The organism is Streptomyces sp. NPDC101234 (genome assembly GCF_044767525.1).
GTDB classification, from domain to species: domain Bacteria; phylum Actinomycetota; class Actinomycetes; order Streptomycetales; family Streptomycetaceae; genus Streptomyces; species Streptomyces sasae.
In genome coordinates this window covers 1-115343 of sequence record NZ_JBIWOA010000007.1, presented here as the reverse complement: position 1 = coordinate 115343, position 115343 = coordinate 1, and the positions used below count along the sequence as shown (strand labels likewise).

Here is a 115343-nt window from a genome sequence, read left to right as displayed (position 1 = left end):
CGGCCGCGACCGCGCTGGAACGTGCCGCCGAGCTGACCCCGGCACCGGAGCCGCGCGCCCGGCGCCTGCTGGCCGCCGCGCATTCGGCCATGTTCGCCGGTCACCCGCAGTGGGTCGGCGAGATGAGCGGCCGGGTCGGCGAGATCACCGGGGATCCCCGGCTGCGCGCCGAGGCCTCGCTGCTGGGCGGCTGGGCACTCGGGGTCACGCTCCGCCACGAGGACGCGCTGACCCTGCTGCTGGGAGTGGCCGAGACCAGCGCCACATCGGCGCCGGACCTGGCCCTCGGTGCCCTGGGCACCGCCGCGACGTCCGTCTACAACTCCGGGGCGCCCTACCACCGCGCCGAACTCCGCCGGATCAGCGGTCTGATCGACGGGGACGGCGATCCGGCCGGCCGTGCCTGGGCCCGGGCGGTCGTCGATCCCCATCGCGAACGGACGCTTCTCATCCCGCTCTTGGAAGACGGACTGGCCGCCCTGGCAGAGGAGGAGTCCCTCGGGAACCTCACGGCGCTGGGCGGTACGACCTGGATCCTGGACGAGACCGAGCGGGCCGTACGCATCCTCGGCCGGACCATGGACGTCCTGCGGCGGGCCGGCAGCGCGGGCACCAACGCGACCGTGACGCAGGCGCTCGCCCTCGCCCTGTTCGAGAACGGCTCGTGGACGGCGGCCGAGGAGGCGGCGGACGAGGCGTTCTGGATGGCGACGGAGGCGGGAGCCGACAACGTGACCGTGGGCGCCCGCGTCCTGCGGGCCACGCTGCGCGCGCTGAGGGGCGACCACTCGGCGGCACGGACGCAGGCGGCGGAGGCCGTACGGGGCGTGGACCTGCGCAGGTCCCTGAGCCTTCAGGTGCGGCACCGGCACGCCCTGGGCATGGCCGCGTTCGTCGCCGGTGACCACGCCGACGCCTACGAACAGCTGCGGGCGACCTTCACCCGGGACTTCCGGCCCGCCCCCGTCCACTACCACGCCTCCCCCTACTACCTGGGCGACCTGGCCGCCGCGGCGGTCCGCGCCGGGCGGGCGGACGACGCGCGCACCGTGGTCGACTCCGTGGTACCGGAACTGAGGCCCGATCCCTCCCCGCGCCTGGCCGCCGTACTCCACCGGGCCACCGCGCTGCTGACCGGCACCGACGACGCCGAGCAGCACTTCCGTGCCGCCCTCGACGACCCCGCCACCGACTGCTGGCCGTTCGAAAGGGCCCTCGCCCACCTCGACTTCGGCGAGTGGCTGCGCCGACGCCGCCGCAGCGCCGAGGCCCGCCCGCACCTCAACGCGGCACTGGAGTGCTTCCAGCGGCTCGACGCCCGCCCCTGGACCGAGCGTACGGCGGCGGAGCTGCGGGCGGCGGGGGCGGCGACGGCCACCGCCCCCGCCGGTGAACTCACCCCTCAGGAACGCCAGATCGCCGAGCTGGCCGCCCAGGGCCTGACCAACCGCGACATCGCGGCCCGCCTCTACCTCTCCCCCCGTACGGTCGGCTACCACCTGCACAAGGTCTTCCCCAAGCTCGGCATCACGGCCAGGGCCCAGCTCCGGGACGCCCTCACCCAGGACGGGCAGGAAGGGCGCGGCGGACGGGAGTGACCGGGGCCCGGGGCCGTACCACCGTCCCGGACAGGTACGCGGGCGCGGCCCACGCCACATCGTCGACCGCGAGCCACGGCGCGGCCGACACCGCCGTGGGTGTCGCCCCGGCGAAGGCCCTGACGTCCCGGTGGAGATGGGACTGGTCGGCGTAACCGGTCTCGGCCGCGATCCGTGCGGCGCTGTGCCCCGCGGCGAGCCGGTGGGCCGCGTGGTCGAAACGGACCAGTTGCGCGGCGCGTTTGGGGGTGATGCCGAGCTGGGCCCGGAACCGGGACCACAGCCGCTTGCGGCTCCAGCCGACCTCGTCCGCCAGCGGCTCGACCCGGACCCCGCCGAGACACGTCACCATCTGCCCCCAGACGAAGGCGACTTCGGGATCGACGGCGCGGCCGGCGGCGTACCGTCGGGCGAGCACGGCCTCGGCGAGTGCGAACCGCTCCTCCCATGACGCGGCCGAGCGCAGCCGTTCCTGGATGCGCTCGGCGTCGCGGCCCCAGAGGCCGTCGAGGGAGACCACCGCCCCGCCCGACTCGGCCGCGGCGGCACCCAGCACCGCGTGTGCGACCGGCGGCGACAGCCGGAGTTGGAGGCACTCGACGGCCTGGCCGCAGCCGCGGACGCCGGTGGCACCGAAGCCGACGACGACGCTGTCGTCGTACCGCCGACCGCCGTGGTCGTCGACGGCGAGCGAGCGATCGCCGAGGTCGACGGCGACCGTGACGGCCGGGTACGGGACCACGCCCAGCTCCACGAAGTCCGGTGTACGCGCCCGGAATCCGGCCATGCTCACCCCTGGCAGCAGACCGGGCCGCGCCGGGGTGGCGATGTCCCACACCGCGGCGAAGTCATGGAGCGACCGGGCGGAGCGCACAGCGCCAGGCTACGGGACATTCGTCCAATACGGGCGGGCGTTGACCCGCCGAGACTGGGACTTCCCCGATCTCCCCGCTCTCCCGATCTCCCGATCAGAGAGGCCCCATGTGATGCACTCGCCGATGGACCCGTACACGCCGGCCGTCGAACTCGCCGCGGCCGTCCGGCGGAAGGAGGTCAGCCCGGTCGAAGTCGCGGACTGCTTCCTCGGGCGGATGGACGAACTCGACCCCGGCCTCAACGCCTTCTGCCACCGCGCCGACGACGACGTCCGCAAGGCCGCGAGGGCGGCGGCCGACGCGGTGGTACGGGCCGTGTCGCCCGACGACCTGCCGCCGTTCCTCGGCGTCCCACTCCCGGTCAAGGACCTTCTGGACGTGGCCGGTTGGCCCACCACGTACGGTTCCGCGGGTGCCGGCAAGGCACCGGCGACGGACTCGGATCCGGTCGTACGACGGTTCGTGGACGCGGGGTTCGTGCCGCTCGGCAAGACCACCACCTCCGAGTTCGGCGCCGTGCCCTTCACCGAGAACGAGTTCCTGGGCATCTCGCGCAACCCGTGGGCCCCGGACCGTACGCCGGGCGGGTCGTCGAGCGGGGCGGGGGTGGCCGTCGCCGCCGGGATGGCGCCCCTCGCCCACGCCGAGGACGGCGGCGGATCGATCCGCATCCCCGCGTCCTGTACCGGTCTGGTCGGCCTCAAGCCCACCCGTGGCCTGGTCGCCGGCGGGATCGTTCTGGTGGAGGGGCTGGCCGCCGCCGGCGTGGTGACCCGTACGGTGGCGGACACCGCGGCCGTTCTCGACGTGCTGGTGCGGCACGACCCGGGCGCCTGGTGGTCACCACCGACCCCGCGCGCATCCTTCGCGGCGGCGATGGGGGCGGACGCACCGAAGGGGCTGCGGGTCGGCGTGCTCACCGATCCCCCGGTCGACGGGATCACGGTGGACCCGGCGTGCCGGGCGGCCGTCGACGCCACGCTCCGGACCCTCGAATCGGCCGGTCACCACATCGTCGACACGCCTCTCCCGCTCCCGCCGGCCGACGAGTTGGTCACGGCGTTCACGGCGATCTGGAACATCGCCGCCGCCGGGGTCGAGCTGGCGGATCCCGACCGCGTCGAGCCCCACAACCGCGCCCTGCGCGCGGCGGCGCAGGCCACCGACTCGTGGACCTACGCGGAGAGCGTGCTGCAGACGCAGCGGCTGTCGCGCCGTATCGTCGAGGGCTTCCTCACCGGTTTCGACCTCCTGGTCACGCCGACGATGGCATGCCTCCCGCCCCGCGTCGGCGCCTGGCGGGCGGGCACGGACGCCAATCCACTGGCGGCGCTGCTGAACAGCTATCCGATGGGGGTCTTCACGTCGGTGTTCAACGTGACCGGTCAACCGGCGATCTCGCTCCCCGTCCACCACGACGAGGCCACGGGCCTGCCCGTCGGCGTCCAGCTCGTCGCGGCACCATTGCGCGAGGACCTGCTGCTCCAGGTCTCCCGCACCCTGGAGCTCGCGCACGGCTGGGCCGACCGCCGCCCACCGGTCGGCTGAGCCCGGCGGCGGACATCGGGCGAAGTCGGGCCGTGCCGGACGTCAGGCGGTGTCGGCGGAGAGGGTCTTCATGGTGACGTAGCTGGTCACCGTGGCGACGCCGGGCAGGCCGGCCAGGCGGTTGGCGTGGAAGTCCTCGTACGCGGGCAGATCGGCGACCTCGACCTGGAGGAGGTAGTCGTAGTTGCCGGTGACGTGGTGGGTGTGGACAACCTCGGACAGCTGGGTGACGGCACGCTCGAACGCGGCGACGTCCGCGCGGGTGTGCCGTACCAGCCGGACCCCGGCGAACACCCGCAGGCTGCGGCCGACCGCGGCGGGATCGATCAGGGCCCGGTAGCCGCGGATCACCCCGGTCTCCTCCAGCCGGTGCACGCGCCGCAGGCAGGGTGACGGCGAGAGGCCGACCCGGGCGGCGAGTTCGGCATTGCTGATCCGGCCGTGCTTCTCCAGCACGGCCAGAATCGACCGGTCCACTTCATCCATGGAGGCAGATTATTGCTCGATCGTCGCGTCTAACACCATCATATGGCTCAGCCCGGCGCAACTTGCTGCCAAAGTTGCCGTGCCGCGCCTGTTTCGGCATTCCCTTCGGTCACGCTGGATGACGTCACATCCGACGGTCCATGGGAAGGGCAGCCATGTCGGGCACCAGCACAGTCGCCGTTCACGCCGATCGCGGTATCCGTACCGACCGCTCCGTGGCGCCGCCCATCTACCAGACGGCGGCGTTCTCGGCGGCGGACGCGGAGACGTTCGCGCAGGCCGCGGTCGAGCCGCGGGGCCAGGACTTCTACCTGCGCTTCGGCAACCCGAACCACGCCCAGGTCGCGGCCGTCGCCGCGGAGCTGGAGCGCACCGAGGCGGCCATGGTCACCGCGTCCGGGATGGCCGCGATCACCACCGCCGTACTGGCCCTGGTGTCCGCCGGCGACCACGTCATCGGACAGCGGTCCACGTACGGCGGCACGGCGTCGGTGCTGCTGAACCTGCTGCCCCGGCTGGGCGTGTCGACCACGCTGGTGGACCAGACCGACCCGACGGCGTTCGAGAAGGCGCTGACCCCGCAGACCCGGCTGATCCTGCTGGAGACGCCGAGCAATCCGCTGCTGCAGGTCACCGATCTGCGGGCGGTCGCGAAGCCGGCCCGGGCGCACGGCGTGCCGACCGTGGCCGACAACACCTTCGCCACACCGCTGAACCAGCGGCCGACGGACTTCGGCGTCGACCTGGTCTGGCACAGCGCGACCAAGTACCTCAACGGCCACACCGACATATCCGCCGGCGTGCTGGCCGGGCCCGCGGGGTTCGCCACCGTCGACCCCGCCCGCTCGTGCGGACTCGACGCCCGCACCGGCAGCCTCACGCCCGGCAAGGACGCCGACGTGATCCTGCTGCGCACCGACGACATCACCGTGTTCCCGGTCACCGACCCGGTCGGCACGATCGTCTCCCACGGCCATCCCGGTCTGGTCGACACGGTGCTCGTCGCCGGCCGCGTGGTCAAGCGCGACGGCGTCCTGGTGGACGTGGACCTGCGGGCACTGCGGACCCGGCTGACGGAGTCGCGCGACCGGGTCGCGGCGGCCGCGGGCGTCCCCCTCGACGGCACGTGGCGCCCGCGGCCGTAGCCACGCCGACACCGGACCAGCCGACACCGGACCGAGAGGGACGACCGTGCCCGGACCGGGAGGGACAACCGGGCCGCGGTCTCCCGGAAACACGCGACGGTGCCCCGGACCGTGCTGGTCCGCGGCACCGTCACCCTGTGACTCAGGGCAGCAGCGGGGTGATGAACCGGGCCGCGTCGGTGACGCCTTCGACGGCGTCCTGGACGGGGTCCTCGTTCTCGATGCTGACCACGTCGTCGTAGCCGATCTCGGCCAGCGCGTCGATGAAGGGCGCCCAGAACTCGGTGCCGTGACCGTGTCCGACCGTGCGGAAGGTCCAGGCCCGCTCGTCGGGCGTGCTGTAGGGGCGGTTGTCGAGGACGCCTGCCAGGGCCAGCTGGTCGGCGCGGTACTCGACGTCCTTGAGGTGGACGTGGTGGACGGCGGGGCCCAGCGCGCGGACGATCGCGGCCGGGTCCATGCGCTGCCAGAACATGTGGCTGGGGTCGACGTTGGCGCCGATGATCGGACCGACCGCCTCACGCAGCCGCAGCAGCGTGGGCACGTTGTAGACCATGTGCAGCGGGTGCAGTTCGAGGGCGATCTGCTCGATGCCGTGGTCGGCGGCGAAGGGCGCGAACTTCTGCCAGAAGGCGATGGTCTCGTCCCACTGGCGGTGCAGGAGTTCAATGTTCTCCGGCGGCCACGGGTAGAAGATCCAGTTGGTGAGCTGGGCGTCCGGGGACTCGCCCGGGTTGCCGGTCATCGTCACGATCTTCTTGACGCCGAGCTGCTCTGCGAGCCGTACGGCCGCCTCCATGATCTCGACGTGCCGGGCGCCCTTTTGGGGGTGCATGGGCCAGGCCGAGCAGTTCATCGCGCCCATGCGCAGGCCCCGGGAGGAGAGCGCGTCGGCGAACCTCCCGCGCTCCGCGGCGTCGTCGGCGAGGGTGAAGACATCCATGTGCGGGGCGCTGGACTGGCCGCCGGCCGCTATCTCGACGGCGGTGCCGCCGAGGCTGACGGTGAGGTCGAGGGCTTCTTCCAGGGTGAGGTCGGGCACCGAGTCGGTGTAGAGGCACAGTTCCATGGGTCAGCTCCCGTCGGAGAAGGAAGTGGGGTCGGCTGTCAGTCCGAAGAGGCCGCGGGTGCGGACGCCGGAGGTGGCGGGGACGTCGAGTTCGGCGAGCCCGATGACGCCGTGGCGGTGCACGGGGCCGTCGGTGGGCAGCGGGAGGTCGACGCTCCGGCCGAGGGCCGCGGAGGTGTACGCGGCGACGGTCGCCTCCAGCGTGCGCAGGGCGGCCCGGCCGGGGGCGGCGGGGGCCCGCCCGTCGGTGACGGCGTCGGCGAGGTCGGCGATGGTGGCCCGCAGCGCGCCCGCGATCAGGGAGGCGAGTTCCTGGCCGGTGGGGAGGTCGAGGGTCTCGGTGCCGGCTTCGGTGGTCAGGGTCAGGGCCTCGAAGGGGGCCCAGGGGATGGTGCCCTCGTCGCGGTAGCGCAGGACCATGCGTCCCTTGCTGCCGTTGATCCGGATGCCCCCGGGGCCGAATCCCCAGCCGATGTTGACCAGCGCGGCACGGCGGGCGCTTTCGAGGCGGCACAGGGCGAGGCCCTCGACGGCGTCACCGGGCGTGGCCGCGTCGACGTAGGCCGACACCCGCTCGACGGGTTCGGCGAGGAGGTGTTCGGCGAGGTAGACGCCGTGCAGCATGTCCATCAGCACACCACCGCCGGCCGCGGCGGGGTCGTGGCGCCACTGGGGGCGGTAGCCGGCGGCGCCCGGTGAGTCGACGACCCCGAGCATGTCGACGGTCACGGTGCGGACCTCGCCGATCGCCCCGTCGTCGATCAGCGTCCGGGCGGCGACGATCTCCGGGAAGAACAGGTAGTTGTGTACGACGCCGAGCACCACGCCGGCCGTGTCCGTGGCCTCGACCATGGCGGCGGCGTCGGCGGGGGTGGCGGCCAGCGGCTTCTCGCACAGGATGTGCTTGCCCGCGGCCGCCGCGGCGACCACGAGGTCCCGGTGCAGGTGCTGCGGGGTGCACACGTCCACGACGTCGACGTCCTCGCGGGCGATGAGCGCGAGCGCGTCGCCGTGGACCTGGTCGGGGCTCAGGCCCGCGGTCGTACGGCCGAGTTCGAGCCGTTCGGGGGTGGGGTCGGCGAGGGCGGTGACGGTGAAGCGTTCCGGCTCCGCCTGGTAGGCGGGGACGTGGAAGTTCAGCGCGACGTTCCCGCATCCGACGATGCCGACGCGCAGGGGTGTGGTCATGGGAGGGCCTCCTCAGGGATCCTCGAGGGCCGATGGGCAGCGGAGCCCACCGACGGCTGGGACGGGGCCGCGGCGCCGGGACGGGCCTGCCGCCGGCTCGGACGCCTGCCGCCGGCCGGCTCGGACGGGTCCACGACAGACTCGGACGGGGCCGCGGAAGGCTCGCGCGGGCCTGCCGCCGACTCGGACGGGCCCACGGCAGACTCGGGGGCCCACGGCAGGCTCGGGCCTACGGCAGGCTCGGGCGGGCGGCGGCGACGGAGGGCGGTGGTTCGACCGGCCGGCCGAGGGCCGCGGCCCGGCGGACCGCGTCCACCACGGCGGCCTGGTCGATGGCGTCGGCGCGTCCGAAGACCGGCGTCGTGCCGTGGGCGATGGCGTGCGAGGCGGCCTCGAACTCGATCCGGTAGGCATCGGTGTTGTCCGGGTCGCCGGCGAAGGTCAGCCCGAACGCCCCGTCCGGGTCGACCGGCAGCCGGCGGGTCTCGCCCGCACGCTCCAGCTCGATGTACCCGCTCCGGCACAGCCACGGGTCCGGGACGGTGATCCTGCCCTCGGTGCCGATGACCTCCAGTTCGTCGCGCCGGGGGAAGTCCAGCGCGACGTCGAACTGGGCCAGTACGTCGTCCGGCAGCTCCAGCGTCGCGGCCAGCCGCAGGTCCGCGCCCTCCGCCCCCTCGGCCCGGTCCAGGACGCGTGCGGCTTGCACGCGCAGCGGGTGCCCGGCCAGCAGCCGGATCGCGCTGACGCAGTAGCAGCCGAGGTCCAGCGAGGCGCCGCCGCCGAGAGCGGTCGTACGCCGGATGTCGCCCGGCGGGACGTCGACCGTCAACGCGGCCCGGACATGGGCCAGCCGGCCGATCGCACCGTCCGCGACGAGCTTGCGGACCAGCAGGGTCTGCGGATGGTGCCGGTACATCAGCCCCTCCGCGCACAGCCGTCCGGCGGCCTCGGCCGCGTCGAAGCAGCGCGCGGCGTCGGCGGCGTCGAGGGCGAACGGCTTCTCGCACAGCACGTGCTTGCCGGCTTCGAGGGCCTTGACCGTCCACTCGGTGTGCATCGAGACGGGCAGCGGGACGTACACCGCGTCGATGTCGTCGCAGGCGAGCAGTTCGTCGTACGAGCCGAAGCTCACCGCCGCCCCGATGTCGTCGGCGTAGCGGCGGGCCCGTTCGGCGTCCCGGCCGCCGACGGCGACCAGGTCCGCGTGCGGCGAGAACGCCAGGGCCGCAGCCACCGCCCGGCCGATCCCGGCGGTCGACAGCATCCCCCAGCGGACCGCGGTCACCGCTGGCCTCCGATCTTCACCACGTGTCCGCCGCGCAGGCTCTCCTCGGCCGCGTCGGCCAGCGCCAGAGCGGCGCGGCCGTCGTCGAAGCCGGGCTCGGGGGCCACCCCGTTGCTGATCGCCTCGATGAAGTGGTCGAGTTCGGCGCGGTAGGCGGGCGTGTAGCGGTCGAGGAAGAAGTCCAGGTACGTCGAGGCGGCTTCGGTGCCCTGCGCACCATAGGAGCGCACGCCGTCGGGGCGCAGGTTGTCCACGGAGAGCATGCCGAGCGAGCCGAAGGCCTCCAGCCGCTGGTCGTAACCGAAGGTGCAGCGGCGGCTGTTGGTGATATGGGCGAGGGTGCCGTCCGCGCCGCGCAGGGTCACCACCGCGCCGTCGATGTCGCCGAGTTCGGCGATGTAGTCGGCGACCAGGTTGCTGCCCATCGCCGAGACCTCGACAACCTCGCCGAGGAAGAAGCGCGCCATGTCGAAGTCGTGGATGGTCATGTCCCGGAACAGACCGCCGGACGTCGCCAGGTAGTCCACCGGGGACGGGGCCGGGTCCCGGCTGACGATGATCAGCTGCTCCAGCCGGCCGACCTCACCGGCCGCGACCCGCTCGCGCACCGCCCGGAAGGAGGGGTCGAAGCGGCGGTTGAAGCCGACCATGACCCGGGAGGCCGCGTCTCCGATACGGGCCAGGCACACGTCGACCTGGGCGATGTCGAGATCGATCGGCTTCTCGCACATCACCGCCTTGCCCGCCTCGACCGCGCGGGCCAGCAGGTCGACATGGGTGGGGGTCGAGGAGGCGATGACCACCGCGTCCACCGACGGATCGGCGAGCACCGCGTCCACATCGGAGCCGGGTGTGGCGCCGAACCGCTCGGCGACCTCACGTGCGGCGGTCTCGACGGCATCGCAGACCCGGACGAGTTCGGCCTTCGGGTGCAGCGCGACGGACTCGGCGTGGACCCGTCCGATGCGCCCGCATCCGATGAGGGCGATCCGCATGAGCACTCCCCTTTCTCTTCCTTCTCTTCCTGGACCGTCTTCTTGGATCGTCTTATTAGATCGATCTAAGTAGCATCTAGCTGGAATGATGTGGTGTTCACAGCCAGCCGTCAACCTTTGGTTTGGATCGATCTATACTGCTACCGAGACGGTGCAGCCGGCAGCCCTGCCGCAGTCGAGGCCCCGGAGGTCACATGTCCACCCCAAAGGCGTCCCGCCCCTCGGGTCCGAAGGGCCCGAAGGAGTCCATGGGCTCGAAGGACTCGACGGGGGACGGTCCGGAGGCGGGCTCGGGGAAGCGGCCGACCCTGCTGGACGTGGCGCGCCGCGCGGGCGTGTCACGGGCCACGGCCTCGCTGGTCATCCGGGACGCACCCGGCCCGAGCGCGGAGTCCCGCGAGCGTGTACGGCAGGCCGCCGCCGAGCTCGACTACCGCCCCGACCAGGCCGCCCAGCTGCTCCGGCGCCGCAACAGCCGGCTGTTCGGCGTGATGTTCAGCGCCCAGGAACCCTTCCACGCCGATCTCATCGAGAACATCTACGCGGCCACCGAGGAGGCCGGCTACGACGTGGTGCTCAGCGCGGTGGTCCCGAGCCGTGGTGAGCGCCGTGCGGTCGAGTCACTGATCACCTCACGCTGCGAGGCGATGATCCTGATCGGTGCGCGCGAGGCGTGCACGGCCGACTTCGGCCCCCAGGTCCCGGTGGTGGAGATCGGCCGCTCCCGGAACGAGACGGCGTTCGACGCGGTGCACACCGCCGACGAGGAGGGCGCCCGGATCGCCGTGGACCACCTCGTCTCCCTGGGGCACAGCGACATCGTCCATGTCGACGGCGGTGAACGGCCCGGTGCCGCCGAGCGGCGGGCCGGCTATCTGGACGCGATGCGCCGCCATGGACTCGGGGGCCGGGCCCGGGTGGTGCCCGGCGACTACACCGAGCTGTCCGGCTCCGAGGCGGCCCGCACCCTGCTGGCCGCCGGCATCCTGCCGACCGCCGTCATGGCGGGCAACGACCAGTGCGCCATCGGGCTCCTCATAGAGCTCCGCCAAGCCGGGGTCGACGTCCCCGGCCGGGTCTCGATCGTCGGCTACGACGACATCCGCTCCGCGCGGCTGGCGCACATCGACCTCACCACCGTCCGCCAGGACGCCCGGCAGATGGCGAAGCTCGCCGTCCAGGCCGCCGTGGAACGGCTCGACAGCGGCGCGGGCACGAACGGCGAGGCCCGGGAGTTCAGCCTGGCACCCCAGCTGGTGGTCCGTGGATCGACCGGGCCGGTGCGCTGACGGAGGCGGCCGGGCACGGTCGACGCTTCACGCGATGAACTTCACCTCCGGAAAGGCCGGGCTCGGGCCGTCGAGCAGGCGCCCCGGGCGGTGCCGCAGGTGCAGGTCGAAGAAGGCGAGCGGGTACGCCTGCTGGATCCGCACCGCCCGACCGGGATCGAGGGTGCCGATCCAGCCCCGCAGGTCCGCGTCGCTCATCCCGACGGCCTGCGCCAGCTGCGGGACCAGGAACTGGACGTCGCAGTACGACGAGTGCACCGCGCCCTCCGCCTGGACATTGAGCCGCCAGCCCCGCAGGTGCGACCAGAACTCGGCGACGCTCGGCTGCGCGGCCCGGGTGAACTCGGCGGTCATCATCATGAACGGCCGGTCCAGGTCGGTGGTGATCAGCGGCTGCATCGGCCCGTCGAAGCTCAGCCCGGCCCTCACCCGCCGGTCCTCGCTCATCACGAACGTCGTCGCCGTCGCGCCCTTCGACCAGCCGTACATGCCGATGCGGTCCAGGTCGAGGGCGCCGGGCAGGCCGGCCGGCAACGGCCGCTGCTCGACATCGGGATTGCGCCCGGCCGCGAGGTCCTCGACGCGGTCGAGCACGAACCGGATGTCCGTGGCGTAGTCCGGTGGTCTCAGGGCGGGGCGGTCGAGCGGGACCGTGAGCCGGCCGTCGGGGAACTCGCTGAACGCGTCGTACGTGTGGTCCACCGTCACCACCGCATACCCGTGGCTGGCAAGCTCTTGCACCACGATGGTGGTGTCCGACCGGTGATCGTGCGCACCGTGCGAGAAGACGACGACGGGCAGCCGTCCGCCGGTCCGCCCCACCGGGGCACCCCCGTGGCCGGCCGTGAGCGGCGCCACCGCGACGTCGGCCGGGAATCCCCCTGCTGTCGCGAGGAGCGCTCGGGTCACGGCGGGGGACGTCCAGCGGGCCTGCGGATACCGCTCGACGCACCGGGCGGGGTACCAGACGGAGGCCATCAACTCGCGGTAATGCCCGGGGCCGGCCACGGGATCGGGACGTGAAGTGTCGACGAGATGCAGCGCCACCGTGCCCACCGGGTACGGCCCGGTGGGCACCGGCAGGGTGAGCCGCACCGGACCCGGGGCGGCGGCCGGAGCGGCCCACGCGGGACGGGCGAGGCCGGCCGGCACGGCGACCCCGGCTGCCAGCGCGGCCCCGAGTGAGCGACGGCGCGTCATCGGCTCCTGGCTCATGAACGGTGTGCTTGTCACGGACCCTCCTCGGCCTTCTTGGGCTTCTTGAACAGAACCTGGCCACACCCGGTGTCGTACCGTCGGCGCGTCAGCCGTTGCGGGCGCTTTCGGGGCCGGTGATGCGTCTGAGCAGGGGCAGGGTGGAGGCGATGATCGCGAGCGCGGCGGCCAGTCCACCCGCGACGAGCGCGTAGTACGCCGGGTCGGGCGAGACCAGGTCGTAGTGCATCTGCGAGGTCAGGAACAGCGCCGACGCGGCGAAGCCGGTGCCGATCGCGATCGCGGAGACGGCCAGCAGGGGCAGCGCGCTCTCCAGGCCGACCACGCGTTGCAGCAGCCCCAGCGGCGCGCCGGTGAGCCGCAGGATCGCGAACGGGCGCCTGCGGTCGGACAGCCCCGCGACGACGCTCACCGCCAGGCTGCAACCGGCGATCGGCAGCGTGGTCAGCAGCACCACATTCGCCAGTTGCCGCCAACTGGCCAGCTCGTGCTGGAGGTGGGTGTCGTAGTCGCCCACCGCGCGGGCCTGGTGGTGCGGGTAGGTGGTGGAGAGCAGCGTCCGCACGCGCTCCATCGACGCCGTCGAACCGTCGGTGGCCACGTAGACCAGTTGCACGGGCAGCTTGGCGACGGCTGCGGTGCTGATCGCGGCGGCGGGCCACGGCAAGTTCGGGTGCGACTGCAGGCTGACGAACGCGTAGAAGTCGACGGCCGTGACGCTCGCGCCGGCCGGGCAGCGGCCCACCATGGGAGTCTGCGCCAGGTCGGAGCAGGTCACCAGTGCCGGCTCATCCAGGGGCGGATCGCCCGGGTGGACTCTCCGATGCGCCACCTTGCCGATGCCGTCGGGGTTGGTGTGGACGACGGCCGCGCCTCGCACGCCCGGGATCGCCCGCACCTCGGCGAGCAGTCGCGCCGGGACGCCCCCGGCCAGCGGAGCCTCGCCGAAGGCACCGTCCTCGATCACCGTCCGGGTCTGCCGGTCACCGTCGAGCGTGCCGCGGTAGTGGTTGATGGTGCCGATGATGCTGACCGTCGCGGTGGTCACGAACAGGGCGAGGACGAGGCCGCTGACCGCGCGGAAGCCGGCCTTCGGGTCGTCGGCGAGCCGGCGGACCGCGATCAGGGCGGCCGGGCGGCGGGTGCGCCGGGCCACCGTCCGGGCGGCGGTCATGGTCAGCCACGGCCCGGCGATCACCAGGCCCAGCATCACGATCAGGAAGCCGGGGAGGTAGGCGGCCGCCTGGCCGTTCCCGGTCACCGGGCGGCGGCCGATGAAGTACGCCAGCTCGGCCAGGCCCGCCAGCAGCGGGATCAGCCGCCAGGCGCGCGGCGGGCGCGGGGTCACCCGGCGGGTCACACCGAGCGGGGAGACGGTGACCCGGCGCAGTGCCAGCCGCGCCGCGATCGCCGCCGCCACAGGCACACCGAGACCGACGGCGAGGGCTTGCGGCGCGCCGAGCGTCAGGTCCGAGAGGAAGAACCGTTGCCCGGTGAACGAGACGGTGGCCACCAGGGGGCGCAGTGCCGCGTAGAGCCCGAAGCCGGCCACCGTCCCGGCGGCCGCCGCCAGCGTGGACTCGACCGCCGCGATCACCGCCACCTGCCAGGGAGTGGCACCGGCCAGCCGCATGGCCGCGTAGCGCTGCTCCCGGGTGGCGGCGGACAGCCGGGTGGCGGTGCCGATGAAGATCAGTACCGGGAAGATCAGCGCACCGCCCACCACGGAGAGGATGAGCGTCCTGGCGTCCCCGTGCATGACCTCGGCGTAGCAGGAGTTGTCACAGGCGGGCGGCAGGGCGGTGGCGATGGTGGTGACTGCGCGCGCCTGGGGCTCGCTCTTGACCTGGGCCGGGGTACGGCCGATGACGGCGATCAGCGAGTCCGAGGAGGGCAGGGCGGCGTCACCGATCGTGCCGGCGAGCCGGCCGGGGAAGCGGTCGCCCAGCTGGTCGGCCGGGGTGTCGCGGATCAGGCGGGCCAGCGCGGGAGAGGCGTAGTACTCGCCGGGGGCCGGCAGGTGCGCGAGGCCGGGCGGGACGGGCGAGTCGGGGCCGGTCGCGGCGACGTCGACCTCGGTGAGCGACGAGCCGTCGTAGTAGTCGCCGTGCGGCCGCCACCACAGGGGGGCCACCGACGCCTGCTCCGTGCGGCTCGCGGCGCCGGTGTCGAGCCATAACTGCCGCTGGCTCGACCGTTCGACGGCGTTCATGCTGGCGAAGGCCGACAGCAGCAGCGCGACCCCGACGGCCACCGCGGCGGCGATCATGACCAGTCGGGCGACCGCCTCCCGGCCGCCGCTGACCGCCAGGCGGAGGGCGAAGGCGATCACGAGGCCATCCGTCCGGTCGTGAGCAGGCTGGCCCTGCCGTCCCGGACCATGGCCTTCTGGTCGGCGTACGCGGCGACCCGGGGCTCGTGGGTCACCAGGACGACGGCGGTGCCCTCCTCGTGGGCCGCGTCCACCATCAGCTCCATCACCTGCTCGCCGGCCAGCGAGTCCAGCGCCCCGGTCGGCTCGTCGGCGAACAGCACCTTGGGCCGGGCCACCAGGCCGCGGGCCAGCGCCACTCGCTGCGCCTGACCGCCCGACAACTCCCCGGAGCGGCGCCCCTCCAGGCCGTCCAGGCCCAGCCGGGCGAACCAGGGCCGGGCCTCGGCGAGCGCGGCCGCCCGGCGCTTACCGGAGAACAGCAGCGGCAGGGCGACGTTCTCCTCGGCGGTCAGCTCGGGGACGAGCTGACCGAACTGGAAGACGAACCCGAAGACGTCGCGGCGCAGCGCGCTGCGGTCCGCCTCGTTCATGGTGTCGATACGACGTCCGTCGAAGTGCACCTCGCCCGAGTCGGGGGTGAGGATGCCGGCCAGGCAGTGCAGCAGGGTGGACTTGCCCGAGCCGCTCGGGCCCATCACGGCGAACACCTCGCCGGCCTCGACAGCCAGGTCGGCGCCGCGCAGGGCGGGGGTCTCGCCGAAGGACAGGGTGAGATCGCGGGCCTCGATGAGGGCGGTCATGCGCGCACCTCCTCGGCGAGCGCGTCCATCCGGGCCGCGGTCTGCTCGATCCAGTGCAGGTCGGCCTCCAGATGGAACAGACCGTGGTCGGCGAGCAGGGCGTCGACGAGCGTGCCGGTACGGCGCAGCTGGGTCAGTTCGTGCATCCGCTGCAGATGGGCGGCCCGCTGGGTGTCGAGGTACTGCTGGGCGTCCCGGCCGAGCATCAGGGCCAGGACCACCTTGGTGAACAGCACGGTCTGCAGATTGGGTTCGGGGGCCACCGGTTCGGTGAGCCAGGTCTCGAACTCCGTCGCCCCCGCCTCGGTGATCACATAGCGCTTGCGCTCGGGGCCGTCCCCGGGCTCGGCCTCGCCGGCCACCACCTTCCCGTCCCGCGCCAGCCGGCCGAGGGTCGTATAGACCTGCCCGTACGGCAGCGGCTTGCCTCGGTTGAAGAAGGTGTCGTAGTCGCGCTTGAGGTCGTAGCCGTGGCTCGGCTCACGCTCCAACAGCCCCAACAGGGTGAGAGGAACACTCATGAGGTGACCGTACACCGCGGATATACACTGAGTATATATCTGCAGGGGATACATGCGTTCAGGCCCAGAGGTCGTGCAGCGCGTCGCGTACATCGCGCGATAAGCGGGTGCAGACATCGAGGACGCCGCCGGGCCGCCCTCCGCCCTGCCCGTCGGACACCACCGTCGGCCCCCGCCCCTCGGACCTCGCCCCCCCGGTCACCGGTCACCGGTCACCGGCCAAGTCCACGTCGCGCTCCGCGAAAAGGTTTCGTAACCGACCGTTTTCCCCTCCTTGTCCGGGGTGTGACGGACGTGTCAGTGTCCCGGTCCAGCAGGCAGACCGTCCGCGATGAAAGTGCCGAAAGCTTTTCGTGCGAGCTGCTCATCTGCCTGGCGCAGGGACAAGGCGTGTGCCGAGAGAAGAGAGACAGAGCATGCACGGATACCGGGTACTCGGTCGTGCGGGAGACCGCGCACACCCGAGAACGCGACGCGCGGTCATGGCCGCCGTCACCGCGACTGCGGCCATGAGCCTGCTCGCCGCGTGCGGGACCTCGGGGCCGGCCGGTTCGTCCGGGGGTTCGTCGTCGAAGGGTCTGACGATGTGGGCGCTCAACGACCAGACGATCCTCAAGGACTCGGTGGACGCCTACAACAAGGACCACCCGGACGCGAAGATCACGCTGCGGCTGTTCGCGAACGACGACTACAAGCAGAAGCTGCGGGTGGCCTTCGGCGCGGACCAGGCCCCGGACATCTTCTTCAGCTGGGGCGGCGGCGCGCTGGACGACTACGTCAAGGCGGGCAAGGTCGACACCCTCACCGACGGCCAGGTGGACCTGCTGCGGTTCACGCCGAGCGTCCTGAAGAGCGCCACCTTCGACGGCCAGGTCTACGGCGTGCCCGCCAACGGCCTCGCCCCGGTGGTCCTCTACTACAACAAGAAGGTCTTCAAGAAGGCTGGCATCGAGGCCCCGACGTCGTACGACGACCTGCTCACGGACGTGAAGAAGCTCAAGGGCTCCGGGGTCACCCCGATATCCCTGGCGGCGAACTCCAAGTGGCCGACGCTGATGTACATGGAGTACCTGCTGGACCGCGAGGGCGGCTCGGACGTGTTCGACCGGATCGCCTCGGGGAACGCGGCCGGCTGGAAGGACGCCTCGGTCACCGCGGCCAACACGCGCCTCCAAGAGCTCGCCAAGGCCGGCGCCTTCGGCGACAACGCCTCCTCCGTCAGCTACGACCAGGGCGCCTCCACGGCCCTGCTCTACACCGGCAAGGCCGGCATGGAGCTGATGGGCACCTGGGAGTACGCCAACATCGTCAAGGCCGCCCCCGACTTCGCGAAGAACGACCTCGGCTATGTCGCCTTCCCGTCCCTGTCCGGCGGCAAGGGCGACGCGAAGGACATCGCCGGCAATCCGTCGAACTTCCTGTCGCTGAACTCGAAGAGCAAGAACAAGTCCGCGGCGCTCACCTACTTCAAGAACTACGTCCTGAACGACTCCCAGATCGACGCCTACCTGGCGGCCGGCAGTGTGCCCCCGGTCAACAAGCTGGACTCCAAGCTGGCGGCGGTGAAGTCGGCCGACGACAAGAAGTGGCTGACCTTCGTCTACGACCTGGTGCAGAACTCGCCGAACTTCCAGCTCTCCTGGGACCAGGCGCTGCCCTCCGACCAGGCCGACCCGCTGCTGACCAACGTGGACAAGTCGTTCCTGCGGCAGATCACGCCGGAGCAGTTCGGCACGAACATGAGCAAGGCGGCGCAGTAGTGACCACCGTGGTTCGTACCCCGAGGCCGGTCGCGTCCCACAGGGCGCGCCCGGCCACGGGCCGCTCCGGGCGCCGCCGCTACAGCGGTCTGCTGATGGCCGCGCCCGCACTGCTCCTGTTCGGTCTGTTCGGTCTGGTCCCGCTGGTCGGTGTGCTGCTGCTGAGCCTGTCCCGCTGGGACGGCCTCGGCTCGATCGGCTGGTCCGGGTTCGCCAACTGGACCGGCGTCCTGACCGACGGCGCCACCTGGCAGGCGCTGTGGCTCACCGTCAAGGTGATGGTGGTCAGCTGGCTGGTCCAGACGCCGGTGGCGCTGGCGCTCGGCCTCTTCCAGGCCCCCCGGGGCCGGCTGCGCGCGCTCTTCGCCGTGCTGTGGTTCCTGCCGCTGCTGCTGTCCGCGGTGGCGATCGGTCTGACCTGGCAGGCCCTGCTCGATCCGTCGTTCGGCATCGGCGCCGCCCCCGGGCTGCACTGGCTGGCCAAGCCCCTGCTCGGCTCCCCCGACCTGGCGCTCTACACGGTGATCTTCGTGATCGCCTGGCAGTTCGTGCCGTTCCACGCGCTGCTCTACCAGGCCGGCGTGCGCCAGATCCCGGTGTCGTTGTACGAGGCCGCCGCCATCGACGGCGCAGGCCCCGTCACCCGTCTCCTGCGGATCACCCTGCCGCAGCTCAAGTACACCTTCGTCACGTCGAGCACGCTCATGCTGGTGGGCTCGCTGACCTACTTCGACCTGATCTACGTCCTGTCCGGCGGCACCGGCGGTCCCGGTACCGCGACCCGCGTGCTGCCGCTGGCCATGTACATCACCGGCTTCCAGACCCACGACATGGGCCGGGCCAGCGCGCTGGCCACGATTCTGGTGGTCTTCGGCCTCGCGCTGTCGCTGCTGACCACCCGCCTGTCCGGCTTCACCCGGATGGACAGCCAGCAGGAGGGCATGTGAGCACCGTCGTCGCGACCCTGCGCCGTACCGCGTCCGGCGGCGCCACCCTGGTGTGGACCGCGCTGGTCGTCGTACCCCTGTACTGGGTGATCGTCACCAGCCTCCGCAGCCGGAGCGACTTCACCGCGGGCAACCCCCTGGCGCTCCCCGGCCACCCGACCCTGGACAACTACAAGACCGTCCTCGACGGCGACTTCACGACCTACCTGCTCAACAGCGTGATCGTCACCGCCGCCACGGTCGCGATCGTCATGGTCGTCGCCCTGATGGCCGCGTTCTCGATCGTCCGCCACACCAACCCCTGGTCCCGGCTGACCTTCCGCCTCTACCTCCTGGGTCTGGCCATCCCCCTCCAGGCGGTGATCATCCCGGTCTACCTGCTGATCATCCGCATGCAGATGTACGACAGCCTGCTCGCGATCGTGCTGCCCTCGGCGGCGTTCGCACTGCCGGTCACCGTGATGATCCTGGTCAGCTTCCTGCGTGACATCCCGCGCTCGCTGTTCGAGGCGATGGTCGTGGACGGCGCCGGCGACTGGCGGATGCTGTTCTCGCTCGCCGCGCCGATGGCCCGGCCCGCGCTGGTGACGGTCGCCGTCTACGACGGCCTCCAGGTCTGGAACGGCTTCCTCTTCCCCCTGATCCTCACCCAGAGCGGCGACAAGGCCGTACTGCCGCTCGCCCTCACCCTCTACAAGGGCGAGTTCGGCATCAACGTGCCCGCCACCATGGCCGCGGTGGTCCTCTCCACCCTTCCCATGCTGGTGGTCTTCGTCCTCGCCAGACGGCAGTTGGTCGCCGGACTGACCGCCGGATTCTCCAAGTAACGCATACCGCCAGGGAGTCGGCCGGTGCCGTGACGCGCCGGCCTCCCTCGGCATGCCCACGAACAACCCCCACGAGGAGTCGTGCATGACGACCACCACGCCGGACCACTCCGCGCTCTCCCCGGCAGGTGACGACCGCCCCTGGACCGACCCCGGCCGATCCGCGGACGAACGGGTCGAGGCGCTGCTCGCCCGGCTGACCCTGGCGGAGAAGGCCGCCCAGCTCAGCAGCACCTGGGAGGACGTCGAGCCGGCCGGCCCCGAGGTCGCCCCCGGCACCAACCTGTTCGGCCGGGTCGGCGACCTCGACGAGACCGCCCGGCACGGCCTCGGCCAGCTCACCCGCCCCTACGGCACCGTCCCCCGCGCCGCCCTGGAACATGCCCGTCTCCTCGCCGACCGGCAGCGGCAGATCATGGCGCAGAGCCGCTTCGGCATCCCGGCGATGGCCCACGACGAGTGCCTGACCGGTTTCACCGCCTACGGCGCCACGATCTACCCCACCTCGCTGGGCATGGCGGCCACCTTCGACCCGGCCCTGATCCGGCGGATCGGCGCGGCCATCGGCGCCGACATGGCCGCCGGCGGGGTCCACCAGGGCCTCGCCCCGGTCGTCGACGTCATCCGCGACTACCGCTGGGGCCGCTGCGAGGAGACGTACGGCGAGGACCCGTACCTCGTCGGGGAGATGGGCGAGGCGTATGTGCTGGGTCTGCAGAGCGCGGGGGTGTACGCCACCCTCAAGCACTTCGCCGGGTACTCCGCCTCCATGGGCGGCCGCAACCACGCCCCGGTGGGCATCGGCCGTCGTGAGCTGTACGACGTGATCCTGCCGCCCTTCGAGCGGGTCGTCGCCGCGGGCGTGGGTTCGGTCATGAACTCGTACGCGGAGATCGACGGTGAGGCGCCCGCCGCGAGCCGCCGGCTGCTGACCGGGGTGCTGCGCGAGGAGTGGGGCTTCGAGGGCACGGTCGTCTCCGACTACTGGTCGCTGCCGTTCCTGGTGAACGCCCACCGGGTGGCGGCCGATCTGACGGACGCCGGGGCGCTGGCGCTGCGGGCGGGCATGGACGTCGAACTGCCGGACCAGCGCGGCTTCGGCGCGGCGCTCGTCGAGGCCGTGGGCCGGGGAGCGGTCGACGAGGCCGATGTCGACCGGGCGGTGCGCAGGGTGCTGCGGCAGAAGGTGGCGCTGGGGCTGCTCGACGCCGACTGGGATCCGGTACCGCCCGCCCTGCGCGCCGGCGAACTCGACCTGGACAAGCCCGAGAACAGGGACCTGGCCCGCGAGGTCGCCCGGTCGGGCGCGGTCCTGCTGTCGAACGACGGCGGGCTGCCGCTCCCCGCCACCGGCCGGATCGCCCTGATCGGGCCGTGCGCCGACGACGTCCGCACGATGTTCGGCTGCTACAGCTTCCCCAACCACGTCCTCTCCGACCGCGACGACCTGGGCAACGGTGTCGAGGCGGTGTCGCTGCGCAGCGCACTCGCCGTCGAACTCCCCCGTGTGGAGTGGGAGTTCGTGCCCGGCTGTCCGATCCGGGACGAGGACCGCGGCGGGATCCCCGACGCGGTCGCCGCCGCGGCCGGGGCGGATCTCGCCGTGCTGGTGGTCGGCGACAAGGCCGGCATGTTCGGCATCGGCACCTCCGGCGAGGGCTGCGACGTCGAGGATCTGCGACTGCCCGGTGTGCAGGAGGAGTTGGTGGCGGCCGTACTGGCGACGGGGACCCCGGTCGTGCTGGTGGTCAACAGCGGCCGGCCGTACGCCGTGGGCCGGTTCGCGCCGGACACGGCGGCCATGGTGCAGGTCTTCCTGCCGGGCGAGGAGGGCGGCCGTGCGGTCGCCGAACTGCTCGCCGGTGCGGCGAACTTCACCGGCAAGCTGCCGGTGCAGATCCCCAACTCGCCCGCGGGGCAGCCGTACACGTATCTGCATCCGCCGCTCGGCGACCGGCAGAGCTGGCTGTCCAACCTCGACCCTACCCCCGCGTTCCCCTTCGGGCACGGTCTGTCGTACACGACGTTCGAGATCGACGGACTGGCCGTCGACAACGAACTGGTGCCGACGGACGGGGGGTTCACGGTCTCGGTGCGGGTGCGGAACACCGGGACGCGGCCCGGTGCCGAGACCGTGCAGCTGTACGTCACCGACCCGGTCGCCCAGGTCACCCGGCCGGTGCGGGCGCTGCTCGGCTTCGCCAAGGTGTTGCTGGAGCCGGGCGAGGAGACGACGGTCCGCTTCGGCGTCCACACCGACCAGCTGTCCTTCACCGGTCTGGCGGGGCAGCGGATCGTCGAGCCCGGCGAGATCGTGCTCCACGCGGGCTCGTCCAGCGGCGACACTCCGGCCGAGGTCGGGATCCGGCTGACCGGGGAGGAGCGGGACGTCACCGCTCCTCGTCGGCACGGTGTGCCGGTGGCGCGGTCGTAGAGGTCCGCAGCACCAGCTCAGTCGCCAGTTCGATGCGGAGGGACGCCGGTGGGCGTCCCTCCGCCAGTTGCAGGAGCACTCTGGTCGCCTCCCGGCCCAGCTCCTCGAACGGCTGGCGGACGGCGCTCAGCGGGGGGCTGGCCATGGCCGCCACCAGGGTGTCGTCGAACGACATGACCGCGAGGTCGTCGGGCACCCGCAGTCCGTGCTGCCGGGCGGCCTCCAGCACACCCAGCGCCTGGGCGTCGCTGGCGGCGAAGACGGCCGTCGGCGGCCGCTCGACGCGCAGGAGTTTCAGGGTGGCGGCGAGCGACTCGTCGTAGTCGAAGTCGGTGGAGCGCACGATCGCCGGGTCGTAGCCGATACCGGCCTCCTCAAGGGCGGCCCGGTAACCATGGAGGCGAGCCGACCCGGCCAGGGAGTGCGAGCGGCCCGCGACCATGCCGATCCTGGTGTGGCCGAGGCCGAGCAGGTGCTGCACCGCTTCCCTGGCCCCGCTCCAGTTGGTCACCCCGATGCTCGGGATGTCCGACGAGGGTGCGCTGAGCGGGTCCACCAGCACCACCGGGAGCTTCTGCTCGACGATCCGCCGCTGGTCGTCCTCGGACAGCATCGAGATCACGATGACCAGCCCGGCGGCGCCGAGCGCCACGCACTCCTCCAGCCACTGGGAGATGGACCGCCTGCTCGTGGTGCCGGTCACGACGTCCACGCCGAGTTCGCCGGCCGCGTCCACGATCCCGCGGACCACCTCCAGGGTGTAGGGGCCCGACAGGTCCCGGAACACCGTGATGATCTGCCGCGGCGCCGCGGCCTCCCGCTCCCAGGCGCGCACGAACCCGTGCCGCGCCAGCAGCTCCTCGACACGCGCACGGGTCGACGCACCGACGTCACGGCGCCGGTGCACCACCTTGGACACCGTGCTGAGCGAGACACCCGCCTCCTGGGCGATGTTCGTCAGCAGCCCGTACTGGGCGTCCAGCTGTCCCTTGTCCTGAACGGTCACTCCACGTCCGCCCCGCTCGATGATTCCGCCGCAAGCCAACAGCACCGGGCGCCGGCAGACAAGATTCCGGCGCCCGGTGCGTGGACTGCCTACACCCTGCTCCAGGTCTGGGTGGCGTTGCCGAGGCCGGTCCACAGCTCGACCTTGGACCCGTTGGCCGTTCCCCAGTTGGTCACGTCGATCACGAGACCGTTGGAACGGTTGACGATGGTTCCGTCCACACGGAACGCCCACTGCTGGCTGGTCTTGCCGTTGCAGGCCCACAGGATCAGCGTGGTGCCCGCGGTGGTGCCGTCGCCGTTCGCCGCCAGGCACTTGCCCGAGACCCGGAGTTCGCCCGCCGCGGTCTGGGTGATGGTCTGGTTGGCGTTGCCCGAGCAGTCGTAGATCTGGACCTGGACGCCGGTCGCGCCGTTCGGGACGTCGAGGCAGCGGCCGGAGTTCGTGCCCTTCAGGGTGAAGGTCGCGGCCGTGGGCAGCGGGTCCTGGACGAGCTGCCAGTCCTGGGAGCCGTCGTCTGTCGAGGCGGCCAGGGTGACGGAGCCGCCGGCGGTCGCGCCGGTCATGTAGAGGCTCGTGTTCTTCACGGAACGCAGCTTGTAGTAGCCGGAGGTCGAGGACGCGACCTCGGTCCACTGCTTGTCGGTGGCGCCGTCGTCGACCCACTGGGTCAGGTTCTGGCCCGCCGTCGCCGTGCCGGTCCAGATGGCCACCGCGCGGCCGCCCGCCTTGTTCAGCAGGGTGACATTGGAGCCCGTGGCCTGGAGGTGCCAGCGCTGGGTCAGGGAGGTGGAGCTGGACGCCCCGAGGACGAGGTCCGGGGTGTTCCCGGTCAGGTTCGCGTCCTGGGTCTTGCCGGAGTCGGTGGTCAGGACCTGGCCCGTCAGCCGGTTGACCAGGGAGTAGTAGGCGCCGTCGGAGCGCCCCAGGTCGACCTCGGCGTACTTCACCGGCCCGACGCTCGTACCGCTCCAGGACGCCTGGAGGACCAGCACGCGGCCGGTGCCGTCGACGTACTGGAGCTGGCGGCTGTACCCGGCGGCGATCGGGGTCTGGTACTGCTTCCAGGTGCCGGTGGACGAACCGGACTCGTTCACCCAGACACTGCCGCTGCCGGACGCGTTGTAGACGATCCGGCCGTCGGGCATCGGGAGCAGGACCGGGCTGCCGCCGGTGGCGAGGGTGGCCCCTCCGGACGGCACGGGGAGCGAGGTGATCGCGCCGTCGCTGCCGGAGAAGAACTTCGTCGGATCGTCGGCGATGCGGTAGCGGACGTTCGTGCCGCCGCCCCAGTACTCGTACGTCATCAGCCACTTACCGTCGGTCGTCGGCGCGACCGTGGTCATGCCGGGGCGGCCGCCGCCGATCTCCGTCTTGCCGCTGCCCATGCTCACGGTGGAGCCGGGGACGTCGACGACCGGGCTGCTCCAGGCGGACGCGCTGGTGCCGTCCCAGGTGCGGTGCATCAGGACCTGGCCGCCGGAGTCCGTCGCCGTGGCGTTGTCCGGGTCGATGGTCGGGGCGCCGGTGGTGGTGTCGTAGCCGGTGTAGTCGTTCTCGTCGGAGTAGTAGGCGATCAGCTGCCCGTTGTGGGCGAGCAGGTGCGGCTCCCAGACCGGGTCGACCTGCTTGTACGTGTTCGCGCTGGAGGTACGGCCGAGGCTGCCGGCGCTGCCGCCCTGCCAGGAGCCCGCGGCGATGATGTTCTGGAAGCTCCAGGTCGCGCCGTCATCAGTGCTGGAGTAGAGGGCCAGTGCCACGTCCTTGCGGTCGCCGTCGCTGGTCGGCGTCCAGGAGGAGTTCGCGGCCTTCTGCTCCTCGTAGTAGTAGTCGTCGCCCGAGACGACGCTCGCGAGGAGCAGCGTGCCGGCGCTCAGGCTGCCGACGGCCTGCGGCAGCACATACAGGTACGGGTTCGTCCAGTTGCTCGTGTACCTGGCGTACGACGAGTCGCTCGACAGGTACGCCGGCGCCTTGACGTCGGTCAGCTTGGACCAGGTGGTGCCGTCGTCGTCGCTCTTGTAGATCGGGAGGGTCTGGCCGACCGGAGTGGTCTCACTGTCCTCGAACGTCGCGACGATCCGCCCGTCGGGCAGCTGAGCCGACTTCGGGTAGAGCACACACGGGCTCTTGTTGCAGGCGGCCGAGTTCGTCGCCGTATAGAGGTTCGACGGGCTCGGCTGATATGCCGACGCGGTCGTCGCGGAGGCTATGGCGAATGCCACGCCGATGCTGGTGGCTGTCGCCGCGGCGAGAGCCTTTCTTGCCCATGTTTTCATGAATGCGGAAACCCTTTCGCGGCCCGCTGCCCAGGGAATACGAAGGCGGCTGAATGAGCCCTGAGCGGCTGGAGTCAGTATTGGGACGCGGTACCGCCGTGTCACCGGCACGTTTCCGAAAGACTTTCGGGTATGGAACGCACCGGCGAGCTGATTCACCGTCATGAAACCGCGGCCGCCCAGGCCATACGCCATGGTGGCGGGATCACGGCCGTGGCAACCCGGGCCGGGGATTCCGCCGGGCGATCGCCGGGGTCGATGCCCCGGAGCGCCGCGTCCGACCACGACTGACGATCACGCGCGGCCTTTCCGGCCGAATGGACGCCCCTCACATGGAACGGACGGCCCGCCGAAACGACGGTCCCGCATTACAGCCGGCGCAGCAAAGAGCTCAGTGTCTCGATCTCCTGCGCGGAGAGCTTGTCGGTGAAGTGGCGGCGTACCGCGGCGTCCAGGCCGGGGCCCACGGCCGTGATGGTCTCGCGGCCGGCGTCGGTGAGGGAGACGGTGACACCGCCGGCGCGTTCGCGGTCGACCAGTCCGCGCCCGCTCATCCGGGTGAGCTGGTGGGAGATGCGGGTGCGGTCCCAGCCGAGCGACGCGGCGAGTTCGCTCTGCCGCAGGGCGCCGCCCGCCTTGCGGAGGTTGACGAGGATCGTCAGATCGGGCTCGGACAGGCCCGCCGCCTCGGCGGTGTCCGCGATCACCCGGGCTCGGACGACTTCGTGGGCGCGCTTGAAGGCGGACCAGAGATCGACGGGCCCGGGTACGGCCGCACCCACGGGTTCGTCGGCCCCACCCCTCGGCGTTGACATATCAACAAGCCTCTTCCTAGTGTTGAGATGTCAACGCTACCAGTGGGGCCTCGCCTTCGGGCGCCGCCCCTGTCAGTCGCGCCTGCTCCCCCGCCCCACGGAAGGATCCATGCGTACCCGACCCCTTGGACCCGACGGCCCGCACGTCGCCCCGCTCGCGCTGGGCTGCGCCGGAATGTCCGACCACACCTCCCCCGCCGACGAGGCGGACGCCGTCACCACGATCCGTACGGCCCTCGACGCCGGCGTCGCCCTCCTCGACACCGCGGACTTCTACGGCATGGGCCACAACGAGGACCTCATCCGACGCGCCCTGCGCCCCGCGGACCGCGACAAGGCGGTCCTGAGCGTCAAGTTCGGCGCCCTGCGCGGACCCGACGGGGCGTTCCTCGGCATCGAGGGCCGGCCCGCCCACGTCAAGAACGCGCTCGCCCACTCGCTGCGCCGCCTCGGCACCGACCACGTCGACATCTACCGCCCCGCCCGCCTCGCCCCCGACACTCCCGTGGAGGACACGGTCGGAGCCGTCGCCGAGCTGGTCCAGGCCGGGTACGTGCGCCGCATCGGGCTCTCCGAGGTGGGTCCGGAGACCATCCGCCGTGCCCACGCCGTGCACCCGGCCGACGCGGTGGCCGGAACCCGCTACGCCGCGCCCCTCATGGCACTGCTGGACAGCGAGCGCGGCGCGCGGCCGCCTGCCACGGAACGAGGAAGGCTCTCCGCATCATGACCACCATGAACACATCCGAGTCACCGCTTGCCGAGCGGGCCCGGTCCGGGAAGCCGATCGGCGTGGGGATCGTCGGGCTCGGGGCACAGGGCAGCTGGGCCGAGCGCGCGCACCTGCCCGCCCTACGCGCCGTCCCGGGCTACGAGTTGACGGCTCTGAGCACGAGTTCGCGAGCGTCGGCGGAACGCTCCGGACAGGTGCACGGTGTGTCCCGGACCTTCGGGACGGCGGCCGAGCTGGCCGCCTGCGACGAGGTGGACCTCGTGGTGGTGGCGGTGAAGGTGCCGTACCACCGGGAACTGGTGGCGGCAGCCCTCGGTGCCGGCAAGGGCGTGCTGTGCGAGTGGCCGCTGGGCAACGGGCTCGCGGAGGCCGAGGACATGGCCCGGCAGGCGCAGAGCCGCGCCGTGCCGACCGTCGTCGGGCTTCAGGCACGGTCGCACCCGGCCCTCGCCTACGCCCGCCGTCTCGTGGCCGACGGCTATGTGGGGGAAGTGCTGTCCACGACGGTGGTGGGCGCCGGCGGAGCCTGGGGCGCCGCCGTCGCACCCCGCGCCCGCTACGTCCTCGACGCCGCCAACGGCGCGACCCTGCTGACCATCCCCTTCGCCCACACGCTCGACGGGCTCGCCTCCGTCCTGGGAGAACCCGGGGAACTGCGGATCCGGCAGACGTCACGGCGTACGTCGGCCGTGGACACGGAGACCGGACAGTCCGTGCCCATGACCGCCGCGGACCAGGTGGTGGCCTCGGCACGGCTGCCGGGCGGCGCGGTGGCCACCTTCCACTACCGCGGAGGCATGTCGCGGGGCACCAACTTCCGCTGGGAGATCAACGGCACCGAAGGCGACCTCGTCCTCACCGCCCCGATCGGCCAGCCCCAGCTCAGCCCGCTCGCCCTCGAAGGCGGCCGCGGGGCGTCCACCGGGCTCGCACCGCTGCCCGTGCCGGACTCGTACGTTCTCGTCCCCGGGCTGGACCCCCGGGCCGACGCACCGGCCTACGCGGTCGCCCACGCCTACCACCGGTTCCTGGAGGACCTCCGCGGGGGCGCCGCACCGGCCGTACCCGACTTCGCACACGGCGCCGCCCTGCACCGCACCATCGAGACGGCGCTCGCGACACCCTGAGCGGGCGGCCGTCGCCCTGTGCGGTTGTTGTCCGTCACGTGTGCGGTTGTCGTCCGTCGTGCGGCACGGGATGCTGAGGAGGCACGGAGGAAGCGGTGTCATGGATCGTTTTCCGAATGCTGCCAACGTCGACTTCCACAGCCCTCTGGACCTCTCCAAGGCGGCCACCGCGGTACTGGACGCCGAGGGCCGCGTCTCCGGGTGGGGCCCCTCGGCCCAGCGCCTCCTCGGACATCCGGCCGAGGACGTGCTCGGCCGGCCGGCCGCCCGGCTGCTGGCCGGGTCCACCGGGCAGCGGCTGTCCGCCCTCTGCTCGGCGCACAAGCCCCGCAGCACGGTCCTGGACCTCCGCTGCCAGGACGGACACACCCTGCGCGCGGCCGTGACGTTCAGCCCGCTGGCACACCTCGGCGCCGCCGCGACCGTCGTGGTCGCGGCCGACCTGGCGGTGCTGCGCGGCTGGGAGGCGCAGCTGGCGATGCTGCAGGGGCTGGCGACCGAGTCCTCCGTGGGCCTGACGATCTTCGACACCGACTTCAACGTCGTCTGGGGCAACGTCTCCACCGATCTGGAGCTCGCGGGGGTCGCCCAGTACGTCGGCCTGCACGCCTCGGCCCTCTTCCCCGAGGGCGAATTCATCTCCCGCCACCATCCCCCGGACGAGGACCAGGTGATGGAGCAGGTCCTGAAGACGGGGGAACCCATCCTGGGCATGCACTACCGGGGGCGCGCCCCCGCCGACCCGGGGCGCGAGCACGTCTGGTCCTGCTCCTACTACCGGCTGGTGGACGCCCGGGGCGAACCGCTGGGGCTGTTCGAGGAGTCCCTGGACATCACCGAGCAGTACCGCGCCCAGGAACGGCTGTCGCTGCTCGTCCGGGCCGGGAAGCGCATCGGCGCCTCGCTGGACGTACGCCGTACGGCCGCGGAGCTCGCCGACGTGGCGGTGCCGCAGCTGGCCGACGAGGTGCTGGTGGACCTGCCGCCGGCGGTCATCGAGGGACGGCAGCCGGCGACCGGCTCGGCGCCGGGGCACAGTCTGCTGCGGATGCACGGCCGGACCCCGGAGGAGTTCCGGACCAGTCCCGTCTCGTATCCGCCCTCGTCACTGCAGGCCCTGAGCCTGGCCACCAGCCGCCCCCTCGTCGGCGACATGACGTCCGGGGCAGCGGACGAGGAAGCGGGCGAGCGGGGTGCGGCCGCCCGGCCCTGCTGCCTCTTCGTCCCGCTGCTCGCCCGCGACGCGGTCCTCGGCCTCGCCACCTTCCGGCGCGACACCAATCCCGACCCCTTCGGGCCCGAGGAACAGACCCTTGCCGTGGAACTGGCCGAGCGGGCCGCCGTCGGCATCGACAACGCCCGCCGCTACACCAGCCAGCACTCGGCGGCCCTGGTACTGCAGCGCAGCCTGCTGCCCCAGCACCTGCCCGAGCAGAGCGCGGTCGAGGTGGCGTACCGCTATCTGCCGGCGGACAGCCGGGTGGGGGTGGGCGGCGACTGGTTCGACCTGATTCCGCTGTCCGGTGCCAGGGTCGGCCTGACCGTCGGCGACGTGGTCGGCCACGGGGTGCACGCGGCCGCGACCATGGGCCGGCTGCGCGCCACCGTACGGACCCTGGCCCTGCTGGACCTGGACCCTGCCGAGCTGCTCACCCGGCTGGACGGCCTGGTCGCGCAGGACTCGGAACCCCGCGCGGACGACGGGCTCGGCGACGAGGCGCTCGGGGTGACCTGCCTGTACGCGATCTACGACCCGGTCAGCGGGCGCTGTGTCTGGGCGAGCGCGGGCCATCCCCCGCCGATCGTGGCCGACGCGAGCGGCTCGGTGGCCCTGTCCGCGCTGGCGCCGGGACCGCCTCTGGGGCTGGGCAGCCTGCCCTACGAGAACGTCGAGCTGAACCTGTCCGACGGCAGTGTGGTGGCGTTCTTCACCGACGGTGTCGTGGAGGACCGGCGGACCGACATCGACAGCGGGATCGACCGGCTCGCCCATGTGCTGACCTGGCAGCGGTGCCCGCTGGAGGAACTGTGCGACCGGGCACTGTCGACCCTGCCGCCCGGCCCCCAGGCGGACGACGCGACGCTGCTGCTCATCCGCACCCGGCGGCTCGGCGGCGACCGGGTGGCGGACCTGGAGCTGCCGCCCGACCCGGCCATGGTGGCGCACGCCCGCACGGACACCGAGCGCCAGCTGGAGAGCTGGGGTCTGTCCGAACTGTCGTTCACCGCCGAGCTCGTGGTGAGCGAGCTGGTCACCAACAGCATCCGGTACGCCACCGGGCCCGTCATGCTGAGGCTGATCCGGGACCGTTCCCTGCTGTGCGAGGTCTCCGACAACGCGCACACGGCACCTCACCTGCGGCGCGCCCGCCGCGACGACGAGGGCGGCCGCGGTCTGTTCCTCGTCGCCCAGGTGTCCCAGCGGTGGGGCACGCGCTACACCGCCTCCGGGAAGACCATCTGGGCCGAACTGGCCCTCCCCTAGCGGCCCTTGGCGGGTTTGTCGCACAGGACGTGGTCGACGAGGGCGCCGGTCGCGCGGTTGAGGGCGGCCAGGTCCGGCGGGGCCGTCGTGGTGGTGATGGACACGGTCACGGCGCGCCTGCCGTCCGCGCTCACCGCGGGGCGGGTGTTGACGCCGGCCCCGTCGCCCTCGTGGGTGTAGTAGAAACCGCCGCAGGAGAGCGGGATCCTGCGCAGCCCGAGGCCGTACGTGCCCTCGGGCATCTCGGCCACGTCCTCCGGGTCGTCGGTCCGTTCGACGGTCCGCCGCATCTCCCGCCACTGCTCGGCGGGGAGCAGCCGGCCGCCGGCCAGGGCGCGGAAGAAGGTGTTCAGGTCGGCGGTGGTGCTCACCACGCCCGAGTCCGCGGTGTGCTGGAGGCTGTGCTCGGTGACGTCGAGACGCCTGCCGTCGGCGTCGGTCAGATACGCGTTCACATGCGGGTCGGGCAGGCGCGGGTCGAGTCCGGGGACGGAGGTGTCCCGCAGTCCCAGCCTCGCGATCACCCGCCGCTCGACCAGTTCCGCCCAGCTCGCACCGCCGGCCTTCTCGGCGATCATCCCGGCCAGCAGGTAGTTGGTGTTGGAGTACGCCCAGCGGGTACTCCCGTCCGGGTCGGGTACGAACACCGGCCGGTGCCGCATCGCCACCGCGACCAGGTCGGCCGCGGGCGTGGTGTCGTAGCGGTTCTCGTCGAAGTGGTTGATCAGCCGGTCCTGGATCTCCGGGTCGTCGATGTAGTCGTACAGTCCGCTGGTCTGGCGGAGCAGGTCGCGGACGGTGATACGGCGGCCGTCGTTGCCGTTGCCCGCGACGACGCCCGGCAGCCAGTGCTCGACGGTGTCGTCGAGCGACAGCCGCTTCTCCGCGACGAGTTGCAGGACCACGGTCGCCGTGAACGTCTTGGTGGTGCTGGCCACCCGGAAGTGCGCGTTCCAGGGGACCGGCTCCGGGGAGTCGATCGTCCGGGTGCCGGTGCGCGCCATGAGCGGCGCGCCCTTCGTCCCGTCCACCCTGGCGAGCACGTTCACATCGCCTCCGCCGGCCTGCCGTACGGCCGCGAGGTCCTGCCGGAGCTCGTCCGCTCCGTAGTGATGCCTCGCGGCCGGGTGCCCGGCGGTCGCGGCGGTGGCGGTCATGGGTGAGGCGACCGCCACGAGCAGCGCTGCGGTGAGTACGGCGGCCCTGGCCTTCTTCGACGACGGCGTCTGCATGGTCGTATCCCCCGTGCTGTGGGTCCTGTCCGGTGACGATCACCAGCGAACCGGATCCGGAGGAACGAGGACATGGGACAGCCCACCGGATGAGGGGTGTACATAAGCCCCCTGCACCGGCGCGGGATCGTCTCAGGACCCACGCCGAAGTGTTCTCCGACCACGTAGGCGTGGTGCGGGTTGTGGGTGATGACATCTGGTCTAGAACGTTATAGAAGATCTGATCGGAGGGTTCGTCCGCACCGAGAAAGGGGTCAGCGCGGCGCCGGGCCGGTCGTCGCGCGCACGACCAGGCGAGGCGTGAGCACGGTCTCCTGCGGGGTGCCGCCCTTGATGAGATCCAGTGCGGCGGTCACCGCGGCGTCCGCCATGCCGGCCGCGTCCTGGGAGACGGTGGTCATCTGCACATGCGGCATCTTCGCCAGCCGCGAGTCGTCGTAGCCGACCACGGAGATCTCCCCGGGCACCGCACGGCCCCGCTGGGCGAGAACGTCCAGGACACCGGTGGCCGTCCGGTCGTTGAAGGCGATGACGGCCGTGGGCGGCGGCGCCTGACGGTCCAGCAGGTAGCGCACGCCCTCCGCCCCGGCCTCCTCGGTCAGGCCGCCCGCGAGCACATCGGCGTAGTCGGCCAGCCCGTGATCCGCCATCCCCTGCAGGAAGCCGATCCGGCGGTCGGAACTGCCCGGGGCGCCGGCACCGTCGATGTGCGCGATCCGCCGATGCCCCAGGCCGATGAGGTGGTCGACCGCGAGTCTGATCCCCATCACGTCGTCGCCGCGTACCGAACCCACGCTCGGCAGTCCGCTGCGACGGGCGACGAGAAGAGCCGGCAGCCGGCGGGCCAGGCGTTCCAGTTCCTCGTCGGACAGCCGGCTGCCCAGCAGGATGGCGGCCTCGCAGCGCTCGCGGAGCAGGGAGTTCACCGCCGTGGACTCCTCGCGGCTGGGGGCCACCGCGCTGATCACCGCCTCGTAGCCGTGGCGGGCCGCGGCGGCGTAGATGTGCTCGACGAGATCGCCGTGGAAGGGCTGCTGGAGCTCGAAGACGACGCCGAGCACCCGCGAACTGGACCGCCGGAGTTTCTGGGCGCGCTGGTCGGGGACGTATCCCAGCTCGTCGGCGATCTGCAGCACGCGCCGCCGGGTCTCGTCACTGGCCCCCGGGACGCCGCGGATCACGATCGAGACCAGGGCGGTGGAGATACCGGCGGCCCGGGCCACGTCGGCCATGGTCGGGCGCCCCTTGCGTGCGGAGCCGGCGGCGACACGCGTGGCGGGCGACGGCTCGGCGTCGTCGCGGGCGTCGTCGTCCGACTCCGTCACTTCGCCACTCCCCAACCTGGTCGAATGCGATTCGGCCGCAACCTGGTCGAATGCGATTCGGCCGCAACCTGGTCGAATGCGGTTCGGCCGCCCGGCCGGACGGCCTTCTGCCGAGCATATCGACCCCTTGACCGGTTCTCGGTGTGCGTTTACCTTCCCGACTAGAACGTACTAGTTTTTGGGAGCACCGACATGGTCGTCGCTGACAATTCCCCCGGCCGCCCCCGGCCCGCCCCCCACACGCTGCGGCTGGCCACGATCGGCGCGGGCCGCATCGGGTCGAACCACGCCGCGATCGTCGCCCGGCAGATCCCCGGTGTCACGCTGGCCGCGGTCAGCGACCCGGTCCCCGGTGCCGCCGAACGCCTCGCCACCGAACTGGGCGCACCGCCGGCCACCACCGACGTGCACGAGGTCCTCGACAGGGAGGACATCGACGGCGTGCTCATCACCGCGCCGGCCCGGGCGCACACCGATCCGCACGGCGCGCGCCGCGCGCTGTCCATCGCCCTCGCGGCGATCCGCAGCGTGGAGACCGACCGTCCCGTCACGATCGCCGAGGTGACCGCATGAGCCCGACCGCTTCGCCCTTCGTCCTGGCCGCCAGCGCCGAGATGCTCTACCGGGACCTGCCGTTCACCGAGCGCGTGACCCGGATCGCCGAGCGCGGCTTCCAGGTGGAGATCTGGGACTGGTCGGCCAAGGACCTCGACGCCCTGGCCGCCACCGGCGCGACCTTCTCCTCCATGACCGGCTATCTCACCGGCAACCTCACCGACCCCGACGGCATCGACGCGCTGCTCTCCTCGGCCCGTACCTCCCTGGAGGCGGCGGCCCGGATCGACTGTCCGCGCCTGAACCTGCACGGCACCGGCCTCGACGACAAGGGCCTGCCCGTGCGCCCCGTCGAGGTCGTCACGCCCGACATGTGGCTCACGGCGGCCGACACCCTGCGGCGCGTCGCGGAACTGGGCGAGGCCGCGGGCCGGGTCTTCACCCTGGAGAACCTCAACCTGGCCGTCGACCACCCGGGCACGCCCTTCGCCCGCGCCGCCGACACCCTGGCCCTCGTCCGCGCCGTGGACAGCCCGTATCTGCGGATGAACCTGGACCTGTACCACGCGCAGATCGGTGAGGGGAACCTCGTCGAACTCTGCGTCCAGGCCCTGCCGTTCATCGGTGAGATCCAGGTCGCCGACGTCCCCGGACGCTGCGAACCGGGCACCGGCGAGATCCACTACCCCGCCATCGCCCGCGCCCTGCACAGCCTCGGCTACACCGGCGTCATCGGTCTCGAAGGCTGGGCCCGCGACGACTCCGACGCGGCCCTGGACGCCTTCCGCGCCGCCTTCACCCTCGCCGTCCCGGTTCCGGCCGACGACGGCACCGCGGCCGGATCCACCGCTGTCACTGCCGGTTCCTGACCAAGGACGGACGCTCCGGCTTCCTGACCCAGGGCAGACGCTCCGGCCGTTCGGCTGCGGCCCACCACACACGCACCACGCTTGCCGGCGGCACCCGCCGCACCATTCGCCGGGCGGCAGAGCCGCCCGGCGAAGTCATGCCCCCACCCTGCACCCGACGTGTATCCCCTGCAGCCCGGAACAACTGTCGCGATGGGTATTGACATGCGAATGTCCTGACATACTCTTGCCTAGAGTCGCCCACAGGGTGGCACCGGAGCCAGTCCTCAACCACTCGCCCCGTCTCCGCAGTGAAGGGAAACCAGCCTGATGTCGTTCGATGTGCTGACCATGGGTCGTGTGGGAGTGGATGTGTATCCGCTCCAGACCGGGGTGGGGCTGGCGGACGTCACCTCGTTCGGCAAGTACCTGGGCGGGAGCCCGACGAATGTCGCGGTGGCGGCGGCGCGGTACGGCCGTTCGGCGGCGGTGATCACGAAGACCGGCCGGGACCCCTTCGGGGACTTCGTCCGCAAGGCGCTGGACGGCTACGGCGTCGACTCCCGCTTCGTGGGGACGTCGGACATCGCGCCGACCCCGGTCACGTTCTGCGAGATCTTCCCGCCGGACGACTTCCCCCTCTACTTCTACCGCCTGCCCAAGGCCCCCGACCTGGACATCCAGCCCGACGAGCTGGATGTGGACGCGGTGCGTGAGGCTTCGGTGTTCTGGATGACCGGGACCGGGCTGAGCGAGGAGCCGAGCCGGGCGGCGACGCTGGCCGCGCTGGAGCAGCGGGCGAAGTCCGGGGTGACGGTGTTCGACCTGGACTGGCGGCCGATGTTCTGGGCCGATCCGGCCGAGGCGCGTGCCTACTACCGCGAGGCGCTACGGCACACGACCGTCGCGGTCGGCAACATCGACGAGTGCGAGGTCGCCACCGGTGAGCGTGAGCCGTATGCGGCGGCGAAGGCGCTGCTGGCGGCGGGTGTGGAACTGGCCGTGGTGAAGCAGGGCCCCAAGGGCGTCCTGGCCATGGACCAGGACGGGACGACCTCCGAGATCCCGCCCGTGCCCGTGGACGTCGTGAACGGCCTGGGCGCCGGGGACGCGTTCGGCGGCGCCCTGTGCCACGGGCTGCTGTCGGGCTGGGACACCCGGCGCACGGTGTCCTTCGCCAACGCGGCCGGCTCGATCGTGGCCGGCCGGCTGTCCTGCTCCGACGCGATGCCGACCGAGACCGAAGTCAACGCCAAGCTGGACGAGGTGTCCCGTGCTGTCTGAGAAGCTGAGCCGGATCGTGGACGCCCGGGTCAACGACCCCGGTGCGATCGCGGCGGCCGCCGCCCGCCGGGTGATGGCCACCTCGCTGCTGGGCGAGCACGGCAAGGCGATGATCATCGCCGCCGACCACCCGGCCCGTGGCGCCAACGGCGTCGGCGACGACCCCAACGCCATGGCCGACCGCTCCGAACTCCTGGACCGCATGTGCGTGGCACTGGAGCGGCCGGGTGTCACGGGCGTGCTGGGAACGGCCGACATCCTTGAGGACCTGCTGCTGCTCGGCGTCCTGGACGGGAAGTCGGTCTTCGGCTCGATGAACCGCGCCGGGCTCGCCGGGTCGGTCTTCGAGATCGACGACCGGTTCACCGGCTACGACGCCGAGACCATCGCCGCGATGGGCTTCGACGGCGGCAAGATGCTCACCCGCATCGCCCTGGGCGACCCGGCGACCCCCTCCGCGCTGGTCGACACGGCCCGCGCGGTCAACGAGCTCAACGACCGGCAACTGATCGCCATGGTCGAGCCGTTCCTGTCCGAGTGGCAGAACGGGAAGATCCGCAACGACCTGTCGACCGATGCCGTGATCAAGTCGATCAGCATCGCGTCCGGGCTGGGCCGGCGGACCGCCTACACCTGGCTGAAGCTGCCGGTCGTTCCCGACATGGAGCGGGTGCTGGCCTCCTCGACGCTGCCGGCGCTGCTGCTGGGCGGCGAGGTCAAGGACGCCGAGGCGGCGTTCGAGTCCTGGGGCAAGGCACTGAAGCAGCCCACCGCGCAGGGCCTGGTCGTCGGCCGCTCCCTGCTCTACCCGGCGGGCGGCGACGTCGCCGGCGCGGTCGACAAGGCGGTGAGCCTGCTGTGAGCGGCAACAAGTACCACCTGCCGAAGGGGACTTCGGCGGACGGCCCCTACGACCTCCTGGTCACGCCGGAATCGGCGGGCTGGGGATACTCCGGCCTCAGGATCCTCACCCTGGGCCCGGGACAGACGCACGCCCTGTCCACCGGGGACTCCGAGTTCCTGGTGCTGCCGCTGACGGGCTCTTGCACCGTCACCACGGACGGCAGCACCTTCGAACTCACCGGCCGGACGGGCGTGTTCGACTCGGCCACCGACTTCGCCTACCTCCCCCGCGAAGCCGAGGCCGTGATCAGCAGCGCCGACGGTGGACGGTTCGCGCTGCCCTCCGCCCGTACCGAGCGGGGCCGGTTCCCCGCCCGGTACGGGCGCCGCGAGGACGTCCCCGTCGAGCTGCGCGGCGCCGGGGCCTGCTCCCGGCAGGTCAACAACTACTGTCTGCCCGGCACCTTCGAGGCCGAGCAGCTGCTGGTGTGCGAGGTCCTCACCCCGGGTGGCAACTGGTCCTCGTACCCGCCGCACAAGCACGACGAGGCCCGCACCGACACGGACGGCAACCCGGTCGAGTCGGAGCTTGAGGAGATCTACTACTTCGAGGTCTCCGGCGGCGAGAACGCCTTCGCCTACCAGCGCGTCTACGGCACCCCCGACCGCCCGATCGACGTGCTCGCGGAGGTCCGCTCCGGCGACACGGTGCTGATCCCGCACGGCTGGCACGGCCCGTCGATCGCCGCTCCGGGTTACGACCTCTACTACCTCAACGTCATGGCCGGTCCGGGACAGGACCGCGCCTGGCTGATCTGCGACGACCCCGCCCATGGCTGGGTCCGTGGCACCTGGGACTCCCAGGACGTGGACGACCGGCTGCCCTTCGGAGAGAACCGATGAACACCGTACGACTGACCACCGCCCAGGCCCTGGTCCGCTTCCTGGCCAACCAGTACAGCGAGCGTGACGGCCAGGAACAGCGCCTGATCCCGGGCGTGTGGGGCATCTTCGGCCACGGCAACGTGGCCGGCATCGGCCAGGCCCTCCTCCAGGCCGCCACGACGGGTGAGGCGGACCTGCCCTACTACCTCGCCCGCAACGAGCAGGGCATGGTCCATGCGTCGGTGGCCTACGCCAAGATGCGTGACCGGCTGGCGACCTTCGCCTGTACGGCATCGACGGGCCCGGGTTCGACGAACATGATCACGGGTGCTGCGCTGGCCACCACCAACCGCCTCCCGGTGCTCCTGCTGCCCTCCGACATGTTCGCCACCCGCGCCGCCGACCCGGTGCTCCAGCAACTGGAGGACACCCGCGGCGGGGACGTCACCGTCAACGACGCCTTCCGCGCGGTCTCGAAGTACTTCGACCGCATCCAGCGCCCCGAGCAGCTGATCCCGGCCGCCCTCGCGGCGATGCGGGTGCTGACCGACCCGGTCGAGACCGGTGCCGTGACGCTGGCGCTGCCGCAGGATGTGCAGGCCGAGGCGTACGACTGGCCGGTCGACTTCTTCCGGCGCCGGGTCTGGCATGTGGGCCGCCCGGTGCCGGAGCCCGCCGCGGTCGAGCGGGCGGTCGCGCTGCTGAAGAGCGCGAAGAAGCCGCTGATCGTCGCGGGCGGCGGTGCCGTGTACTCGGGGGCGGAGACCGCGCTGCGCGCGTTCGCCGAGGCCACCGGGATCCCGGTCGCCGACACCCACGCCGGCAAGGGCGCGGTCCCCTGGGACCACCCCTACGCGGTCGGCGGCATCGGCTCCACCGGCTCCTACGCGGCCAACGAACTGGCCCGCGAGGCCGATGTGGTCGTCGGTATCGGCACCCGGTACTCGGACTTCACCACGGCGAGCCACACGGTGTTCGGCAACCCCGAGGTCACGTTCGTCAACCTCAACGTCGCCCGCCTGGACGCCGTCAAGCACTCGGCGGAGCCGCTGGTCGCGGACGCCCGCCTGGGTATCCAGGCCCTCGCCGGAGCACTTGACGGCTGGGAGGTCTCCCCGGAGTACCGCCGCCGCACCCGTGAACTCATCGCCCGCACGCGGGAGATCGAGGAGGAGTGCTTCGCGCCCGACCGCAACACCGGTGACCTGCCCGCGCAGACGCAGATCCTCGGCGCGCTCAACGACGTCCTGGACGACCGCGCGGTGGTCATCAACGCGGCCGGATCCATGCCGGGTGACCTGCAGCAGCTGTGGCGGGCCCGCGACCCGAAGGCCTACCACGTGGAGTACGCCTACTCCTGCATGGGCTACGAGGTCGCCGCGGGCGTCGGCGCGAAGATGGCGGACCCGTCCCGTGAGGTCGTCGTCCTCGTGGGTGACGGCTCGTACCTGATGATGGCGCAGGAGATCGTCACCATGGTCTCCGAGGGCCTGAAGGTCATCATCGTCCTGGTCCAGAACCACGGCTTCGCCTCCATCGGCGCCCTCTCCGAGTCCCTCGGCTCGCAGCGGTTCGGCACCAAGTACCGCTACCGCAACGGCGATTCCGGCCAGCTGGACGGTGAGGTGCTGCCCGTCGACCTCGCCGCCAACGCCGCCTCCCTCGGCGCGGACGTCCTGCATGCCACCAGCGTGGAGGAGTTCCGCTCCGCGATGGACAAGGCCAAGGCCGCCACCCGCACCACCGTCGTGCACGTCGAGACCGACCTCTACGGCCCCAACCCGCCCGGCCACGCATGGTGGGACGTCCCCGTCAGCGAGGTCTCCGCCCTGGACACCACGCAGGCCGCCCACGACGCCTACGCCGCCCACAAGCAGACCCAGCGCCACTACCTGTAAGGACACCCCCGCTGTGAACACCATCCCGCACTGGATCAATGGCGCCGAGGTCACCTCCGAGACCACCGCCCCCGTCTTCAACCCCGCCACCGGCGCCGAGCAGGCCCGCGTCGTCCTCGGTGCCGCCTCCGAGATCGACGCCGCCGTCCAGGCCGCGAGCGCCGCGTTCGAGAGCTGGCAGGACTCCTCCCTCTCCCAGCGCGTCCAGGTCATGTTCAACTTCCGCCAGCTCCTCGTCGACCACGAGGAGGAGCTGGGCCGGATCATCTCCGCCGAACACGGCAAGACCATCGACGACGCCCGCGGCGAGATCACCCGCGGCCGTGAGGTCGTCGAGTACGTCTGCGGCCTCGGCGACGTGCTCAAGGGCTCGTTCTCCGACCAGGTCTCGCGCGGTGTAGACGTCCACAACTTCCGCCAGCCCCTCGGCGTCGTCGCCGGCATCACGCCGTTCAACTTCCCGGCCATGGTGCCGCTGTGGATGCACCCGGTCGCGATCGCCACCGGCAACACGTTCATCCTCAAGCCCTCCGAGCGCGACCCCTCCGCCGCGAACTTCGTCGCCGAGCTCTACAAGAAGGCCGGCCTGCCGGACGGCGTGTTCAACGTCGTGCACGGCGGCAAGGACGCGGTCGACGCGATCCTCACCCACCCGGGCATCGAGGCCGTCTCCTTCGTCGGGTCGACGCCGATCGCGAAGTACGTGCACGAGCAGGCCACCGCCCACGGCAAGCGCGTCCAGGCCCTCGGCGGCGCCAAGAACCACGCCGTCGTCCTCCCCGACGCCGACCTGGAGTTCGCCGCCAACCACATCACCGCCGGCGCCTACGGCTCCGCGGGTGAGCGCTGCATGGCCGTCTCCGTGGCCGTCGCCGTCGGCGACGCCGCCGACTCCCTGGTCGAGATCCTCACCCGCAAGGCGAACGAGGTGAAGGTCGGCCCCGGCGACCAGCCCGGCATCGAGATGGGCCCCCTGGTCACCAAGGCCGCCCAGGAACGCGTCGAGAACGCGGTCACCGCCGCCCACGCGCAGGGCGCCACCGTGGTCGTCGACGGTCGCGGACTGAAGATCGACGGTCACGAGGACGGCTTCTTCACCGGCCCCTCCCTCCTCGACCACGTCACCACCGAGATGGACGCCTACAAGGAAGAACTCTTCGGCCCCGTCCTCGCGATCGTCCGCGCCGACTCCCTCGACCAGGCCATCGAGCTGATCAACGCCAACCCCTACGGCAACGGCACCGCGCTCTTCACCGGCTCCGGCGAGGCCGCCCGCCGCTTCCAGCGCCGTATCAAGGTCGGCATGATCGGCATCAACGTCCCCGTCCCGGTCCCGATGTCGTACTACTCCTTCGGCGGCTGGAAGGACTCCCTCATCGGCGACTCCCCGATCCACGGCCCCGAGGGCGTCCGCTTCTACACCCGCCCCAAGGTCGTCACCACCCGCTGGCCCGAGCCCAGGCAGCAGGTCACCGCCGGCTTCAACTTCCCCACCTCCAACTGACCGAACCTCGGGGGCGTCCCCGATGCGACGGGCCAGGCAGCGTGACGCTGCCTGGCCCGTCGCACACCACCGGAGTCCGTCATGATCGGGGAGCCGCCGTCCGCTCGAACCGCCCGGCGTAGAACAGCAGCGCGGTGTCTCCCTCTCCGGTGGTGGAGGAGAGCACCTCTCCGAGGAAGAGCGAGTGGTCGCCGGCCGGGCGGGACTCGACCAGCTTGCACTCCAGCCACCCCAGGGCACCGGCCAGCAGCGGCGCACCGGTCAGCGGCCCCGGGGCCCAGGCGACCCCGTCGAACTGGGGCCGGCCCAGCGGCCTGGCCTTGTCGGCGAAATACCGGGCGATCGGCTCCTGGTCCGCGCCCAGGATCGAGACGCCGAAGCCGCGTGAGCTGCTGAGACTGGTGTGCATCACCGCCGTGTGCGCGACGCAGCAGTGCACGAGCGGAGGATCGAGCGAAACCGATCCGAACGCGTTCGCGGTCATCGCATGGACATCGGGCCCGCCGACGGACAGCACAACCACACCCGAGGCGAACCTGGACATCGTCTGCCGGAACGAAACCGACACTCTCTCCCCCCGTTCCCGGCGCGGCGCGCCGGAAGATCATTCGTACTTGCTCGTGTCCGGGAGCCTCTCCCCCAGGTGATCGCGCACGGCTGCGGCCGTCAGGTCCCTCACCAGACCGGTCCTCACCGGGATCCCCCGGGTCTCGTGGAACCAGCGGTGGAACGCCTCCTGGCTCACTCCCCACGGCGGCTGTCCAGGAAAGTACGGCGTGACGTAGACCGGGGTGCCCGGTTGGCTGCGCCAGCTGTCGGCGAGGGTGCCGATGTCCACCGTGTCGTAGCCGAGGAGGTCCAGCAGCGCGGTGACCTCGGCCTTGGCGTCCGGGTGGTCGCCGGCGATGGGCAGGGCGGTGCGCTCCGGGGAACCGGCGGGCCGGGCGAGGGCGTGCAGGCTGATGAAGAAGATGTTGTTGCATGCCTTGACCACACGGGAGTCCGCCAGGTGCCGCTGCACCAGGACGCTGGAGGGCGACTTGCCCGTGTCCAGTTCGGCGATGCGGCCGTCACGCTCCGGGTAGTAGTTCATGGTGTCGATCACGGTCTTGCCCGCCAGGCCGGCGTCGGGCAAGCGGTCGTAGGCGTGCAGCGGGACGGTCGCCACCACGAGGTCGCCGGCTCCGGCTGCCTCGGCGGGGGTGGCCGCACGGGCCTGGGGGCCGAGTTCGGCGACCAGGCCTGCGAGGGTCTCGGGAGCACGGGAGTTGCTCAGCACCACGTCCAGGCCGGCGGCTACGGCCAGCCGGGCCAGCATGCCGCCGATCATGCCGCTGCCGATCAGCCCGAGAGTCTTGGTCACGATGTCGTTTCTCCGATTCGGTGGTCTGCGGTGCCCATCAGTCCGCTTCAGCGTTCTTCAGTGGTCCTGCACGGTCTTCGGCGGTCAGCGCGGTCGCCCGGGTCGTGTCATGCGAACGGGCTCACGGTGTTCTCCGCGCCCAGCAGCGCGGCGCCGTAGATCTCCAGGTTGACCTGCGGAATGAGCATGCCGTGGCGGGCCGCCACACTCGCGTCCCGCCAGATCCGCTGCAGCGGGCTCGCGTCGGCGAGGCCGCTGGATCCGTGGGCGGTCATGAGGGTGTCGATGGCGCTGCCTACATGGCGGACGGCCACGGCGGCGTCGGCCCGGTAGCGGGCGCGTTGGAGTTCGGTGGGGAGGACGGCCTCGGCGGCGTGCCGTCCGAGGGCGTCGGCGGCTCGGTAGGCGTGCAGGTCGGCGGTGTCCAGGGCGGTGGCGGCCTCGGCGATCTGGAGCTGGAAGGCCACCGAGTCGCGTTGGCGGGCGAAGGTCGTGAAGGCGATGCCCTTGTCTCCGGCGGCTTCCATGACGTGGGTCAGGGCGGCGCGGCCGAGCCCGAGCTGGGGGCCGGCGACCATCAGCACGAGCGAGGGCACGATGGCGGTGCGGTAGGAGGAGGCGATCCCCGGGGCGACGTTGGCGCCCGCCACCAGCGGGCCGAGCCGCAGGACCCGGTGGTCGGGCACGAACGCGCCGTCGATCACATAGCGGTTGCTGCCGGTCGACCGCATGCCTGCCATGTGCCACTCGTCGATGATCTCGTAGTCCTCGCGCGGTACCAGGAAGGCAGCCGGGCCTTCTTCGAGGACGGTGGACGCGATCACCCAGGACGCGTGCCAGATGCCGGAGGCGTAGCTCCAGGCGCCGCTGAGCCGGTAGCCGCCCGGCACCCGGCGGACCGGGCCGCTGGGTTTGAGGGTGCCGCTGACCAGGGTGTCGGGGGTGTCGCCCCACACGTCGTCCTGCGCCTGTTCCGGGAACAGGGCCACGCACCAGCTGTTGCCGTTGAACAGCGAGGTCAGCCAGCCGGCGCCGCCGTCGATCGCGGCCACGGCGGCCGCCACCTCCAGGTGCGTGCGCAGTGTTGCCTCGGCGCCGCCGTACCGCTTGGGTGTGGCGGTGCGGAACACACCCGCCTCGCGCATGGCCGCCACGGTCTCGTCGGACAGCCGGCGTTCGGCGTCGGCCCGCGGGGCTGCCGCGGTCAGGTGCGGGGCCAGGGCGTCGATGGCATCGAGGACACCGGAGCTCATCACGAACCTCCTCCGGGGTGTCGGGTCGTCGGGGTGTCGCCGCGTTCGACGGGCACTCCCACCAGCGAGCCGTACTCGCCCCAGGACCCGTCGTAGTTCCTGACGTCGGTCCGGCCGAGCAGTTCGCTCAGGACGAACCACGAGTGCGCGGAGCGTGCGCCGACCCAGCAGTAGGTGATGCATCCGCGCGCCGGGTCCAGCTCAGCGTAGACCTCTTCCAGTTCCTGCCGGGACTTGAAGGCGCCGTCCGCGTCCAGGGCCTTGTCCCACTCCAGGTTGACGGCGCCGGGCACATGGCCGGCGCGCTGTGCCACCTCGTGCGGGTTGTTGCCGGGCGCGAACGCCTCGCCGGCGAACCCGGGTGCAAAGATCCGGCCGGCGTATTCGTCCGGGGTGCGTACGTCGACCAGGTTGCGGGTGCCGATGGCGGCGAGTACGTCGTCCCGGGTGGCCCGGATCGAGGTGTCGGGGTCCTGGGCGTGGTAGTCGGTGGCCGGGCGGACGGTCTCCTCCGAGGTGAGGGGGTGGCCGTCGCGCTGCCACTTCTCCCGGCCGCCGTCGACGAGCTTCACCGACCGGTGCCCGTAGAGCCTGAAGTACCAGAGTGTCAGGGCCGCGAGCAGGTTGGAGTCCACCGAGTAGAGCACGACGGTGTCGTCGTCGGCGATGCCCTTCGCGCTCAGCAGCTTCTCGAACGCGCCGCGGTCGATGACACCCAGTCGTAGACCGTCCTGGAACTCGTCCCAGCCGATCCAGACGGCACCGGGTATGTGTCCCTTCCGATGGTCGGCGTCGCTGTTCCCGGTTTCCACGAACACTGTTGTCGGATCACCGAGGTGGGCCACCGCCCAGGCTCCGGTGACCACGGAGGATTCACGAGTCATGGTGCGCTCCTTTGCTGTTGTCAGGTCACCGAGAGCTCGGGGTTCGTGTCCGGGTCCGGGGCCGCGGCGGTACGCCGGTCCCGTTGCCAGGCGAACAGGCAGGTCAGGATGCCGAGGACGGTGATGCCGGCGGCCACCGGGTAGATCGCGCGCAGCCCCAGGTCGGAGGCGATGATCCGGCCGCCGAGCCACGACGCGAGTGCCGCCGCGAGCTGATAGGCGGACGAGTTCACCGCGAGCGCCAGCGTGGGTGCCGTCGAGGCGGTGCCCAGCACCCTGGCCTGAGTGCCGGGCACGATCGAGAAGCCGAGGGCTCCGAGCAGGAAGACCATGATCGCGGAGCCCACGAGGCCGCCACCGACCGCCCACATCCCCAGCAGCGCCACCGTCAGGGTGGTCAGCAGACCGACCAGCGACGGCATCAGGGCACGGTCGGCGAGCCAGCCGCCGGCGAGGTTGCCCGCGGTCGCGCCGATGCCGTAGACGAGGAGCAGGACCGGCACCGCGGAGTCGGAGAACCCGGAGACGTCGGTGAGCAGCGGCGCGAAGTAGGTGAACACAATGAGCAGGCCCGCGTTGCCGACTACGGTGACCAGGATGGCCAGCTGGACCGGGGAGTCGCGCAGCACCCGCAGTTCGCCGAAGGCCGAGGTGCGGGTGTCGTTGGCGACGTCGGGCACGAAGCGTGCCACCATCAGCAGGCCGACGGCGCAGGTGAGGGCGATGGCGACGAACGTCGAGCGCCACCCGAGGCTGTTGCCGATGTAGGTGCCGAGGGGAGCGCCGAGGATCATCGCGAGGTTCATGCCCAGGATCAGCTTCGACACGGTGGAGGCCGCCTTCTCCGGCGGTACGGTCGAGGTGGCGATGACGATCGCGTTGGCGAAGAAGGTCGAGGTGACCAGGGCTGTGACGACACGCGCCAGGAACGCCACTCCGTAGTCGGGCGCGAGCGCGGACGCCAGGTTGCCGGCGACCGCGATCAGCAACAGGACCAGGATCAGTTTCTTCCGCGGGTATCGGGCGGTGAGAGCGGTCACCACCGGGCCGCCGAAGATCATGCCTATGGCGTACGCCGTGACGAGCAGGCCGGCCGCCGGGATGGAGACGTCGAGGCCGTCGGCGACGTCCGGCAGGATGCCGGCGATCACGAACTCGCCGGTGGTGATGCCGAACACGCACAGCATGAGGGACAGGACACTGATGGGCATTTTTCCTCTTCGCGTCGGTGTCGTTGGTACGGGGCTTGCGGCCCGCTCCGACTCAGGTGCAGTTCTTGACGAAGGAGTCCACTCCGTCGGGATGGGAGAGCACGGCCCACATGGCGACCGGGTCGTGGAAGCGGCTGACGAACGCGTCCGCGATCCGCTTGTCGCCGGCCGCCCGGCCGAGCAGTTCCTGCACGTGCGGCGGGGGCGGTGCCAGGAACGCGTTGCTCCACGCGACGGCATGGCGTGCGTGGTCCCACAGCCGGGCCGAGGCGTCGCGGCAGAACTCCGCGTCGAAGGGCCCGGTGGCCGAGGCGATGAGCTCGGCCAGCGCGAACGCCGTGTGCGAGCCGAGGTTGGCGCCCTGGGCGGTGAGCGGGTCGTTGGTGATCCAGGCATCGCCGATGGCCAGGGCACAGGTGCCGTCCGCCGTCCGGGCCCATCCCCGGCGGACCACCGGTGTGATGCCGCCCTGCGCCAGCTCGCCCGGCGCGACGAGGCCGAACCGCGCGGTGTCGACGCGTTCGCGCAGACTCGGTGCGTACGCGGCCACCAGGCGCAGCACCTCGCGGTGGAAGCCGGCCGGATCGGCGTCGGCGTCCAGGTGGGCGGGCGCCTCCAGCGGGCCGTTGGGTACCGCTTCGAACGCCAGCACGTGCGCCGGGCCGAAGCGGGACAGGAACGGTATCCGCAGGATCTCGCCGATGCCGGGCAGGAAGTGTATGTCCAGCGTGTGCGGCGAGTCCTCGTGGATCCCGTGGTAGAAGCCGCTGCACAGGATGCGCTGCGGTGTGCTGTGGGGCGAGCGCGCGGGGTCCGCCGGGAACAGCTCGCGCACGGACCGGTCGCCGTTGGCGACCACGACCAGTTCGTGCCGGCGGGCGACCTGGTCCGCCGTGACGGGACCGATCACGGCGTTCCCGCCGCGCCGGGTGAACTCCTCCAGCAGGTGCGGCAGATAGAGGCGGAAGTCGACGACGCTCGACGGCGGGGTCAGCGCCGCGGTGAACTCGAGGTCGGTGTCCCCGCCGTGGAGGGTGATGGACCAGGTGTGCACCCGGGCGTCGTCGTACTGCCAGGCGTGCACACCGAGCGATTCCTCGCGTGCCTGTGTCGGTCCGAAGCGGGCCGGGAAGTTCCTCGGCCGTGCCGCGCGCAGTTCCTCGGCGGTCTGCGCGGAGTACAGCGTCACGGGTATGTCCAGCTGCTGGAGACGTAACGCCAGCTGCAGTCCGGAGATCCCGGAGCCGATGATGCCGATACCGGTCATGTCCTCACCTGCCGGTGCCGAAGTCGGATCCCAGGCGGCCGGCCAGCCAGGCCACGCTCTCCACGGCGTACCCGGCGGCCGCGGGGGACGCCAGTGCCGAGACGGGGATGAGTACGGGCAGGCGCATTCCGGCGTCGACGAGTTCACCGATCCGGTCGAGGACGGTCTGCCGGCTGCCCACGATCGCCAGGTCGGCGACGAGTTCGTCGGGTACGACGGCCAGCGCCTGCTCGACCTGTTCCCGGGTCAGCCGGTGCGGCAGCAGATGGGACAGCCCCTGGTAGTCCGCCCCGAACGGATGGGCGACGTCGTACTCGCGCCACTTGGCGGCGCCGGCGTGCAGCGCCAGATACCGGATCGCCTTGGCTCCGGTCAGCGCGCGGGCCGCGTCGTCGGTCTCGGCGACCAGGATCGGCACGCCGCCCGCGGCGACCACCCGGTCCGGGTCCCGGCCCGCGACGACGGCCGCCTCCCGTACGACGGCCAGTCTGCGCGCGTACTCGGCCGGCGTCATCAGGTCCGAGGGGAGCCAGCCGTCGCCGTAGCGGCCGGCGAGTGCGGTCATACGGGGGCCGTTGCCGCCCACCCAGATCTCCGGGACGCTGCCTTCGGGCGCACGCAGGTCCATGACCGCCTGGTCCAGGGAGAAGAACTCGCCCTGGAAGTCGTAGGGGCCCTTGGTGTCGAAGAACATCCGCAGGATCCGCAGGGCCTCCTCGACCCGGCCCACCTGGTGGTCGGTGCGGATGCCGTAGGGGCTCAGGTTCTCCTGCGCGCCCGCGCCGATGCCGATGACGGGCGGGCGCTCGGTGAACTGCGCCAGTGTCAGTGCGGTCTGGGCCAGTACCGCTGGATGCCGGCGGTGCGGGTCCGTGACCCCCACCGCCAGCCGCACCGGCCCGGCAAGCGACGCGAAGTTGCCGAGCACGGTGGCGAATTCGAGCGACAGATCGGGGGACGGGAGGGCCGAGGCCAGGTAGCTGAAACCGGTGTCCCATGCCTGCCGCGGAAACACGTTGATCAAGTGGTCGAACACGAGGAACGTGTCGATGTCCGCCGAGCGTGCGAGGTCGAGCAGACCCCGCCCGCCCTCGACGGGTCCGACGGCATCCCACGCCAGTCCTACTCTCATTCCCCGCTCCTCACAGCCAGTGGTTTCGTGGTGGACTCGCCGGCGCCTCAGATGACCTCGACCCGCTGGAGGTGGCGCTTGGTGGGACCGGTGAACGCGTTGCGCCCGTGGATGAGCGAGTAGTTGTCCGCGATCAGGATGTCGCCGGCCTGCCAGTCGTGGTCGTAGCAGTACTCGGGGCGGTGCACGCGCTCGGCGAGCGAGGTGAGGAACTCGTCCGCCTCGGACTCGTCGATCCCGTCGACCTGGACGTACACCGGGTTCTTGTACTTCTCCGGTGACAGCGGCTCGGCGAACCGCAGCACCGGCAGGCCGGTGGCGGGGTGCTGGGAGAGCAACCGCTCGGTGACCTGGCCGCCGTAGTGCACGACCTTGTCGGTCGAGTAGGTCATGCTGATCCGGCTCCAGCGCTCGCGCAGCGCGGCGTCCGCGTCCCGGTAGACCCGCGAGGTGTCGGAGAAGACCGTCTCCCCGCCCACGCCCGGTGTCACGTCCAGGCACTGGAAGAAGAAGTAGCGCGGATTCGCCTCGACGAAGGCGCCGTCCCAGTGGAACGGCACATCGCCGCTGTCGAAGAGGTAGTTCTTCGGGTTCTCCTCGACCACCAGGTCGACCACCTCGCCGGGTTCCCACGCGAGGACCTCGCCCCAGCGCCGGCAGTAGTCGGCGAACTCCTGCTTGGCCATCAACTGGAAGCCTCGCAGCACCAGGACCCGCGACTCGACCGTCCAGCGCGCGAGTGTGTCGACGGGGATGTCGTCGATCCGGGCGCCGCCGCCGGCCGCCTCCACGACGCGGCCGAACGGGCGCAGAGGGGTGTGCGTCAGCTTGGTGTTCTCGGTGGAACCACAGGGATAGCTCGTCAAGGGATCGCCTTCCTACGAGGTGATGGCCGAATGGGGTTCGACGAAGTGACTCGGCCTGCCGTTGCGCCAGACGACGGAGGCGTCGGCCTTCTCCGCGTCCCACTTCTTGACCAGGGAGAACTTGGTGCCGTCGTCGAGCACCACGCCGTGCCACGGTGTCAACCACGCGTCCTGGGTCCGCAGCAGGCGGACGCCGATCTTTCCCGAGTGCGGCGACTGCGGATGGATGGAGAGCCGAAGGGCACGCGGGAACCGTTCGGCGACCACGCGGCTCCAGGCGTTGCTGCGGCTGATCGTCCGGTAGGCCAGTTCCTTGGACTCGTTGCGCAGCGCCGTCCGCGACACCTTGTCGCCCTTGACGCCCACGGCGTCCTCGAACATGAACCGGTGGATTCCGTTGAAGAGCGCCTTGGTTCCGCTGTCGGTGCGTACGCCTTCCTTCAGCTCCTCCACCGTCGGGGCGTAGTTGTGTTCGAGGACCTTGCGCAGGGACGGGTAGTCCACCCCGCCGAACGCGTCGTCCAGCCCGTACAGGTCCAGCGACGGCCAGTTGGCCGTCTCGATCATCTGCGCGAGGCTCACCCGGTACTCGGTGACCACGTCGTCGGTCACACCGACCACATCACCGAAGACATGGCCGTCCGAGCAGATGGTGACCCGCGCGCCCGAGGAGTGGAAGTGACCGATGTAGTCGCACAGCGACTGGAGGAAGTCCAGCCCCATGTACTCGCCCAGGTCCGGAAGCTCCCCCAGCACCTTGGTGCGGTTGGGTGACTTGGCCGGGAAGGCGGGCAGGATCAGGTGTATCGGCTGTGAGCTGCGGACGAAGTAGTCCAGCTTGGCGCGGTGCTCCTCAAGACAGGCGTGACAGGGTGCGGAGACGCACTCCTGGCCGTCGGTCCGGCCGACCGACGCCAGCCAGGTGCGCTGGGAGCGGTACAGCAACTTGACGATCTTTTCCGATGACTCCGTACAGTCAGCCTCTATCGGGCCAGTACTCAATTCAATTACCCCCGTTGAACAATACGGACACGAAATCGGCCGAGAGTGCGCTTCGACCATTTCTGGATTTCCGTAGGGAAGGATGCCGCGTCGATCATTTACGCATCGGTTTCGGACATCCTCCAAGATGCCGCTCATGCTTGCATACGGCGGAGTGCCCCTGCAATATCCGACCGATTAGATAAGAGCGCCGACCGATAGAGGAAACTCTATGGATATCCCGGAGCAGATCTCAGCCCAGGAACTCCGGTTCCCGGCGGGTGTCGGGGACCGGACACCAGCCCTCGTCGGAACGCCGGTAGGTCCATCGAGGGCCGTGGCGCAGCAGATCGGCCAACGCGCCGAGGAAGCGCTCGACGTGCTCGGCGGTGGTGCCCAGGCCGACGCTGGCCCGCAGCGCGCCGGCGGATCCGTCGGCGCCGCCCACCAGGTGGCGCACGGCCTGGTGCGCGCAGAACGCGCCGTACCGGATGCCTATCCCGTGCTCCGCGGCGAGCGCGGTGGCGACCAGTTCCTGGTCGGCCGGCGCACCGGTGCCATCCCCGACGGTGAACGACACGACGCCGACGCTCGGGTGGTCCGGCCCCCACATCCCGAGCAGGCGGACCCCGGGAATCCCGGCCAGTCCCTGCCGCAGCCGGGTGGCGAGCACCCGCTCGTGCTCCCCGATCGCGTCCCATCCCGCAGTCGACAGGGTGTCGCAGGCGACGGCCATCGCGTGGGCACCCACCACGTTCGGCGAGCCCGCTTCGTGCCGGTGGGGCAGGTCCGCCCAGGTCACACTCTCCAGGCCGGCATCCTCCGTCACACGGGCGGTCGCGCCCCCACCGGCCAGGTAGGGTTCGGCGGCGGCCAGCCAGTCGGGGGCGCCCACCAGGGCGCCAGCGCCGAACGGGGCGTACAGCTTGTGCCCGGACAGCGCCACCCAGTCCACCTCCAGCGCGGCCGCGTCCAGGCGCCGGTGCGGCACCAGTTGCGCGGCGTCGAGCACCACCCGCGCGCCGTGCCGGTGGGCCACGTCCGCCAGTTCGGCCACCGGCCAGACCTCGCCGGTCACGTTGGAGACACCGGTGACCACCACCAGTCTCGGCCCCTTCGACGTGATGGCCAGCGCGTCGTCGAGTACACGCATCGCGTCCTGCGGGCGGACCGGTACGCCGAGCCTGCAGACCTTGGCATCGCGCCACGGCAGCAGCGCGGCGTGATGGTCGGCCGAGAACCGGAACACCACGGTGTCGGGCGGCAGGGCACGCCCCAGCAGGTTGAGGGCGTCGGTGGTGTTGCGGGTGAACAGTACGGAGGCGTCGCACCCGGCGCCCACGAAGCCGCGCACCGATGCCCTGGCCCGCTCGTAGGCGAGCGTCGTCACCCGGGAGGTGAAGCCGGAGCCGCGGTGCACGCTGCTGTACCACGGCAGCAGCCGGTTCACGCCCTGCTGGACGGCGGTGAGACACGGCGCGCTCGCCGCGTGGTCCAGGTGGCCGTGGGACACCTGCCGCCCGTCGACCAGCGGCACCAGCAGATCCGCGCCCACGACACTCGGAATACGCCCGGCACCCGGGCTCACCCGCGACTCCGTCACCATACCGGCCCCCCCATTGCCCTTCGTATTGACTTGGCTACTCGATGTACACGGAATTGAGCGGACGACTCCCCTTGTGCGCACCCTGTGGGTCAGTCGCCGGAAGGGCGCGGCGGCCACGGTCGGGTCGGCGTCGCGGCACGGCCGTGGGCGTGGCCACGGGTTTTCCTAAAAATTTCGCCAACCGCTCAACCCCCAGAATCAACTATTCCGGCTCTCTGGAATGGACTGAAAACTGGTGGTTCACGCGCCTGCCCCGCGCTAGAGTGGGGAACCATGCTGTCATTGCGCCAAGGGCCGGTCAACGGCTCATCGATTGGAAAATCGCCGACAGCGTTAAACCAATCATTATGAATACGGGGGAATAGCAGTCATGGAGGACCCGACTGTTCACCAACTCCGGCTCCTGCTCACGCTGGCCGAGGAGCTCCACTTCAAGCGGGCGGCCAACAGGATGTATCTCACGCAGCCGGCACTCAGTCAGCAGATCCGCTCCCTGGAACAGCGACTCGGCGTGCAGTTCTTCGCCCGGACCAGCCGGCACGTCGAACTGACCCCCGCCGGACACGCCCTGCTCCCGCTGGTGCGGAACGTCGTCACCGCGACGGAGCATCTGCGCAACGCGGCGTCCCGCTCCGCGACGGGCGACACCCGACTCAGGCTGGGCGTGTGCGAGAACGTCGCCGCGCTGGAAGCCACCCGCAGTGTGCTGGACGCGATTCCCGCCCTGTACCCCTGTATGGGCCCGGAGATCCACGTGCTGGACTTCGTCGAGCAGATGACGGTGCTGCAGAGCGGTGCGATCGACGCCGCCTTCGCCTACCTGCCGGTACCCGACGGCCTGCACGGCCAGCCGTTGGCCACGGAACCACGCGTGGTGTGCGTCGCCAGCTCCGACCCGCTGGCCCGGAACTCGTCGGTGACGCTGGCGGACCTGACCGACTACCCGGTGGTCAGCCTGGCCCAGCAGATGGACCAAGGGGGCCGGGACTTCTGGGCGGCCGACCCGCGCCCGGACGGCTCCCGGGTCCGCTACACCAGCCACCACGTCACCCGGTTCGAGTCGCTGCTGTCGATGGCTTCCTTCGGCGGGGCGATCGCCTTCGTGCCGTCCGCGGCGGCGCGCCTGTACCCCCGCCCCGACATCCGCTACCTGCCGGTGCGTGACCTGCCGGACTGCACGCTGGGCGTCGTCTGGCCCGCGGCGAACCGTCAGAAGCCTCAGATCACAGCCCTTGAGGACATCTGCAAACAGCTGTACAGCCAGGGCGTACTGACCGGCGCCATGCAGAACTTCACCCGGCTGCTGGAGGTGGAGTCGGCCTACTGCTGACCGCCCCGGAGAACGGCCGCACGGGTGGGCCGGTGCCCCGAGCCGCGGGGTTACCGAGCCGGCATTCGCATACACGTCGAACTCGACAGCGCACCACGGTCCTGACCGCGGCCCATGACGCGGCGGCAGTTCACTGTCCGGCGGGCAGAGACAGCCTGTGCTGCCCGCGCGCTGCGCGCCGGACGTGAGGTGCTGGTCGTGCACGGCCCCGACGCCATTGGGGACCGATGATGATGGCCGCATCGGCGCGGCCAACCGCAGCGGGAAGTGCGATCACCATGGCGCCCGTGACATCGGCAACCTTTTCGAGGTCACGGATCTTCTGAGCGGTCGTCTCGGCGTCCGCCTCCCGATCTATGGCTTCCCATTGCCCCGGGCTCTCACGACAAGTCCTTCGCTGGGCCCGGCCCCTTCGCTGTGCCGCGCGGCGCCCTCGGACAGCAGCCGGGCCTCGGGGCCGGATCGTGTCAGCGTCGCCGCCGGTCGGCACGGAGCTCGAAGTCGCCGTAGCTGTTGTCGGCGGGGTTGACGGTCACCCCGGGGGCCACGATCTCGTCGATGCGGTCGAGGACGTCGGCCGGGAGGGTGATGTCGGCGGCGGGCAGGAACGCCTCCAGCTGCTCCATGGTGCGCGGTCCGATGATCGCCGAGGTGACACCGGGGTGGTTGACGACGAAGGCGACGGCCAGCTCGATCAGGGTGAGGCCGGCCTGCTCCGCCAGGAGCGCGAGCTGTTCGACGGCGTCGAGCTTGCGTTGGTTGGCCGGGCTGGTCATGTCGAAGCGGGCCGCGGGGCGCGCCGCGGAGGCCGGACCTGAGGTGTTGTCCCTGCGGTAGCGGCCGGAGAGCCACCCGCCGGCCAGCGGGCTGTAGGTCAGGGTGCCCATGCCGTGGCGGCGCACGGTGGGCAGGACGTCCTCCTCGATGCCGCGGACCAGGATCGAGTACGGCGGCTGCTCGGTCACGAACCGCTCCAGACGCCGCTCCCGGGAGACCCACTGGGCTTCGACGATCTGGGAGCCGGCGTAGGACGAGGACCCGATGTAGCGGACCTTTCCCTGGTGCACGAGGTCGGAGAGGGCGCCGAGGGTCTCGTCGACGTCGGTGTCCGGGCTGGGGCGGTGGACCTGGTAGAGGTCGATGTGATCGGTGCCCAGGCGGCGCAGGGAGTTCTCGACCGCGCGCATGATCCAACGCCGCGAGCCGCCGCGCCGGTTGGGGTCGTCCTGGTCCATCGGCATGAAGAACTTGGTCGCGAGGAAGACGTTTTCGCGTCGGCCCTTGAGTGCCTCGCCGACGATGTCCTCCGAGACGCCGGCGGAGTAGACGTCGGCGGTGTCGACGAAGTTGACGCCCGCGTCGAGGGCCCGGTGGATGATCCGTACGGAGTCGGCCACGTCCTCGTTGCCCCAGGGGCCGAACATCATCGCGCCCAGACAGAGCGGGCTGACCCGGACACCGGTGCGGCCGAGCGGTCGGTACTGCATGAAGCTGTTCTCCTCGTTCGTGCGGTCGGTCGATCGCCGGTCGGTCGCCGGTCAGTCGGTCGCCGGCCGGTCGGTCGCCGGCCGGTCGGTCGCCGGCCGGTCGCCGGTCAGTCGGTCGCCGGCCGGTCGTTCCCGGCGGTGGCGACCGCTCCGGTGCCCGTCCAGCTGGCGAGGAGGCCGAGTGCCTCCTGCTCCCGCGAGTCCGGTTCGGGCGTGTAGAAGTTGAGGCGGAGGCCCGGGTCGGACGGCAGGTCCATCGCCTCGTAGGGCAGGGCGAGATCGCCGACCAGCGGATGGTGCAGGTTCTTCACGCCGGAGCGGTGGAACTTCACGTCGTGGCGTGCCCACCGGCGGGCGAAGTCGTCGCTCCTCGTCGTCAGCTCTCCGATCAGGTCGGTCAGCGCCTTGTCGTGGGGCGCCCGGCCCGTCTCGGTGCGCAGGAAGGCCACCGAATCGTCGGCGCCCTTGTCCCAGTCGGCCCAGAAATCCCTGCTCGCGGGGTCCAGGAACATGAAACGGGCGCTGTTGACCGGCCCGCGCTGGGCGAACAGCGGCGAGTCGAAGACCGGTGCGTACAGCGCCCGCCCCAGTGCGTTGGCGGCCAGAAGGTCGAACCGCGCGTTGCGTACGTACGCCGGCACATCGGTCATGGCGTCGAGCAGCCGCAGGATCGTGGGCCGCACCCGGGACGCGGTCACCGTGGGCCGCCGGCCCGACAGGGTCGACGCGCGTGCCAGGTCGTAGAGATGGTTGCGCTCGGCCTCGTCGAGCCGCAGTGCGTGGGCGAGGCCTTCGAGCACCGAGTCGGAGGCACCGCCGAGGTTGCCGCGCTCCAGCCGGACGTAGTAGTCGACGCTCATGCCGGCCAGCAGGGCGACCTCTTCGCGGCGCAGGCCCGCGACCCGGCGGTTGCCGCCGCCGTAGACCGGCAGCCCGGCCTGCTCCGGGGTGATGCGCGCCCGCCGGGTGCTCAGGAACTCGCGCACCTCGGCGGCCAGGTTCTTCTTGTCGCTGTCGGGCACGCGGACCTCCTCCTGATCGGGCGCCGTGGATCTGTGCCGGCCACTTCACGGTAGGTCGGCCGGCGAGCGCCTGCGAGGTACTGCCATTACCTGGAAGAGCAGTGACTCCCACCTGTGCGGCTGTGCGCGGTTCTCTGGAGGAGGCCGAGGACCGCGCGTGCGGAACCGGCCCGAACACGAAACCGAACCGAAGGAACACCGTGCGCGCAGCACTCATGTACAAAGCCGGCGACGTCCGCGTCGGGCAGGTCGCCGATCCGTCCCTCAAGGAAGCCACCGACGCGGTGGTCCGCATCACCACGGCCTGCGTGTGCGGCAGCGACCTGCACCCCTACCGCTCCATGTCCGGCTCCGAGGGCCCCGTTCGCATGGGCCACGAGTTCATCGGCGTGGTCGAGGAGACCGGCAGCGAAGTCCGGACGGTGAAGAAGGGGGACCTCGTCGTCGCTCCGTTCGCCTACTCGGACGGCACCTGCGCATTCTGCCGGGCCGGGCTGCAGACCTCCTGCGAGCACGGCGGATTCTGGGCCAGGGGCGGTGTCGACGGCGGTCAGGGCGAGGCGGCCCGCGTGCCGCTGGCCGACGGCACCCTGGTCAGGCTGCCGGTCGGCGCCGACGACGCGCTCATCCCGTCCCTGCTCACCCTGTCCGACGTGCTGGGCACCGGTCATCACGCCGCCGTCCGCGGCGGGGTGCGGCGCGGCAGCACCGTCACGGTGATCGGGGACGGCGCCGTCGGCCTGCTCGCCGTGCTCGCCGCCAAGCGGCTGGGCGCCGAGCAGATCGTCCTCATGGGCCGGCACCGGGCCCGTACCGACCTCGGCCGGGCGTTCGGCGCGACCGACGTGGTCGCCGAGCGCGGCGGCGAGGGCATCGAGAAGGTACGTGAGCTCACCGGCGGCGGCAGCCCGATCGTCCTCGAAGCGGTCGGACACCGGCCCGCCTACGAGCAGGCGTACGGCGTGGTCAGCCCCGGCGGCACCATCAGCCGCGTGGGCGTGCCCCAGTACGAAGAGGCCCCGGTCGGCTTCGGCAGCCTCTTCGGTCCCAACATCACCCTGACCGGAGGCCCCGCCCCGGCCCGCGCCTACATCGACGAGCTGCTCCCCGACATCCTGGAAGGCCGTATCGAGCCGGGCCGGGTCTTCGACCGCACCGTCGGTCTGGACGAGGTCGCCGAGGGCTACCGGGCCATGGACGCACGCGAGGCGCTCAAGGTGCTGGTACGGCCGTGAACGGACAGCGTGCGATCGGCACGGCGGCCGCCCCCGTGCGCCTCGACGGCACCTCCGCCGCCGTCCGGGCGATCCCCGGAACCGGCGGCGGGACGATCACCGGAGCCGACACCGGAGCGACCTCCCGAACCGACACCGGAGCGACTTCCGGAACCGACACCGGAGCGACTTCCGGAACCGACACCGAGGCGATCACCGGAACTGACGCGGAAGCGACCTCCGGAACCGGCGGCGGGACGATCACCCGAACCGGCGCCGGGAAGCCGGTGACCAGGTCGGTGACGCGATGACCACTGCCGCGCGGCGTGCGCCGGTACCCGCGGTGGAGCGGCCGAACGGCGCTCCGGCCCATGCGACGCTGATCCTCGCGATCATCTGCGTCAGCTACTTCATGGTCATCCTCGACAACTCGATCGTCTTCACCGGGCTGCCGCGGATCCGCTCCGACATGGGGTTCTCCGAGACCGGCCTGTCCTGGATCACCGACGCCTACGTCCTGGTCTTCGGCGGACTGCTGCTGCTGGGAGCCCGGGCCGGTGACCTGTTCGGGCACCGCAGGGTGTTCCTGTGCTCCCTGGTCGCCTTCTCGCTGGCCTCGCTCCTGGTGGGCGCCGCGCAGACCCAGTGGTGGCTGATCGGCGCCCGGGCGCTCCAGGGCGTCGGCGCCGCCGTCCTGGCCCCCTCCGCCCTGTCCCTGCTCACCCGCAGCTTCGCCGAGGGCAGGGCCCGTGACCGGGCGATGGCCGCCTACAGCGCTGTCGCCGGTCTCGGCGCCGCTCTCGGCCTGGTCGTCGGCGGGCTGGTCGCCGACCTGGTGTCGTGGCGGGCCGGTTTCTTCCTGAACGTCCCGGTCGGCCTTGTGCTGTTGGTGCCGGCGGCACGGCTCCTGCCCGAGACCGAGCGCCGTCGAGTCCGCTTCGACCTCGCCGGGGCGCTGCTGGCGACGCTGGGCTCGACCGCGCTGGTCCTCGGCATCGTGGACGCCGCCGACCTCGGCTGGACGGCTCCCGGCACCCTGGTGCCGCTGGTGGCCGGCGCGGGGATGCTCGGTGCGTTCGTCAGGGTGGAGCGGCGGGCCGCGCAGCCGATCGTGCCGCTGCGGCTGTTCGCCAGCCGGGCGCGCAGTGGGGCGTACCTCACCCGGATGCTCTACATGGGCGCGATGATGGGCTTCTTCTTCTTCACCGCGCAGTTCGTGCAGAGCGTCTACCACTGGACGCCGCTGCAGGCCGGGCTCGCCTTCCTGCCGATGACGCTGGTCAACTTCGTCTTCGCCGTCCAGGTGCCGCGGCTGCTGGAGAAGGCCGGCCGGCCGGTGGTGCTGCTCACCGGAGTCGTCCTGACCGCGGCGGGCATGGCCTGGCTCAGCCGCCTCGGCCTGCACACCCCCTACCTGACGGGCGTGGCGCTGCCGATGGTGCTCATCGGCGCCGGCCAGGGCCTGGCGCTGGCACCGCTGACGTCCAGCGGCGTCGACGGCATCGCCCCCGCGGACGCGGGGGCCGGCTCGGGCCTGGTCAACACCGTGCACCAGATCGGCAGCGCGCTGAGCCTGAGCATCCTCACCGCAGTCGCCGCCGCCGTATCCACCGGCCACACGGCCGCCGACATCGCCGCCCGCTCGGGAACGGCCCTGACCGGCTCCGCCGTGCTGCTCGCGCTGGCGGTCCTGAGCGTCCTCATCCTCATCGTGCCCGCACGGGGCACCCGCGACGAAAGATCCCTGTGATGCAGACCCTCACCCTCAACAACGGCGTCGAGATGCCCGCCCTCGGACTCGGCGTCTTCCAGACCCCGCCCGACGAGACCATGGCCGCCGTCAGGTCCGCGCTCGACCTCGGCTACCGGCACATCGACACCGCCGCCGCCTACCGCAACGAACGCGAGGTGGGCCTCGCCATCCGCGACTCCGCGGTGCCCCGCGACGAGATCTTCGTCGAGACCAAGATCTGGATCAGCGACTACGGGTACGACGAGACCCTGCACGGCTTCGACAAGAGCGCCGCCAAGCTCGGTGTCGACCGGATCGACCTGCTGATCCTGCACCAGGCCCTGCCGTCCGACTTCGACCGGACCCTCGCGGCCTACCGCGCCCTGGAGAAGCTCCTGGCCGACGGCAGGGTCCGCGCCATCGGCGTCAGCAACTTCATGGTCGACCACCTGACCGCCCTGCTCGACGCCACCTCCGTCGTCCCCGCGGTCAACCAGCTGGAGATCCACCCCTACTTCCAGCAGCGCGCCGTACTCGACTTCGACGACCGGCACGGCATCCTCAACCAGGCCTGGTCCCCCATCGGAGGGATCACCTTCTACCCGGGCTACGGCGAGGACCGCAGGAGCGTCCTCCGGGATCCCGCCGTCACCCGCATCGCCGAGGCGCACGGCAAGAGCCCCGCCCAGGTGCTGCTGCGCTGGGGCGTCCAGCAGGGCCGCTCGGTCATCCCCAAGTCCACCAGCACCGCCCGCATCGCCGAGAACATCGATGTCTTCGACTTCGAGCTCACCGCCGGGGAGCTCACTGCCCTCGACGCACTGGAGACCGGCCGCCGCGGCGGCCCCGAGCCCGAGAACATCACCCTCGCCGCCTACGGCCGCACCATCCCCGAAGCCTGACCCGGCTGCCCGGAACAACCGGACAGCCGGACAACCGATCCCTCGGAAAGACTCAGAAAGACTCAGAAAGACTCACCGTGCCCACCACCGTCAAGGCGTTCGGCGCCCACGCCATACGTCAGCCACTCGTCCCCGTCACCATCGAGCGCCGTGATGTCGGCCCCCACGACGTCAGGCTCGACATCCTGTACTGCGGCATCTGCCACTCCGACATCGACTTCGTCGGCGGCGAGTTCGGCCCGCTGCCGGCCAGCCCGCTCGTCCCCGGCCACGAGGTCGTCGGCCGGGTCACCGAGACCGGCTCCGCGGTCACCCGCCACCGGGTCGGCGACCTGGTCGGCATCGGCTGCATGGTCAACTCCTGCCGCGAGTGCGAGAACTGCCGGGCCGGGCAGGAGCAGTACTGCCTCAAGGGGCACACCCTGATCTTCGGCAGCCCCGACCCGGCCGAGCCCGGCGCCCACACCCAGGGCGGCTACTCGGAGGCGATCGTCGCTCCCGAGGACTTCGTCGTCCGCGTTCCCGACGGCCTCGACCCGGCGGCCGCGGCCCCGCTGCTGTGTGCCGGCATCACCGTCTACGCCCCGCTCAAGCGGTACGGCGCCGGCCCGGGCACGAAGGTCGCGGTCGTCGGTCTCGGCGGCCTCGGCCACCTCGGAGTGAAGATGGCGAAGGCCATGGGCGCGGACGTCACCGTGCTCTCGCAGTCCGACCGCAAGCGCGACGCCGCCACGGCCCTCGGCGCCGACCACTACGCCGTCACGGGCGACGGCTCCGCCTTCACCGACCTCGCCAACACCTTCGACATCATCCTCAACACCGTCAGCGCACCGGTGTCGCTCAAGGACCACTTCGGCGTGCTGCGCCTGCACGGCACCATGGTGAGCGTCGGCGTGACCCCGCAGCCGATGCCGCTGGAGGTCTTCTCGCTGTTGCAGAACGGCCGCGCCTACGCGGGTTCGCTGTTCGGCGGCATCGCCGAGACGCAGGAGATGCTGGACTTCGCCGCCGAGCACGGTGTGACCGCCGAGATCGAACTGATCGACGCCCAGCACATCGACACCGCCTACGAGCGGATCCTCGCCTCCGACGTCCGCTACCGGTTCGTGGTCGACGGCGCGACCTTCGCCAAGGGAGAGGAAGGACCATGACGCACTGGAACGACGCGGACCTTGCGAAGGTCGGCGCTGCGGAAGAGCTGGACCTGGAGTCCGAACGCGCCGACGGCACCCTGCGCGACCCCGTGACCATGTGGGTCGTCCGCTCCGGCGACCATGTCTACGTACGCTCGGTCAAGGGCACCGCAGGCCCCTGGTACCGGGGCGTCCGGTCCCGGCTCCGGGGCCGCGTCGCCGCCGGCGGCGTGCGGCGGGACGTGACCTTCCGCCCGGCCGATCCCGGCGAGTACGCGGCCGTGGACGCCGCCTACCGGAAGAAGTACGGCCGGTACACGAGCATCGTCGAGCACGTCCTGACCGACCGCGCCCGCGAATCCACCCTCCGTCTCGAACCGCGCTGACTCCCCTCGCGTCGAGCGTGTGACCATCGAGCCACAACTCCGCGCGAGTCCTTGGCCAATGGCACCATCTCAACACCTCTACCGCCTCGGTGAGTTGTCCGGCGATCTGGTACACGCTGGAGTCATGCATGACGGCAGGCCCCTCCTCCGAAGGTCGTATCGACACGAGCAGGCCTCACCCTGCACGTGTCAACGACTGGTTGCTGGGCGGCAAGGACAACTACCCGGTCGATGAGGAGGTGGCCGCGAAGCTGCCACCGGAGGCACGCCTCAACGCCATGCGCAACCGGGCGTTCATGCACCGCGCGGCGGCCTGGCTGGCCGGCCGACGTACGGGAGCCGGGAGCCATCCTCGACCATGCCCGTTCGTTCCTGGACTTCGACCGGCCCGTCGCGCTGTCGATGATCGCGCTGATGCACTTCATCACCGACGACGAGAACCCCTACGGTCTGACGCGGACGCTGCTCGACGCGCTGCCCTCGGGCAGTTACCTCATGTTCTCCCACGGCACCGCCGACGAGCACCCGCACCTCGCCAAGTCGGTGACCACGACGTACCGCAAGGGCGAGATCCCCCTGCGCATGCGTACGCGGGCCGACATCGAGCCGTTCTTCGAGGGCCTGGAACTGGTGGCTCCGGGGCTGGTCACGGCGACCGGGTGGTACAAGGACTCACCGGCGCCCGCCCAGGAACCGAGCGGCTTCCACGTAGGCGTCGCCCGCGTACCGTAGGGATCCCACGCGCCCGAGGGCAGCGGGCGGACCGGCGGACCGACCGCCCGTGGCCGCCCGGCCCCGGAACGACCGGATACAGTGCGCGCGACGGCAGCCCGGTCAAGGAGGGGAAGCGTGACCGACACCAGCAACACCCGACCCGTCGACAGTGAGGCGCACGGGGCACGGCAGAGCCGACTGCAGCGCCTGATGCGCTTCATCCCTCTGATCGCCCCGGTCCTGCTGTGGGCCGTGCCCTGCTGGGTGCTGCTGTACGCCGGCCAGCACTGGCCGCTGCCCGTCACCCTGGCAGGCACCGCCCTGTTCGCCCTGGGCCTGGTCGGTATGCCGCTCGCGATGGTGCGCGGCCACGGCCGGCGCCAGCAGGACCGGACGGCGATCGTCGGTGACACCCTGCTGGGCACCGGCTGGGTCCTGTTCACCTGGTCCGCTCTGCTTGGTGTCCTCCTGCGGCTCGCCCTGACCGTGGCCGGCGTCGGCGGGAGCCAGGACCGGGCCCGCATCGTCACCTGGGCCGTCCTCGGCGTGGCCGCCGTACTCCTCGCCTGGGGGTACGCCGAGGCCCGCCGCGTGCCACGCGTGCGCCAACTCGATGTGCGACTCCCCCGCCTGGGAGCCGGGTTGGACGGCACCCGCGTCGTCCTCATCACCGACACCCACTACGGCCCCCTCGACCGCGCCCGCTGGTCGGCACGGGTGTGCGAGACGGTGAACACCCTGGAGGCCGACCTGGTCTGCCACACCGGCGACATCGCCGACGGCACGGCCGAACGCCGCCGCGCCCAGGCCGCCCCGCTCGGCACCGTGCGGGCCACCCGGGCCCGTGTCTACGTCACCGGCAACCACGAGTACTACAGCGAGGCCCAGGGCTGGGTCGACCTGATGGACGAGCTGGGCTGGGAGCCGCTGCGCAACCGCCATCTGCTGCTCGAACGCGGAGGCGACACCCTCGTGGTCGCCGGTGTGGATGACGTCACCGCCGAGTCCTCCGGACTGGCAGGCCACCGCGCCCACCTCGCCGGAGCCCTGGACGGCGCCGACCCCGACCTGCCCGTCCTGCTTCTGGCACACCAGCCCAAGTTCGTCGACCGGGCGGCAGCGGACGGGGTCGACCTCCAGCTCTCCGGCCACACCCACGGCGGCCAGATCTGGCCCTTCCACTACCTGGTCCGCATCGACCAGCCCGTCGTGGCCGGCCTCAGCCGCCACGGCGCCCGCACCCTCCTCTACACCAGCCGCGGCACCGGCTTCTGGGGCCCGCCGTTCCGCGTCTTCGCCCCCAGCGAGATCACCCTGCTCGTCCTCCGCTCCCCGCAACAGCCCGCCTCGGCGTAGCCGACGGCCGGGGCGGGTACCGGGTCGTACCCGCCCGGGCAGGTACCGGGTCGGGAGCGCCCGGCGGGTACCGGGTCGGGAGCGGCCGGGTCGTCGCGTCAGATCACGGCGAGCCGGTCCACCAGCAGCTCCACCCTCGGCTCGGCGTATTCGGGCAGCAGGCGGCCCGCGCGGGTCAGGGTCGCCAGGCCGTGCAGGGACGCCCAGAACACCTCGGTGAACAGCCCCGGTTCGACACCGTCCCCGGCGACCTCGCCGAGGCTCTCCAGAAGGGCGGCGAAGGCGTCCTTCAAGGGCTGCGGGGTGTCCTCCCGTGCGTAGGCCAGGCCGCCGTCGAGCTGGAACAAGGCGTCGTAGACCGCCGGGTTGCGTGCGGCGAAGTCGAGGTAGGCGCGGGCCAGGGCGGCGACCCGGGCGCGCGGGCCGTCCGCGGCACGGGTCGCGGCCCGTAGCAACGCTGCCATTTCGGTGGCGCCCTCCAGGGCGACGGCGCCGATGATCTCCCGCTTGCCCCGGAAGTGGCTGTAGAGGACGGGCTGGCTGTACTCGATGCGCTCGGCGAGCCGGCGGGTGGTGACCGCGTCCCAGCCCTGCTGCTCGGCGAGTTCGCGGGCCGTCGCCACGATGAGGCGTTCGCGGGCCGCCCGTTCGCGTTCCTTGCGTTCCTGTACCGACATGATTCGATCCTAGCACTGCTAGACACACGAGCGGCAGCAGTACTAGTGTTGCCTCGCCTGCTAGCAGTGCTAGCCCAACGGCTCAACGGAGGGATCGTCATGCTCAACGCACTCGAGGTCGTCACCACCGTCGTCGTCGGTCTGATGGTGGGGGTGGAGTTCGCCGTCGCCTTCATCATGAACCGGATCCTGGACGCGCTTCCCGAGGACAGCGGCCAGCTCGGCCACGCCCACGGCGGCCGGATGCTCGGCACCCTGATGCCGTTCTGGTACATCGGCTCGCTCGTCCTCAGCGCGATCTGGGCCATCGCCGGATGGCACCACCACGGCGCCGGACTCGTCGTCACCGCCGCCGGACTGCTGATCGCCAGTGTGGTCATGTCGATACTGCTGCTCGTCCCGATCAACAACCGGAACAAGACATGGACCCCCGAGAACCGGCCCGCCGACTGGAAGGAGCAGCTGGACCGCTGGGGCCGCTACCACTACGCCCGCGTCGCCGTCCTCGTCGCCGCCTTCACCCTGCTCGCCGCCGCCCTCGTCTGAGACCTGCCACATTTCAGCCAAGTCCCCCAACTCCCCATAGCTACAAGGAGTTAAAAAACGAAGCAAAGTTTTCCCGGGCTGCATACATAACATCAAGGTAAGTTCACCTGACAAAGATTTCATAGGCTTAGGATCAGACCAACGGGGGCCGCCGACTCCACTTGTTGAACCGATCAACACCTGTCGAAACACCTCGCGTTGCCCGGGGACCGATGGGCATGCACGCGCTAGAGAGGTCACATATTGAGCACCGTGGTGGCCAAACGATCCTCGCGCGCGGAGGGTCCGCAGTTGCCCGAGGGTCAGGTCGAGCTGGCCGAGCCACCTGTTCTGGGGGAGCCGGCCAGCGCCGACTTCGGGTCGGCGCTGATGTACCTGCCGATGGGACTGGGCACGGGTGCCATGGTCCTGATGTTCTCCATGCGCAGTGCCGGACCGACGACGTACCTGATGTCCGGAATGATGGGCGTCGCCATGATCAGCATGACGCTGACTCAGATCGGCCGGTCCAGTTCCGAGCGCCGCCGCAGGATGCGTGCGGAACGCCGTGACTATCTGCGTTATCTGGCGCAGAAACGTCGTCAGGCCCGTCAGGCCGCCGCCCAGCAGCGGTCCGCCCTGCTGTGGGACAACCCCGATCCGGGACAGCTGTGGGCACTGGCGATGGGCGCCCGGCTGTGGGAACGCCGCCCCGCTCACGGGGACTTCGCCCGTGTCCGTATCGGACAGGGCATCCGGCGGGCGGCGTTGGAGTTCCTGCCCCCGCAGACCAAACCGGTGGAGGATCTGGAGCCGCTGACGGCCATCTCGCTGCGGCGGTTCACCAAGGCGCATCAGACGGTGCCGCGGCTGCCGATCCCGGTCGCACTGCGCCGCTTCACCAGCGTCGAGTTCGCGGGCGAACCGGAACCCGCACTCGCCCTGCTACGCGCGATGATCGGTCAGCTCGCGGTGTTCCACTCCCCCGACGAGTTGCGGATCGCCGTACTGGGTGGCGAGTCGGCGCGGGACGAGTGGGACTGGCTCAAGTGGCTGCCGCACAACGCCCATCCGAGCGAAGCCGACGACGCGGGTCCGGTCCGGCTGGCGGCCGAGGACCACGACACGCTGCTGGAGCTGCTCGGCACGGACGTCCGCGACCGTCCCGACCACGACCCGGACGCCTCCCCCAGCGTCGCCGAGCCGTTCGTGGTGATCGTGGCGCAGGGGATACGGCTGCCGGAGACCTCACGGCTGCTGCACGGTGGGCTGCGCAACGTCGTTCTGCTGGACGCGACCGGCGCGATGACCGGTGGCCCGAAGGTGCTGCGGCTCACGGCACACGGCACGAGTGTCGCCTTCCCCTCCGGTGACGACACGGTCACCGCCGAGGCCGACGCGCTCAGCCGCACCCAGGCCGACACCCTGGCCCGCACCCTGGCGCCGATGCGCACCAGCGGCAGCGTCGACCTGACGGACCAGGCGCTGGACTCGGACTTCGACCTGACCGCCCTGCTGGGCATCCGCGACCCGCGCACCTTCGACGTGGCCGCCAAGTGGCGCCCCCGACAGGCCCAGTCGGCCCGCCTGCTGGTGCCGCTGGGTGTCACGGAGGACGGCGAGGTCGTCGAGCTGGACATCAAGGAGTCGGCGCAGGGAGGCATGGGCCCGCACGGCCTGCTCATCGGTGCGACCGGTTCCGGCAAGAGCGAACTGCTGCGCACGCTGGTGCTGGGTCTGGTCGCCACCCACTCCTCCGAGGTCCTCAACCTGGTACTGGTCGACTTCAAGGGCGGCGCGACGTTCCTGGGGATGGACCGGCTGCCGCACACCTCGGCGGTCATCACCAACCTCGCCGACGAGATCCATCTCGTGGACCGGATGCGCGACTCCATCAACGGCGAGATGATCCGCCGTCAGGAGCTGCTGCGTGAGTCCGGGTACTCCTCGCTGTTCGACTACGAGAAGGCGCGGGGCGCCGGGGTGAACCTCACCCCGCTGCCGTCGCTGCTGATCATCGTCGACGAGTTCTCCGAGCTGCTGGCCAGCAAGCCGGAGTTCGTGGACCTCTTCGTCTCCATCGGCCGCCTCGGACGCAGCCTCGGTGTGCATCTGCTGCTCGCCTCCCAGCGCCTGGACGAGAGCCGCATCCACAAGGTGGAGGGCCATCTGTCCTACCGGATCGCCCTGCGCACGTTCTCCTCGATGGAATCGCGCAGTGTCATCGGTGTCTCCAGCGCCTATGAACTGCCGTCGGCACCGGGCAACGGCTATCTGAAGGTGGACACGACCAACCTGGTGCGTTTCAAGGCCGCGTACGTGTCCGGCCCCGCGCCGGAGCCGGTGAGCGAGGCGGAGCAGAGCGCCGAACAGGCCAGGGCCGCACAGGAGATCACCGTGTTCGGCCTGGCGCAGCAGGGCACGCTGCTGTCGGAACGCACCGAGGAACACCTCGCCGAGCTCCGGCCGCTGCGGTCCGCCGAGCGCGAGGAGTCCGCCGGGCCGGCCGCGGGCGCCGAGCAGAGCGAGGAGAGTCTGCTGGAGGTGCTGATCGGCCGGCTGGAGGAGAGCGGCCCGCCGGCCCGCCAGGTGTGGCTGCCTCCGCTGACCGAGTCCCCGAGCCTCGACCAGCTGCTGCCCGGTATCGTCCCCGACCCGGTGCGCGGTATGAGCGCGGCGGACTATCCGGCCCTGGGCTCGCTGCGGGTGCCGCTGGCCATCGTCGACCGGCCCTTCGAGCAGTTGCGTGAGCTGCTGGTCGCCGACCTGTCCGGCGCCGACGGCCACATCGGTCTGGTCGGCGCCCCGCAGACCGGCAAGTCGACCATGCTGCGCACGCTGATGATGTCTCTCGCGCTGACCCACACCCCGGAGGAAGTGCAGTTCTACTGCCTCGACTTCGGTGGCGGCGGCCTGGTCTCCACGGCCGGTCTGCCCCATGTCGGCTCGGTCGCCACCCGCCTGGAGCGCGACCGCGTCCTGCGTACGGTGGCGGAGCTGACGCAGTTGCTGGAGAAGCGCGAGGAGGAGTTCACCTCGCGCGGCCTGGAGTCGATGACGGCCTACCGCGCGCTCAGGGCCACGGGCGAGATCGACGATCCCTACGGTGACGTGTTCCTGGTGGTCGACGGCTGGGGCACCCTGCGCCAGGACTACGAGGACCTGGAGCCGCGTGTCATCGACATGGCCGCGCGCGGACTGTCGTTCGGTCTGCATGTGATCGGCTCCGCCGTGCGCTGGTCGGAGATCCGTCCTCGCCTGCGGGACCTGCTGGGCACCAAGTTCGAACTGCGCCTCGGTGACTCCATGGAGTCGGAGGTCGGTTCCCGCACCGCCGCGACCGTCCCGCACCAGCCGGGCCGCGGTCTGACCGCGGGCGGTCACCACTTCCTGTCCGCCCTGCCCCGGCTGGACAGCTCCGGCGAGACCGCCGACCTCACGGCCGCCACCAAGTCGGCGGTGGCGGAGATCGACACCTTCTGGACCGGCCGTTCCGCACCCGGCGTGCGCCTGCTGCCGACCCGCCTGCCGGTGAACCAGCTTCCGGAGGCGGAGGGCGATCTGCGGGTCTGCCTGGGCTGGGACGAACAGCGGCTGGAGCCGGTCTGGCACGACTTCTCGGCCACCCCTCATCTGATGGTGTTCGGCGACGGGGAGACCGGCAAGACCAACGCGCTGCGTCTGATGATCCGTTCCATCACCTCCCGCTACACCCCCGACCAGGCCCGCGTCATGGTCGCGGACCCCGGCCGGGGACTGCTCACCTCGGTGCCCGAGGAGTACCGGGTCGGTTACGTCGTCGACGGCGACGCCCTCGCCCAACTCGCCACCAGCGCCTCGGTCTCGGTGGGCAAACGGGTGCCGGGGCCGGACATCAGCCCCGAGCAGCTGGCCCGCCGCGACTGGTGGGAGGGGCCACGGCTGTTCGTCCTCCTCGACGACTACGACCTCTTCTCCGGCACCCCGGGCGCGCCCTCGCCCATGGCACCGCTGGTGCCCCTGCTCGCACAGGGCCTCCACATTGGCATGCACCTGGTAGTCGCGCGCAGCACCTCCGGCGCCGTCCGCGCCATGATGGACCCGGTACTGCGCCGGCTGTGGGAACTGGGCAACCCCGCACTGCTGTTCTCGTATCCCAAGGAAGAGGGCAAGTTCCTCGGCGAGGCCAAGCCGCGCACCCTCCCCTCGGGCCGGGCCCAGCTCGTCACCCGCCGGTCGGTCAAGCTCGTACAGACCGGACTGGTGACCCCGTGACCCGACGCCCGGAACCGCGCCGGTCCCCCGCCGCCCCACACGGCCTCTCGCCGCTTCCGCCCGCCCCCCACCACAGCACCACAGGAGCAGCACGATGACCTCACCGCATGCGGTCACCGCACCGGCCTCGGAGGTCTGCCGGGTGACGGTGGTGGGTCCCACCGGCCGGTCCGACGTGGCGATCCCGCTCAGCACGCCGGTCTCCGCGCTGCTGCCGGTGCTGGTGCGCCATGTCACCGAGGACACCGCCGACCGGGGTACGCCCTGGGTACTGCAACGGCTCGGCGAGGAACCCCTCGACGTCGACGGCACCCCGGCCACGCTGGCCCTGCGCCACGGCGACATCCTTCACCTGCGGCCCGCCGAGGAGCCGTTGCCCGCGCTGCACTTCGACGACGTCGCCGACGGTGTGGCGCAGGCGGTGGACGCGCTGCCGGGCCGCTGGCGCCCGGAGCTGACCCGGGGGCTCGCGCTGGCCATGGCGGTGCTGGCCCTGCCCGCGCTGGCCGCCGCCCTGCTGGGGCTGGGCCCGGGGGTGCCGACCGCGGCCGGCGCCGGGGTGATCGCCGTACTGCTGGCCGCCGGATGCGTGGGCGCCGCCCGGCTCGGCGCCGACCGGGGCACCGTGCTGGTGGCCGGCCTCGGCTCGCTGGCGTTCGGCGCACTCGCCGGACTGGCGGTCCGTCAGGGCCCGCACGGTGGCTACGCACCAGGGATGCCCGGGGTGCTGGCCGCGGCGGCCTGTGTGGTGGTGCTGTCCGTCAGTCTGCTGGCGCTGCGTCCGCTGCCGCTGGTGGTCCCCGGCACCGTACTGCTGACCGCGCTCGCCGCCGCCGTGGGCATCGGGCTGATGCGGGCGGCCGACTGGCACGGCGCCCAGGCGGTGTCCGTGGTGGCGGTCGCGATGTTCGTACTGGGCCACTTCGGGCCTCGGCTGACGCTGCGCATGGCCCGGCTGCGCGTCCCCCGACTGCCGCACAACGCGGCGGAGTTGCAGGAGGACATCGACCCGGAGCCGCAGGAACGGGTGGAGAGCCGGGTCAAGCTGGCCAGCGCCTACCTCGACACCCTCAGCCTGTCCTCCGCGCTGGTCTACGCCGGCGCCTTCTGGTACATGACACGTGGCACCGGCTGGATCGGCTGGCTGCTGCCGCTGGTGTTCGCCGGTGCGGTGCTGCTGCGGTCGCGCGGCCTGAACCGGTCCGCGCAGCGGGTGCCGATGGTGGTGGCCGGAACGATCGGACTGATCACGGTGCTGCTGACCCGGTTCGCCCTGGCGGGTACCGGAGCCCGGGTGGCCGTGGTGGCCGTGCTGCTCGCGGCGGTCGCCGCCCTGCTGACGGCGGCCTGGCGGCTGCCGCGCGGACGGCTGCTCCCGGTGTGGGGCCACAGCGGCGACCTGCTGGAGACGATCACCGCCATCGCGCTGCTGCCGCTGCTGCTCCAAGCCCTGCACGCGTACTCCTACTTCCGCTCACTGGCGAGCTGAGGGGGCCGGAGCATGCAGACCCGACGCGATCACATGCAGGCGTACCAGTTCGCCATGGGCCGCCTCGCCACCGCCCTCGTCAGCGGCGACCCCGGCCGCGGCGACAGCCCCACCAAACGCGCCGCGCTCGGCACCTTCTTCGGCGCCGGCATCGTGGTGCTCCTGTGCGCGGGATTCCTCGTCTACGGGAAGCTGTCGCCGGTGACCACGGAGGCCTGGCGGGAACCGGGCTCCATCGTCGTGGAGAAGGAGACCGGAAACCGCTACCTCTACCTGGACGGACAACTGCGCCCCGTACGCAACTACGCGTCCGCCCTGCTGCTGACCGGCCACGGCACCGTGCGCACCGTGCAGGCCAAGGCGCTGGCCGACGTGGCGCACGGCGCCCCGGTCGGGATCAGCGGCGCCCCCGACTCCCTGCCCACCCCGGCGACCCTGCTGCCGTCGACCTGGACCGACTGCCTGCGGCCGGATCTGCCGTCCGGCCGGGTCGTCGACTTCGCGCCGGGCGACCGGGCCGCCGCCTTCCCCGCCGCCCGTCAGCTGCTGCTGAAGGCGCCGGACGGCAAGCGGTACGTGCTGTGGCAGGGCACCAAGTACCCGGTGCCGTCGGACGCCACGCTCATCGCGCTCGGACTCGACGGCGACCGGTCCATCGCCGCGCCCGCCGCCTGGCTGGCGGCCGTGCCGACCGGGGCCGTACTCGCCCCGGCGAAGCTAGACGCGGCCGGCAAGGCCGGCGGGCAGGTCGCGGGACAGCCGGCCGCCGTGGGCCAGTTGTTCACCACGTCCGCGGCGGGCGCCAAGCGCTCGTACGTGATGACGGCCGACGGCGTGGCCCCGGTGAGCGCCACGGAGGCCGCGCTGCTCGCGGCGCGGCACGGCGCTCCCGCACCACGTGAGGTGTCGGCGACCGACATCGCCGCCGCCCAGGTCTCCGCCGACCAGTCGCTCACCGAGGCTCTGCCGGACGTCCTCAACGCCCCGGCCGCCGACACCTCCGCGCAGGCGGTGTGCCTGCGCGAGACGGCCCAGGGCACCCGGCTGAAGGCCACCGTGGCGGTCGAGGGCGGTGCCGCGGCGACCGGCAGCCGGCAGGTGCTGGTGCCGCCGTCGCACGGGGTGTACGCGGTCGACCAGCAGCAGGTGGCGGCACGGGCGACGCACCCGCTGACCTACCTCGTCACCGACCGGGGCATCGCCTATCCGCTGGGCGACTCCGCCGCCGCGCAGGACCTCGGCATCGGCGGCGCCAGTGCGGTGCCCCTGCCGGAGACCCTGCTGGCCGTACTGCCGCGCGGGCCGGAGCTGGGCCGCACGGTGGCGGCGCTGACCGTGAACGCGGCGGCGCAGGAAGGAAGTTCGGCGGACTCGCCGTCGTCCACGAGCGGTCTCGGCGGGGCGCAGGGAACGTCGGCGAAGGGATCGTCGGCGAAGGGCGCCGAACCCGCTGCGGGCACCGCTCCTGTTCCCTCGGTGAGCACGGACCCGTCACCCACCGGCCACTCGGCCCGGGTGGGGTGAGCGGATGCGTATCCGAGTGGGCGCCGTGCGGGCGGCAGGGACAGCTCTGCAGTGCCGCGCCGTGGGCCACGCGCTGCTGATCCATCCCAAGGGCGAACCCGACCCGCAGGCCGCCGCGTTCGCCGCGGGGCTGGCGCCGGATCCCCAGCACACCGTGGCCGTGGTGGACCTGCCGTTCGGCACGCTGGAGGACTCGGCGGACGCGGTGGCACGCCTGCTGGCCCAGCGTGGCCACAGCCTGCGCCTGGTCTTCGGCCGCGCCACATCGCAGGAGTCGCGGCGCACCGCCCAGCGGATCGCGGACCGGCTGGACCGGCCGGTGCTGGCCCCGGACGGCGAGGTGCTGCCGACCGACGGCGGCGGCCTGTTCATCCCCAGTGAGCACGGTGCGGGCTGGCTGAGCTTCCGTCCGGGCCGCCCGGCGAAACGCGACTCCCGGCGCTTCCCCAAACCCCGCTGGGAGTTCTCGACCTTCGACCGGCCCTGGGCGACCAGCGGCCATGGTCTGGTCGAACCCGTCCCCAGCGGCGTGTGGGTGCGCAGCCCGCACCTCCCCGACTCCCCGGAGAGCGGCCAGCGGCTGGTCGACCGCCTGCCGAGTCACCCCGAGATCCTCACCGTGGTCCTCGGCAGCCCCGGCGGACCTCCCGTCACGCTGTCGGACGTGGCCCGGCTGTGGGACACCGTCCTGCCGTCCGCCCGCTCCTGGGTGCGTTTTCTGCACCTCGGGCCGGTCGCGCTGCCCGAGGGCGCCGAAGCGCTGGGCCAGGAACTCGCCGACGCCCTCGGCCAGCAGGTGGTGCTGTACACCGGCGTACCCGTCTCGGCGCGCGTCGGTCTCGACTCCCCCGAGGTGGCCTCGCTGCGGCCGGACGGCACGCTCGGCCACCGGCCGTTCGTCAGCGAGCTGATGTACTTCCCGCGGACGGGCGACACCCCCGCCCCGCCCGCCCTCTTCGGCCTGCGCCGGCCGCTCGTCGAGGTGCCGGAGATCTCCACCGGCGTCTACGAGTACGCCCACGACGCGGTGCTGGAGGTCGTGCAGAGCGGACTGTGGATGCGCCCGTCCGTCGAACCCGTGGGCAGTGACGCGGTACGGCGGATACCGGCGGCGCCCGGCTATGCGGCCATCCTCTACGACCGCAGCACCCCCGGCGCGGAAGACCGCATGCGCGCGCTCGCCGAGGACATGCTGTGGAAGCTCGACCCGGACCGTCGCGTGGGCTTCACCGTCGTACCCGCCGACGCGCCGGGCGTGGCGGCCGGTGTGCCGGACGACGCCTATCTGTGGTCGCCGCAGGACCCCGCGGCCTACGGCCCGCAGCGGGTCGCGCCGCCCCTCACCAGGCAGCGCCGCCCGGTCGATGTCGCGCCCTGGGCCCCGGCGTCCACGGGCCGGCCGCAGGAGGGCCGGGAGCGTGCCGCTGTCCCGGCCGGCGCCCCCGGCCGGGCGTCCGCGCTGAACCAGCTCGACGAGTCACCGGCCGTTCACGTCGCCGGCAGGAACGACACTGCCTCGGCGGTCGCACCCGCCCCGGCGCCCCAGGCCGCCCGTACCGAATCCGACGTACCGTCGGCCGCCCTGCCCCGCACGGAGTCCGACGCCGGCCGGTCCGCGGCGGACGGGGACGAGACGAGCGGTGCGGCCGCCCGCGTGGCGACGGTGGCCGCGGAGGCCACGGGGACCGGGAGCATCGCACTCCGCCCGCGCCCGGACGCCCCGCACGAGCCGCCGCCCACCGGCAAGCCGCTCCCGATGCCCCCACCGGCGCCGGACGCCGTGCGGGGTCCGGTACCGCCCGCGCCTGCCCCGAACGGTCCCGTCACACCGGCCCGCCCCAAGCTGCCCAAGCTGACCGCCCTGACCACCGTGTCCGAGCCGGCACCCGCGGGTGAGCCGCTCCCGGTGCCCCCGCCCGTGCGGGGTGCGGTACCGCCCGCGCCTGCGCCCGCCCCGAACGGTCCTGTCACACCGGCCGGCCCCGAGCTGCCCGCGGTACCCGCGGTGCCCGAGCCGACGCCCGCAGGTGAGGCGGAGGCTCCGGTCGAGCCGCCGCGGACCGCCCCGCGCCCCGCCGCCGCACCCGATCGTGCCGACACCGGCGGTTCCGGCGGCCCCGGCGAGCAGCCGATGCCTGCCCTCCCGCCGGAGCCGCCTGTTCCCGCCCCGGAGTCCGGCCGGGAGTCCGGCCCGGCTTCCGTACCCGCGCTCACCCCGGAGACCGCACCGGACGCCCCGGACGCCGAGCCGGGTGTCCCTCAGGCACCGGACGCACCCGACACACAGGCACAGCAGGCCCAGCAGGCTCCGTCGTCGGCGCCGGACGGGCCGGAAGCCGCCGTGCCGCAGGACCCGGAAGCGCCGCGGACGCCGCCCTTGGATCCTCAGGGCCCTCAGGATCCTCAGGCCTCCGAAGCGCCCGTGCCCGCCGCGCCCAAGCCGGCGGCCCGGGCCGTCCCGGCCCCGGCGCGGATGATCCGGCTGGAGTCCGACGCCCCGGCCGCCGCTCCCGCACCGCCTGCCGGTCCCGGTCCCGCGCCGGTGCCCGACGGCTCCGGCGGTCCGGTCACGCCTGCCCTCGCACCGGCCGCCTCCGACGGCCCCACGAGCGCCGTGCCGCCCGCCGCCCCGGCGGCCGGAGCGGGGGTACGGGTCCAGCCGGTGCCCAAGGGCTCGGCCTGCGCCGTGCTGCCGGAACGCGGCACGAGCAAGGAACGTGACTGGGTGCGGCGCACCTTCAGCACGCAGTACAACGCGGTCGCGGGCACGGTCTCACGGGTGATGTCGGAGTCCCCGGGGCTGCGCGGCGGCAGCCGGAGCGAGGCGGCCGACGCCCTCACCGATCTGGTCGCCGTACGGCTCTACCTGTCCGGCGACAGCCGGCAGGTGGACGACGCGGTGCGGTCCGCGCAGGTCGGCCCGCACGTCCCCCTGGCGCGCTGTGTGGCGGCGGGACTGCGCAGGCTGCCGTCCTACCGTGGCGCGGCGCTGTTGCGGGCCCCCGCCACGGCCATGGAGCGCGGGTGGTACCGGGAGGGCCGGCTGGCGACCGAATGGGCGTTCTGCACCGCGTACAGCGCGCCGCACCCCGGTCCCGAGAACGGCACCGACTTCCTCATCTGGTCGATGACGGCCCGCCGTACCAGCCTGATCGACCCGTCCGAGCCGTACCGGGTGGTGTTCCTGCCCGGCACCACGTTCAAGGTGCTGCGCCCCTCGGACGGTGAAGGGCCGGTCCTCATGCGGGAGTTGTCGCCTTCGGAGATCGCCTCCGACGGCAAGGTGGACGTCCAGCGCGTCCCGCTGGACGAGATCGCCCTCGACGGTCTCGAGCGTGCGGCGGGCGCGTTGAGCGCCAACGACGCGGGCGCCTCCGCGGCGGCCGCAGACGGCGAGCAGGGCGGTACCCGGCCGGAGGAACGCTTCGGCGCGCCCCCGGGCCTGATCGGTGCGGCGCAGCCGCGGCGTCCGCACGGCACCGGCGGCGACTTGAGTGCGTCTGACAAGGGAGCGAAGCTGTGACCCGGCCCGTGCTACTGGTGTCCCCGGACCGTCCCGGTGCCTACCGCGCCATCGCCGAAGCCCTGGCGGACGCCACCGACGGCGCGCTCATCACCGTCTCCCCCGGGCGGTACGAGGAGACGCTCTACATCACCCGCGCGGTGACACTGGCCGCCGAGGGCACGGGCGGCACGGTGGAGATCTCCTCGGCCTCGGGCAGCACCGTGGTGCTGGAGGCGGAGGCCGTGCAGCTCACCGGTCTGAAGCTGTCCGGCACCGACCGGGAGGCACCGGTCCTCGACGTACGGCGCGGGCAGGCCGCGCTCGACGGGTGCCAGATCTCCGGCGAGGCGTGGGCGGCCGTGCTGGCCTGGCAGGACGGCGTGGTCGCCCTGCGCGACTGCCACATCACCAACGCCCAGGGCGCCGGCATCGTGATCACCTCCGGCGCCGGCAACGTCGTGGAGCGCTCGCGTATCCAGGAGGTCGGTTCGTCGGCGGTCGTGGTGGCCGAGCACGGCCGGCTGACGCTGCGTGAATGCCAGTTGGACCGGGCCCGCGGCAACGGCGTCTGTGTCAACGGACAGGCCACGGCGGTGGTGGAGGCCACCCGGATCTCCGGCTGCGGCAAGCCCGCGCTGGCCGTGGAGCAGAACGCCCGCGCCGACCTGACCGAGGTGGAGGTCACCGGGAGCGCGGCGCTGGACGCGTATCTGACGAGCACGGCCGAAGTGGTGCTCACCCGCTGCTCGTTCTCCGGTTCGGGGGGACAGTCGGTGCACGTCGGCGGCGGCAGCGCACCGGTGCTGCGCGACTGTGTGATCTCCGGTGCCGGGCGCGAAGGCGTCCATGTGGCACCCGGCGGGCGTCCCCGGCTGGAGGGCTGCCGTATCACCGGTACGCCGACCGGTCTGCTGGTGGAGGCCGACGGACGCGCCGAAGGCGCCGATCTGACCGTGCAGGGCGCCTCGACGGTCGCCGTGCACGCGCAGGGCGGTGAGGTGGTGCTGGAGCGGCTGAAGACCGAGGGCGGCAATGGCGCCGCGCTGCGTGCGGCGGGGCCCAGGGCCCGGCTGACCGTGCGGTCCGCCGAACTGGCCGTCGGCGGACCGGTCGCCGTCGAGCTGGAGGAGAGCGCGTCTGCGACGCTGTCGGCGGTACGGGTGCGCTCCGGCGGCGGTACGGGGCTCGCCCTCGCCTCGGGCGCGCGCGCCGAGGTGGACGGCTCGGCCTTCTCCGGCTGTACCACGGTCGTCGGCGCCGAGGCCGAACTCACCGTGCGCGAGAGCGAGTTCACCGGCTCCGACAGCGACGGCCTGCGGATCACCGGGGGTGGCGCGGTCACCGCGGTGGGCTGCCGGGTCAATGGCGCACGTGGCCATGGCGTCCATGTACAGGCGTCCTCACGGGCCGAGTTGACCAACTGTGCCGTCTTCGACAACGGCGGCGACGGGGTGCGCTGCAACACCGACGAGCCGGTCCGGGTGCACGACTGCGAGGTGCGCGACAACGGCGGTGTGCCGGTGCACCAGCTCAAGTCCGGCCAGGTGTCGGTGGAACGGGTGGACACCGGCGGTGCCCCGGCCGGCCGTACGGTCACCAGCGCGGACGCGCTCGGCGGTGCGAGCGGCCGGGAGAGCGGTCCGCAGCCGCAGGGGGCCCGTCACACCGGTACCGGTCCGCTGGCGGAACTGGAGGCGCTGGTCGGTCTGGAGAGCGTCAAGCGCGAGGTCACCGGCCTGATCAACCTCAACAAGATGACGCAGCGCCGCCAGGAGATGGGCCTGCCGATGCCGCCCATGAGCCGGCATCTGGTCTTCGCGGGGCCGCCCGGCACCGGCAAGACGACCGTGGCCCGTCTCTACGGTGCGGTCCTCGCGGAGCTGGGCATCCTCAGCCAGGGCCACATCGTGGAGGTGGCCCGCGCCGACCTGGTGGCGCAGATCATCGGCGGTACCGCCATCAAGACGACCGAGGTCTTCAACAAGGCGCTCGGCGGTGTGCTGTTCATCGACGAGGCGTACACGCTGACCAACCAGTCCCGTGGCACCGGCCCGGACTTCGGTCAGGAGGCCGTCGAGACGCTGATGAAGCTGATGGAGGACCACCGCGACGAGGTCGTCGTGATCGTCGCCGGGTACTCCGCCCAGATGGACCAGTTCCTCGCCTCGAACCCCGGTATGGCCTCCCGGTTCGCGCGCACCGTGGAGTTCCCCAACTACAGCCCCGAGGAACTGGTCACCATCGTCCGGGGGTTGTGCGCCAAGCACTACTACGAGCTGTCGGAATCGGCGCTGGACGCGCTCGACCGCTACTTCGAGGACGTACCGAAGAGCGACACCTTCGGCAACGGGCGGGTCGCCCGGCAGGTCTTCGAGGAGATGATCAGCAAGCAGGCGTCCCGTCTCGCCGCCGAACCGCCCCAGGACGACAATGAGTTGTCCCGGCTGACCGGCGCCGACGTGATCACGGTGCCCGCCGACCAGGCCGGTGCGAAGAGCGACGCGGGTGCCCCGTCCCCGCGTACCGGGGAGGCCGCCGCCCCGACGCGGCAGCCGGGCCCCGCCACCGGGGCGGCAGGCCCGTCCGCGGGGCTGCGGAAGCTGGCGGCGATGACCGGTCTGGACACGGCCAGGGCCGCGTTGCGCACCCGGCTGGAGGCGCTCGTCGAGGCGCAGGCACAGCCGGGCCGGCCGATCTCGGCACAGGCCAATGTGGTGCTGGAGGGCCCGCTGGGCAGCGGCCGACGGGCGCTCGCCCGGGTGTACGGGCGGTGCCTCACGGAGGCCGGTCTGCTGACCACGGGCACCGTCCACGAGGTGCGGCTGTCGGCCCTCCCGGCGCGCTGGCCGGAGCAGCCCGCCTACCGGCTGGCCACGGCCCTGGAGGAGGCGGAGGGCGGACTGCTGGTGCTGAACCTCGACGACGCCTTCGGCCGCCGCGCCCAGGCCGAGCGTACGGCGGTGCTCGACGGGCTGGCCCGGCTGGCCGCCACCCCGGGTGGCACGGTGCTGGCGCTGTGCGGATCGCCCGCCGGGCTGCGGGAGCTGACCCGCGAACGCGGCCAGATAGTGCACGAGTTCGCCGAGTACCTCCGGCTCGATCCCTACTCCGCCGACCAGGCCATCGCGTTGATGAGGCGTCAACTCCACGGTTTCGGGTTCAAGTTGTCCGACGAGGCGGCCAAGGTGCTGGCCGCCTCCTTCGAGGCCTCGCCGCCACGCGGGGGCGCCTGGGAGGCGCTCCGCCTGGCGGAGCGGCTCGCGGCGTCCGCCCGTACCCGTACCGTCTCCGCCTCGGATCTCCCCCAGCCTCCGGCGACGCCCGGCACGGCACCCGACGCGGCGCCCAACAGGGCACCCGGCACGGCACCCGACGCGGCGCCCGGCCAGGAGTCCGCCGCCCCGGCGCCGCCCGCCTCCGCCACCGAACAGCCCGCCTCCGCCGCGGAAGTGGCGAAGCAGACACCGGGCCAAGCGGAACCACCGCATCAGCAAACGGAGTCTCTGGTGCGGACATGAGAAACGTCCGCCACTGCCGGGTCGCGCGATCCTTCGACGCGATGCGGCGGCCGGCGGGTGAACCCCCCACCATCCGGCGCGGATGTGCCCCCGACCCGGGGGCGACATCGCTGTCATCGGCTCCGGCCGACGCCGTAGGACAAGAGAGGACGACACCATGGCACTGACGTCAGTCGAACTACAGGGAATGACCGCCGCCCAGGGCAGCTTCCAGACCGCCCTGGACGAAACCACCGGCTCCTACGCGCAGATGGACGGCCAGATCGAGGGTCTGCGGGCGAGCTGGAGCGGCGACGCCGCGAACGTCTACCACAACGCCATGCAGGAGTGGCTGAACGACTTCGACAAGGTGAACCAGGCGCTGCGCACCATGCTGGAGAAGCTGGCGCAGAACACCAACGTCTACGCCAACACCCACGAGAACACGCATCAGCAGGCGCAGCAGGTCGCGCAGCAGATGGCCTCCGGCAACATCGGCCTGCCGGGCTTCCCCTCCTGACACAGCGTCACCGACCGACATACCAGCCGCCCCCACGAAGGAGCCGGACAGATGGCCACGTACACCGTCCAGATGGAGCAGGTCGACTACATCGTCGGCGAGATGAACTCCATCACCCAGCGCATCAACCAGACCCTCGCCGACCTCGACAACCAGGCGAAGGTGCACCTGGGCGAGTGGACCAGCGACGCCCAGCAGACCTACGCGCAGGTGAAGGCGCAGTGGGACGCGGCCGCCGCGGACATGACCCAGAAGGCCGCCGCCGCCACCCAGATGCTGGGCACCATCAACGAGTACTACTCGAGCGGTGAGCGCCAGGGCGTTCAGCTCTGGGGGTGACCCGATATGACGGACGGCTATTCCGCCAACTCAAACTCCAACTCGAACTCCAGCTCCAACTCGTCCACTTCCACACCCCAGCACTACGACGGCGGCACGACGATCGCGACCGGGCACGGCAGCGTGCCCCCGGCCTCGACCTTCAACCCGCCGAACGTGCCCGGTGGTTCGGGCAACCCCGGCAGTGGTACCAGCGTGGACACGCCGTCGATGCTGTTGTTCGCCGACAACATCGACAAGCTGGTCCAGCCGACGCGGGACGCCGCTGGCGTCCTGCAGAAGGTGCAGGTCGAACCCGGCGCGTTCTACCACGCGAACCAGATCCGGACCAAGGTCAACGGACCGAACGCCGACGCCGGGCTGAAGGAGCAGTACATCAAGGTCTTCCAGGACCTCGCCCAGGGCCTGGGCGATCTGCGCGACGGCGTGAAGGCGCTGGCGCAGCAGTACACCACTCTGGAAGACGCCGGGCACATGAAGGCCACGGATCTGCAGAACGCCATGCAGACCACGACCAGTGACTTCACCAGCCTGGTGACCGACGCCGGCGGGTCCGGCGGCGGAGGAAGTTGACCGGCGGTCCTCCCGTCCCCCTGTGCCGTCGGGCACCGGGGGACGGCGGGGGCCCCTGACCGAGGCGTGAGCAGGAGACTGGGGAACACATGGGCAGCCCGGACTACAACACCGGCGGGTTCAACGACAGCGGCGACGGTGTCTTCGGCGATCCCGGAACCGATCCGGGCTCGATCAACGACTACAACTCGTGGGACTGGAAGCAGATCATGGCGGCCATCAACGGCATGTCCGCCGGAACCGGTTCCGCCTCGAACCAGGAGCGCGCGAAGGGCATCTCCGACCCCCAGTCCCTGATGGACGCGGCGGGCCACTTCCTGAACGCGCAGGTGGTGCTCTCCGGTATCGCCAAGGCCATCGTCGACCAGGCGAAGGCGCTGGCCGGGGAGAACGGCCCCTGGAAGGGCGACGCCGCGGACGCCTTCCTCGACATGATCAACACCTTCTCCCGCCAGGTGAAGGCGACGTCCGACGTGCTGTCCGGCGGTGAGGCGGGCAACTCCGTCCCCCAGCAGCTCGCGGACAACTCGGTCAACCTGTACAACGCCCAGGTCAAGATCGCCGACATCGACAACTGGTACGCCAACCAGGCCGTGCGCATGGGCGTCAAGCCGATGAGCAACGGTCTGATCCCGATCCACGAGAAGCCCGAGCTGGTCGAGATGATGACCAGCGACATGCGCGCGGTCCTCAAGAGTCTGGCGGGCGAGTACCAGGTCACCATCGACTCGGTGCACACCCCGCCGCCGGTCACCAGCCCCACGAACAACCCCGATGTGACGGACAACGTCCCGGACGTCAACACCCCCGATCTGACCGACTCCGGCAATCTGCCGAACGTCAATCCGCTGGACCCGCAGCAGTTCTCCGCCCCCGACACCTCGGGCACCGACGCACCCGGCCTGTCGGGACTGGACCCGACGGAGTCGCTCGCCACCCCCGCCCCGTTCACCGGCGGCACCGGAGTCGACGGCAACGCGCCCGGGCTGGACGGTCTCGGGGACGGCCTGGGCAACAGCACCCTCGATCCCAGCGCGCTGGACCAGGCGCTCAACCCGACCGCGTTCCCGGGCGGCAGCAGCCTCGACGGCGCTCCCAGCCTTGCGAACCTCGCGGCCACCCCCTTCCCGGGCGGCCTGAACACCGGCACGGGGAGCGAACTACCGCTGGGCAGCAACCTCTCCGAGGACCCCTCCAGCTGGGCCGACGGCACCTCTCCCGAGGGGTTCCCCGGAGACACGGGCGTCGGCGGCACCGGCGGACTGGGCGCGGGGGAGGGCCTCGACGCGGTCTCCCCCGAGGCGTTCCCCGGTGGCCTCGGCACGGAGTCGGGCCTGCCGGACGGGCTCAACGCGCCGTCGCTGAGCGACGCGTTGGAGTCGCCGAACCTCGCCGGATCCTCGGAGGGCCTCTCCGCCGGCGGCGCGGGCAACATGCCGATGATGCCCGGCATGGGCGCCGGCGGCATGCCCCAGGGCAACGGCACCGTCGATCCCAGCGACGCCAGCGGCCTCCTCGACGCCGAGGCCGAACCCTGGACCGGTGACCCCAGCCTGGCCGACGAGATCGGTGGCAAGGGCGCCGAAGCCGGCGGCGACGGACTCGGGCTGCCCCTCGACGAACAGGCCGAGGCGTTCCCCGGCGGCCTCGGCACCGACGAGGGCGTCGGAACGGGACTGGGCGCGGGCGGCATGCCGATGATGCCCGGCATGGGCGCCGGCGGCACGCCCCAGGGCAACGGCACCGTCGATCCCAGCGACGCCAGCGGCCTCCTCGACGCCGAGGCCGAACCCTGGACCGGCGACCCCGAGACCGCCGAGGAGATCGGCGGGCGCGGGGCACTGGCGGGCGGCGAGGGGCTGGGACTGCCTCTCGACGAGGAGGCCGAGGCGCTCCCCGGCGCACTGGGCGCCGCGGAGGGCGAGACCCTCGGCGCGGGCGGTATGCCGATGATGCCGGGCATGGCCGGGGGCAGCCCCGCCGCCGGCACGGGGACCGCCGACCCGAGCGACGCCTCCGGGCTGCTCGAACCCGACGCCGAGCCGTGGACCGGCGAGCCCGACGTCCCCGACGAGATCGACGGCGGTACCGAGGCGGGCGGCGAGGGCCTCGTGCTGCCGGGCGTGGTCGCGGCGCAGGCGATCCCCGAGAGCGTGATGATCGGCTCGGACGGGCTGCCCATCGCACCGCAGCCGGCGGCGGACCCGGTGACGCCCGCCGCTGCGGCCGAGGAGCCGGCCGCCCCCGTGGTGGGCGAACCCGCCGTGCCCGGCATGATGCCGGCCACGGCCGCCGCATCCCCCGGTCCGCAGGAGGAGCGGCCCGATGCCTCGGGCCTGCCCGCGCCCGACACGCTGCCCTGGTCGCCGGAGGCGGACCCCGACGGCGACCGTCCGGTCGTCGGCGCCCACGACGGTCTGGGCGAGAGCGCGTTGCCCGCCGCGCTGCTGGGCTCGGCGGCGGTGGCGGCGGCCGGCACCGCCGCCGTCGCGGGCTCGGCGGACTCCGGAGCGGCGCCCGCCGAGCGGCGACACCGGCACCGGGACGACGACGGGGCGGCCGTGATCCTGCTGCCGGTGGGCGGCGGCCGGGGCCGGGCGTCGTCCGCGTCCGCGGACTCCGGTCCCGAGGACCCGGCGGACGGCGACGGGGACGGGGAGACGACGGAGCCCGTGCCGCCGCGGCCGACGGGCGAGGACGGGAACGCGGAGAGGGGTCCGGTACCGCCGCAGCGGTTGGTCTCCGAGGACCCCAGCCGGCCGGAGCACCAGCAGGAGTACCAGCAGGAACTGCCGGACGGCCAGGTGGCGCCGGCACCGTCCGGCGACCCGGAGTCGGAGGACACCGAGGCGTGGGACAGCTCGGGGTCGTCGTTCGTACCGCTGCTGTGGTCGGTGCCGACCGAGGAGGAGAAGGAGGTCCAGGCGCCCGGCTACACCTCGGAGGACGAGCAGACCTGGACCGGCCGGGCGGCCGCCCCGCTGGAGGAGGAGGCGGACGGCCCCCGGCTGTCCACCTGGCGGCCCAACCGGTCGGCGGCCACCGCCCCCGCGGAGACCGTCATCCCCGCCGTGCCGCTGCGCTCGTTCTCCGGCGACCCCTCGGAACTCACCGCGGAACTGCCCGCGCACGAGCCGGTGGAGGACGAGCCGGAGACCGCGGAGGAGGAGCAGCCGAGCCGCGGCATCGCGGACCTGCTGGTCCAGGAGGGCGACACCTGGGGTTCGGCGGCCTCGGACGGGGCCGGAGCGGTCCTGTGACGCCGCCCGCCCCGTGGCACCCGTACGCCTGCGCACCATCGCCGCACCCAAGGAGACTCATATGACCAGCCCCTACGACGAGGAGATCGAGGACCTGCTGGCGCTGTACCGCAAACAGCGCACGGAGGCCGTCGAGGCCCGGCGCCGGATCAACGAGGTGACCGGCACGGCGACCGCCCCCCGGCAGACCGTCAAGGCGACCGTGAACGCACAGGGCGAGGTCACCGCGATCGAGTTCCCCACCGGCGCGTACCACCGCATGACGCCGAAGGAACTGTCCGAGGCGTTGCTGACGACCATCCGGCAGGCCCGCGCCAACGCCCTGGAGGCGGTCGCGGAGGTCAGCTCGCTCGGGCTGCCGGCCGGGGTGAAGATCACCGATCTGGTGGAGGGCAGGGTCGACCCCACGGCGCTGCTGGAGGACGAGCCGGGTATGCCCGAGTCGGTGCGCGAGTACATCGCGGGCGGGCGCCCGGACGGACGGCACGACGGCGCCCGGTGACCCCGGGCGCCGCACCCCGACACGACCACACGACCTCGGGAGGAACACATGGCTGACGGCGAGTTCTACGTCGACACCGACGGGCTGCGCAACCAGCTGCCGTATGTGCAGCAACTGGCGGCGCGGTTCCGTGACATCGGCAAGAGCCTGGAGGGCAGGCTCGGCGAACTGGGCGACTGCTGGGGCGACGACGCCTCCGGGCGGCAGTTCTACGAGCAGTACGCCACGCCCAGGAAGCAGATCATCGAGAGCACCGGGCAGATGGGCCAGCTGGTCGACAGCATGCACGACGGCATCCGGACGATGGCCGTCAACCTCGAACGCATGGAGGACCAGAACATCGAGGCGACCAAGCGCCTGGGAGCCACCGAGGTCCACCCTGCCGAGTCCCGGGTGAAGAACACCAAGTCATGAGCATCAACCTGCCCCCGGAGCTCGGCTGGGTCGCCAAGCTGGCCGTCGGCCAGGACTGGCCCAAGGGCGACGAGGACAAGCTGCGCAGCCTCGGCGAGGCGTGGGAGGACGCTGCCCGGCAGCTGACCGCCATCAGTCGCGAGATCGACCCCGCGACCAGTGGTGTGCTGCACAGCATCGGCGGACAGGTCGCCGACGAGTTCTCCAACTTCACGCAGCAGCTGAAGTCCAATCTCCCCGACATGGCCGATGCGGCCGGTCAAGTGGGCAAGCTGGGCAAGAACACCGGGCTGCAGGTTGAGTATGCGAAGTACATGATCCTGGCGCAGCTGATCTGGCTGGCGGTCGAGATCGCCGAACTCGCCTTCTGGGCGCCCGAGGTGATCCCGGCGCTGGTCACCGGCGTGCGGATGATCGTGAAGATGCTGCTGAAGCGGCTGCTGATCTCGATCGCCACCGGTGTCGGGTTCATGGTCGGCATGGACGCGGTGATCCAGGGGATCCAGTTCCTCAAGGGCGACCGCACCCAGTGGGACACCGCGGCCACGCTGCAGGCCGTGGAGGGCGGCGCGATCGGCGGCGCGATCGGCGGCATCTTCTCCGGTGCCGGCTCGGCGTTCGCACCGAAGTTCGCGGCCTCGCTGATCGGCAAGGGCGTCATCGGCGGCGTCTCCAGCGTCGTCACCACCGAGGTCATGGAGCAGATCTTCGGCGGCGAGAACGACATGGGCGCCGCCGTGACCTCGGGGATCATCGGCGCGATGGGCGGCGGCGGAGGCCGTCGCAGGTTCGGCGGCGACGAGCACACCGAGATCCACACCCCGGACGTCCATCTGCCGTCCACGGCCGACATCCACCTCCCGAAGCTCCCCTCCGAGGGCGGGTCCGGCTTCCCCGGGGCGGAGAACTTCGACACCGGCGGCCTGGGCAAGGGCGAGGGTCTCGGCACGACCGGCCTCGACAAGGGCCTGGGCACGGACGTGCCCCACAGTTCGGGCACGGGCGGTACACGAGGTACCGGGACCGGTGGCACGGGCGTGGTCGACACGGGTACCGGGGGTACGCGTACAGGAGGGGCCCGAGGAGACACCGGGACCGGTTCGGGCCGCGGCACCTCCGGGAGCAACGACACCTCGCGCGGGACCACCGGCACGAACTCCACCACCGGTGGCGACCGCAGCGGGACGACCGAACACGGGACCACCCGCCCGACGACCGAGTCGAAGGGCCCGAGCACGACCGAGAGCGCCACACGCGGCACGGGCGACACCGCCCCGCACCTCCCCACCGAGTCCGCGCCCGCGCCGCACACGTCCTCCGGTGTCCCGGAGCAGACAGGGCGCTCCGGCGGGCTGCCCGGCTTCGAGACCACGTCCAACGGCCACGGCGGAACCGACCACACCGTGACGTCCGTGCCGCACGAGAACACACCGACGTCCGGCACGGTGGCCCAAGGACACCAGGGCGCCAGCTCCGTGACGGATCATCAGCACATATCGAGCAGTAGCGACAGTGCGGTGACGGACCGTCAGCAACCTCCCGCCTCCGTGGTCGACCGGTCACAGCCCCAGAGCACCGTGTCCGAGCGTCCGCAGACCCCCGGCAACGCGACGGACACCCAGCGGACTCCCGGGCCCGTGTCCGCGCGGCCGGAGACGCCGACCACCGGAACCGACCGGCCGCAGACATCGACCACCGGCAGCACCCAGCCGCAGGCCCCGTCGACCGGGACGAACCGTCCGTCCACCGAGTCCGGGGGCACCCCGCGTCCCACCGTGAGCGTGGAGTCGTCGTCCGGCCCGCGCCCCGGCACGGAGTCCGCACCGCGCCAGGAGTCCACCGCGGCCCCACAGCCGCGTCCGTCCACCGCCACCAGCAACGGCACCAGCACCAGCCACTCCCCCGCCACGAACAACGGCACGCGCGGGGACGAAGTCGCGCCCCGGGCGCCCCGCCCGCGCGCGGACAGCGAGAGCGGGACGAACACCCCGCAGCACGAGCCGTCGACGCCTCCGGTGCGGCAGTCCACCGGCGACGGAAACCCGCCCGTCCTGCCGGACGTCCCGCAGCACGAGCCCGGTGCGACACCCCACCCGCAGGACCACCAGGACGGCACCCCCGGCGACCACTCCCCGGGCAGCACGGACGAGCAGCTCCGGCAGCTCGACACCCTCGTCGTGCCCACGCACGACCCGGACCCGCCGACCCCCTTGCACCAGGCCCCGTCCCCGCCGACGACCCGGCCCGTCTCGCCCGACGCCGGGATCAGGCAGCGCACCGCCGATCTCGACCGCGCCGCGCGTACCGCCGGAATGTCCAAGGACGACCGTGACACGTACACCCGCGCCATCCAGGAGGCCACCGCGTCCGGCGACTGGGACCGCGCCGGACAGCACCTCGCCGACTTCCGGGCCCATGTGGAGACGCGCACCACCAGCCAACGCTACGAGGCGTTCCACACGCACGCGCAGGGCGGCTTCGAGCGGCTGACCAACCTCACCGGCTCCAAGGAGGAGTGGCAGGGCAAGGTCGACTCGGTCGAGGCGGCGCGCCGCTCCGGAGACCCGGACCTGCTCGACAGCAGGCTCAACGAGTACTCCGCGTACGTCGAGAGCCACGTCCCCTCCGAGGCGCTGACCGGTCAGGACACGCCGCGCCCGTTCCACCAGGACGTCGAGGACGTTCGGCAGCGCCTCGCCATGACCACCGACGGCCCCACCGCCGACCGGCTCCGCTCTCAGCTGGACGACCTCAGCAGGGACGCCGAACTGCACGACCGGCTGGCCCGGTTGCGTTCCTCCGCCGAGTCCGATCCCGAGACCGCGGCGCTGCACGAGCGGCTGGACAACGCCAGGACACCGGACGAGGCCGACCGCGCGCTGCGGGACCTGCAGGAACACCGGGAACTGCAGGAGTTGCAGCAGCGCCTCGACCACCTCAAGTCGGACGAGCCGACGCCGGAACGCGCCCCGGAGCGGGGCAGCGAGGAGGACCTGCGCCGCCGTCTCGACGCCCTCGACGACGGTGCGGACGACCGCGAGCGCGAACTGCGCGTGCAGGTGGACCGGGCCGCCACCGCCGACGAGGCCGACCGCGCGCTGCGCGAGCTCCACGACCACCGCGAGGAGCAGCAGTTCCAGCAGCGGCTCGACCGGCTCAAGTCGGACACCTCCGAGGACCACCACCCCACCGAGCAGGAGCTGCGCGACCGCCTCGACGCACTCCACGACGGGGAGGGGGACCCCCGCGCCGCCGAGTTGCGCCGGCAGGCTCAGGAGGCGACCACCGAGCGGGAGGCCAGGGACGCCCTCGACAAGCTGGACCGGCACCTGGGCCGGCGCGAGCAGGACCGCCAGGACCAGGTGCGCGAACTGACGGACCGGCTGGAGCAGTTGCGGGATCAGCGCACCGAACAGCTCCTCGGGGGCGACTCCCGCGGTGCCGAGGACACCGGACGCCGGATCGACGAGGTGCGCGAGGAGTTGTCCGCGCACCAGACGTACGACGAACGCACCAGCACGCTACGGCAGGAGCTGGCGCAGAAGACCGGGAACCCCGAGGCCCAGGGCCACCTCGACCGCATCACCACCGGAACCGACCAGCACGGCGGCACCGACGAGCACACACCGACCGAGCAGCACATACCGACCGACGAACACGCACCGGCCGACGAACACACCACGCCCGCGCACCGCGGGACCTCCGCGGAGGGGAACGCGGTCAAGGTCCCCGCGGACCACTCCCCCACCCGCGACCAGCACTCCTCTGAAGGACAGGGGACGAAACCGGACACCGGCTCGCGGCCGCCGCACGAGGAACAGCCGCGCCGCCAGGACCAGGGGAACGAGCAACTCGTCGCCCACCGCCCCTCCGAGGACGGCTCGGAGTCCGGCTCGGAGTCCGGCCGGTCGGACGAGGACTCGACCGATCCCCGCCACCATCCGGTGCCCAGCACCGAGGGACTGGACGACCTGCGCAGTCCCGGCCCGCCGCCCCGGATGCGGCTGGACCGCACCCCGCGCTATGTGGTGCGGTCCGGTTTCGACCAGCGGCGGTTCACCGTCGGCGACACCCCGTACACCGATCTGACCGTGCGCGTGGCGCTGCGCGACGACGGCTCGGGCCTGCACAACGCCGACGACACCTGGAAGCGGGCGGAGCAGGGCGTCAAGCAGTACTTCAACGACCCGAAGTACACGCTGCCGGGCGGCGACCGGCTGCATGTCACCATCGAGCGCGTCGGCCCCGGCGACAAGCCGCACCTGACCGTCGACCTGGTGGGCGGCGACCACGGCATGGACCAGCGCAGCTGGACACCCGGGGCCAGGCCCGTCGAGTACGCGCACGAGATCTCCCACCAGCTGGGGCTGCGGGACGAGTACGCGGACGACACCGCACCGCAGCGCCCGCACATCCCGGGCAGCCTGCTGGGCGACATCCACCAGCGCCCCGAACACCAGGAACTCACCCACGGCGGCCTGCGCGACCGCCATCTCCAGCTCCTGGGCGCGCTCACCGCGGGCCACGACGACCTGCTCTCCCACCAGGGCCACACCGGCGACCACCGAACGGACCACCCGCAGGACCACACCGGCGAGTCGGTCGCGCCGAGGGGGCCGCAGCCGGGCACTCTGCACGACTACCTGCCCGAGAACGAGTGGTGGAAGTTCTACATCGACCCCAAGAACCACGCCGAGGCACAGACCGCCTTCCCACACGACCCGGGCTCGTACTACGACCACGACCGCTCTCCCGGCTTCCAGAAGGGCATGGTCGCGGCCTACACGAAGTTCCTCGGTGACTCCGAGACGGTCAAGACGCCGATGGACTCGTCGTCGTACCGGACGATGCACGGTCTGGCGACGAGTCACCTCGGCCGCGATCTCGACTGGTCCGGCGGCCGTCCGACGCACTTCCCGTTGCGCGGCGAGACGCTGGCCCCCGACATCTTCGACGAGAAGGTCGGGGACCGGGCCCTCGTCTACGACATGACCACGCACGACTGGTCCAAGGGCGTGCCCAAGCCGCAGCCGGCCACCATCCTCACGCGCTTCCTGCACAACAACCCGGCGCTGTCGACCAACTACCGCAAGGGCGAGGCGCCCGGTCTCGTCGACACGGTGTTCCACCAGCACTACGAGCGGGTCGCCGAGCCCGGCATCGACGACAGGACGAAGCTCGCCTCGATCGCCCGTACGGTCCGGTCACTGCATGTGATCCACCCCTTCGAGGACGGCAACCTCCGTTCCAACGTCCAGATCCTGCTGCCCAAGCTGCTGCTGGAGCAGGGCTACCGGCCGATCGTGCCGGACGACATGTACGGCCTGTTCCAGGGCGGCCGCTCGGTGGACGAGATGGTCGACTCCCTGGTGCGCAACGGCACGCTGGACACCGCCCGGCCGCATCTGTCCGGCGACCAGGGCTCCTCGGACCAGGTCGCGCCGAAGCTCCCCGGCCCCTCCACCGACGGCACCGGCGCGCACGACGGCACCCAGCACCTGCCTCCGCTGGTGTCCGACGACCAGGGCCACGGACAGCACCAGCAGCAGCACGACGATCCGGCGGACGACCCCGCCTGGCAGCACTCGCGCGACCAGGCCCCCGCGGTCCCACGGCAGCACACCTGGGTGGACCCGGTCTCCGACCCCACCCGGCAGCACGAACCGGCGACCACGTCGCACGAGGACCAGTCCACCCCGCACCAGGAACAGACGACGACACACGAGGAACAGACGACGTCCTCTTCGTCGAAGCCGGGCGAGGTCGACGCACACACGGCGCGTCAGACCTACGGCATGCCGGAGAAGAACTTCAAGGGCTTCCGCGACATCGCGCGGGACAAGGGCCTGGTCATCGACGTCCGCCCGACCAACCCCACCGCACCCAAATGGCTCGACGCCGGAGCCATGGCCAAGCCACAGGCCATCAAGGCCAAGACCATCAACGAGGCCGACGTCCACCTCGGCGCCGACCCCAAGAACATCGGACTCGTCGGCTACTTCAAGCCCAGGACGCCCGACCAGAGCACCGTCCCCCCGGGCGACTGGGACAAGGTCCTCTCCCGCCACAACCAGCGCTCCACCGAGTACCACGAACTCGCCGCGAAGATGGCGGCGTACGAGACGGACAACAAGTTCACCGTCAAGGACGGCGTGGTCTACGGCATCGACGAGGGCGGCACCCAGCGGCCCATCACCGGCGACCACGACCTGTTCGACATCTCCACCCCGGGCGGCACGCGGATCCCGTATCCCGAACACGACGCGCTGATCAAGGAGATGCAGACCAAGGACATCGCCGTCATGCACGGCGCCCACATGTTCTGGAACCCGCCCTCCCCCTTCAGCAAGACCGTCTTCGACAAGATCGTCGACTCCCACCAGGGCCCCGACGGCGAACCGCTGCTGCGCTTCCGCCCCGAGAACGACCACGCCGAACTCACCTGGACCGAACCGCTCAGGACCGGTGAGGTCAACTCGTACACCGCGCGCCAGACCTATGGCATCCCGGAGAAGAACTTCAAGGGCTTCCGCGACATCGCGCGGGACAAGGGCCTGGTCATCGACGTCCGCCCGACCAACCCCACCGCACCCAAATGGCTCGACGCCGGAGCCATGGCCAAACCGCAGGACATCAAGGCCAAGACCATCAACGAGGCCGACGTCCACCTCGGCGCCGACCCCAAGAACATCGGACTCGTCGGCTACTTCAAGCCCAGGACGCCCGACCAGGCCAGCGTTCCTCCCGGCGACTGGGACAAGGTCCTCTCCCGCCACAACCAGCGCTCCACCGAGTACCACGAACTCGCCGCCAAGATGGCGCTGCTGGACAAGAAGAACAAGTTCACCGTCGTGGACGGCGTGGTCCACGGCATCGGTGAGGACGGCATCCAGCGCCCCATCACCGGCGACCACGACCTGTTCGACATCTCCACCCCGGGCGGCACCCGCATCCCGCTGGAGGAGCATGACGCGCTGATCAAGGAGATGCAGACCAAGGACATCGCCGTCATGCACGGCGCCCATATGTTCTGGAGCCCGCCCTCCCCCTTCAGCAAGTCCATCTTCGACAAGATCGTCGGCTCCCACCACGGTCCCGACGGCGAACCGCTGCTGCGCTTCCGCCCCGAGAACGACCACGCCGAACTCACCTGGACCCGGCCTCCGGAGGAGTCGCGCAAGGACGACACCCCGCCGGACGACGGCACGGACAAGGACACCCGCGGCGGCCGGGACCAGCAGGACCCCAAGGACCACGAGGAACCCAAGGACCATCAGGAGCCCAAGGACCACGAGGAGCCCAAGGACTCCAAGGACTTCGAGGACTCCGAGGACCACGAGGGCCGGCAGGATCACGGCGACCACCAGGACCAGCACAAGGACCGGGGGGACCAGCACAAGGACGAGGAGCAGGGGCAGGCCCTCACCAAGGAAGAGCCCCGCGAGAAGCCGCAGCAGGAGCCCCTCGACCAGGAGCCGCCCAAGACGCACACCCTGGACAAGACCGAGGATCCGCCCAAGGACGAGGACGCCCCCAAGGTCGAGCCGGAGAAGGACCACACCCCGGCCAAGGACCACACTCCCGCCAAGGACGACAGCACCGCGGGCGACGAGCAGCAGGAGAAGCCGCCCGCGCCCCCGCAGAAGGACCCCGAGCCGGTCCTCGACGGACGGCACACGGAGTCCCTCGCCGGCAAGAAGATCACCGAGGACCCGGGTCCGGAGGGCGTGCGTACGCGGGTCGAGGCGCTGCTCGGCGGCCACGGCAAGGACACGTCCGTCGTACAGCGCCTGGACGCCGCCCTCGATCCCGCCGACTTCCGCAAGCAGCACGGCGCGATGGTCAACGGCGGCTGGCGCTTCACCGTCCACGTGGACGGCAGGCCCTACGAGGTCGAGGTGAAGGCCACCGCCTCCCCCTGGCACCTCGACACCACGACCGATGCCGCCAAGGACAACGACGGCGAGGGCTTCGGCGTACCGTCCGAGTCGACGCACGACTCCGACCCGCGCAAGACGGAGATGACCTCCTCCGAGGCGGGCCTGGAGTTCGGGCCGACCGTCATCCGTCCCGTGAACAGCGAACTGTCGGTCCTCGTCACCCCCTCCGGGAAGCTGGGCGGCGCCACGCACGGCCGTGAGACCACGGTCAAGTCGTCGTCCCAGACGGCGAACCAGATCGCCTTCACCGGCAAGACCGACAGCTACACATCCGACTTCACCTACCAGGTGAAGGTCACGGACCATCAGGGCACCCGGCTCGGCGCTGAGGGCACCCATGACGCCGTCACCGGCAAGGTCCGCGCCGACGTACCCCGGCCGGAGGACCTGGCCGACGGCCGGCCGCGCACCTGGCAGGGCTGGGACCCCGCCCGCACGGACCAGCCGAACACCGCCGCCGCACCGGCCTCCCGGACCCCCAGGCCCGCCACCGGCCACCCGGTGTCGATCACCGGTCTCGACACGGCACGGAACGCGGTCTACGAGGCGCTGCCCCGCGAGGCACGACCGGACGGCACCGCGCACCGGGACATCGAGGACTTCTTCCAGCCGTCCAATGTCATCAACGAGTTCGAGCACGCCTCGGGTTGGGGCCTGCTGTCGAAGCCGCTGACGCTCAGCGACGGCAGCAGGGCCCAGCTGCATCTGACGGTGGAGCCGGACGGCTCCCAGGCCCTGCACACCGTGGACGACAAGGCCACCCTGGGGTCGAAGTCGACGGGTGAGCACGGCCAGAACCGTACGGAGAACAGTTCCTGGTCACTGGGCCTGAGCGGCGGCGCCACCGGCCAGGTGTGGAAGGCGAAGGACAGCTCCGAGTCCACATGGCTGACCGGTACCGCCGGCTACACGGGTTCCAGCAACCTCACCCACGGCACCAAGGGCAAGAACGCCATAGGCACCGAGTCCAGCCATGAGCACACCGGCAAGGCCGACCTGGTCGCGACCGACGTACGTCTGCGGGTCCAGCTGATCCGGCACCAGTTGCGGCCGGGGCTCGACGGGCTGCACGGCACCAGCACCACGAAGATCGGGGACCACACCCCGCCGCCCTCCGAGCAGCGTCCGGAGGACACCGCCGGCCATATCGCCATCACCATCAACCCGCAGAACGGCGAGGTGCTGCGCGCCGTCCCGCACGAGGGGTCCACGCCCGCCACCACCGGCGACCATCCGCCGCTCGACGCCGGCCGGCTCACCGGCCCGGTCGCGGCCCAGCGCACCACGTTCCTGGACTTCCCCGGCTCCTCGGAGCTGGAGGACCACATCGTGCGCGAGATGTGGAAGAGCTCGCCCGGTGTGCTGCCGCCGCCCGAGGCGATCCACCCCGGCACCGCCACGGCACACGACGGTGCGAGCACCGCGAACCGTCCCCGGACCACCCCCGAGGCATGGGAGAACCTGCGTTCGCTGCGCCGACAACTCGCCCCCTCACGGCTGCGCGACTCCGGTCCGAAGCTGCTCGACGGCTCCTACCGGATCACGCTGAAGGGCTCGCATCTGCCGCTGCGCGAGGGCAGCACCCACGAGATCCTGATCAAGGCCGAGCCGTCCAAGGGCGACTACGTGCGCTCGGGCAAGTCGACCACGAAGGCCGTGACCACCCGGACGACCGGGGCCGACAAGACCGTCACGCGCAGCTCGAAGCACGTCGTCAACCTGGCAGGCAATGTACGCAGTTCGCTGGACCACCCGGATGTGACGCGCGGCTTCGCCATCGGCAGCCTCGACATCACCGCGCACAACCCCTCGCACGGTCTGACCACGGGTGCCGAGACCGAGGTCAAGCGGCAGTTCTCGCTGGAGGCGGACACCGACGTCTACGCCCACCCGGTGACGTACCACGTCATGGTCGGCGTCGAGAACCCGAAGCAGCCCACCACACACCTGTCCACCGACGCGCCCTCGCCCCATATGCAGCACACCAGGCAGGTGAAGCCGGACGGCCGGCTCACGGTCGAGGTCGCGCGGAAACCGGAGACCACCGGCACCGACACCGCGCCGCCGCGGACCATCCCCGAGCTTGACGTGCTGCCGCAGCGACACGCGATCCGCCATGTCACCGGCTCCGACGACTTCCGGGACACCGCGAAGCGGTCGCTGACCAGTGCCTTCGAGAGGAAGAACGAGGCGTCGACGCCCGACCTGAAGGAGGCGCTGGACGGCATCTCCGACGAGGACCACCTGAGGGCCATGGTCTCCGCCTCGCACGGCGGCTGGGCCAACAGCGGTGACGAGCAGGTCGGTTCGGGCCGCAATCGCGACACCGTCGGGCTGTCGGCCCGGACCCGCCTGAGCAACTTCAGGTTCCACGAGACGCTGCCCGGCGAGGGCAAGCTGGAGATCGAGACCAAGTCCAGCGGGTCCACCGCGGTGGCGGACAAGACCTCCCGGGCCTTCAAGGCGGGACTCGGCTTCGACGCCGGGCGCTTCCCGTCCAAGGACAGCCCCGACGCGTCCCTCCAGGTGCGCGGCGGTGTCAAGGGCAAGGGCGGCGCCGGCCACAACGTCAGCGAGAACGTCAAGCAGAAGACGACCACGTCGCGGAAGGCGGCGTACAAGGGCACCTGGCACGTCTACGAGGCGGACGCGGACGTCACCGTCCAGGGCCGCGTCACGGACGCGAAGGGCAACGTCACCCTCGGAGACCCGCAGACCAGCAAACACCGCGTCATCGTGCTGCTCTCCGACGACGACGTACGCAAGCTCGGCGACGACCGGACCGGCGACACCAGCACCCCGGCCCCCTCCGGCACACGTCAGGCGCCGCTGCTGACCTCCGGACTGCTCGGCGGGGCCACCGCCGACATACCGAAGTCCGACGAGATCCTCGGCGAGATCGACCGGCAGATCCGCCGGCTGGACACGCCCGCCGACATACCGGAGACGGCCCTGCCGTTCGCGGGGACGTTCTCGCCGGAGAACCTCTCGGCCAACTACGAGGACCTGGTGGGCCGGGGCATCCTCGACCACCATGTCCACGAGTCCCGCACCCAGCGCGTGATCACCGAGGTGCTGGTGCGCGGTGTCCCGCAGGACAAGTGGACCGACGAGGGCGACCACTCCACCGGCGACACCACCCGCAAGGTCACCATCGCGCAGACGGTCAAGGGCGGCGCGGGCCACAACTGGTCGCTGGGCGCCGACGGCAACTTCCGGGTGTCCTACGCGCCGGTGGTCAAGGCCAAGCCCGGCCAGGACGCGGCCGAGGTCAAGGCCGAGGAGAAGAAGTCCGGTCTGGGCAGCGTCGCGTGGGCCCCGTCCGGCGGCGGCGAGGGCAGCCGGACCAAGAGCGCGGACAGCGGTGTCACCACCAAGGTCGAGCACAAGACGTCGAAGTTCGGCGACACGGTGAAGTTCTCCAACCGTATGCGCTTCGAGGTCACCGTGACCCAGCGCACCGAGTACGGACGCTTCGTCAACCTCGCCAAGCCCCGGCCCGTCGACCCGTCGTGGCCGGTCCATGCCTACGTCCCCAAGTCACTCACCGAGACCGCCGAACAGGCCGCCGCACGCCGGCCGGAGCCGAACCCGCAGTCGCCGCAGCCGCCCCAGGTCCACGACGGCGGCAACACCGTGGAGATGCAGCCGGTCACCGCCTCGCAGGCCGACCGGGACCGCTGGCAGGCGTCGCTGGACTCCGCCCACGACCTCGTGGGCTTCGACAACCCCGACGCACTGCTCGACCACGCGCAGACGGTGCTCACCACGCCCCGTCCCTGGTCCGACAGCGCACTCGGCAAGGCCGGATCGGCCATTTCCTGGGGGCTGGGCACGGCCGCCTCGACGGTCGGCCGCTGGGCCGGGACCATGACCCCCGACGCCGCGCACAAGCTGGTCAGCTCCTTCATCTCCGACCCCCGGCTGGACGGCACCGGCAACCCCTTGGCCAGGGAGCAGCGCCTGCCGCTGGAGCAGCAGGTGTCGCTGCGCCAGGCACTGTCATCGTCCACCCTGCCCACGGTCTTCCACCAGCTCAAGGACACCGCGAACGGCTACCGCACGGTCCCGTTCGGCGCCGACGGCAGAACCGGCCTGGAAGTCCATCTGCAGCCCACCGGGGAGGCACAGGAGATCTCCACACGGGACAAGGGCAGCGACGAGATCACCGTCTCCACGGAGCACGAGGCGTCCACGACCGCGAGCAACGGCCTCAACGCGAGCCTGACGCCCCTGAACGTCCCCGTGATCACCAAGAACCCGGCCGTCGTCGTTCCCCTCCCGACGAACGCCATGAAGATCGACCGGGACCAGACGTTCGAGAGCAGCTCGCCGGTGACCCGCGCGCCCGGCGTCCCGACCCGCACCCTCACACCCCCGGACCTCCCGCACGGCAAGGAGGCCGCCGAACCCGGCAAGGCCACGCTCAAGGGCGCGCATGTGCTGATGCGGCAGCCGGTACGGCTGACCACCCGGAAGTACGACGAGAACGGCACGTACGGGAACACCTCGCAGACCGACGGCCACGTCTACTACTGGACGGCCAAGAAGACCGACGACACCACGCAGCAGGTGAAGGACGCGGACTCCACCTCACAGCAGGTGAAGGACACGGAGGACACCAGGCAGCAGGCCAAGACTTCGGGAGACGTCGAGTCACCGGCGAAGACCCCTCAAGACGTCAAGGAACCGGAGAAGACGCACGAGGCGGTCAAGCCCGCCGAGGAGACGCCGGACGTGGTCAAGCCTCCGGTGAAGGCACCGGAGGTGAAAGCCCCGGAGGTGAAGGCACCGGAAACCCCTGCACCGGTCGCCACGCACGATGCGACCACGACCAAGACCGCAACCGCAACCGCAACCGCAACCGCAACCACAAGCACCACCAGCAAGACCACGCCCACCACCACGCACCACGTCACCGCCGACGTCCAGCAGACGAAACCGAACGCGGCGGAGACCGCGGTCGTCCGGCAGCCGACGCCCCGCGTCCAGGTGCCGGGCGACGGCCGGTGTCTGCTGTACTCCGTGGTGGCGAGCACCCCGCCCGAGCACTGGCCCGCCGCACTGCGCCAAGGCTCCTCCGGGGACGCGCACACCCAGCACGAAGCGGTGCTGCGCCAGATCCGCACCCAGCGAGGCCCCGTCAGGTCCGACAGCCCCCTGGGCCGCGCCGCGGAAGCCCTCCGCCAGAACGTGCTGCGCTACGTACAGACGACGCGGACGGAGCATCTCCCGTTCGACGTGACCGAGTTGTACCGCCGCAGCCAGGAGAACCAGCTCCGGCAGCAACTGCGGACCCAGAACCTCGACGCCCTCCAGGCGCGGTTGCAGGCCAACGGGGTCGACCACGTCCTGTCCCCGGACTGGCTCCGTCCGGAGGCTCTGCGCAATCTCTACGTGGACGCGCGGACCGAGGAGCTGATGGGCGCACCGCACCACCTCCCCGCGCAGGAAGCGGCCGAGCGGGCGGCCAACGAGGTGCCGGAGACGACGGACCACCAGGGCAACTGGACCCTGGGAGACACCGCCCTGGCACCGCGCGCCCAGTTCGCCTACGTCACCGAGCGTTCCGGCCTCCCCCTGCCCCTGGACTACATCGACAGCCATGACCGTATGGTCGGCGCCGTCGTCGACTCGGCGCTGCACCGGCCGTTGACGCAGGCGGAGCAGCGGGCACTGCTCCGGGCCCTGGAGAACTGGGTGCCGGGCAACGACGCGTGGAACACCAACGAGGGCGAGATGTTCCCCGCGCTGGTGGCCCACGCCCTCGGCATCCAGCTGCGTACGTTCCAGTCGACCGGCGGCGGCACGGCCCACCTGCGCACGGTCGGACCGGAGAACACCGGCCGTTCGACCGATGTGTACTACAACGGCCGCAACCACTACGACGCCAGCCAGGCCCCGACGCCGCGCCCGCCCGCCATGACCGAGGAGGTCGCCCCCAAGGCCCCGAGGGGACCTCTGTCCGCCCCCGTCACTCCCACCACGAGCGCCACAAGCACCACACACGCCCCGGCCACCGACCGCACATCGCCCCGGCAGACCCATGACGGCGACCGCCACACCCCCACCACCGTCACACCCCGTCGCGCCCTGAACCACGCACCGCGCTTCGTGGTGCGATCCGCCTTCGACGCACGCACCTTCCGCGTGGGCGAGACCACCGTCACCGACCTGACCGTGCGCGTCGCCTTCCGGGACGGCTCGGGGCACGACACCGAGACCCCGTGGCAGCGGCTGCGACAGGGCGCCGAGGACTACTACAACCGGCCGGGGCACCGCCTCCCCGACGGCAGCCTGCTGCATGTGACGGTGGAACGCGTGGCCGTGGACGCCGATCCCCATCTGGTCGTCGATCTCGCCGGCCGCGACCGTCCCATGGACCAGCGCACCTGGTGGCCGGACGCGGATCCCGTCGCGTACGCCCATGAGCTGGGCCACCAGCTCGGTCTGCGCGACGAGTACCGCGAGGACGACGAGGAGCCGGGCCGCGCGCAGGTGCCGGGCAGCCTGCTGGGCGACTTCCACCGACCGGCGCCGTACGGTCTCGCCCAGGGCGGGCTGCGCGGCCGTCATCTCCAGCTGCTCGGCGCGCTCGTCGGGGACGTCCGGGGGCCCGGCACGGACCACGGTGCGGGCCACCCCGAGACCCAGGAGCCCCCGAGGGCTTCGTCGGACTCCGCCGACGACGTCCCCGCCCCGGACGCACGGCAGCACACGGACCGCACCCCGCTGTCGCAGGACCCCCGCTGGCACGACGCCCGCTCGGCCGCCCCGCCGGTGACCCGGCGCCATGCCTGGGTCGACCCGGTGACCGACCCGCACCGCGGCACAGCCTCGCAGCACGAGACCGAGGCCCACGACCCGCACATGCCACGGAGCGAGCACGACGCTCCGGGGACGTACCGGGACGAGGAGCAGGACTGGTCGCGGGTCCTGGAGGAGTACACGGAGGAACGGGCACGCGAGTACGAGTGGCTGGACCGCCTCTACGGCGACTCACTCGACCCGGAGGCGTACGACAGCGCCCACGGCGCCCTCCTCACGCTGCGGGCGATGGATCTGCCCGGTGCGACAGCGGACACGGCCGGCCGCACGCACCTGGAGTCGATGGCCCGCCAGGTGCTGCATCTGGACACCGAGCCGACCGAGGACGACTACCGGCACCTGCTGTCGCTCACCGCGAACGCCGGACCCGAGTCTGTCACGGACGCCTCCGCGCTCGCCGCGCACTTCCTGGTGACGGAACACGACGCGCTGGACGACCACACCGCGCTGGTCGACGGGTCGGGATACGCGGCCGGGCGCGACTGGACGGGTTCGAGGGCGAACCCGCCGGACCTGACGAAGTACACGGTGACCGGTCCGGACGGGCGGCCGACGGAGCATCCGGCACCGTGGCACGACCCGTATGTGGTCACCGCGCAGGGGACCCCGGACCACCTCGTCCTGATGGCGGGCGGCCGCGCGATCCATGTGACCGACCCGGAGGAGTTCGCCGCACTCGTCGCCCGTGACCCACTGCGCGGCGAGGGCCAGGACATCCTGCTGGTCGTCTCCGGGGGGCAGGACCACGGGCTCGCCCAGTCCATCGCGTCCCGGACCGGGACCGCCGTGTGGTCGACCGACTCGCATGTGAGTATCACGACCGACTGGGAGACCGGGGCCGAACATCTCGACCTGCTCGGGGGGAGCGGCGGCTGGGCGCTGCTCCTGGGCGGCGAGGGCGGCCTGTCGGACCTGTTCGACGGGCTCGGCCTCGGCCACGACTCCGCCGCGGAGGACCACGCCCCCGTGTCCCCGGACCACGCCCCGGTGACGCACCCCGTGGCACCGGGTCACGACCCCGGTGGCCCCGACTACGCGAGCAAGCTGCACCCGCTACGGGACGCCGGGGAGTCGGCCCTGTCCCCGACGGATCTGGTGGACCGCCTCCGGGCCCGGCCGCTGACGACCACCGACTACCGGGTGATCGGCACCACCCCCGACACCGTGCTGTTCGAAGAACCGACCGGCATGTACCACGCCGCCTTCGACTACCGTCGGACCAGCTCCGACAACGTCCCGCAGCTGACGGTGCCCGCGCAGGGCATGCGGCAGACACTGGTCGACGAGCACCCGCCGTTGCATGTCTCGGAAGACCTGTCGCTGGCCCACCGTCAGTACGGCTACGGCCAGCAGGTCTTCGCCACCGCCAAGGCCGTCGAAGCGGCCAACCGGCAGTTGTCGCTCGCGGGCAGCCTGGTGAGGCTCAAGGCGGACGGCCTGGCGCTGCACGTCGGCGACGGCAAGGGCGGCCATCGCGAACTGGTCCGTGTCACCCCGCAGTTCCTCACCCGCTCCGGAAAGTCGGAGGAGGAGGTCTGCCGTGACTTCGCCCAGATGGTGTCGGGCGGTGTCCCCGCGTCACACGTGGTCTTCCGGGATCCCGACGGCTCCGGGGTGGCCACGGGCCCGATCAACGCACTGGGACGCACCGAGGTCACCGGCATCCACTACCTCGCACAGGCTCTCGGCCAGGTGGCCGACGGCCGGGAGCCGACCGGGCCCGTGGATCCGTCGTGGGCCGCGCGCCAGGTGCTGCGGGACGACCGGCTCATCGCCGAGAGCGACGGTCCCACCCCGGGCGAGTCCTACGGCAGCGCCCTGAGCTACGAACCGCTGGACAACCCGCGACGCGATGTGCTCTCCGACGCGGCGCACGGGATCGGCATCAACGAGCACGCCTGGGCGAAGGTCGGCGAGACCTACCTCGTGCACTCGATCAACGCGCTGGACGAGAACGGCTTCCCGAGCCTGGCGCACAACTACGCCAAACCGAGCGCGCCGGAGGGCCGCCACTTCGGCTACCACTTCGCCGCCGTCGTGCTCGCCAGCGAGGACGGCAAGCACCAGATCACGCTGGAGAACTTCGCCCGGCGCGCCCAGATCGCCGGCACCATGCGGTCGGTCGTGGCGGAGAACCTCAACAGAACCTCGCCGAACGGCTTCCGGAGGCTGCACGCCGCCGTCGGCGACGAGCTGGACCGTCAGCGGGCGAGGGGTGCCGACGAGGCCACGCTCAAGAGGCTGGGCCGCCATCTGGACCTGGCCGACGCGCTCACCAAGGCGGCGGACGCGCGGCGAGCGGTCGGTACGACGGCTCCGGGGAGTCCGCAGGAAGCGGCCGCCAGGGCGGAGTACGAGCGTACGGTCAAGGTCGCCGAGGCGCGGATGAAGCAGGCGGCGGACCTGCCCAAGGGCAGCGAGCTCTGGCACTTCCGGATGTTCTCCCAGCGACCCGGTGAGACCATGCACGAGGTGAGCGCGGACCTGCTCAGCTCCACTCCGTCGGCCGAGGCGAACCCGCTGACCTCCGTGATCGTGCACGGTCACCGGCTCCCCCAGGTGGACATCGGGTTCGACCAGGGCTCCCGGCAGATCAACAAGGTCGAGGCCCGCAAACTGACCTACGTGGCCGAGCACGTGGTGCGCACCGGGCTGTGGAACCACCACAACGGACTGCCGCTGCCGCGGCTCACCGTGACCGGGCGCGGCACCAACCGCCGTCCCACGCTGGGCGGGGTCTTCCCCGACAGCGCCCAGGTCCGGGCCGACACCGTCCACCGGGAACTGCGGGACCGGCTGGACCGCCACCTCATCAACTACCAGCACGGTTCGGCACAACCGCATCTGACCGCGGCCGACTTCCCGGTCACGGTCACCACCGAGCACGGCAGCCGGACGACGGTGTCGGTGCACGATCCCCGGCAGGGCGACACCCCCGCGGCCCCGCCGACCCGCTCCCGCCGGGGGCCGGGCAACACGGACGTACAGCCCCGGGCGCCCCGGCCCCCGCAGGAGCCGCAGCACCCGGCGCAACCGCAACCACCGCATGCCGCGCCGCAGGAGGGCGTGCCACAACCGTCCTACCGCAACGAGCGGCTGACCATCGGAGGGGTCGAGTTCGCCGATGGATCGTCCGAGCTGGCGGGACCCCAGCGGGAGACGGTGCACCGGCTGGCCGCCGAGGTGGCGTGGGCCTCGCTGGCGAACGTCAGGGCGGGCTTCCCGCCGCCCCGCGTCGAGGTGGTCGGCCACGCCAACGGAATACGCGACGGTCTCCCGCACTTCGGCGAGGCGCTCCGGCGCGGGCAGGCACGCGCGGACAGCGTGGCCGGCATGTTCCGCTCGGCGCTGGCAGTCCATCTCACGCGCCTCCAGGCCGACTCGGAGACCGTCATGGCCCCCGAGGACATCGAGATCACAACGCGCTCCGAGGGCAACGCGCTGCCCGGCACCAGCACACCGAACCCAGATCCGACGAACACCCGACGCCACACCCACATCCTGATCGACCTGCCCCGCCCCCAGACCGACGAGGTCTCATAAACCCATCTCGAAAAGCCGCAACAATTGCCACGAAACCGAATGCCGACGCCCCGGCTCCGGGTCTCACAGCCGCGTCTGAAGTCGAGTTCGCGGGGCGAGCTCACGAACCGGTGACGCTCAATGACCGTCACGAACGTCCGGACCACCAACTACACACCGACAGACCGCACCACGGGGACTGTCCGAGCCACCGACCCGGGGAGAACATAAAGCGGGCACTGCCGTGGCCGAGGGGTCGCGGGTACCGCCGAGGAGCGGTCTCGCCCCACGGGCGCTCGGCTCTCAGCCCCCGGAGTCGTCCGCCTCGAAGCCGGCGATCACCGCCCTCGCGTGCCGTGCGGGGTGCCGCCCGACCAGGGCACGCTCAACCGTCAGGTCGTCGTCGGGCACCGGCCGACGCGGTCCTGGTCCCCGTCCTGGTACGCCGCGCCGGCGCAGGACCGACCGCAAGGGGCCTTGTCGGCTGGACAGAGGGGGATCGAAGGACGATCCGCACAGAGGGGTGGCGCTACATCGAGGTCTCCTCCGGTGACAGGTAGGAGCAGAAGACGCCGTCCGGGTCGTACCGCGTCCTCAGGCTCCCCAGGCGCTGCCAGTCGTCCGCGGTGAAGGAGCGACGGGCACGGGACGATGCCGCGGTGAGGTCCACCTCGGCGATGTAGTGCCCCGTCCCGAGGGGTTCCACCTTGTGCATCGCTTCCCGCAGCCAGCCGATGTTGGCGGCGTCCTGGCGGGGGTCGTCCCAGACGGCGTAGGGAACGACATAGCTCTCCCCGAGCACCGAGAAGGCCATGTCCGGCGACGGACGGCCGGCCGGCGAGAACGGTGCGAGGACCAGCGATCTGTTCGAGGGAGCCGAGTCGACGACATCCGCGAGCTCGCCGAGCAGCGCGGGGAAGCCGGCGTCCGACCACAGGGTGTCCGCCGCGTAGCGCAGTCGCGGAGGCCACATGGCAGCGGAGGAGTCGTACAGGGCCTCGAACGTCGTCGGCTCGTCGAGTCGGCGGGAGAGGGAGTTCCGGCGCAGGGGACACTGGCGCAGCGGCAGGAGGAACTCGCCGGCTTCCTGTCGCGACGCGGCGAAGGCGGTACCGGTGACAGCCACCACTTTGGGGCCCGGCTTCGTCCCGGGGCCCGCCGTTTCGAGGGAGAAGCCCAGCTCGACGTTCGGGGACAGCCCAGCGGCCAGTTCGGTGGCCCAGTGCGTCACCTCGGTGAGGTTCGCGAGGGGGAAGGTCCACCTGGTGCTCGTGATCGCGCCGGGGTGGGGATACAGCCTGAGGCGGAAAGCGGTGACCGCGGCGAAGAAGCCGGGACCCGCTCCCCTGGCCGCCCAGAACAGGTCCTTGTGCTCGCTCTCGCTGCAGGTGACCGGCTCCCCGGCCGCGGTCACGGCTTCTATCTGCTCGACACCGGCGCACGCCGGCCCGCGGGCACCGGAATTCCAGCCGAGCCCCCCGCTGAGAAGGTATCCGCCGACGGCGACGGACGGGCAGTGGCCTGTAGGGAAGGCGAGACCGTGACGGCGGAGTTCCGAGGTGAGCTGCAGGCCCGTGACGCCGGCCTGGACCGTTGCCGTCGCGGAGGCGGGGTCGACGGTGCAGCCGCGGAGCCGGGAAAGGTCGATGAGCATGCACCCGTCGCGCAGGGACGACCCGCACCAGCTGTGTCCCCCCGACCGTATGGCGACCCGGAGCCGCTGGGACCGGGCGAGGCGCACCGCTTCCACGACGTCATCGGCCGACGCCGCGCGGACGATGACGTCCGGGAACCGCGCCGGCGTGAGCGCGTTCCACACGACGGTCCTGCGGATGTCTTCGTAGCCGGCGTCGTTCCGCCGTACCGACAGTTCCCCGAGACCGCGCATCCGCGGGTAGCGGCTCATACGGCACTCCTTGCCCCGGCACCCGCGGCCCGCTGCACACCCCCGGGCAGCCAGGGCGGTTTGGACCCTTACAGCCTACCTCGCAGCCCTCAGACGGTGAGACCGAACACCACGAGGAGCGCTGCGTAACACACCACCACGACGGCCGCCCCCGCCAGGTCGGTGCGGCGCGAACGCGGTCGGCCGGGTGCCAGCCAGAAGGCCAGGGCGCGGTTGACGACCAGCGGCATCAGAAGCCAGGTCAGAATCGCGACACTCAGCACGTTCGAGATGAAAAGGCCGAGGCACCCGGCAACGCCGGCATGTGTGAGGACACGCCCTACGGTGAGGTCGAGCACCATGACGGTGGGGTAGAGCGCGAGAAGAACCGACATGGCCTGCTTCCAGTCGGGCGGGACACCCGCCTGTCCCCCTTCACCGAAGGGGAACCATCCGCTGAAGGCCGACGCGATCTTGCACACGTCGTAGCCGGCGAAGTAGTCACGCCCCTCGTCCAGCAGTTTCCTGCGGACGTCCGACTGCAGCCACTGGTCGAGGTGTTGACGGGTGTCGAACCGGAACACGACGACCCAGTGGTCCTGGATGTCCTCGACGGGTGCGAAGAGTTCGGAATTTTCCGTAATCGACCGGAACGCCTGAGCCGGTGCGGAGTGGAGGTCACCATGGGTCACAAGGAGTTCATGGCGGAAGCGGTACGGCCGGCCACGGAGTCGGTGGAGCATGACTGGGGCGGCCCGTTCGGCGCCGTGCTCACCCGGGACGGCGAGATCATCGCCCGCGGCCAGAACCGTGTCCTCCTGACCGGCGACCCGACGGCGCATGCCGAATTAGAGACCGGCTTCGACGACGCCTTCCAGTACGAGGACTTCCAGAAGCCCCTGGACCAGCGTCGGATCCACATCGAGCAGCTCCTCCCCGAGCTGGGCGCAAGCGCATACGAAGCCTGGGAGACAAAGCCCGACCGACACGCCTACGGAAAGGGCCCGCGCCGGAGCACATCACCGGCCCGGTCCTGGCCCAGCGCGAACAGGCCGTCTCCCACAGGGACCTGACGTTCCATCAGAACGAGTTCGGTTGAGCGTCAGGACCGCTGTGCGCCGCACCGGCGGAGATCGGGGCCCAACGCTCGTCGGCCTCCGCATCACGAGCCGGAACCGCACGTCAGGGATGTGCGGCCGGCCAGCGGCGTACTCCGCGTCGCGCGCCCGCGGAAACACGTCGACGCGCCTCCACCCGGCAGCAACGCATCTCCCGCCCGTCAATCGTCCGCAACCCGGCAACCATTCCGCGGCGGTCGGCCACTGCTCGTCGAGACAGCCGACCTGGACGATCCGGAGGAAGAGATGTTCCTGCCCAGCCGTCGTACCGCACGTCGTACCGCAGCCGCCGCAACAGCCGTCCTGGCCACGGCCGTTACCGCCCTGCTCGCCCCCGGCTTCTCGGCCGCCGGCGCGTCCGTGGCGTTCGACGGCGCGGTCGGCTACGGCGCCGGAGCCACCGGAGGCGCGGGTGGGACGACGTACCACGTGACGAACCTCGACGACTCCGGCAGCGGGTCCTTCCGCGACGCGGTGAGTGCCGCGCACCGCACCGTCGTGTTCGACGTGGGCGGCTACATCACGCTCTCGTCGGCCGTGTCCGTGGCCTCCGACATCACCATCGAGGGCGACACCGCGCCCGGCCAGGGCATCGGTCTGCGCGGCCGCGAGGTGTCGTTCTCCAACTCCTCGAACGACATCGTGCGTTACGTGCGGTTCCGGGAGGGCACCCTCGACCCTGCGAGTGGCAAGGCGAGTGTCGCGCTGGCCGAGGCGAGCGACATGATCTTCGATCATGTGTCGGTGGAGTTCGCGAAGTGGGACGACATCGACGCCGTCGGCGCCACGGACATCACCGTGCAGAACTCGGTCGTCGCCGACCCGATCGGGCAGAGGTTCGCGGCGCACACCGAGGGCGGGCCGTTCACCTGGTACCACGACGTCTTCGCCAACGCGCACAACCGCAACCCGCTGGCCAAGGCCGACACCCAGTTCGTCGGCAACGTCGTCTACGACTACCAGGGCGGGTACACGGCCGGGAACTCCGGCGGGACCTTCCTGCACGACGTGGCCGACAACGCCTTCGTGGCCGGGCCGGTCACGGGTACGCCGTCCAACGCGTACTACCAGATGGCCCACCAGTCGGTCTGGAACAGCGGCAACCTCCTGGACCGTGACGCCGACGGCAGTCTCGGCGGTTCGGCGCTCGGCGTCGGCGCGGGCGCCACGAGCCTCGACTCGCCCTGGTCGCCCACCACTCCGTCGCTGACGGCCGCCGCGGGCAGCGCGCAGGCCGCCTACGCCTACGACATCGCCCAGGCCGGCGACCTGCCCCGGGACGACGTCGACTCCCAGGTGATCGCCGATGTCACCTCGCTCGGCGGCAGCGGTCACCTGTGGTCGTCACAGACCGAGACGGGATTGGACAACGACGGGTACGGGACCATCACCGGCCAGGGCCCGTCGCCGACCCTGGGTGTGAGGTGACCGGTCCTCAGCCCCGAGGGATGAGTTCGCGGGCGACCAGATCCGCCTGCACCTGTTCGAGGTGCGAGATCTCGTGCTCCGCGGGGTTGGTGCCCGTCGAGGTCGGGGCGGTCACGCCGGCGAGTGGGTCGTCCGTCCTCGGCGTGCTGCGGGTGAGTACCGTGCCGATGCCGGGGGCGGCGGCATCGCGGGCGGTGAGCGGGGGCAGGTTCCAGCGCTGCTGGACCGTCCTGAGGACCGAGGTGTGATCCAGCGGGGTAGCGCCTTCGGGCACACGGAAGACCGTGCCCGGCTCTATGAGCGGGGAGACCAGGACGGTGGGCACCCGCACACCGAAGCGGGTGAAGCCGAAGCCGAACTCCCCGGCCGAACTGTCCGGCGGCACCGCCCCGTCGGGGGGCGGCACATGGTCGTAGCAGCCGCCGTGCTCGTCGTAGGTGATGATCAGCAGGGTGCTCGCCCAGGCCGGGCCGTCGCGCAGGGCCCGGTAGACGTCGAGGATGAGCTGTTCGCCCAGGGCGACGTCGTAGTTGGGGTGCTGGCTGTTGCCGGTGGAGCTCCAGCCGGGCTCCAGGAAGGTGAACGCGGGCAGGGTGCCGCCCGCGGCGGCGGTCCGGAAGCCGGGGAACAGGCCGAAGTGCGAGTCCGGCGCCTGCGCCGTGTCGGGGAAGTTGCCGCGGGTCAGGGGCTGCTTGTCGTAGCCGTACACCGCCCAGTCGAGGCCGTGGTCGGAGAGCCGGCCGAAGATGCTGGGGACGGTGAAGGTGTGGGTGGCGTCGTCCATGTGGCCCTGGCTGGTGCCCGCGCACGCCAGCGCCCGGTTCGGCAGGGTCTCGGTCGGCGCCGACGCGAACCAGTGGTCGGCCACCGCGAACCCCCGCGCCAGACCGGCCAGTACCGGCAGCGCCTGCGGGGTGAAGCAGCCCATGATGTCCGCGGAGGTCGTCCCCGGGTAGATCGGCCGGTGCTGCCGGGCGCGCAGGACCAGGGTGTCGGCGTAGTCGGTGACGAAACCGTCGTTCGTCGGCGCCGAGCCGCCGGGCGTCGCGGTGCCGAACAGCTGCCTGTTGGTGGGCTCGTAGCCCTCGCCCGGGTCCGCGCCGGGCATGAAGTAGGCGCCCGCCGCGGTGCCGTCGACGCGGAACACCGTGACGCTCTTGCCGTTCTCGTCCGGGTTGGACTCGGTGCCGGTGAGCCCCTCGTACGGCTGCTTCGACGGCGACACGTTCCCCTCGTCGGTGTAGAGCCAGCCAAGCATGTGGTCGAACGAGCGGTTCTCCAGCATCAGCACCACGATGTGCTCGACGGCCGCCAACTGTCCCGTGTCTTCCGGCATTTCACGCCTCCCCGGAGCGCCGCACCGTCGCGGCGGCGTGCTGATTCCCCCATTGCGGCGATCCGCAAACCGGCCTTGCCTCGTCTTTTCACTCCTGTGAACCGAAGTTGGCCGAAGGGCATCGGGCGTTTCGGCACCCTTGCCCCCTGACGCAAGTGGAATCGGCGTCAACCGGCCACCCGGACAAGCGTGTCGGGTGACCCGAGGTCGAGTGGAGCGGTCACCATCCGCCACCACACCCCTGGTCACAGGCCCGTGGTCGGCCTCCGGCGCCACGGTGGGCGTACGCCGGACAGGCGGCCGGAAAGCCGCCTTGTGGCCGCGGGCGGCACGTCGCAATACTCGTCGACGTTCTGATCCTGGCATGATCACGCCAGCAAATCAGGCTGGTTCCCATGCCCTCCCCGACCCCTCCGGCCCCGCCTGCCGAGCAGACGGGGCACCCCCCTCAGGAGGCTCCACACGTGACGAACCGTCCGACATCCACCGCCCGCCTCACCCTCGCGGGCACGGCCGCGGCGGCCCTCGCCGCCACCGCCGTCCTGCTGCCCGGCGCCGGAGCGGCCACCGCCGCGCCCGCCCAGGTGGCCCACCAGGCCAGGGTCGCGGCGACCCTCGCCGCCCAGCTCGGGAACCGCGCCGCCGGCTCCTACTACGACGCCGCGTCCCGGCGGCTCGTGGTCGACATCACCGACGCCTCGGCGGCCCCGCAGGTCCGCGCCACCGGCGCCGTACCGAAGGTCGTGCGCTACTCCACCCCCCAACTGCGCACAGCCATAGCGGACTTGACGAAGCAGGCCCGGATCGCCGGCACCGCGTGGGCGATCGACCCCCGGCAGGACAAGGTCGTGGTCACCGCGGACCCCACGGTCACCGGGGCGAAGCGCACCCGGCTCGACGCCGCGGTCGAGGCGCTCGGCGGCAGAGCCGTCCTGCGCCACACGGCCTCGCCCTTCAAGCTGAAGATCGCCGGAGGGGACGCCATCTGGGGCAGCTCGGTGCGCTGCTCCCTCGGCTTCAACGTCACCGTGAACGGTGCGCCCTACTTCCTCACCGCCGGCCACTGCGGCAACGCCTCCTCGACCTGGTCCGACAGCCAGGACGGCTCCGAGGTCGGCCAGACCGTCGACTCCCAGTTCCCGGGCACCGACTACGCCCTCGTGCAGTACGACGACTCCGGTTCGTCCCCCGCCAGCGAGGTCGACCTGTACGACGGCAGCACCCAGCAGATCACCGGGGCCGCCGACGCCTACGTGGGCGAGTCGGTCCAGCGCAGCGGCAGCACCAGCGGCCTGCACAGCGGCTCGGTCACCGGCCTCGACGCCACCGTGAACTACTCGGAGGGCTCGGTCTCCGGCCTGATCGACACGAGCGTGTGCGCCGAGGCCGGCGACAGCGGCGGCGCCCTCTTCGACGGCGGCTTGGCGATCGGACTGACCTCGGGCGGCAGCGGTGACTGCAGTTCGGGCGGCGAGACGTTCTTCCAGCCGGTGACGGCGGCGCTGAGCGCGGAGGGGGCGACGATCCCGTAGGCCACCGGAACCGCCAAGGGCGGTCGCTCACTTCGGTGAGCGGCTGCCCCTGCCTTTCGGAGGCTACGACAGGCACAGCCGACGGCAGACGCCCGGTACGCCGTCTCCGCCGAGCGGTCCCCGGCAGCCTCCCTTCAACTGCCGCTTCAGCGCAGGGATTCAGGGTGCCGACGACAACTTGTTACCCGGGCGTAGCGGATGTCCATCCGCCCCCTCTAGGCTCTGCGCGACCACCGAGCACCATGAAGGGATCTGGCATGCTCATGATCCGCCGAAGAATTCGGGCCGCACTTCTGACGGCCTCGGCCCTCCTGCTCGGTGCGGTGGCGATGCCCGCCGCACACGCCGACGACGTCGGCGGGCAGACGCTGGCCGGGGTCTCCGGCACGGGCATCCACAACACGTACGACGACGGGTCCACGTACACCTACCTGGCCAACGCCCTGGACACCGGCACCTCCCTGGTCGAACTCGACACCTGGCACAACGTGTTCACGGGCAAGTGGAACGTGAGTCACAGCAACCCGCTCGGCAGCAGCAACAACTGCGTGCAGGCGAGCACGGCCGCCGACCTCTACACCGGCGACCGCAACCAGAACCTCGACAGCTGCCTCGACGACATCCGGATCTGGCTCCAGGCCCACCCCACGAGCCACCCGCTGATGGTCAAGATCGAGATGAAGAACGGGTTCTACAGCACCCTCGGCATGACGCCGACCACGTTCGACACCTACGTCAAGGCGCACCTCGGCAGCGTCCTCTACACGCCCGCCGACCTGCTCACCAAGAGCGACGGCTCGCGGTACGCGGATCTCGACACCGCCGCGAAGGCCAACAACTGGGCGAACTACGGCTCGCTCGCCGGCCACGCGATCGTGGAGATCATCCCCGGCACCTTCGAGCAGGCCGTCAGCTCCGCCTCCTCGTGGTCGGACGTGGTCTACGCCCAGCACCTCAAGGACCTCGCCGCCGCGGGGAACATCAGCCAGGCGGCGGTCTTCCCGAGCGTCCTCGGCGCCCAGGCCGTCGACCCGCGCACCCGCTACAGCGACACCACGCTGCGCCCCTGGTTCGTGGTGTTCGACGCGGACGCGGCCGCCTGGGTCGGCGACGGCAACACCGAGTGGTACAACACCAACCACTATCTGACGGTCGTCACCGACGCCTACGACGTCTCGCCCGCGCTGAGCTCCTCCGCGCCCTCACTGGCCGACGCCCAGGCCCGGGTCGCCCTGCTCGCCGCCGACGGGGCCTCGTACATCTCCTCGGACTGGATCACCGCCCCGGCCAACGGCGTCCTCAGCGACGTACTGCTCCGTGGCTGACGCCCGGCGCCCGCACGCGCTCCTGCGTGTCCTGACCACGGGTGCCGCGGCCCTCGCGCTCGCCGTGTCCGGCCAACTGGTTGGCGCGGCGGGGGCGGTGGCCGCGACCGACCCCGTGCCGCTGGTCAACCCGTACATCGGCACCGGCGGCAACGGCGACTTCAGCGCCGGGAACACCTTCCCGGGCGCGGACGTGCCGCACGGCATGCTGCAGTGGTCGCCCGACACCTCGTCACGCCCCAAGGGCGGCGGCTACAACTACGCCGACTCGGCCGTCTCGGGCTTCAGCCTCACCCATGTCTCCGGGGTCGGCTGCGACGCGGCCGGGGACCTGCCGATCCTGCCCGTGGTCGGCTCGCTCGGCTCGGACCCCGCCTCGACCACCGAGTCCTTCGCGCACTCCGCCGAGACGGCCTCGCCCGGCTCCTACTCCGTCGGCCTGGGCAACAGCACCGGCGTCGCGCTGACCACCAGCACGCATGCCGGCATCGGCCAGTTCACCTTCCCGTCCTCCACCCAGGCGAGCCTGCTTCTCAAGGTGCAGGACACCCAGACGCCGTACGCCTCCTCGACGCTCGGCCTGTCCGGCGGCAACACGGTGACCGGGTCGATCACCAGCACCGGCTTCTGCGAGGACACCACCCCGATCACGCTCTACTACGCGGTCACCTTCGACCACCCCTTCACCGCCACCGGCACCTTCACCGGCGGCGAGTACCTGACGTTCGACACCACGAGCAGCAGGACGGTGGAGGCCCGCGTCGGCATCTCCTACACCTCGGTGGCGGAGGCCGCGGCCAACCGGGACGCCGAGGTGACCGGCAAGACCTTCGCGGCCGTCAAGTCGGCGGCGGCGTCGGCATGGAGCGCCGAGCTGTCGAAGATCGCCGTCACCGGCGGCACCTCGGACCAGCAGAACGTCTTCTACACCGCGCTCTACCACGCCTCGCTCTTCCCGTCGGTCATCAGCGACGCGGACGGCTCGTACCGGGGCTTCGACGGCGCGGTGCACACGGTGGGCAGCGGCCACTCGGCGAAGTACGCCGACTTCTCCACCTGGGACACCTACCGCTCACAGGCCCAGCTCACGGCGCTGCTCGACCCGTCGGCCGCGTCCGACATGGCGCAGTCAGTGGTCGACGACTACCAGCAGGGCGGCACGCTCACCAAGTGGGGCATGGAGACCGCCGAGACGCACATCATGGTGGGCGACTCCGCCGTACCGCTGCTGGCCGCCTACTACGCCTTCGGTGCCCGGAACTTCGACACGTCGACGGCCCTGACCGCCATGGTCAAGGAGCAGACGACGAACACCGACGTCACCCCCGGCGTGACCTACCTGGACTCCTTCGGCTACCTGCCCACCAACTCGCTCTACGGCTGCTGCCACGAGTACGCCACGACGTCCACCCAACTGGAGTACGACACCGACGACTTCGCGCTCTCGGTGTTCGCGGGCGCGCTCGGCGACACCGCCACGCAGAAGAAGTTCCAGGACCGGGCACAGGACTGGGAGAACATCTACAACCCCTCCTCCGGCTACATCCAGCCCCAGCACTCCAACGGCCGCTGGATGGACGGCTTCAACGCCAAGCTGATCACCGGAACCTCGGCCAACGACTTCGCCGAGGGCGACGCGTTCACCTACACGCCGATGATCCCCTTCAACCTCGCCAAGCTGGCGTCGCTGGAGGGCGGCACCTCGTCCCTGGCGTCGTACCTGGACAGCGTGCTCGGCGGCTACCAGGGCCTGGGCAGTGTCATCGGCACCCAGTCCAACATGGGCAACGAGCCCAGTATCGGGCTCCCTTGGGAGTACGACTGGGTCGGACAGCCGTACAAGGCACAGTCCACCGTACGGGCCGTCCAGGACCAGCTCTGGACGAACACCGCCGGCGGCCTGCCCGGCAACGACGACCTCGGCGAGATGAGCGCCTGGTACGTGTGGTCCGCCCTCGGCCTCTACCCGGAGATCCCGGGCACCGCCGACCTGGCCCTCGGCAGCCCGATGTTCACCTCGGCGGTCGTCACGACGGGCAGCGGACACACGCTCACCGTCAACGCCCCGGCGGCGGCGGACGGTTCGCCGTACGTCCAGTCGCTGAGCCTCAACGGCGGCTCCTGGAACAAGGCGTACGTACCGGCCTCGTACCTCAGCGGCTCCGCGGAGCTGGACTTCACCCTCTCCTCGTCCGCCAACACCTCGTGGGCCGCCGCCGCTTCCGCTGCGCCGCCGTCCTACGACGGCACCCCGGGCACCGGAGTGGCACAGCCCAGCGGCACGCTCACCGAGACCGCCACCGGCAAGTGCGCCGACGACGCCGGCTCGGGCACCTCGAACGGCACCGCCATCCAGATCTACACCTGCAACGGCACCACCGCGCAGACCTGGAAGGTCGTCCCGGACGGCACCCTCCAGGTGCTGAACGACTGCCTGGACGTGACGGGTGGCGCGACCACCTCCGGCACGAAGGTCCAATTGCACACCTGCAACGGCACCCAGGCCGAGCAGTGGCAGGCGAACTCGTCCGGCGAGATCGTCAACCCGGTCTCCGGCCTCTGCCTCACCGATACGAGCAACGGTGCCACCGACAAGACCCAACTGACCATCGCCACCTGTACGGGCGGCGTCGGCCAGCGCTGGACGGTTCCGTCGTCCGGCTGACGCACGGTGAAGAAGCGCCAATGGAACACCAGGTGTGGTGTCAGTGGTTCCGGCGTTGTGCCGCGATGGCCGACCCCGGAACCGCTGCCGCGCGGGCCGATTCAAATCCCACCCCCGCCACCGGCTCCGGCTCCCGGTGACATTTCGTCACCGGGAGCCGGAGCCGTTCGGCAGCAGGGCTCCAAGTCGTACGCCGTCGCCATACGCATCCGGGTGCCTTCGCACGTCAACGGCGTCGGCGTCGACCAGCCCCAAGATGTCCCACCGGGCGGTAGGTAGCGAGGTCGGCGTCAGGAACGAGGGGCGGGCCTGCCGGTGAGTGTGCGCGGCAGCGAGGTGAAGCGAGAGATCACGGCTTCAGCGCCACGGCTCCCAGCTGGGGTACGACCGTGGGCTCTTCGCCGGGCTGCGGCCGCCACAGCGAGCAGGACACGAGCCCGGGCTCCAGGAGCGTGAGCCCGTCGAAGTACTGGGCGACCTCCTCGCTGCTGCGGGCGGTGACCGGCGGTTTGGCGTTGGCGTTCCAGAACTCCATCGCCTCCAGCTGGAGGTCGCCGCCGAGTTCGGGCTCCGTGGTGGGATGCGTCAGTACGAGGAAGCTGCCGGGGGGCAGCGCCTCCACGAGCCGACGTGCGATGGCCCGCGCCTCGTCAGCGTCAAGGACGAAGTTGAGGATGCCGAGCAGCATGAGCGCGGTGGGCTTGGTGAAGTCGAGTGTCCGTCCGGAGATGCGCAGAATGGTGTCCGGGTCGTGCACATCGGCGTCGATGTAGTCGGTGGCGCCTTCCGGGGCACTGGTCAGCAGGGCGCGGGCGTGCGCGAGCACGATGGGGTCATTGTCGACGTACACGATCCGCGACTCGGGGGCGATCCGCTGGGCGATCTCGTGGGTGTTCTCCAAGGCCGGCAGGCCGGTGCCGATGTCGAGGAACTGACGGATGCCGTGTTCCTCTGCCAGACAGCGCACGGCGCGGCCAAGGAACTGCCGGTCGGCGCGCGCGATGTCGCGGATGACGGGGATCATGCCGGCAACGTGATCGCCTACCTGCTGGTCGACCTCGTAGTTGTCCTTGCCGCCCTGCCAGTAGTTCCACACGCGAGCGTTGTGCGCCGTCCCGGTGTCGAGTCGCTGCACTCCGGCGGTGGCGCTCTGGTTCTCGCTCACGTCTTCCTCTCCTCGCACGCCCAAGGACCGCGTGAAACAGGGCACTTGCGGTCACGGCTGCGCTCTGGCACATCGGTGGGCGTCATTCTGCCGTACACCGCCACCGTCGCGCCCCGGAACAGGTAGGGCGGAGGACGATGAGATCCACCAGGCGTCCTCATGATCCGCTCCCGGCCGACCGGCTGATGCGGAACTCGGCTCACCCTGGGGAAGGTCGTGCACCCTTCCGGGGGAAGAGCGGGCCCGCGAGCCGGCAGCCAACGGCGACCTGGCACCGAAGGCTGAGCCGCCCGGCGGTGAACCCTCGTCAAGTGGCCGGACTGGCTGGCCCAGAAGGTCTGGGCGCGCCGACAAAGGGACCTGACGCTCTCTGGAGCTGCCCGATACAGCCCTCACCTGCTCAGGAGTTGGGTGTAGGCCCTGCCGGTTCGCGACCGGGGACTTCGCGGAGAAGCGGAGATCCGGGTTCGAGGCCCGGCGGTCACTTGTGGCTGTAGCTCAGCTCAACTGGTAGTGCCCCTTTTTTCCTTACAGTGGTGGGGGGGGGGGGGGGGGCGGGCGCGCGCCCCCCACCCCCCCAAACACAACCCCCCCCCCCCACCCGCCCACCCAGAACACGCAACCCCACACCAAAACCAACCCCCCCCCCCCAGACCCCCCGG

75 protein-coding genes and 2 pseudogenes (1 of these 77 running past the window's edge) are annotated in these 115343 nt (G+C 71.5%); 45 read left to right on the top strand and 32 right to left on the bottom strand.

Going from position 1 to position 115343, the window contains the following annotated elements:
* Positions 1-1598 carry the 3' portion of an AAA family ATPase gene (locus tag ACIRR9_RS15105; protein WP_403751325.1) on the top strand. Its footprint begins 1237 nt before the window's first position, so 1598 of the gene's 2835 nt are visible here — the last part of the coding sequence; its start codon lies beyond the left edge, outside the window; it ends in the stop codon at positions 1596-1598.
* On the opposite strand, the gene ACIRR9_RS15100 is transcribed toward ACIRR9_RS15105, so the two are convergent.
* Positions 1558-2472, bottom strand: a complete 915-nt coding sequence (locus ACIRR9_RS15100) for a helix-turn-helix domain-containing protein (protein WP_403751323.1) — start codon at positions 2470-2472, stop codon at positions 1558-1560. The two genes, ACIRR9_RS15105 and ACIRR9_RS15100, sit on opposite strands and share 41 nt — an antisense overlap.
* A 124-nt stretch (positions 2473-2596) precedes the next feature.
* Between ACIRR9_RS15100 and ACIRR9_RS15095 the strand changes: the two genes are divergently transcribed.
* Positions 2597-4021 carry an amidase gene (locus ACIRR9_RS15095; protein ID WP_403751321.1) on the top strand — a complete coding sequence of 475 codons (1425 nt, stop codon included), beginning with the start codon at positions 2597-2599 and terminating at the stop codon, positions 4019-4021.
* Between the two features lie 42 nt (positions 4022-4063).
* Here the strand turns inward: ACIRR9_RS15095 and ACIRR9_RS15090 are convergent, their stop codons facing one another.
* On the bottom strand, positions 4064-4507 hold the full coding sequence (locus ACIRR9_RS15090; protein WP_365349328.1) for an Lrp/AsnC family transcriptional regulator: 444 nt from the start codon (positions 4505-4507) through the stop codon (positions 4064-4066).
* Positions 4508-4662: 155 nt separating this feature from the next.
* Between ACIRR9_RS15090 and ACIRR9_RS15085 the strand changes: the two genes are divergently transcribed.
* A complete protein-coding gene (locus ACIRR9_RS15085) occupies positions 4663-5652 on the top strand; it encodes an aminotransferase class I/II-fold pyridoxal phosphate-dependent enzyme (RefSeq protein ID WP_403751319.1) in 990 nt (329 codons plus the stop codon).
* A gap of 142 nt (positions 5653-5794) precedes the next feature.
* On the opposite strand, the gene ACIRR9_RS15080 is transcribed toward ACIRR9_RS15085, so the two are convergent.
* From ACIRR9_RS15080 to iolG, 4 genes are all read right to left on the bottom strand, one after another.
* Positions 5795-6721: a sugar phosphate isomerase/epimerase family protein gene (locus ACIRR9_RS15080; RefSeq protein ID WP_403751317.1), complete on the bottom strand. Its 927-nt coding sequence runs from the start codon at positions 6719-6721 to the stop codon at positions 5795-5797.
* 3 nt (positions 6722-6724) lie between these two features.
* Positions 6725-7909: a Gfo/Idh/MocA family protein gene (locus ACIRR9_RS15075; protein ID WP_403751315.1), complete on the bottom strand. Its 1185-nt coding sequence runs from the start codon at positions 7907-7909 to the stop codon at positions 6725-6727.
* A 229-nt stretch (positions 7910-8138) separates the two neighbouring features.
* Positions 8139-9197, bottom strand: a complete 1059-nt coding sequence (locus tag ACIRR9_RS15070) for a Gfo/Idh/MocA family protein (protein WP_403751313.1) — start codon at positions 9195-9197, stop codon at positions 8139-8141.
* Positions 9194-10192, bottom strand: coding sequence for an inositol 2-dehydrogenase (gene iolG, locus ACIRR9_RS15065; protein ID WP_403751311.1), 999 nt, complete (start codon positions 10190-10192; stop codon positions 9194-9196). Before iolG ends, ACIRR9_RS15070 begins: the two co-directional genes overlap by 4 nt.
* A 194-nt stretch (positions 10193-10386) precedes the next feature.
* On the opposite strand from iolG, the gene ACIRR9_RS15060 reads away from it, so the two are divergent.
* Positions 10387-11481: a LacI family DNA-binding transcriptional regulator gene (locus tag ACIRR9_RS15060; protein WP_403751309.1), complete on the top strand. Its 1095-nt coding sequence runs from the start codon at positions 10387-10389 to the stop codon at positions 11479-11481.
* Between the two features lie 27 nt (positions 11482-11508).
* Here the strand turns inward: ACIRR9_RS15060 and ACIRR9_RS15055 are convergent, their stop codons facing one another.
* The 4 genes from ACIRR9_RS15055 to ACIRR9_RS15040 all read right to left on the bottom strand — a co-directional run bounded on the left by ACIRR9_RS15055 (position 11509) and on the right by ACIRR9_RS15040 (position 16232).
* The gene (locus tag ACIRR9_RS15055) at positions 11509-12714 is read right to left on the bottom strand and encodes an alpha/beta hydrolase family protein (RefSeq protein WP_403751307.1); all 1206 of its coding nucleotides are present in this window, start codon (positions 12712-12714) and stop codon (positions 11509-11511) included.
* Between the two features lie 70 nt (positions 12715-12784).
* Positions 12785-15028 carry an FtsX-like permease family protein gene (locus tag ACIRR9_RS15050; RefSeq protein WP_403751305.1) on the bottom strand — a complete coding sequence of 748 codons (2244 nt, stop codon included), beginning with the start codon at positions 15026-15028 and terminating at the stop codon, positions 12785-12787.
* The gene (locus ACIRR9_RS15045; RefSeq protein WP_403751303.1) at positions 15025-15711 is read right to left on the bottom strand and encodes an ABC transporter ATP-binding protein; all 687 of its coding nucleotides are present in this window, start codon (positions 15709-15711) and stop codon (positions 15025-15027) included. The genes ACIRR9_RS15050 and ACIRR9_RS15045 overlap by 4 nt, the downstream gene beginning before the upstream one ends.
* Complete coding sequence (locus ACIRR9_RS15040) at positions 15708-16232, bottom strand: PadR family transcriptional regulator (RefSeq protein ID WP_365349348.1); 525 nt, start codon at positions 16230-16232, stop codon at positions 15708-15710. Before ACIRR9_RS15040 ends, ACIRR9_RS15045 begins: the two co-directional genes overlap by 4 nt.
* 509 nt (positions 16233-16741) lie before the next feature.
* Here ACIRR9_RS15040 and ACIRR9_RS15035 point away from each other — a divergent pair.
* The 4 genes from ACIRR9_RS15035 to ACIRR9_RS15020 all read left to right on the top strand — a co-directional run bounded on the left by ACIRR9_RS15035 (position 16742) and on the right by ACIRR9_RS15020 (position 22200).
* Positions 16742-17992, top strand: coding sequence for an extracellular solute-binding protein (locus ACIRR9_RS15035; RefSeq protein WP_403751300.1), 1251 nt, complete (start codon positions 16742-16744; stop codon positions 17990-17992).
* Positions 17993-18087: 95 nt separating this feature from the next.
* Positions 18088-18939, top strand: coding sequence for a carbohydrate ABC transporter permease (locus tag ACIRR9_RS15030; RefSeq protein ID WP_403751707.1), 852 nt, complete (start codon positions 18088-18090; stop codon positions 18937-18939).
* Positions 18936-19766, top strand: coding sequence for a carbohydrate ABC transporter permease (locus tag ACIRR9_RS15025; RefSeq protein WP_403751298.1), 831 nt, complete (start codon positions 18936-18938; stop codon positions 19764-19766). The genes ACIRR9_RS15030 and ACIRR9_RS15025 overlap by 4 nt, the downstream gene beginning before the upstream one ends.
* An 85-nt stretch (positions 19767-19851) precedes the next feature.
* Complete coding sequence (locus ACIRR9_RS15020; RefSeq protein WP_403751296.1) at positions 19852-22200, top strand: glycoside hydrolase family 3 N-terminal domain-containing protein; 2349 nt, start codon at positions 19852-19854, stop codon at positions 22198-22200.
* On the opposite strand, the gene ACIRR9_RS15015 is transcribed toward ACIRR9_RS15020, so the two are convergent.
* The 3 genes from ACIRR9_RS15015 to ACIRR9_RS15005 form a co-directional block, all read right to left on the bottom strand.
* Positions 22157-23206, bottom strand: coding sequence for a LacI family DNA-binding transcriptional regulator (locus ACIRR9_RS15015; protein ID WP_384557899.1), 1050 nt, complete (start codon positions 23204-23206; stop codon positions 22157-22159). The two genes, ACIRR9_RS15020 and ACIRR9_RS15015, sit on opposite strands and share 44 nt — an antisense overlap.
* Positions 23207-23295: 89 nt before the next feature.
* A complete protein-coding gene (locus ACIRR9_RS15010; protein ID WP_403751294.1) occupies positions 23296-25485 on the bottom strand; it encodes an RICIN domain-containing protein in 2190 nt (729 codons plus the stop codon).
* A gap of 368 nt (positions 25486-25853) precedes the next feature.
* Positions 25854-26300, bottom strand: coding sequence for a MarR family winged helix-turn-helix transcriptional regulator (locus ACIRR9_RS15005; RefSeq protein ID WP_403751292.1), 447 nt, complete (start codon positions 26298-26300; stop codon positions 25854-25856).
* A gap of 109 nt (positions 26301-26409) precedes the next feature.
* Between ACIRR9_RS15005 and ACIRR9_RS15000 the strand changes: the two are divergent.
* The 3 genes and pseudogenes from ACIRR9_RS15000 to ACIRR9_RS14990 all read left to right on the top strand — a co-directional run.
* A pseudogene (locus ACIRR9_RS15000) lies at positions 26410-26919 on the top strand (aldo/keto reductase); the annotation flags it as partial.
* Positions 26920-27035: 116 nt separating this feature from the next.
* A complete protein-coding gene (locus ACIRR9_RS14995; protein ID WP_403751290.1) occupies positions 27036-28160 on the top strand; it encodes a Gfo/Idh/MocA family protein in 1125 nt (374 codons plus the stop codon).
* A gap of 100 nt (positions 28161-28260) precedes the next feature.
* On the top strand, positions 28261-30645 hold the full coding sequence (locus ACIRR9_RS14990) for a SpoIIE family protein phosphatase (protein ID WP_403751288.1): 2385 nt from the start codon (positions 28261-28263) through the stop codon (positions 30643-30645).
* Here ACIRR9_RS14990 and ACIRR9_RS14985 read toward each other — a convergent pair.
* The gene (locus tag ACIRR9_RS14985; RefSeq protein ID WP_403751286.1) at positions 30642-31877 is read right to left on the bottom strand and encodes a serine hydrolase domain-containing protein; all 1236 of its coding nucleotides are present in this window, start codon (positions 31875-31877) and stop codon (positions 30642-30644) included. The two genes, ACIRR9_RS14990 and ACIRR9_RS14985, sit on opposite strands and share 4 nt — an antisense overlap.
* A 254-nt stretch (positions 31878-32131) precedes the next feature.
* Positions 32132-33202 (bottom strand): LacI family DNA-binding transcriptional regulator, encoded by a 1071-nt coding sequence (locus ACIRR9_RS14980; protein ID WP_403751284.1) that lies wholly within the window; start codon positions 33200-33202, stop codon positions 32132-32134.
* 192 nt (positions 33203-33394) lie between these two features.
* On the opposite strand from ACIRR9_RS14980, the gene ACIRR9_RS14975 reads away from it, so the two are divergent.
* From ACIRR9_RS14975 to ACIRR9_RS14945, 7 genes are all read left to right on the top strand, one after another.
* A complete protein-coding gene (locus ACIRR9_RS14975; protein WP_403751282.1) occupies positions 33395-33775 on the top strand; it encodes a Gfo/Idh/MocA family oxidoreductase in 381 nt (126 codons plus the stop codon).
* Positions 33772-34626, top strand: coding sequence for a TIM barrel protein (locus ACIRR9_RS14970; RefSeq protein WP_403751280.1), 855 nt, complete (start codon positions 33772-33774; stop codon positions 34624-34626). The genes ACIRR9_RS14975 and ACIRR9_RS14970 overlap by 4 nt, the downstream gene beginning before the upstream one ends.
* 309 nt (positions 34627-34935) lie before the next feature.
* The gene (gene iolC, locus ACIRR9_RS14965) at positions 34936-35889 is read left to right on the top strand and encodes a 5-dehydro-2-deoxygluconokinase (protein WP_365350847.1); all 954 of its coding nucleotides are present in this window, start codon (positions 34936-34938) and stop codon (positions 35887-35889) included.
* Positions 35879-36751, top strand: coding sequence for an aldolase (locus ACIRR9_RS14960; RefSeq protein ID WP_403751278.1), 873 nt, complete (start codon positions 35879-35881; stop codon positions 36749-36751). The genes iolC and ACIRR9_RS14960 overlap by 11 nt, the downstream gene beginning before the upstream one ends.
* Positions 36748-37635 (top strand): 5-deoxy-glucuronate isomerase, encoded by an 888-nt coding sequence (iolB, locus tag ACIRR9_RS14955; protein WP_384557927.1) that lies wholly within the window; start codon positions 36748-36750, stop codon positions 37633-37635. The genes ACIRR9_RS14960 and iolB overlap by 4 nt, the downstream gene beginning before the upstream one ends.
* A complete protein-coding gene (gene iolD, locus ACIRR9_RS14950) occupies positions 37632-39515 on the top strand; it encodes a 3D-(3,5/4)-trihydroxycyclohexane-1,2-dione acylhydrolase (decyclizing) (protein WP_403751276.1) in 1884 nt (627 codons plus the stop codon). The genes iolB and iolD overlap by 4 nt, the downstream gene beginning before the upstream one ends.
* A 13-nt stretch (positions 39516-39528) precedes the next feature.
* Positions 39529-41019, top strand: coding sequence for a CoA-acylating methylmalonate-semialdehyde dehydrogenase (locus ACIRR9_RS14945; protein WP_403751274.1), 1491 nt, complete (start codon positions 39529-39531; stop codon positions 41017-41019).
* Between the two features lie 79 nt (positions 41020-41098).
* On the opposite strand, the gene ACIRR9_RS14940 is transcribed toward ACIRR9_RS14945, so the two are convergent.
* The 10 genes from ACIRR9_RS14940 to ACIRR9_RS14895 all read right to left on the bottom strand — a co-directional run bounded on the left by ACIRR9_RS14940 (position 41099) and on the right by ACIRR9_RS14895 (position 51582).
* Positions 41099-41563 carry a flavin reductase family protein gene (locus ACIRR9_RS14940; RefSeq protein WP_403751272.1) on the bottom strand — a complete coding sequence of 155 codons (465 nt, stop codon included), beginning with the start codon at positions 41561-41563 and terminating at the stop codon, positions 41099-41101.
* A gap of 60 nt (positions 41564-41623) precedes the next feature.
* A complete protein-coding gene (locus ACIRR9_RS14935; protein WP_403751270.1) occupies positions 41624-42382 on the bottom strand; it encodes an NADPH-dependent F420 reductase in 759 nt (252 codons plus the stop codon).
* A 107-nt stretch (positions 42383-42489) separates the two neighbouring features.
* Positions 42490-43635 carry an acyl-CoA dehydrogenase family protein gene (locus tag ACIRR9_RS14930; protein ID WP_403751268.1) on the bottom strand — a complete coding sequence of 382 codons (1146 nt, stop codon included), beginning with the start codon at positions 43633-43635 and terminating at the stop codon, positions 42490-42492.
* On the bottom strand, positions 43635-44519 hold the full coding sequence (locus ACIRR9_RS14925; protein ID WP_403751266.1) for a sulfurtransferase: 885 nt from the start codon (positions 44517-44519) through the stop codon (positions 43635-43637). The genes ACIRR9_RS14930 and ACIRR9_RS14925 overlap by 1 nt, the downstream gene beginning before the upstream one ends.
* A gap of 20 nt (positions 44520-44539) precedes the next feature.
* Positions 44540-45730, bottom strand: coding sequence for an MFS transporter (locus tag ACIRR9_RS14920; RefSeq protein WP_403751264.1), 1191 nt, complete (start codon positions 45728-45730; stop codon positions 44540-44542).
* 52 nt (positions 45731-45782) lie between these two features.
* Complete coding sequence (locus tag ACIRR9_RS14915; protein ID WP_403751262.1) at positions 45783-46997, bottom strand: styrene monooxygenase/indole monooxygenase family protein; 1215 nt, start codon at positions 46995-46997, stop codon at positions 45783-45785.
* A gap of 4 nt (positions 46998-47001) precedes the next feature.
* Positions 47002-48129, bottom strand: a complete 1128-nt coding sequence (locus tag ACIRR9_RS14910; protein ID WP_403751260.1) for an LLM class flavin-dependent oxidoreductase — start codon at positions 48127-48129, stop codon at positions 47002-47004.
* Positions 48130-48176: 47 nt separating this feature from the next.
* Positions 48177-48995 (bottom strand): TauD/TfdA dioxygenase family protein, encoded by an 819-nt coding sequence (locus tag ACIRR9_RS14905; protein WP_403751258.1) that lies wholly within the window; start codon positions 48993-48995, stop codon positions 48177-48179.
* A gap of 12 nt (positions 48996-49007) precedes the next feature.
* Positions 49008-49940, bottom strand: a complete 933-nt coding sequence (locus ACIRR9_RS14900; RefSeq protein WP_403751256.1) for an L-tyrosine/L-tryptophan isonitrile synthase family protein — start codon at positions 49938-49940, stop codon at positions 49008-49010.
* Between the two features lie 289 nt (positions 49941-50229).
* Entirely contained in the window at positions 50230-51582 is a 1353-nt protein-coding gene (locus ACIRR9_RS14895) for an aminotransferase class V-fold PLP-dependent enzyme (RefSeq protein WP_403751254.1), read from the bottom strand.
* A gap of 370 nt (positions 51583-51952) precedes the next feature.
* On the opposite strand from ACIRR9_RS14895, the gene ACIRR9_RS14890 reads away from it, so the two are divergent.
* Complete coding sequence (locus tag ACIRR9_RS14890) at positions 51953-52912, top strand: LysR family transcriptional regulator (protein WP_403751252.1); 960 nt, start codon at positions 51953-51955, stop codon at positions 52910-52912.
* Between the two features lie 467 nt (positions 52913-53379).
* Here ACIRR9_RS14890 and ACIRR9_RS14885 read toward each other — a convergent pair whose 3' ends face one another.
* Both ACIRR9_RS14885 and ACIRR9_RS14880 read right to left on the bottom strand, forming a co-directional pair.
* Entirely contained in the window at positions 53380-54399 is a 1020-nt protein-coding gene (locus ACIRR9_RS14885) for an aldo/keto reductase (RefSeq protein ID WP_403751250.1), read from the bottom strand.
* Positions 54400-54506: 107 nt separating this feature from the next.
* A complete protein-coding gene (locus ACIRR9_RS14880) occupies positions 54507-55421 on the bottom strand; it encodes a helix-turn-helix transcriptional regulator (protein ID WP_403751248.1) in 915 nt (304 codons plus the stop codon).
* Positions 55422-55621: 200 nt separating this feature from the next.
* Here ACIRR9_RS14880 and ACIRR9_RS14875 point away from each other — a divergent pair, with 200 nt between their 5' ends.
* The 8 genes and pseudogenes from ACIRR9_RS14875 (at position 55622) to ACIRR9_RS14840 (ending at position 62858) form a co-directional block, all read left to right on the top strand.
* Entirely contained in the window at positions 55622-56656 is a 1035-nt protein-coding gene (locus ACIRR9_RS14875; protein WP_403751246.1) for an alcohol dehydrogenase catalytic domain-containing protein, read from the top strand.
* A complete protein-coding gene (locus ACIRR9_RS14870; RefSeq protein WP_403751244.1) occupies positions 56653-56946 on the top strand; it encodes a hypothetical protein in 294 nt (97 codons plus the stop codon). The genes ACIRR9_RS14875 and ACIRR9_RS14870 overlap by 4 nt, the downstream gene beginning before the upstream one ends.
* Complete coding sequence (locus tag ACIRR9_RS14865; protein WP_403751242.1) at positions 56943-58385, top strand: MFS transporter; 1443 nt, start codon at positions 56943-56945, stop codon at positions 58383-58385. Before ACIRR9_RS14870 ends, ACIRR9_RS14865 begins: the two co-directional genes overlap by 4 nt.
* Positions 58385-59269 carry an aldo/keto reductase gene (locus tag ACIRR9_RS14860; protein WP_403751240.1) on the top strand — a complete coding sequence of 295 codons (885 nt, stop codon included), beginning with the start codon at positions 58385-58387 and terminating at the stop codon, positions 59267-59269. Before ACIRR9_RS14865 ends, ACIRR9_RS14860 begins: the two co-directional genes overlap by 1 nt.
* A 77-nt stretch (positions 59270-59346) precedes the next feature.
* A complete protein-coding gene (locus tag ACIRR9_RS14855; RefSeq protein WP_403751238.1) occupies positions 59347-60420 on the top strand; it encodes an NAD(P)-dependent alcohol dehydrogenase in 1074 nt (357 codons plus the stop codon).
* Positions 60417-60788, top strand: a complete 372-nt coding sequence (locus tag ACIRR9_RS14850; protein WP_403253168.1) for a DUF2255 family protein — start codon at positions 60417-60419, stop codon at positions 60786-60788. Before ACIRR9_RS14855 ends, ACIRR9_RS14850 begins: the two co-directional genes overlap by 4 nt.
* Before the next feature lie 128 nt (positions 60789-60916).
* Positions 60917-61520 (top strand): annotated as a pseudogene (locus tag ACIRR9_RS14845) (SAM-dependent methyltransferase).
* A 117-nt stretch (positions 61521-61637) separates the two neighbouring features.
* The gene (locus ACIRR9_RS14840) at positions 61638-62858 is read left to right on the top strand and encodes a metallophosphoesterase (protein ID WP_403751236.1); all 1221 of its coding nucleotides are present in this window, start codon (positions 61638-61640) and stop codon (positions 62856-62858) included.
* 98 nt (positions 62859-62956) lie between these two features.
* Here ACIRR9_RS14840 and ACIRR9_RS14835 read toward each other — a convergent pair whose 3' ends face one another.
* Positions 62957-63535: a TetR/AcrR family transcriptional regulator gene (locus tag ACIRR9_RS14835; RefSeq protein WP_403751234.1), complete on the bottom strand. Its 579-nt coding sequence runs from the start codon at positions 63533-63535 to the stop codon at positions 62957-62959.
* Positions 63536-63634: 99 nt separating this feature from the next.
* Between ACIRR9_RS14835 and ACIRR9_RS14830 the strand changes: the two genes are divergently transcribed.
* From ACIRR9_RS14830 to ACIRR9_RS14770, 13 genes are all read left to right on the top strand, one after another.
* Complete coding sequence (locus ACIRR9_RS14830) at positions 63635-64081, top strand: anthrone oxygenase family protein (RefSeq protein WP_403751232.1); 447 nt, start codon at positions 63635-63637, stop codon at positions 64079-64081.
* A 243-nt stretch (positions 64082-64324) separates the two neighbouring features.
* Positions 64325-68314: a type VII secretion protein EccCa gene (gene eccCa / locus ACIRR9_RS14825; RefSeq protein WP_403751230.1), complete on the top strand. Its 3990-nt coding sequence runs from the start codon at positions 64325-64327 to the stop codon at positions 68312-68314.
* A 94-nt stretch (positions 68315-68408) separates the two neighbouring features.
* A complete protein-coding gene (gene eccD, locus ACIRR9_RS14820) occupies positions 68409-69803 on the top strand; it encodes a type VII secretion integral membrane protein EccD (RefSeq protein WP_403751228.1) in 1395 nt (464 codons plus the stop codon).
* A gap of 12 nt (positions 69804-69815) precedes the next feature.
* Positions 69816-71327 carry a type VII secretion protein EccB gene (eccB, locus tag ACIRR9_RS14815; protein WP_403751226.1) on the top strand — a complete coding sequence of 504 codons (1512 nt, stop codon included), beginning with the start codon at positions 69816-69818 and terminating at the stop codon, positions 71325-71327.
* Between the two features lie 4 nt (positions 71328-71331).
* Entirely contained in the window at positions 71332-74850 is a 3519-nt protein-coding gene (locus ACIRR9_RS14810; RefSeq protein WP_403751224.1) for a hypothetical protein, read from the top strand.
* Positions 74847-78350 (top strand): right-handed parallel beta-helix repeat-containing protein, encoded by a 3504-nt coding sequence (locus ACIRR9_RS14805; protein ID WP_403751222.1) that lies wholly within the window; start codon positions 74847-74849, stop codon positions 78348-78350. The genes ACIRR9_RS14810 and ACIRR9_RS14805 overlap by 4 nt, the downstream gene beginning before the upstream one ends.
* Before the next feature lie 157 nt (positions 78351-78507).
* Positions 78508-78849 (top strand): WXG100 family type VII secretion target, encoded by a 342-nt coding sequence (locus ACIRR9_RS14800; protein ID WP_185149089.1) that lies wholly within the window; start codon positions 78508-78510, stop codon positions 78847-78849.
* 51 nt (positions 78850-78900) lie between these two features.
* The gene (locus ACIRR9_RS14795; RefSeq protein WP_403751220.1) at positions 78901-79188 is read left to right on the top strand and encodes a WXG100 family type VII secretion target; all 288 of its coding nucleotides are present in this window, start codon (positions 78901-78903) and stop codon (positions 79186-79188) included.
* A 6-nt stretch (positions 79189-79194) separates the two neighbouring features.
* A complete protein-coding gene (locus tag ACIRR9_RS14790; RefSeq protein WP_403751218.1) occupies positions 79195-79761 on the top strand; it encodes a hypothetical protein in 567 nt (188 codons plus the stop codon).
* 89 nt (positions 79762-79850) lie between these two features.
* Positions 79851-83021 carry a hypothetical protein gene (locus ACIRR9_RS14785; protein ID WP_403751216.1) on the top strand — a complete coding sequence of 1057 codons (3171 nt, stop codon included), beginning with the start codon at positions 79851-79853 and terminating at the stop codon, positions 83019-83021.
* A 61-nt stretch (positions 83022-83082) separates the two neighbouring features.
* Positions 83083-83523: a YbaB/EbfC family nucleoid-associated protein gene (locus ACIRR9_RS14780; protein WP_365348052.1), complete on the top strand. Its 441-nt coding sequence runs from the start codon at positions 83083-83085 to the stop codon at positions 83521-83523.
* Between the two features lie 48 nt (positions 83524-83571).
* The gene (locus tag ACIRR9_RS14775) at positions 83572-83937 is read left to right on the top strand and encodes a WXG100 family type VII secretion target (protein ID WP_123973438.1); all 366 of its coding nucleotides are present in this window, start codon (positions 83572-83574) and stop codon (positions 83935-83937) included.
* Entirely contained in the window at positions 83934-102248 is an 18315-nt protein-coding gene (locus tag ACIRR9_RS14770; RefSeq protein WP_403751214.1) for a hypothetical protein, read from the top strand. The genes ACIRR9_RS14775 and ACIRR9_RS14770 overlap by 4 nt, the downstream gene beginning before the upstream one ends.
* A 508-nt stretch (positions 102249-102756) precedes the next feature.
* On the opposite strand, the gene ACIRR9_RS14765 is transcribed toward ACIRR9_RS14770, so the two are convergent.
* Both ACIRR9_RS14765 and ACIRR9_RS14760 read right to left on the bottom strand, forming a co-directional pair.
* Complete coding sequence (locus ACIRR9_RS14765) at positions 102757-104133, bottom strand: FAD-binding oxidoreductase (protein WP_403751212.1); 1377 nt, start codon at positions 104131-104133, stop codon at positions 102757-102759.
* A gap of 89 nt (positions 104134-104222) precedes the next feature.
* Positions 104223-104804, bottom strand: a complete 582-nt coding sequence (locus ACIRR9_RS14760) for a hypothetical protein (protein ID WP_403751210.1) — start codon at positions 104802-104804, stop codon at positions 104223-104225.
* Here ACIRR9_RS14760 and ACIRR9_RS14755 point away from each other — a divergent pair.
* Both ACIRR9_RS14755 and ACIRR9_RS14750 read left to right on the top strand, forming a co-directional pair.
* Entirely contained in the window at positions 104796-105185 is a 390-nt protein-coding gene (locus ACIRR9_RS14755; RefSeq protein ID WP_403751208.1) for a hypothetical protein, read from the top strand. The two genes, ACIRR9_RS14760 and ACIRR9_RS14755, sit on opposite strands and share 9 nt — an antisense overlap.
* Positions 105186-105476: 291 nt before the next feature.
* Positions 105477-106658 carry a hypothetical protein gene (locus ACIRR9_RS14750; protein WP_403751206.1) on the top strand — a complete coding sequence of 394 codons (1182 nt, stop codon included), beginning with the start codon at positions 105477-105479 and terminating at the stop codon, positions 106656-106658.
* A gap of 7 nt (positions 106659-106665) precedes the next feature.
* Here ACIRR9_RS14750 and ACIRR9_RS14745 read toward each other — a convergent pair whose 3' ends face one another.
* Complete coding sequence (locus ACIRR9_RS14745; protein ID WP_403751204.1) at positions 106666-107994, bottom strand: alkaline phosphatase family protein; 1329 nt, start codon at positions 107992-107994, stop codon at positions 106666-106668.
* A 464-nt stretch (positions 107995-108458) separates the two neighbouring features.
* Here ACIRR9_RS14745 and ACIRR9_RS14740 point away from each other — a divergent pair, with 464 nt between their 5' ends.
* The 3 genes from ACIRR9_RS14740 (at position 108459) to ACIRR9_RS14730 (ending at position 113516) form a co-directional block, all read left to right on the top strand.
* A complete protein-coding gene (locus tag ACIRR9_RS14740) occupies positions 108459-109526 on the top strand; it encodes a S1 family peptidase (RefSeq protein WP_403751202.1) in 1068 nt (355 codons plus the stop codon).
* A 263-nt stretch (positions 109527-109789) separates the two neighbouring features.
* The gene (locus ACIRR9_RS14735; RefSeq protein WP_403751200.1) at positions 109790-110851 is read left to right on the top strand and encodes a hypothetical protein; all 1062 of its coding nucleotides are present in this window, start codon (positions 109790-109792) and stop codon (positions 110849-110851) included.
* On the top strand, positions 110844-113516 hold the full coding sequence (locus ACIRR9_RS14730) for a lectin (protein WP_403751198.1): 2673 nt from the start codon (positions 110844-110846) through the stop codon (positions 113514-113516). The genes ACIRR9_RS14735 and ACIRR9_RS14730 overlap by 8 nt, the downstream gene beginning before the upstream one ends.
* Positions 113517-113865: 349 nt before the next feature.
* Here ACIRR9_RS14730 and ACIRR9_RS14725 read toward each other — a convergent pair whose 3' ends face one another.
* On the bottom strand, positions 113866-114681 hold the full coding sequence (locus ACIRR9_RS14725; RefSeq protein WP_403751196.1) for an SAM-dependent methyltransferase: 816 nt from the start codon (positions 114679-114681) through the stop codon (positions 113866-113868).
* Positions 114682-115343 lie beyond the last annotated feature (662 nt).

What these genes read in the sequence shown, in the direction of transcription:
- ACIRR9_RS15095 (WP_403751321.1), top strand. Translation starts at nt 2,597, where the DNA reads ATGGACCCGTACACGCCGGCCGTCGAACTCGCCGCGGCCGTCCGGCGG.
- ACIRR9_RS15090 (WP_365349328.1), bottom strand. Translation starts at nt 4,507, where the DNA reads ATGGATGAAGTGGACCGGTCGATTCTGGCCGTGCTGGAGAAGCACGGC.
- ACIRR9_RS15085 (WP_403751319.1), top strand. Translation starts at nt 4,663, where the DNA reads ATGTCGGGCACCAGCACAGTCGCCGTTCACGCCGATCGCGGTATCCGT.
- ACIRR9_RS15080 (WP_403751317.1), bottom strand. Translation starts at nt 6,721, where the DNA reads ATGGAACTGTGCCTCTACACCGACTCGGTGCCCGACCTCACCCTGGAA.
- ACIRR9_RS15075 (WP_403751315.1), bottom strand. Translation starts at nt 7,909, where the DNA reads ATGACCACACCCCTGCGCGTCGGCATCGTCGGATGCGGGAACGTCGCG.
- iolG (WP_403751311.1), bottom strand. Translation starts at nt 10,192, where the DNA reads ATGCGGATCGCCCTCATCGGATGCGGGCGCATCGGACGGGTCCACGCC.
- ACIRR9_RS15060 (WP_403751309.1), top strand. Translation starts at nt 10,387, where the DNA reads ATGTCCACCCCAAAGGCGTCCCGCCCCTCGGGTCCGAAGGGCCCGAAG.
- ACIRR9_RS15045 (WP_403751303.1), bottom strand. Translation starts at nt 15,711, where the DNA reads ATGACCGCCCTCATCGAGGCCCGCGATCTCACCCTGTCCTTCGGCGAG.
- ACIRR9_RS15040 (WP_365349348.1), bottom strand. Translation starts at nt 16,232, where the DNA reads ATGAGTGTTCCTCTCACCCTGTTGGGGCTGTTGGAGCGTGAGCCGAGC.
- ACIRR9_RS15035 (WP_403751300.1), top strand. Translation starts at nt 16,742, where the DNA reads ATGAGCCTGCTCGCCGCGTGCGGGACCTCGGGGCCGGCCGGTTCGTCC.
- ACIRR9_RS15030 (WP_403751707.1), top strand. Translation starts at nt 18,088, where the DNA reads ATGGCCGCGCCCGCACTGCTCCTGTTCGGTCTGTTCGGTCTGGTCCCG.
- ACIRR9_RS15020 (WP_403751296.1), top strand. Translation starts at nt 19,852, where the DNA reads ATGACGACCACCACGCCGGACCACTCCGCGCTCTCCCCGGCAGGTGAC.
- ACIRR9_RS15010 (WP_403751294.1), bottom strand. Translation starts at nt 25,485, where the DNA reads ATGAAAACATGGGCAAGAAAGGCTCTCGCCGCGGCGACAGCCACCAGC.
- ACIRR9_RS15005 (WP_403751292.1), bottom strand. Translation starts at nt 26,300, where the DNA reads ATGTCAACGCCGAGGGGTGGGGCCGACGAACCCGTGGGTGCGGCCGTA.
- ACIRR9_RS14995 (WP_403751290.1), top strand. Translation starts at nt 27,036, where the DNA reads ATGAACACATCCGAGTCACCGCTTGCCGAGCGGGCCCGGTCCGGGAAG.
- ACIRR9_RS14990 (WP_403751288.1), top strand. Translation starts at nt 28,261, where the DNA reads ATGGATCGTTTTCCGAATGCTGCCAACGTCGACTTCCACAGCCCTCTG.
- ACIRR9_RS14985 (WP_403751286.1), bottom strand. Translation starts at nt 31,877, where the DNA reads ATGCAGACGCCGTCGTCGAAGAAGGCCAGGGCCGCCGTACTCACCGCA.
- ACIRR9_RS14975 (WP_403751282.1), top strand. Translation starts at nt 33,395, where the DNA reads ATGGTCGTCGCTGACAATTCCCCCGGCCGCCCCCGGCCCGCCCCCCAC.
- ACIRR9_RS14970 (WP_403751280.1), top strand. Translation starts at nt 33,772, where the DNA reads ATGAGCCCGACCGCTTCGCCCTTCGTCCTGGCCGCCAGCGCCGAGATG.
- iolC (WP_365350847.1), top strand. Translation starts at nt 34,936, where the DNA reads ATGTCGTTCGATGTGCTGACCATGGGTCGTGTGGGAGTGGATGTGTAT.
- iolD (WP_403751276.1), top strand. Translation starts at nt 37,632, where the DNA reads ATGAACACCGTACGACTGACCACCGCCCAGGCCCTGGTCCGCTTCCTG.
- ACIRR9_RS14940 (WP_403751272.1), bottom strand. Translation starts at nt 41,563, where the DNA reads ATGTCCAGGTTCGCCTCGGGTGTGGTTGTGCTGTCCGTCGGCGGGCCC.
- ACIRR9_RS14930 (WP_403751268.1), bottom strand. Translation starts at nt 43,635, where the DNA reads ATGAGCTCCGGTGTCCTCGATGCCATCGACGCCCTGGCCCCGCACCTG.
- ACIRR9_RS14925 (WP_403751266.1), bottom strand. Translation starts at nt 44,519, where the DNA reads ATGACTCGTGAATCCTCCGTGGTCACCGGAGCCTGGGCGGTGGCCCAC.
- ACIRR9_RS14920 (WP_403751264.1), bottom strand. Translation starts at nt 45,730, where the DNA reads ATGCCCATCAGTGTCCTGTCCCTCATGCTGTGCGTGTTCGGCATCACC.
- ACIRR9_RS14915 (WP_403751262.1), bottom strand. Translation starts at nt 46,997, where the DNA reads ATGACCGGTATCGGCATCATCGGCTCCGGGATCTCCGGACTGCAGCTG.
- ACIRR9_RS14910 (WP_403751260.1), bottom strand. Translation starts at nt 48,129, where the DNA reads ATGAGAGTAGGACTGGCGTGGGATGCCGTCGGACCCGTCGAGGGCGGG.
- ACIRR9_RS14895 (WP_403751254.1), bottom strand. Translation starts at nt 51,582, where the DNA reads ATGGTGACGGAGTCGCGGGTGAGCCCGGGTGCCGGGCGTATTCCGAGT.
- ACIRR9_RS14890 (WP_403751252.1), top strand. Translation starts at nt 51,953, where the DNA reads ATGGAGGACCCGACTGTTCACCAACTCCGGCTCCTGCTCACGCTGGCC.
- ACIRR9_RS14885 (WP_403751250.1), bottom strand. Translation starts at nt 54,399, where the DNA reads ATGCAGTACCGACCGCTCGGCCGCACCGGTGTCCGGGTCAGCCCGCTC.
- ACIRR9_RS14865 (WP_403751242.1), top strand. Translation starts at nt 56,943, where the DNA reads ATGACCACTGCCGCGCGGCGTGCGCCGGTACCCGCGGTGGAGCGGCCG.
- ACIRR9_RS14860 (WP_403751240.1), top strand. Translation starts at nt 58,385, where the DNA reads ATGCAGACCCTCACCCTCAACAACGGCGTCGAGATGCCCGCCCTCGGA.
- ACIRR9_RS14850 (WP_403253168.1), top strand. Translation starts at nt 60,417, where the DNA reads ATGACGCACTGGAACGACGCGGACCTTGCGAAGGTCGGCGCTGCGGAA.
- ACIRR9_RS14835 (WP_403751234.1), bottom strand. Translation starts at nt 63,535, where the DNA reads ATGTCGGTACAGGAACGCAAGGAACGCGAACGGGCGGCCCGCGAACGC.
- ACIRR9_RS14830 (WP_403751232.1), top strand. Translation starts at nt 63,635, where the DNA reads ATGCTCAACGCACTCGAGGTCGTCACCACCGTCGTCGTCGGTCTGATG.
- eccD (WP_403751228.1), top strand. Translation starts at nt 68,409, where the DNA reads ATGACCTCACCGCATGCGGTCACCGCACCGGCCTCGGAGGTCTGCCGG.
- eccB (WP_403751226.1), top strand. Translation starts at nt 69,816, where the DNA reads ATGCAGACCCGACGCGATCACATGCAGGCGTACCAGTTCGCCATGGGC.
- ACIRR9_RS14810 (WP_403751224.1), top strand. Translation starts at nt 71,332, where the DNA reads ATGCGTATCCGAGTGGGCGCCGTGCGGGCGGCAGGGACAGCTCTGCAG.
- ACIRR9_RS14800 (WP_185149089.1), top strand. Translation starts at nt 78,508, where the DNA reads ATGGCACTGACGTCAGTCGAACTACAGGGAATGACCGCCGCCCAGGGC.
- ACIRR9_RS14795 (WP_403751220.1), top strand. Translation starts at nt 78,901, where the DNA reads ATGGCCACGTACACCGTCCAGATGGAGCAGGTCGACTACATCGTCGGC.
- ACIRR9_RS14790 (WP_403751218.1), top strand. Translation starts at nt 79,195, where the DNA reads ATGACGGACGGCTATTCCGCCAACTCAAACTCCAACTCGAACTCCAGC.
- ACIRR9_RS14785 (WP_403751216.1), top strand. Translation starts at nt 79,851, where the DNA reads ATGGGCAGCCCGGACTACAACACCGGCGGGTTCAACGACAGCGGCGAC.
- ACIRR9_RS14780 (WP_365348052.1), top strand. Translation starts at nt 83,083, where the DNA reads ATGACCAGCCCCTACGACGAGGAGATCGAGGACCTGCTGGCGCTGTAC.
- ACIRR9_RS14775 (WP_123973438.1), top strand. Translation starts at nt 83,572, where the DNA reads ATGGCTGACGGCGAGTTCTACGTCGACACCGACGGGCTGCGCAACCAG.
- ACIRR9_RS14770 (WP_403751214.1), top strand. Translation starts at nt 83,934, where the DNA reads ATGAGCATCAACCTGCCCCCGGAGCTCGGCTGGGTCGCCAAGCTGGCC.
- ACIRR9_RS14765 (WP_403751212.1), bottom strand. Translation starts at nt 104,133, where the DNA reads ATGAGCCGCTACCCGCGGATGCGCGGTCTCGGGGAACTGTCGGTACGG.
- ACIRR9_RS14755 (WP_403751208.1), top strand. Translation starts at nt 104,796, where the DNA reads ATGGGTCACAAGGAGTTCATGGCGGAAGCGGTACGGCCGGCCACGGAG.
- ACIRR9_RS14750 (WP_403751206.1), top strand. Translation starts at nt 105,477, where the DNA reads ATGTTCCTGCCCAGCCGTCGTACCGCACGTCGTACCGCAGCCGCCGCA.
- ACIRR9_RS14745 (WP_403751204.1), bottom strand. Translation starts at nt 107,994, where the DNA reads ATGCCGGAAGACACGGGACAGTTGGCGGCCGTCGAGCACATCGTGGTG.
- ACIRR9_RS14735 (WP_403751200.1), top strand. Translation starts at nt 109,790, where the DNA reads ATGATCCGCCGAAGAATTCGGGCCGCACTTCTGACGGCCTCGGCCCTC.